Here is a 115,343-nt window from a genome sequence, read left to right as displayed (position 1 = left end):
GGGACGACGAGCGATCAGCTGGAGCGTGGGCCGCATCGCCGGCACCACCGCTCGTCCGGCGATCACCAGGGGTGCGGTGACCGCGGCGGCTCCCAGGACCGCTTTGGAGGCAAGCACCCCGTGCGGGGTCGACTTGCGGGCGAACCTGCGAGCGATCGAAGCGATGTCCGTGGACAGGCTGTCGAGCAGCGGTCGGCGCACCTCGATGTCGATGAATCCGGCAGCTCGCAACGCCTGCTCCGCGCTGGCAGCGGTGAAGAAGCGAACGTGAGTGGGGTCCTCCAGCATCCACCACGCGGATCCGTACACCGTCAGGCCGGCGCTGTCCCCGGCCGGCGTGAAGAACTGCACCTGCCCACCCGGCTTCAGCAGGGCGTGGGCGATGCGCAGCGTCTTCGCCGGGTCGATGACGTGCTCCAGTACGTGGATGCCGAAAACCAGGTCGACCGCCACCGATCCGTGCGGGATCTCCTCGACCGGGCAGGCATACAGGTCGCCGTGCTGCCGCACGACCTCGTCGACCCTCAGACCCAACTGGTCGGGGTCAGCGCCGGCGACCGTGGCACCGACGTCCACGAAACGGCGCAGCATCGACCCGGTGCCGAAGCCGATCTCGAAGACGGAGTCCGGGACGCCGGAGCGCACCATCTCGCGGTAGGTCAGGGCGAGACGTGCCTTGTCGAGCGTGGGCTCACCGCCGTACGCCTGATCGCGGTGAGCGGCCGGTGCTGCCGCCAGGTCACGCGTCAGATGACCACATGCGGTGCACTGCTGGAGCACATCGCCCGCCGAGAGCGTCCGGGGTGAAGTCGTCGCGGAACAGACCTCACACGCTTGAGTCGCGATTATTGCTACCTCCGAGTAACCAATAGGCGCTAGCCTAGCGACGCACATCACATGAGCTGGCGAACACCGCAAGGAGAGTACGTGAGAACGTCCCAAGTCGCCGCGCAGTCCGCGCCGCTTCGGGTCCTCTACCTCTCGTGGCGCGATCGTGACAACCCCGAAGCAGGCGGCGCGGAGGTGTTCACCGAGCGGACCAGCGAGGTCATGTCCGACCTCGGCGCCCAGGTCACCATCTTCGCCAGCAAGTTCCCAGGTGCACGCTCGCACGACCGGCACGGCAATGTGCGTGTCATTCGGCAAGGTGGCCGATTCGGCTGTTACCTCGCCGGATTGGCGCACCTGGTGCGTCGCCGAGACGACTACGACGTGGTCCTCGACGTGCAGAACGGGGTGCCGTTCTGGGCTCCCCTGGTGTCAAAGGTGCCGGTGATCAACGTGACCCACCACGTCCACAAGGACCAGTGGCCGGTGATCTTCGGGCCGAGGATCGCGCGACTCGGCTGGTTCCTGGAATCCAGGATCGCCCCGCGCGTCTATCGCGGAAGCCGGTACATCACGGTCTCCAGAGCGACGCAGGACGATCTGGGGGATCTCGGCATCAACGTCGCCGACATCGACCTCGTCTACTCCGGCAATGATCTGCCGGACGACTACGACTCCTACGAACTCGTGCCGCGCACGCAGCACCCGTCGATGGTGGTGGTCTGCCGACTGGTGCCGCACAAGCAGGTCGAGTTGGCCATCGATGTCCTCGCACATCTGCGCGACCAGATCCCCGACCTGACCTTGGACATCGTCGGTTCCGGCTATTGGCGCGCGGAACTGGAGAGGCACGCGCAGGCACGTGAGGTTGCCGACCGCGTGCTGTTCCACGGCTTCGTCGACGAGAACACCAAGCACACCCTCCTCGCACGTGCCTGGCTTTCCCTCATGCCCTCGCACAAGGAGGGTTGGGGTCTGACGATCGTCGAAGCCGGACTGCACGGCACACCGACGATCGCGTTCGCTCACGCCGGCGGTCCGAGCGAATCGATCGTGCACGGGATCAGCGGACTCCTCGCGCAGGACATCCACGACATGACCGAGCAGGTGCGGGTGCTGCTGACTCATCACGACCTGCGCGAGGAACTCGGACGCGGCGCCCGCAAGCACGCTCGTGGTTTCTCCTGGGAGGCTGCCGGTGAGCAGGTTCACCAGGTGGCTCTCTCGGTTCTGGGTCGTGGCAGCCGCCCGGCGACACCGTCCACCGCCAGGGTGAACCCCAAGCGCATCGATCAGATCGTCCGCGAGTACGAGATCGAGCGCAGCCTCTCCCGAACACACGCCTGAACTTCCTCTCGGCGAACGAGGCCGACCACCCGCTGATGCGGGTGGCCGGCCTCGAAGATTCAGCTACTCAGGTCACTGGTCGTAGTTGATCTGCGCCTTGTAGGTCTGCGGCTGGCTGACGGAGGACTGCTGCTGCACGAGGCCGAAGATCGCGACTGCTGCGAGCAACGCGCCGGCGATCGCACCGACGATGTTCCAGGCAGCCTTCTTGCCGCCGTCGTTGTTGTTGTTCGTAGTGGCGCTCATGCGATTCCACACCCATCTTTCTCGGATCGCCCGTCGGCGATTCGGGACTCTGTCAAGTCGACAGGTTACCAGGGTGCCGGGCGGTTGTCTGCGAAATGTTACCCGCGCGTTCGCGCCCGTGCTCGACGATCTGCGAACCCCGTCACGAGGACCGCTGCGACGCCCACCACCGGGCCGACAATTCCGCTCCAGCGCCACGGCGGACGCTCGGTCGGCGCCGTCGCTACACCTGGCAACTCGTACAGGCGTAGCCCCGGTTCGGACGCGCTCGGCGTTCGTCCAACAGGGTCGAAGCTGCGCACCGCCGGCTGATCGATCTGGACGAGGACGTACCGGACACCGGCGCGGCGCAAGTCCCGCTCGATGCCACCAGGAGCACCGGCCGACACAGCCGCAGTGATCCGGGCGGACTCGGTGGACTCGCCGCGGACCACCCGATCGGACAACGGCAGGTCGTCGTTGACAAGCACCTCGCGGCCGACGAGGCGCTGCCAAGGGTCCAGGGTGACGACGTCGTGATTCCAGCTGTAGCGCCGGTACAGATTCCACGGGAAGACCGCCACCTTCCCTGGGGACAGGCTCTCGATCCGTTGTGCCATCCGTAGATGACCCGCCGGATAGTCCACGGCGTGCCAACGCCCACCCGCACCGAAGGCCAAGCCGGCGAAGGTCGCCACCGGCCACAGCGCCAACGCGGCGGCCAATGCCACCCTGACGGCCCCCGCCGCGCCGGCGGCACGCGCGAGCCCGGTCAGACGTTCGGCGCTGATCCCGGACGCGACGGCGACGGCGACCATCCACGGCGCGATGAATTTCTGCGAGTCGCGCAGCAAGCCACCCCCCGGCACGGACGTGACGATCCAGGTCATCACTGCCTCGCCCCCGGGCAGGGCCGCAGCGCAGGCGATGAACAGGCCTACTCCCCCGGCCAGGCAGGCCGCCGACACAGCTGCGCGTCGCTCGAGCTGCTGCGCCGTCCGATGATCGGGTCGCGTGACTGCCCGCCAGGCAACGACCAGGACGAAGGCGACCGCCAGGGTCGCCGCGACCGCGACGGGGAGCGAGCGTCGGTCGGCGAACCAGACTCCCTCGTTCCAGATCCCGCCCCCGGTGAACACCGACAGCACGACCCCGAGCGGGGTGTCGGACCGAGACATGAACGCCGTCACGCCTGCCGGATCGGCCGCGTCCCGTGGCGCCAGGAACAGGAAGGGGAACCACCAGGCGGAGTTCACGACGACGAAGGCGCCGAGGGGCAGCATCGCCGTGCGCAGTCGTTCACGCGGCGATGCCTCGTCCACCGGGACGAGCAAGGCGGCGACCGTGGTGAGCAGACCGATGACCGCACCGGTGCTGCCGGTGAGCGCGGTCAGGAGTATCCACAGCAGCAGGCGGAAACGAGCCCCGTCCTCCGTCCGGCGGTACGACAACACCGCGCGCACCAGGAACGGCAGACATGCGTACGCGAGCAGGAATCCCCAGTGACCGATGGCGAGTCGCTCCCCCACATACGGATTCCAGGCGGCTGCGACGGCAGCCGCGACGGCTCCTGTGCGGCTGCGGAAGAACGAGGCGGCTCCGGCCGCGACACCCACGAACACGAGCAGGAGCACCACCTTCTGGACGACCCACCCTGGGGCAAGGTGCGACAGGAGCGAGACCACCAGGTCGCCCGGAACCGCGCGCGGGACGGATCCGTCGGTGCCGAGCGTGCGCTCACTGAGGTCGAGACGCGGTACGAACACCATGTCGTAGAACAGCAAGTAGCCGGGTTTGATCGCCGGGCCGAGAGCGAGGACCCCACAGATCAATCCGACGAGAGCGCCGAGCCAAGTCTTTCGGTCCGTGCGGCCGGTCCCCTTGTGGGAGAACATGATTCAGGACCGTTCGACGTCGGCGAACGCGTCACCCATACGCGCGCACTGGGTCGCGAGGTCGTGCTCGGCGAGCATCCGCGCGCGGTTGTGCGCACCGACCGAGGTGCGCAGCGCGGTGTCCTGCAGGAAGCGGAGCAGTCCGTCGGCCAGCGCCTCCGCGTCGTCGTCCACCAGCAGGTTGGGTGCGTGGACGGCTTCGTCGTTGGTGCCGCAGCGGGTGGTGACCACCGGCAGACCGGTCGCCTGCGCTTCGAGATAGGCCAGGCCCAGCTGCTCCGACCACTTCCAGGTCGGGCGGGGGGCGGTGCAGAACACAGCCGAACTCGCCAACAGGTCGGCCACGCCATGAGCGTCCAGTTGTCCGGCGAGGCTCACCCCATTGGAAGGGTCGGCCGCCGCTTTCTCGACCAGCGGACGAAGCGGCCCCTGACCTGCCACCACCAAGGTGGCCTCGGGGACACTGCGTCGGACGATCTGCAAGGCCTCCAGCACCCGGTCGATCCCCTTGTTCTCGGCCAGCGGCGAGGTGAAGACGATCTGCGGACGGTCCGCACCGTCGCGCCGTGGGCGGAAGATCTCGGTGTCGACACCGGGTTTGACGACCCGGATCTGTTCATCGGTAAAACCGTTGAGCAGCAGGTGATCCCGTGCCGCGTCGACCATGCACAACAGCAGGTCGGCGCCCCGTGCGGATTCCAGTGCCTGCTTGTACGGTGGCACCCTGTACAGGGCTGGTAGGGCATGTTCTCCCACGTGATCACCGCCTGCTTCACCCTCCCGGATGCGCGCCGACGGTACTTCGACGCCTGGCCGGTGACCAGCGAACACAGCTCGAGGCTGGTGACCCAGTCGTACTCGGACGCCGGCTGACGTTCCAGCCCGTCGACCCACGCGAACGCGCCGGCCTCGATGAAGCGTTTGATCGGGCGACGATAGGTCGACGGCACCCAGGTGATGTCGCCCACCGGCTCCTGGGCGGCGAGCGCGGTGACCTTCGTGTCGGGCATTCGCGACATCCAGTACAACTCGCGCCGTGCCCGCTGGTCGGGCAGCGAGACCCAGAGCAACCGGCGGGTCATGAGCCGGTTGCTGCCCGGTCACGTGCTCGATCACGGCGTCCGCGCCGTGCGCCGAGGGTGTATCCGACGACCTCCATCGAACGCAGCGCGACCATCCCGGCAGCATGCTGGGGGTCGCGCGTCAGCCGGGCACGATTGTCGACGTACGCCTTGATCAGCGCCTTGCCCTGTGCACCGACGGCTCCTTCGTGCTGCTGGGCGAACGCAGGGATGGAGCGCCCGTAGTAGTAGCGCTTGCTCATCACGTCACGCAGCGTCAGACGTCCCTCGTCGTGGTCGATCACGACCGGCGCGAGTTCGATCCTGGCGCCGGCCGCGAGCATTCGCATCCGCAGGTCGGCGTCCTCGGGGCCGGACATGTCGAGATGGAACCCGCCGTCGCCGAGCAGGAAGTCGCGGCGCAGCAGACGAGGATTGTGCAGCCACGGTTGATCGAGGTAGCACTCACGTTCCAGCGCGCGGCACGCCGTCCAGAAGCCTTCACCGATGGTGCGCTCGGGCAGCGCCACCCCGTCGGCGCCGGTGTCGAGAGCCGTCCGCACGGCGACTGCGATGCTCTGCGGCGGCAGGATCATGTCGCTGTCCAGCCAGAGCACCCACTCCCCGACTGCCTGCTCTATGCCGAGATTGCGCTGGGCGGAGCGCTCCGGGCCACCGGTGAGCACCCGGTCGGCGTACCGTGCCGCGATCTGCGGTGTCGCGTCCGTGCTGTGGTTGTCGACGACGATGAGTTCGAGCGGCCGATAGGTCTGCGCGACAACCGACTTCAGACATTCTTCGATCGTGCGCTCGTTGTTGCGGGTAGGAACGACCACCGTCACCATGGCGTTGCCGACCGAGCGATCATTCATGCCGGTGTTCCTTCCCGTTCGGTTGCCGGTGAAGTACCGGCTGCTGTATCGGACCGGTTGTTCGCGTCCGGTGAGATCGTGCTGCGGCCCGGCCCGCCCCGCTCGGGTTCCGCAGCAGAACCGCGCATCGACAATGCCGCGAGCAACACGACAACGAGACCGAATCCGGCCAGCCGATGCGGCCAGAGACTGAGCGCCACCGCGTCCGCGCTCACGGTGCCTCGCTTGTCCCCGATCACCCACAGGTAGAGCGGGACCGCGGCGAACATCAGCCCGGCACCGACGGACAACAGATGCCTGGGTGGGACCGGACGCAGGCGTTGGAGCGCCACGACCAGCGCAGCCGCGACCAGACCCGGCCACCCGACGGCGAAGCCCGCCACGAGCACAGCACCGGCTTCCTTCGACCAGCGCGGAACCTGCTTCGTCCGAACATCGGTCGGCATGACGTCGTCGGCGAACAGCCGCTTTCTCCGTGCGGCCAGCACCACGGACATCAGCGCGACGATCAGGACGAGACCCGATGCACCGGCCGCAATGTTCGACCACATCTGCGGCCCGAACCGCATCTCGATCTCGTACCGGCCACCGGCCGGAACCCGCCATCCCGTGGAGTATCCGTCGAGCGTGGTCGGAGCCCCGAGGTCGCGACCGTTGGCGGTCGCTTTCCAGCGGGCGTCGTAACTCTGACCGAGAATCACGTTGAAGGGGCCCGACGCGGCGACGGTCATCGCCTTCGAGGACGGCGTGTCCTTCGTGATCTTGACGACCGGATCCGTGGTGCGCACCCGCACGCGATCCTGCCGGTCGGTCAGGGTCATGGAGTCGACGACGAAGCCGGCGGCCTGTTCGATGCGATGCTCACCGGCACCGAGGCTCAGCGGTGCGCATGCCGCCCAGGATGTTGCCTGCTCACTCTCTCCGGCGATCGACTTCGTCGCCGGTCGCATCCGCAGGGGTTGACCGTCGACGGTTCCGACCGTCAGACAACGCCCGCCTGAACTGCCTGCCGAGTCCAGCGGTCCGGGCTGGTCCTGCGCCATCCGGGCGCCGGTGTCGATCGTGGTGAATCTTGGGGGTGGGCCGTCGCGCCGTCCGATGGCGGCCTTGAAGGTGACCCGAACCGTTCGCCCGTCGACCTCGGGGAACTTGATGGTCGTGCGCCCGTCCTGCCGAAGCTTGTACTGGTCGACCACCTTCTTGCCGTCGACGGTCACCGTCGCCCAGCCGGCCCAGTCGGTGTTGTTCTGGGCACCGAACCCTTCCGCCTGGTCGATCGTGACCGACGAGACGGGGCGCCGCGACCCGGTGAGTTGCCACCACGACCCGTCGGTACCTCCTCCGGGCATCCAGGCGGTGGACGACTTGCCGTCGACGGCCATGGACGCGCGGGCGTCCGCGTTGTGGAAGTAGAAGTCGGACGACGTGGCGCGTGTCGATCGGCTGTACCCGGCTACGTCGTCGTATGCGGTCTCTACATCGCCCTTGGTCCGCACCGTCGCCCTCGCAGTGAAGCTGCGCTCGTCGGGCAATGTCACGATCCGCCGGAAGACCTTCTCCGGATCGTCCGCCGTGGACGCGGTGCCCTGCTGGCGAGCGAGGGTGACATCCAGCGGCGTTCGGGCGAACGCCTGTTGCTGCGCCGGAGTCAGGCGTGCATGCAATGACTGGTAGGTCAGCGGTGTGCGGGCGGTGCGGATCGCCAGGGCGCCTGCCATCTTCACGTCGGACAAGCCGACCATGTTGTATCCGTCACCACGTGTGCCGGCGACGGTGAAGCGGACCGTGTCGGTGGTCAGATCGCCGAAGTCGAAGGACGCGTAGCCCTTGTCCGGCAGGCGATGGGTGATCGTGCGTCCCCCGGCCGTGACCGAAAGCCGGTCGATCCGGGCCGAGCCGAGTTGTGCCTGCTGCACCTTCACTGTGCCCAGACGTATTGGGGTCGGCTGGCGCACGGTGGCGTACTGACCGACCGCACGGCCGAAGTCACCGAACAACCACGAGGTGTCGGGATCTGCGTCGAGGAGGTTCTCCGGTGCCGCCGAGGGAACGTCGAAGAAGGTGCCGCCGCGCGCGCTCGCCGTGACGATCGCACCTGAACGGACAGCGACCGTCTGGTCGTCCGGGGTGCCGAGCGCGCGCATGTTCTTCGCCGTCTCGTCGGCGGCCAACAAGGACCCTTCGCCGTTCGTGAGCCGGTTGGGAATCGCCGCGCGACGCGCATTCGTGTCGGTGATGACCAGCGCGTGCCGCTGACCGAGTTGGTGCAACAGGTCACCGACGGTGAGATCGGCGGCATAACGGAAACTGGGCTGGGTCGACAACAATCCGTCGGCGGCCAACCGTCCGATCGACCACGCGTCACCCGCGACGACGATCGACCGGTTGTCGCTCGTCGCCCGCACTGCCGTGACCGGGTCGCGGACGTCGTACAACTGAACCGGATGCATCAACGCCTCTCCGTAGGAATAGGCGTCGGTGCCGCGTCCGAAGACGAACTCACCCGGCTCACCGAAGTTCGCCCGGCCGAACAGGCCTGGGTCGACACTGATGACCCGATCCACCAAGCCGGGCCGAGCTCCGCCGTCCTGCTCCCACACCGTGTCGTGACGCACCAGCACGCGATCCGCACCGAGGTAGCGGGCATAACTCGAGATTGCGTTCGCCGGGGTACCCGCACTCTGCAGAGCATCGTTCACCGCCGCGAGGTAATTTCCGCCCGGAGCCGAAGCGTTGGGACTGGTCTCCGGCAGGACCGCGTCACGCTTCAGCAGCGAGTTCGGCAGATCGTCCGGACGCTGCGCCGTCCACCGGTAGGTGGGCCGCACCTGACCGGGTAGGAACAACACCCGAGAACTCGGATGCCCCTTGTCGGCGGCCCGTGCGGCCTCGTGCCAGTAGCCGGGGATGTTCATCTGTGAGGTGTAGAGGCGCCCGGTCAGGGCAGGCAACGCCCACGCGGTGAGCAGCACGGACACCATCGCGAAAACCAACGGCGCGGCCTAGCCGCGCCGTTGGACGGCTCGTGCCCAGTGTTCTGCGGCGAGGCCGAGCGCGACCGCGAACCCCAGCGCCAACACCGCACCCACCTTGTTGGTGGTGCGGAAGGCGGAGGCCGCCGGATTCTGGAGAACTTCTCCGAGCACTCGACCGAATGGTGACTCCTCGCGTCCGGGACCCGGGAACATCCCGACCATGACCACAGCCGCGAGCGCGATCCACCCCACGACCATCCCGCGTACGTCACCGGGCAGGTATCGCAACGCCAACGCAGAAAGCGTGGGCCACAACATCGTCAGCAGCACCACGAACGTGCCGACGAGGAAGATCGCGTGTTGCGGCACCCACGGACCGCTGGAATCCGTCCCGTACAACGGCCACATGCCCAGGCCGCGCAGCACCTCCGGGAACGAGGACACCTTCGCGATGCCGTCCAGCGTCTCGGACTGCATGACGATCTGGCGTCCGGTGGTGAGCGCAGCTCGCGCGGGGACCAACCAGTACAGCGAGACCCCCACCACGAAGGCCGCACACTTGGCCGTGACCACAGCCAGATCGCTGATCCTCGCGCGCCACGCGAAGCGGGCGACGAGGAGGATCGGGATCAGCGCGGCCAACTGGAGCAGCGGAACGACGGCCACGTTCATTCCACTCATGCCGAAGAAGACGAGACCGAAGGCTGCCGGCCAGGCCCAGCTTCGCGGATGACGGACGGCGTGGACGAAGGTGATCAGCAGCCAGGGCAGAAGAGCCATCGGCAGCAGGATGGCGAGGGTGACGCCGGCCTGGATCTGGTACGGATTGGCCAGGTACACGATGCCGGCGACCAGGCCCGCCCAGCGTGAGGCTCGTGGTGCGAGCAGCCGCACCAGACGGTTGGCGCCCCATGCCGCCGACAGCCACAGCCCGAAGTGGAACACCTTGAAGGCCCACTCGGGATTCATCCCCACGGCGCGCAGCAGTCCGACGACCAGCAGGACGGGGACGAGTCCCACGTTGAAGTTCGCCGAGCCGAGGTAAGGGGACGCCGTCCAGCCACTGAGGTAGCGCGCGAGGGTGTCCCAGGGTGCCAGGTAGACCTCGGGCTTGATGTCGGTGTAGAAGGATCCGAAGCCGTTCAGGGCGACGATCAGCGCCAGACCCACGACCGACGCCACGCACGCACAGGCGTAGCGGCTGATTCTGGGTCGCACTCGGTTTCGCTCCGCACGGTCGGCGTCAACGCCGCGGCGGGCGTCCTCGGACAAATCGGTTCACCAATATAACTGCCCGGTAACCTAGGTCACAGCGCATCGCCACGATGCTTGCCCTGTCATCTCCCATCACTGCCCGATCACGTGCGGATCGGGTCGACCACATGCCTAGGACACGGTGAAGAATCCAGCCACCAAGGGTTACCGCCATCAGGCGTTGGCGGCCGTCCTGGGACTTGCGATGGGGCTGTCGAACCTGCTCGGCTACTTGATGGTGCTGCTGTTGACCCGCTCACTGGGTCCGGCCGACTTCGGCGGCTACACCGCTTTGTCCACCTACGGCGTCCTGTTGGCGATTCCTGCGGGCGCGTTCCAGATCGTGGTCGCCCGACGGCTGTCCAGCGGCTGGGCCGATACCGGGTTGCGAGGGACCTCGGGCATCGGATCGGCTGCCTTGCTGGGAGTCGTGTTCTTCGCAATCACGACAGTGCTCGCCCCGTGGCTGGTCGAGATCTTCCACGTGGGTTCCACCTGGTCCGCGGTCTTCCTCGCAGCGATGTTGCCGCCCATGATGCTCACCGGATGTTTCCAGGGCATCCTGCTGGGTCGCCAACGCCTACGCCAGTTGTCGATTCTCTACCTGGTCACGGCGGTGAGCCGGGTCCTCGCGGCAGCAGTCGCTGCCATGTTCGCGTTCTCGGTACGCGACGTGTTCGCGGCGATGTTCCTGGCCACGCTCGTGTCGGCCGCGACCGGCGCCTGGCTGACACGAACCGATCTGCGGTCGTTGCCGCGATCAGCCCACGGACTCACCGGTGAGATGCTGCGCTCGAACAGCACCCTCGCCGCGTACGTGGCGCTGACCAACATCGACGTCCTGCTCGCGCGGCACTTCCTCGACCCGCACGAAAGCGGTGGTTACGCCCTGGCGTCCACCTTCGGTCGCGCGATGTGTTGGGGCACGCAGTTCGTCGCGCTCATCATCGTGCCCCGGATGCACGGCACCAATCCCACGCGGACACTGCTGAGAGCCAGTCTGTTGGTCCTGACCATCGGGTTGTGCGGCACTGCCCTCATCGCCGTCGACCCCGGGTTGTTCATCACTCTGGCCGGAGGCGCTGAGTTCACCGAGTACGGCTCTCTGGCGCTCATCTGTGTCGTGCTCGGAATCGCGTGGGCTCTGGCGCAGGTGTGGTTGTTCTCGGAGATGAGCACGGACTCCGGTGTCCTCGGTGCACTCACCTGGGTGGTCGTCGGGGTGCAGAGCGCGACGATCTGGCTTTGGGCACACGAGAGCCCCGGTCAGATCGTCGGAGTCTGCCTGGCGGGGGCACTCCTGATCGCAGTTGCGGGTCTGCTGCGCGTGCTACGCGGGCGCCGACCGCCGGACGGTGCCCGTCCGGAGCTACTTGTCCTCGCCGATGGCCCGTGAGCGTGACAGGAAGACCTTCGCCCCGGCACGGAACAACCCGGGAAACTTGTTGACGGCCTTCCAGGCCACCGTGTTGACGCGGTCCTGAATCTTCGTCTGGTAAAGCCGCAGCGCCTCGTCCCTCTTGGACAGCGCTCGTCCGGTACCTGCCGGACGGCGGAACACCAGTGCGTGCAGACCGTTCGACCAACGCAGGTCATCCGCATGTGCCGCGTCCCAGGTGCGTTCGATCGTCCAGCCGGGGTGCTTGGCCAGGAACAGGCGGTGCGCCTTCTGCACGACCGGCCATGAGGCGTCATCGATGAGCACGAGCGCTTCGTCGGCGAGCAAGGGTTCCACCACCGCGAGCGCCAGATAGTGCGAGATGAGGGTGTGTTCCCCGTCGTAGAAGTACACGCCCACCGGCTTGTCGATCAGGGTCCGGTCGGTCATCAGCTTGAAGCAATCGCCTTCGAGCAGAACGACGTTCGCCTGCCCCGCGTACTTCCCGAGGTTCGCCTCCAGCTCGGCTCGTGCTTCGAGTCCCTGCATACCGAACTCGAGGAAGTTCTCCATCGCATAGAAGTCCTTGCCGGCGTTGTCCTGCACGGCAGCACACAACGACCGGCCCTTGAACGTGCCGACCTCGAGATACGCCTCGTCGTCGGGCATCGCTGCGGCGGCCGCCTGAAGGACGGCAAGTTCATTGGGACCGGTATAGCCCGCGACGTCGGTCGCGATCTGCGCCCACCGCGCGTCGAGAGGATCCGTGGTCTGCGGATCGCCGGGGAAGGCGTCAGCCAACTGATCGAAGAACTTCGCGGTGTTCATAGACTCTCTTCCGGATAACGGCCCACGACTGGGACCCACGCGGCATCCTACCGATGGGTAACGTGCGTGTTCGCAGTTCCGTCGCACGTCGTCGCAGGCCTGTCGGGCACCTGCGCTTCCCCGCGGCTCTGCCTGGATCGAGGAGGACCAGCACCACATGGCGCAACGCAGCAGATCGCACTACGGCCACAGCCCGGCGCTGGACGGCCTGCGTGGTGTCTTCATGGCTGCGTTCATGGCCTTTCACTTCGGGGCGACGTTCCTGTCCGGCATGTGGATCGCGATCAACCTGTTCTTCGTGCTGTCCGGCTTCCTGATCACCCGGCTGTTGATCGAGGAACGCGAGACCCGCGCAAGCATCGATGTCTGGGGCTTCTACAAGCGACGCGGACGACGGATCCTGCCTGGGCTGTTCGCCATGTTGACGGTTGTGACCGTCTACGTCTGCGTATGGGCACCGGAAGAGCTACGCGCCCGGTGGGGCGGTGACATTCTGGCCACCCTCGGATTCGTCATGAACTGGCGGCTGATCGCCCAGAGCGACGAATACTTCGGCGACCACCTCGTCGCGCCCCCGCTACGACACGCCTGGACCCTCGGAATCGAGGAGCAGTACTACCTGGTCATCCCGTTCCTGGTGATGGGGCTGGTCCTGTTGGTGCGCAACCGTGCCGCACGCGTCCTGGCGCTCGTGGCCCTCGCCGGTCTGGCGACGATCTGGACGGCGGCGCTGGCCGCTCGGGAGTCGACGGGCTTCGCCCGGCTCTATTACGGCACCGATACGCGCATCGCGTCGCTGCTGATCGGTACCGCACTCGGAATCGCGCTCGGCTGGACCGCCAGGGAGGGTATCCCTCGGTTGCCGCTGCGGTGGGTCACCGTGCTCGGTTGGGTCGGACTGGCGAGCAATGTCGCGCTCTTCCTGATGATCGATCCGTTCACCGACTGGATGTACACCCGCGGCGGGATGTTCTTCGGCGCCATCGGGTCGGCGTTGCTGATCCTGTCGCTCGCCGACCCGCGTCGCAGCGCCATCAAACAGTTGTTCAAACCCCGCATCGCGCGCTGGTTCGGTCGGCTGTCCTACTCGCTCTATCTGTGGCACTGGCCGGTTCACTTGCTGCTGGGTCCCGACGGGCTCGCCGGCAGCGTCGTGCTCACCGGAGTCGTCGGCTTCGCGATCTCCACTCTGCTCGCCTACCTGTCCGACCGATTCCTGGAGCAGCCGGTGCTGCGCGGTGGGATCAAGGCCCTGCTCCCTCGTCTCCGGGTCCCGATGGCGGCCGTTTTCGCGCCCATGGTCGCCTTCGTGGTGGTGTGTGCCACCGTGTTGCTGCCCACCTCGGCGGCGCCGACCGGATCGCAGACGACGGTCATGCCAGCAGCGATCACGCGGACCCAACCTGAGTACTCGGGCACACCTGCTGCCTTCGCGATGCTGGGCGATTCCGTGCCGTGGTACCTCACCGAACGCTTTCCGCGCAAGCTGTTCCCGCAGGCGAAGCCGGTCAACCTCGCCTCCGAGGGGTGCGACCTGCTGGACCGGCCGCTGCTGTCGGTCGACGGCATCAAGGATCAGCACGGAGCCTGCAAGCAGAACATGAACACCTGGGGCGCGCGACTGCGAGAGTCCGGCGCTGCGTCGTTGGTGGTCTGGGGTTCGCCGTTGCTGGCCTCGGCACACCAGATGCCCGACGGTTCGAAGGGGCTGCTGGGTAACCCTGCGTACGAGCAACTGATTCTGCAGACCTACGACCGGATCTGGCAGACCGCACGGGCCAACGGAGCGCGGACCGTCGACGTGGTCAACGTGCCTTGTCGGCGCTTCGGAGCGGCTCCGGACTCCCAGGAGTACCAGCAACTGCAGCGCGAACAACCCGGCTACGTCGAGGAGTTCAACGATCCGGTTCGACTGAACGGCCTCCTGGCCCGCTGGGTGTCCTCCACCCCGGGCGCCCGCCTGATCGACCTGCACAGCGCCATCTGCCCCGAAGGACGCCGGGATTCCATCAACGGGATCACCGTGTTCAACGACGGGCTGCATTTCTCCCCCGAGTTCACCCCGACGCTGTGGCGTTGGCTGCTCGGGCAGCTCAGCGCGCGCGCTTAACCCTCGACCCGCACGACCTGCGGGGCCAGCCAACTCCAAATGAGTTCGGCTCCCGGCTGCGAGAAGTGGATGCTGTCCTTGTAGACGCGGGCACCGTTGATGGTCCGCCGATATTCACCGGCCGGACACAGCTGACCGCTCAGGTCGAGCACCGACACGTCGCCCTGGTGGCGGGCCCTCCACTCACCGATCAACCTGTTCGCCCATGCGGTGTCGATCGGCACGGGCTCACGCCCGACGAGTTCTGAACTACGACCGCGCAATTGGGCCGGTTCGAGCACTCGACACGGGACGTTGACCACGTCGAGACGTCGCGCACCGGTGGTCTTGAACTGGCCGTACAAGGCGTCCAGGCTGCGCAGCAGGAGGCGGCCCGCCTCCGGCGACCCCGGTTGGACGACGCGCCCGTCGATCTGCAGCGGGAACAGGAATGCAAGGCCGGCCGGAGCGAGGATCACGTCCGACCCTGCGGCACGCGCCTGCCCTGGCCACCGTTCGCGCCAGGCTGCGCAACCAGGATCCTCAGGGATCGCCTTGTCCAGGACGGCGAGGGTCACAGGTACCGGGTTGCAGCCGTTGTACGTCGCCAACCTGGTCATCTGCAGACCCGGATAGCTCGATCGGTGGAATCCTTCGACGAGGGACGAGGGTATCGAGTCGCCAACCACGGCCATCCGGACCGGGGTCGTCGGCGCGACATACCGCACGGATGCGTCCAGAGGCTGCCCGTTCCACGGCGGGCTGTCTGTCTGCGGCAACGAGTTCCACAGACCTGCCGCGATCGCGGCCAGCACCGCCACCGTCACGAAGCCGGTGGCCCGAGGTACTCGTCGGCGCAGCATACGCCGGACCGAGCCGCGAAGCCCGTACATCAGGATCGGCAGTTCGACCATCCGGTAGGACGCGACCGCGCAGACCCAGGTGAGCAGAAACTGCAGCAACCCGTTGACCAGCGCCGGCAACGAGTCGAAGCGCAACCACAAGGAGATCGGCCAGTGGTACAGGTACAGCCCGTAGCTGATCTGACCCAAGTGGACCAGGGGCGCAATCCCGATCACCCGGTTGATCGTGAGTCTGCGCGTGTCCAGCGCGGAGATACCCATGAAGGCCGCGAGCACCGCGAAACAGAACAGACCGCCATACCGGAACGCACCCGTGCTGCGGTCGTCGAGCAGGAAGAAGGCACTGAGCGAAACGATGGTGCCGATCCACCCGATCGCGTTGGTGATGCCGCGCGGCAACCGGAACTTCTCGCGCCCGGGGGCTGCGGTGTACATCGCTGCACCGGCCACACCGACGATCAGGGCCTGCATGCGAACGTCGGTGCCGTAGTAGAGCCGGCTTCCGGAGCCGCCCCCCGGGCCGACGAGGTAGGAGGTCCAGGCTGCGCTCGCGGCCGCGAGCGCAACCAACATCCACACGCGCACGGCTTTACGGCGGCTGACCGCGAACAGACCGAGGATGAGCCAGGGAACGAAGACGTAGAACTGCTCCTCGACGGACAATGTCCACACGTGGCGCAGCGGCGAAGGATCGCTGAAGTAGTCGAAGTACTGGTCGTCGCGTTCGATCAGGCGCCAGTTCTGCCAGAACGTCAGTGTCGCGAACGCATCACCCGCGGTCTGCGAGCGGTTCGGGGTGCTGTCGAAGAACGCGACCTTGACCAGTACCGCCAGCACCAGCAGACACATCGCGGGGACGATGCGTCGCGCGCGGCGCAGGTAGAAGCGCACCACGTCCAGATCGCCGTACTTGTACCGCTCCTTGATCAGGATGGTGCCGATCAGGAACCCGGAGAAGACGAAGAAATGGTTGATGCCGATCCAACCGCCCACCAACCAACTGGCGCCGAAGTGATAAGCGATGACCAACAGCACGAACAGACCGCGGTAACCGTCCATCGCGCGGCGGTAGCTCGGTCCGTGCTGCTCAAGGTCGAGCGCGACGCTGCGGCGCAGCACATCGGGCACGTCGAGTCCTGCCATCACATGTCCTCTCGGCCGGACCGCATCCGGCCGGGTATGTCGTGCCGACGGAACAACGAGGCGGGAGCCGTCGATAACGGCTCCCGATCTGCTGTGTCAGACGCCTGTCGAGCGCCCGTCGGGAGCGCGGTCGGCGTCGACGTCTCCACGGTCGAAGTCGTCATCCTCGTAGGAACGGCGGCGTCGGCGGTCAGCACGCTCGTCAAGGTCGTCCTCGAGCACGGGGCGGCGTCCACGACGTCCGGAGTCGCGTGCGGAATTACGTCCGGTCGGACGATCGGCGTCGTCGTCCACGATTGCGGGGCGGCGACCACGGCGCTCGGCGTCGCGTGCGGAACCACGTCCGGTCGGACGATCGTCGTCGTCCTCGTCGTCGTCGAACCGGTCGCCCGCCGAGGTACGGCGGCGGGCAGGACGGTCGTCGTAGCCCTCGTCGTCATCATCGTGGCGAGCGAGTCGACGTTCCTGCCGCTTGTCGAGACCGAAGAGAGCGACTCCGAGTGCCGGAATCAACAGGCCGAGTGCGAGGGCGATGATCGCGCGTAGTTTGGCTGCCTCGTTGACTCCCTGGCAAGCACCTCTGCCCCATCCGTCCGGCGGGGAGGCCGCCGATCCACACCCGAATACCCCGCCTACGTCACCCTTGGGTACCCACAGAGGTGTGAAGTAGAAGTATGCCGCGAGGCCCAGCAATGGAAGCCCGCACAACAACGCGATCTTGCTGCCTGTCCGCAACGCTGTCACAGTGCGGGTCTCGTATCCATCAGCTGACATGGCGGCGATGCTACCGGCAGCAACGACTGCAGATCTACTGCTCGGTAGATATGATCCGACGAGTTTTGCTGCCGATGGAAGGACCCCGTGGCCAAGCACAAGTCGTTGCCGTACCGTCCGGCTCTCGACGGCCTGCGTGGGGTCGCAGTCGCTGCCGTCGTCGTCTTCCATCTGAACAAGTCCGCCCTTCCTGGCGGATGGCTCGGGGTCGACCTCTTCTTCGTCCTGTCCGGATTCCTGATCACGTCACTGCTGCTGACCGAACACAATCGTTGGGGGCGGATCAGTCTCGGCGGTTTCTGGGCATCCCGAGCTCGCCGGCTCCTGCCGAGCCTGGTCCTCATGCTGTTGGCGGTGCTGACTGCATCCGCGTTCCTGGCCGAGCACGGACGGCGTCCGGCCATCGGTGGGGACGTCCTGGCGGCATTCTTCTACGTCGCCAACTGGCGCTTCCTGCTCGGGGACGAGCAGTACTTCGCGACGATCGCGATGCCCTCACCAGTGCGACACACCTGGTCCTTGTCCATCGAGGAGCAGTTCTACTTCGTCTTTCCGCTGCTGTTGGCGGCGCTCCTGGTCGTGGTCCGGCGGCGGGTCCAACTCGCGGTCGTTCTGGGTGTTCTCGCGACCGCTTCGGCCCTGTGGATGTCGGTCAAGTACGTACCGGGCGTCGACCCGTCCCGGGTCTACTACGGCACCGACACCCGCATCTTCGAGTTGCTGATCGGCGCCGCAGCAGGAGCACTTCTGGGTGCTCACGAGTTCGCGGAACGGACCCGCTGGCGCGTCGACGGCATGATCGAGCGCCTGGCCTGGCCGGCCATCGCACTGTTCGTGTCGAGCTTCTTCCTGGTGGACGAGAACAGTCCCTTCGTCTTCCGCGGTGGGTTGGCCCTGCTGTGCCTGATCGCGGTCGTCCCGATCGTCGCCGCATCGGCGCGGACGAGGAACTCCTTCCAGCGAGTCTTGGGATGGGAGCCTTTGCGTGGTCTCGGCCTGATCAGCTACTCGCTGTACCTGTGGCACTGGCCGGTGATCGTCTTCCTGAACGCGGAGATCGTCGCGAACCCCTGGGTGCGGGCGCTCGCCCAGGTCACGCTCTCCCTCGGCCTGGCGTACGCGACCTGGCGGTTCGTGGAGCAGCCGATCCGACGTGGCGGCTTTCGGGCGCTGGTGCCTGGCCGACCGGCGACCAGCCGCGCCGTCACGATCGCCACCGTGCCGCTCCTGCTGGCCGGGCCGTTTCTCGTCCGGCTCACACCCGCACCGGCGGCGACGGTTCGTAATGTGGATCTGGCTGTCGGGACGTATGTGCCTCTGGAAGAGCGCGCGGTCGTGACCTTGATCGGCAACTCGATCCCGGCGAGTCTGAAACCCGGTTTCGATCCTGCTGAGTATCCGGACTTGGATGCCCGGGACATCACCAGCTTCGGTTGCGACCCGTTCGAAGCAAACCGTTGGCAGACGGACGCCCGGGCAGCAGCATCGTCGGAATGTCGCGAGTGGAAAGAAGGCGGCTGGCTCAAGGAGTTGGGCAAGCAGCATCCGGACTTGGCGGTGTTCTTCATCCCTCAGACCGCGACCAGTGACTGGTCCGATGACGGCAGGAAGGTCGAATTCAACGCAGCCGCCTACGAAGCATGGCTGCGGAAAGAGCTTTCGACGATGCATCGGAAGGTCAAGGAGGTCGACGGAGGCACGTTCGTGGTGACAAACCTTGCTTGTCACCGCCAGACCGACTTCGGCTTCGACCCCGCAATCAAGAACGTCAATGACGACCGTCGGGTGCAGCGAGTCAACCGAATTGTTGCCGATTGGGCGAAGAGCGCCCGGGTTCCGGTCATCGACCAGTACAAGGCGCTGTGCACCGGCGGCTATCACGGATCGGTCAACGGCGTCCCGCTGTACAAAGACACGCTCCACTTCACCCCGGAGAGTGCGCGCATCATGTGGAGTTGGCTGGTGCCCCAGCTCCAGACCGCGTTGCGAAGCAGGGGCTGATCGTGCCGGTGGCGGTGATCCTCGCCGGTGGACTCGGTACCCGGATGCGGCCGCTGACCGACCTGCGGGCCAAACCCGCGCTCCTGGTCGCCGGGACGCCCATCGTCGGTCATCAGTTGCGTTGGTTGGCGTCTGCCGGGATCAGGCGGGTCGTGATCGCGACCTCCTACCGCGCGAAAGACCTGCGCACGGTCCTGGACGACGGCTCGGAGTTCGGGGTAGCGGTCAGTTACGTGCACGAAGCCGAACCTCTCGGGACCGGTGGCGCACTGGCGCTGGCCACCCGAGCGATGGATCCGCACCAGGCTGTCGTCGTCCTCAACGGCGACCAACTCACCGGTCACGACCTCCAAGCGCACCTGCTCGCGTTCGCCAAAGGCGGCGTGGCTGTCACCATTCATGCCCGGCGAGTGGACGATGCACGCGCGTTCGGCCTGTTAAACCTCGACGGTGATCAGGTCCGCGGCTTTCGCGAGAAGCCCACCGAGCCGGTTCCCGGCGTCGTGAATGCCGGCACCTACATCCTGCGGGCAGGTGTCCTGCGCGACGTGCCGAGCGACACCGTGGTGAGCCTCGAACGTGAGGTGTTCCCCCGCCTGATCGCCGACGGTTTTGTCGTCACCGCATACCTGGAGGACGCCTACTGCCTGGACGTCGGCTCCCCCCGTGCGCTCCTTCAGGCCAACCGGGACGCGGTCGCCAGAACCGGTGCCACAGCGCGGGTCGACGGCGTCGTGGCGAGCAGCGCGACCGTCGACGGACACAGTTATGTCGGGACCGGCGCGGCGGTCGGCGCCGACGCGGTCGTCCACGGATCGGTCTTGATGCCCGGATGCGTCATCGGTGACGGCACGAAGATCGAACGCTCCATCGTCGCCCAGACCGCCGTCGTGGCCGAGGGAGTTCGGCTGCAAGACAACGTCATCGGCGAAGGAGCACGGGTCAGCAGCTCCCTCGAACCCGGTGCGGTCGTGCCGACCGGTGCTGTGATCGGTTAGTGCGCCGCCTGGTGCCAGGAATTACCCACGCCGATGCTCACGTCGAGCGGAACGTCCATCTCGATCGCCGCGCCCATCTCACGACGGACGAGATCCTCGACCTGGTCGCGCTCGCCCGGCGCGATCTCCAGCACCAGTTCGTCGTGCACCTGCAGCAGCATCCGTGACTTCAGGTCGGTGTCATCGAGCGCGCGTTGCACACCGAGCATCGCCAACTTCACCACATCGGCGGCCGAACCCTGGATCGGTGCATTGAGCGCCATCCGCTCGGCCATCTCGCGGCGCGGACGGTTGTCGGATGTGAGGTCGGGCAGGTACCGGCGCCGGCCGAGCATCGTCTCGGTGTAACCGACCACCCGGGCATCGTCGACGACCGAGCGCAGGTAGTCGCGCACGCCACCGAACCGCTTGAAGTACTCGTCCATGAGTTCCTTCGCCTCACCGGTGCTGATCGTGAGCTGCTTGGACAGACCGAACGCGGACAACCCGTACGCAAGTCCGTAACTCATCGCCTTCACCTTCGACCTCATCTCCAGGGTTACGTCGGCGGGCTCCACTCCGAAGACGCGTGCTCCGACGAATCGGTGCAGGTCCTCGCCGGTGCGGAAGGCTTCGATGAGCCCCTCATCGCCGGACAGATGCGCCATGATCCGCATCTCGATCTGGGAGTAGTCGGCCGACATCAGCGACTCGTAGCCGTCGCCCACCACGAACACCTCGCGCACCCGGCGGCCGGCCTCGGTGCGGATCGGAATGTTCTGCAGGTTCGGGTCGACCGAGGACAGCCGGCCGGTCGCGGCGACGGTCTGCAGGTAGGTGGTGTGGATGCGTCCGTCGTCGGCGGCCGACTTCATCAGACCCTCGACGGTGACCCGCAGGCGTGACCAGTCGCGGTGCCGCAGCAGTGCTTCCAGGAACGGGTGCTCGGTCTTGGTGTACAGGTCGGTGAGTGCGTCGGCGTCGGTGGTGTAGCCGGTCTTGGTCTTCTTGGTCTTCGGCATGCCCAACTGGTCGAACAAAACGACCTGCAACTGCTTGGGTGAGCCGAGATTGATCTGCTCGCCGCCGATCGCGTCGTACGCGTCCTGCTGCGCCTGCCGCACGCCGTCGGCGTACTCCGATTCCAGCGACTGCATCGCGTCGGCGTCGACCGCAATACCGGTGCGCTCCATCGAGGCCAACACACCGGTCAGCGGAAGCTCCACCTCGCGCAGCAACTGCGCTCCACCGGTGTTGTCGAGTTCGGTCGCCAATGCCTGGGCGAGTTCGGCAACGGCGGCGGCCCGCACCATGGCTTCGTGCGCCTCGGTGTCGGTGCCGCCGAAGTCGAGCATCCCCTGCGCGGCGGGTTCGGCGTCGGCCCGCAGTTCGCGCTTGAGGTAGCGCAGGACGAGGTCGGCGAGGTCGTACGAACGCTGGTCAGGACGCACCAGGTAAGCCGACAGCGCCGTATCGTTGACGATGCCCTCGACCGGCAACCCACTGGCCACGAGTGCCTGCGCCTGCGGCTTGGCGTCGTGCATCACCTTCGGTCGAGCAGCGTCCGAAAGCCATTCCCGCACAGCGATCTCGCCTCGCGGTTCAAGCGTCGCGAGCTCGAGGTAGGCCGCCTTGTGGTCGGCGCTGATCGCGATCGCTTCGGCCTCGCCCGCGCCGCGCGCCCAGCGTCCGATGACCTCGACACCGGCGGTCACCCCGCTGCTGAGGTGCTCCCCGATCCATTCGGCCACCTCACCCGGCGGGAGCACCTGGCCCTCGACATCGACTCCGTCCTCGGCCTCCTCCTGCACAGCTTCGAGCGTGGCGAACAGGCGGTCCCGCAGCACTTTGAACTCCAGGCCGTCGAAGACGGTGTGCACCTCCTGGCGGTCCCACACCTGGCGCTCGAGACCGTCCGGATCGGTGGGCAGCACGACATCGCGCAGCAACTGGTTGAGCCGGCGGTTACGCAGCACCCCGTCGAGGTGGGCCCGGAACGACTCGCCGGCCTTGCCCTTGATCTCGCCCGCATTGGCAACGACGCCGGCGAGGTCGCCGTACAGGCCGATCCATTTGGCCGCCGTCTTCGGACCGACACCCGGGACACCGGGCAGGTTGTCGGACGACTCCCCCACCAGCGCGGCGAGGTCGCTGTAGCGCTCGGGCAGAACTCCGTACTTCTCCTGCACCGCGGCCGGTGTCATGCGAGCAAGTTCCGAGACACCGCGCACCGGGTAGAGCAGGGTGACTTTGTCGTTGACCAACTGCAACGCGTCCCGGTCGCCGGAACAGATCAGCACCTCGTCGAAACCGGCGTCGACCGCCTGGGTCGTGAGGGTGGCGATGATGTCGTCGGCCTCGTAGCCCTCGGACTCGATGTAGGTGATCCGCAGTGCGTCGAGCACCTCACGCAGCAGGGAGACCTGACCCTTGAACTCGTCCGGGGTGGCCGAACGTCCGGCCTTGTACTCGGCGTACTCCTCCACCCGGAAGGTCTTGCGCGAGACGTCGAAGGCCACGCCGACGTGGGTCGGTTCCTCGTCACGCAGGACGTTGATGAGCATCGAGGTGAAGCCGTAGACGGCGTTCGTGTGCTGCCCCGTCGTGGTCGAGAAGTTCTCGGCCGGGAGGGCGAAGAAGGCGCGGTACGCCAAGGAATGTCCGTCCAACAACAACAATCTCTTCACGCATGGCAGCCTAAGCCCCATGACCGACAACCACGCCGCCCCCACCACCTCCTCGATGTCCGACCCGGAGATGGTCGAACTGTTCAACACGATGAACGCCGGAACGCTCGTTGAACGGATGGGGATCGAGTTCCTCGAAGCCTCCCCGCAACGGGTCGTGGCCCGGATGCCGGTGGAGGGAAACACCCAGCCCTACGGCCTGCTGCACGGCGGCGCGAGCGTCGTCCTGGCCGAGACGGTCGGATCGGTGGGCTCGGCCCTGCAAGCCGGCGAAGGACGCGCCGCGGTTGGGCTGGACATCAACGCGACCCATCACCGCGGCGTCCGCAGCGGATTCGTCACCGCCACGGCGACGGCGATCTCGCTCGGCCGCACGGTGGCGTCCTACGACGTCGCGATCACAGACGACGAGGGCCGCCGGGTCTGCACCAGCCGCATCACGTGCATGCTGCGTGACGCGCCGACCAAGGCACAGTGACGCCCTAACAGGGCGAAAGTCCGCAGAACTCGCGGGTCAAGGCGCGGGTTCTGCGGACTTTTGCGTTCAGCCTGCGTTGCGGGCGGTCGCGGTCTTGGTGCGGGCGCGGCCACGGATGGAACGGCGCAGCCGGACGACGGACTGTCCGCCCGCCCGCTCGGCCGCGAGTTCGGGCTCGAGATGGCGACGCAGCGCGGCCACCGAGGTCGATCGCAGGGTGGTCGTGCTGGCGAACCCGAGCCGGGCGAAGAATCGGTTGATGTCACGCTGCGCAGCAGGCACCGCAGCGGTGACGACGCCGGCCCCGATGCTCTCGGCGGCGAGCGGGACGACGGCCAGCAGGGAGCGTGCCACGCCGGTGCGCCGGTGCGCGGGAAGCACGTACATCTGATCGATCCAGACGGACGTCTCGTCACTCATCGAGCTCATCGGGTTGCGCAACAGCACCAGGTAGCCGGTGGCCTCGGTCCCGTTGTGCGCCAAGAAGATTCGCACGTCCTTGTGCTCGACGGCGTCCCGCAGCCGGCCGTCGCGAACCATCCGGGCAGCCCATTCACGGGTCTGCCCGGCAGACACCCGGTAGTCGATCCACAACTGCTCGAGGTCCACCAGGTCGGCCGAGCCAGGACGCACCGCACGCACGGACGAACGCGCCACTTCGTGTCTTCTCCGGATCGTTGAGGGTTCACCTTCCGACCGGAACAGTACGCCTGTTCAGTTCGGCGTGGAACAAGAATCCGACAGATTGCTCCCGTCGGACTACCGTTACCGCTCGTGAGCGCAGTCTTTCCTGGCCTCGGCACGGTCATCAACGTCGCGACGGTCGTCATCGGTGCCGTGTTGGGGATGCTTGTGGGGCACCGGCTTTCCGAACACACCCGCTCCGTGGTCACCGACTGTCTCGGCCTGGTCACTCTGCTGACGGCAGGTCTGAACGCGATGATGGTGACGGACATCGGCCTGACCGATGCCGTCGGCAGCGGTGCTCCCCTGATGATCGTGCTCGGGGCGTTGCTCATCGGCGGGATCGCGGGCAGCATCCTGCGGATCGAGGACCGACTGGAATCGGTGGCCGGGCGCATCCAGTCCCGGATCGCCGGCCGGATGCCGAAGGAGCAGATCGACGCCGATGCCGGCTCGGCTCGCGAGCGCTTCATCGAGGGCTGGATGACCGCGTCCCTGTTGTTCTGCGTCGGGCCACTCACCATCCTCGGTTCCCTGAACGACGGACTCGGACGCGGCATCGACCAACTCGTGCTGAAGTCCGTCCTGGACGGTTTCGCGGCGATGGCCTTCGCGTCGACCTTCGGCATCGGCGTCCTGATGTCGGCGGTCTCGGTGGCGATCGTCCAGGGAGGACTCACGCTCGCCGGGTTCCTTCTCGGCTCCGTGCTGCCCGACCCCCATATCGCAGCACTGACAGCCACCGGTGGGGTCATGTTGATCGCGATCGGCTTGCGGCTGTTGAACATCCGTCAGATCGCGGTCGGAGACATGCTGCCGGCGTTGATCGTCGCTCCCCTGTTGACCCAACTCGTCATCGCGCTGCGTTGACGAATGCGAAAGTCCGCGGAACCGGCGACCCGACGTCGTGGTTCCGCGGACTTTCGCATCGAGTGGGTCAGTCGGCGCCCAGGTAGGCAGCCTTCACCGCGGGGTCGGCGGCGAGCTCGGCGCCGGCGCCCTCGCGGGTGATGTAGCCAGTTTCGAGCACGTACGCCCGGTGGGCGATCTTGAGCGCCTGGTTGGCGTTCTGCTCCACGACCAGCACCGTGGTGCCCTGGCTGTTGACTTCCTTGATGATGTTGAAGATCTGCTTGATGTACTGCGGGGCGAGGCCCATCGAGGGTTCGTCGAGCAGCAGCAGCTTCGGACGGGCCATCAGCGCGCGGCCGATGGCGAGCATCTGCTGCTCGCCACCGGACATCGTGCCGCCGGCCTGCTTCTCGCGCTCCTTCAACCGCGGGAACAACGTGAAGACCCGTTCGAGGTCCTGGTCGTACTCCTTCTGGTTCTTCTTGCGCGCGTACGCACCCATGTCGAGGTTGTCCAGCACGGTCATCGCCGGGAACACACCGCGCCCTTCGGGGGTGAGAGACATGCCGAGGCCGACCCGGGAGTGACCGGGGACCTTGGTGATGTCCTTGCCGTCGAAGGTGATCGAGCCGGACGAGGAGTTGAGCAAGCCGGCGATGGCACGCATCGTCGTCGTCTTACCGGCACCGTTGGCGCCGATCAGCGACACGATCTCGCCCTCGTTCACGTCGATCGAGATGCCGTGCAGCGCCTGGATCCTGCCGTAGTGGACCCCGAGGTCCTTGATCTCAAGCAACGCCATCTTCGTCGTCCTCCACTCCCAGGTACGCAGCGATGACGGCCGGGTCGGCCTGGATCGCCTTCGGTACGTCATCGGCGATCTTCTTGCCGAACTCCAGCACCACGATGCGGTCACAGACACCCATGACCAGCTTCATGTCGTGCTCGATGAGCAGCACCGTGTAACCCTCGTCCCGAATGGTGCGGATGAGCTCCATGAGCTCTTCCTTCTCCGCCGGGTTGAAGCCCGCGGCCGGCTCGTCGAGACACAGCAGCTTCGGCTCGGTCGCCAGGGCGCGCGCAATCTCCAGACGGCGTTGGTAGCCGTAGGGAAGGTTGCGCGACAGTTCCTGGGCCTTGTCCGCAATGCCGACGAACTCCAGCAGCGCCATGCCGTGCTCGATCGCCGACTTCTCCTCACGGATGTGCCGTGGCGAACGCACGAGTGCGCCGAAGACGCTGGTCTTGTGCCGGGCGTCCAGACCGACGACGACATTCTCCAGAGCGGTCATCTCACCGAACAGGCGGATGTTCTGGAAAGTGCGGGCGAAGCCGGCGCGGGTGATCGCGTTCTTCTTCAGACCAAGCACCGACTTGCCCTCGAGCAACACACCTCCGCTCGCCGGCTTGTAGACACCCGTCATGGCGTTGAAGCAGGTCGTCTTTCCGGCACCGTTCGGGCCGATCAGACCGAGGATCTCGCCGCGCTTGATGTCGAACGAGACGCTGTCGAGGGCGGTCAGACCACCGAACTTGACCGTCAGGTTGTCGATCTCGACCAGCTTCTCGCCGACCTCGACCGCGATCGTGCGGTCGAGCTCGACGATCTGTGCCGCCTCCGAATCCGGCGGCGGCGGGGGCGCCGGGTGCGCGTCCTCGTCCAGCAGATCGTGCTCGTTCTCCGGTTCGCCCTTGCCCAGACCGAGGTGGCCGGGCGTGTACGTCTGGCGTTCGGGACCGTCGCCGGGCTCGCCGCCGATCACGTTGTGGGTGTTCTCGCTCACGAGGTGGCCTCCTGCTCTGTGCCGTGTCCTGGGTCCCGGCGCAACCGTGCCGCTACGCGCTTGGCCTTCTTGCCGTACGCGAGCAGGTGGTTACGGGCACCGAACAGACCCTGCGGTCGGAAGATCATGATCAGCACCAGCAGGATGCCGAACACGAGGTACTTCTGCTCCGCGATGAAGATGAATCGAATCGGCAAGTAAGACACCAGGATTCCACCCAGGACCGCTCCGAACTTGTTACCGGCACCGCCCATGACGACAGCCGCGATGAACAACATGGAGGTCGCCACATCGAACTTCTGGTTGTTCACGAAGCCGACCTGACCGGCGAAGATCGCACCGGACAGACCACCGAGCGCCGCGCCGAGACAGAACGCCCACATCTTGAACTTGAAGGTCGGCACGCCCATCACCTCGGCGGCGTCCTCGTCCTCACGGATGGCGATCCAGGCACGACCCACGCGCGAGCGCTCGAGGTTGCCCAGCAGCAGCATCACGATGATGATCACCGTCAGGATCAGCCAGTACCAAGCGGTTCCGTTGCTCTGGACGAAGATCGGCACGCCTTTGTCATCGGTGCCCGGGGGGCGACCGATGCTCTGGAAGCCGGTATTGCCCTTCAGCGCCGGGATGATCGTCGCCAGCAGGCGGATGATCTCTCCGAAGCCGAGGGTCACGATCGCCAGGTAGTCACCGCGCAGGCGCAGCGTCGGGATGCCGATCAACATGCCGACGATGCCGGTCACGATCATCGCCAGCGGCAAAGTGGCCAGGTAAGGGATCTTCACCATGGTGGAGTCCGGGCTGGTCCACAGCGCCGCGACGTACGACCCGACCGCGAAGAAGCCGATGTACCCCAGGTCGAGCAGACCGGCCTGACCGACCACGACGTTGAGGCCGAGCGCGACGAGCGCGAACCGGGCCGCGTCGAAGCAGGCCAGCGGGAAGTTGTAACCGGCGCTCTCGGTGGACAGCAGCGGCGGATTGAGGATCGGTAGCAGGTAGAGCAGCGCTACTGCGACCGCGAGGACGCACCACTGCTGCCAGCGCTCCAGACCGTTCCACCAGCGGGACAGCCCCTCGAAGCGAGTCGGTTTGCGGGTCTCTTCCGATTGCTCGTCGGCCTTGGCCTGGGACGCGGCTGCGTCCGGGATCGGGGTGCTCATCGGGGTCCTCGCAACGTATCGGAGCGACGCAGAAGCGTAGAACTTCGTGGAGTGATTCTCATGCGCGTACCTTCCCCAGGTTGGATCCGAGGATGCCGTCGGGGCGAACCATCAGCACCATGATCAGGATGACGAACGAGACGACGTCGATCCACTGAGCACTACCCAGGAGCCACGCGCCGTAGTTGCCGATGACGCCGAGCAGCAGACCACCGAGCAGCGCTCCACGGATGTTGCCGATACCACCGAGCACGGCGGCGGTGAAGGCCTTGATGCCGAGGATGAATCCGCCGTTGTACTGGACGCCGGCGGGCACCTTCATCACGTAGAACAGTGCGGCTGCGCCGGCGAGGGCACCACCGATGACGAACGTGATCATGATGATGCGCTCGCGGTTGACGCCCATGAGGGTTGCGGTGTCGGGATCCTGCGCAACGGCACGCACGCCACGTCCGACGCGCGTGTGCCGGATCAGCTGGTCGACCGCAACCATCATCAGCACCGCTGCGCCGACGATGATCAGCGACGACAGCGGGATGGTGGAGCCGAAGACTTCGAAGATCGCCTCGTCCTTGAACATCGTCACCGAGGGCTCCGCGACGGCGCCGCGCCACCAGAAGAACGCGTATTGGATGACGAAGGACATGCCGATCGCGGTGATCAGGAAGACCAGGCGGGGGGCGTTGCGGGCCCGCAACGGTTTGTAAGCGATGCGTTCGACCGCGAGCGCGACCAGCGCGGAGACCACCATCGCGATGACCAACGCAAGCAGCAGGTTGCCGATGATGGCCGGCCATCCCAGATTGGGGACGGACGCTCCGAAGCCGAGCGCGGTGAGGGTAAACACCACCGCGTAGGCGCCGGCGATGAAGACCTCGGAGTGGGCGAAGTTGATCAGGTTCAGCACGCCGTACACCAGGGTGTAGCCCAGGGCGACCAGCGCGTAGATGGCGCCGAAGGTGAGGCCGTCGAAGGTGGCGTTCCAGAAGTTGTCGGCCAGTTCCTGCCAGTGGAAGCTGATCCAGGTGTTCTCGTCGGCGGACGCGAGCGCGGACAGCGCGGGCACCACCGAATGGAGGGCTGTCATGCAAGCCTCATTTCATGAAACCGGGCGAGGGCCCGTCCGCGGTTGCAGACAAGCCCTCGCTCGTTGGTGGATTCGGACCGATCTCGAAATCAGTCCAGCTTGCCGACAGAAACGATCTTGCCGCCGTCGACCTTGTAGCCGTAGACGGCCAGGTCGGACAGCTCACCCTTGTCGTCCCACTTGATCTTCTTGCTCAGGCCCTGACCGTCGTAGGTCTTGACGAAGTTGAGCAGCTTGGGACGGTCGGTGTTGCCCTTCTGCAGACCGGCCAGCAGGATCGCCGCCGCGTCGTAGGACTCGACCGAGTACGTACCGGGGGCCGCGTTGGCGACACCCTTGTACGCCGAGGCGAACTCGGGGATCAGTTCACCGGGGATGCAGGGGCAGGTGAAGTAGGCGTTCTTGCTCGAGTCACCGGACAACTTGATGAACTGGTCGTCCTTGACGCCATCGGGTCCGATGAAGGCACCCTTGAAGCCCTTGGCGACGAGCTGCTGGTTCAGCGGCGCACCCTCGGCGTAGTAGCCGGCGTAGAAGATCGCGTCAGCCTTGGAGTTGACGATCTTCTGGACGGTGGAGCTGAAGTCCTTCTGCTTGGTGGTGACCTTGTCCTCACCGGCGAGCAGCTTCTTCTCGGTGAGCGCCTTCTTGGCGGTGCCACCCAGGCCGATGCCGTAGTCGGAGTCGTCCATGACCAGGTAGACCTTCTTGGCGCCGAGCTTCTCGGCCAGGATGGCCGCAGCCGGACCCTGGACGTTGTCGTTGCCCAGGCCACGGAAGAAGGTCTTCCAGCCGTTGCCCGTCAGTCCCGGGTTGGTCGCCGACGGGGTGATGTGGACGAGGCCCGCCTGCTCGAAGATCGCGCCGGTGGCCTTGCTCTCACCCGAGAAGGGCAGACCGATGACACCGACGATGTTCTTGTCGCCGACGGCCTGGGTGACCGGGCCGGTGGCCTTGGTGGGGTCGCCCTCGGTGTCGTACTTCTTGAACTGCACCTGGCAGTCCTTGTTCGACTTGTTGTGCTCGTTGATCGCGAGCTGGACGCCGTTGTACTCGTTGATGCCGAGCTGGGCGTTGTCGCCGGTCATCGCACCGATGAAGGCGATCGTGGTGCCGGCGGCGCACTTGGCCTTGCCGTCACCGGCAGCCTTCAGCGCGTCCTTCGGAACGTCGATGCTGGTCTGGGCCTGAAGGGTCTTCAGACCCTCGGCGCCACCGCCACCGCCGCCCTCGTTGCCGCCTTCCTCGTTGGCGCAACCGGCGATGGTCAGGGACAAAGCGGCGAGAGCCGCCGCAGTCTTCAGAGTCCGGGACACAGTGAAGTCCTCCATAGGTCATGCGAGTGCCACCGCGGCACGTGCGCTGATCGCCCGCCGTCCGCACGGGAATCGCGCGCCTGTCGGGCGTTCGGAACACTAATGCGGTGCGACACGGGCCGCACCGGGATCAGCGGAATGAAGCCTGTTCGTTACCAAGCGTCCGGAGCGAAGCCGCAGTGGGACGGATGCCCGGAACGGCTTCGTCAGCGCTTGGGCTGCGCGGCGCCGGCGACGACGGCGTCCGCCACCTCACGCATGCCGAGACGACGGTCCATGGCGGCCTTCTGGATCCACCGGAAGGCCTCGGCCTCGTCGAGATCGAGCGACTTCATCAGCACGCCCTTGGCCTTGTCCACAGCCTTGCGGGTCTCCAACCGCTCGAACAGGTCGGCGACCTCGGACTCCAGCGCCTTGCGCTCGGCCCAACGGCCGGCCGCGACGGTGATCGCCGGGCGCAGGTCGTCCGCGGTGAACGGTTTGAGCACGTAGGCCATGACGCCGGCTTCCGAGGCCCGCTCGACGAGCTCCTTGTCGCTGAACGCGGTCAGCATCACGACCGGCGCCAGTCCTGCGCCGCCGATCTCCTGTGCAGCGCTGATGCCGTCCAGGCGTGGCATCTTCACGTCCATCACGACGAGGTCCGGGCGCAGTTCGCCGACCAACTCCACGGCCTTGCGACCGTCGCCGGCCTCGCCGATGACGTCGTGTCCGGCCTCCCGCAACATCTCCACCAGATCCAGCCGGATGATCGCTTCGTCCTCGGCGACCACGATGCGCAGCGGGGCGGACACGCCGGCAGGAACGGCGGCAGTTTCAGGCATGGGGCCAGGGTATCGAGGCCGAGCCCCCGGCTCGACCCGGAAGGGATCGGGGCAGCTGTGAGATCCGTCGCGGATCGGCGTGAACTCAGCCCCGCAGGTGGGCCACGTTGGCCCAGCCCGGGTCGTCCTCGATGTGGGTCTCCACCCGACCCGGACGGCCGGACGCCGCAGCCTCCAGTTGCGCTGCACCGGTCCGGGTCGAGTCGACGTAGAAGTGGTACTGGCACCGGGATCCGGCCATGACGATCGCGACCAGCTCACCTTGGCCCTCGAGCCGCTCCGACAGGTGATCACGGAACGCCATCAGGTCACGCTGCACCGTTTCGTCGGGCAGACCTTCGGCGTCGCCGGTGTAGGTCACGCTGATCGTCACGCTCTGGTCGAGCGTGGGTGCGGACGCGGCCGCGAGCGGCACGCGGGCGAGCACCCGCACCGGTCCGATCTGGCTGACGCCTTCCAGCGCCACCCAGGAGTTGGCGCCCTCGAACTCCTGCGCCATGTCCCGCACGACAGCGCGCAGACCGGAGAGGCCGAAACCGTCCATCGGTGGAACGAGGCTCGGGTGAAGTTCGCCGATCCAGGTCTCGGTCATCGTCTCCCCCACGGCGGCGTCGACCGCCAGGAAGCAGAACGTGGTTCGCCCTTGCTCCCCCAGTTCCTCAAGACGAGGGTGGTGTACCTGGACGTCGACACGAGTACCCGAACGTCGCACGCCGACCCGGGTCTCGTTCAATGCGAGCTCGATCGAGTCCAGTTTCAGGACGGCGTCGGACAGATCGAGCATGGGCGGACGCGCGTCGGCGTACGACCAGAACACGTCCGACTCCGGTGCGCCTTCCAGCCATCGTCGTGCCGTCGAACGCAACGCGGGGTCGCCGTCGGCGGTCACGACGAGCTTGTGCACGGACTCGTCGCCCTTCGCGAACTCCCAGGACAGTTCGCCGGCGACGGCTTCGACCTGGCCGGTCATGTCGGCGACGATGCGCCCGGGGTCGCCCTCGGCGAGGGCGCTGCTGCTGCGCGCCATTCCTTCGTCGGTCCACCATGCCCAGAAGCGAGCGATCGCCTCAGCCTGTCGCGCGGTCTGGCGTGCCGCCTGGTTGTCGCGACCCTTGCCGCGTCCGCCGAAGAGTCCCACGAGCGTCCTTCCGTTCGGTCGACTCAACGCTAGCCGAGCGCGGCGGCGGACTGTCGGCGGACACAGGAAGGCCCGCGAACGCCCAGGGGGGTCGACGTTCGCGGGCCGGTCTGTGGGGCTGCCGGATCAGGCAGCCGGCTGCTGCTGGCTCTGCTTCTGGGCCATCGCGGAGAGCGCCAGACGAAGTCGGTCGGCATTGTCCTCACCGACGGTGAGTTCGCCCTCGGGCGTGAGGTCGGCGTTGAAGACCAGGTTGATCTGGTCCACGACGTCGGCCTTGACATGCGTGAGCACCTCGGCCAATGCCTGGGTCGCCTGCGCGGCGCCGCTCCAGCCGTAGCCCACCAGGGCGATCGGCTTGGCGTGCCACTCGGCGTACAGGAAGTCGATCGCGTTCTTGATCGACGCCGGGAAGCTCTTGTTGTACTGCGGGGTGACGACGACGAGCGCGTCGAGGCCGGAAACCTGCTCGGCCCATTCCTTGGTGTGCGGCAGCGCGTAGTTGCCGTTCGCCGGCATGTCGACCTCGTCCAGGAAGGGCAGCGCGATCTGCGACAGGTCGAGCAGCTCGACCTCCCACTCCCCTGCCGGGACGACCGAATCCACCCAGGCAGCAACCTTCGGACCGATGCGGGCCGGACGGGTGCTGGAGACGACGATGCCGAGCTTCTTCATGGACGTGTCAACGACTTCGTCGGCCGGCATCTTCCGTGAGGCGTCGGTGGTTTACATCACGTCGAGGTGATCATCTCAGGCGGTTCCGTGTCGCCTTCCGGCGGCGGGGTTTTCGTTTGCCTCGGTCATCAAACGGGCTTTGGACCGGGGTGGACACGAATCGGGGCGAACCCCCATGGGATTCGCCCCGATTCGAGAAGTGCCGGGAGCGGGACTTGAACCCGCACGCCCTTTCGAGCAACGCATTTTGAGTGCGCCGTGTCTGCCATTCCACCACCCCGGCAGTGGACCGCCGCGCCACTATACGTCAGTGGCGCGACCGCTCACGAATCGGTTTCGCCCTCCTGGTGGAAGCCGTACGCCGGAGCCACGCCGTTCTTGGCGTCGCCGATCTTGTGCACGCGAATCGCGTTGGTGGAGCCGGGGATTCCGGGCGGAGAACCGGCGACGATGATCACCAGGTCGCCTTCCTCGCAGTACCCGTCGGCGATCAGGGTCTCGTCGACCTGCATCGCCATCTGGTCGGTGTGCACGACGGCCGGCACCAGGAAGGTCTCGACGCCCCAGACGAGCGCGAGTTCCGAGCGGGTCAGCTGCACCGGGGTGAACGCCAGGATCGGGATCTCGTTGCGCAGCCGGGCCAGTCGCTTGGTGGACCCGCCGGTGGTGGTGAAGGTGACCAGATACTTCACGTCCAGTTGGTTGCCGATATCGGAAGCCGCCTTGCAGACCGCGCCACCCATCGTCTGGACGATGCCGTCCGGCAGCGTCGGGATGCGGTCGAAACCGTTCGTCTCGGTGCTCTCGATGATGCGAGCCATCGTCTTGACCGCCTCGACCGGCCACGCTCCCATCGAGGTCTCCCCCGAGAGCATGATCGCGTCGGCGCCGTCGAGCACAGCATTGGCACAGTCGCTGGCCTCGGCGCGGGTCGGGCGGTGATTCTCGATCATCGACTCCAGCACCTGGGTCGCGACGATGACCGGCTTGGACGCCATCCGGGACAACTCGACCGCGCGCTTCTGCACGATCGGCACGTCCTCCAGCGGCAACTCGACACCGAGGTCACCACGCGCCACCATCACACCGTCGAAGGCGTCGATGATGGCCTCGAGGTTCTCGACCGCCTGCGGCTTCTCGATCTTCGCGACGACCGGGCGGGTCTCACCCTCCTCGTCCATGATCTCGTGCACGCGGTCGATGTCGCAGGCGTCCCGCACGAACGACAGCGCGATGATGTCGCAGCCCTGGCGCAACGCCCAGCGCAGGTCGTCCTCGTCCTTCTCCGACAGCGCGGGCACACTCACCGCTACGCCGGGAAGGTTGATGCCCTTGTTGTTGGAGATCCTTCCGCCCTCGACGACGGTGGTCACCACGTCGGTGTCGGTCACCTCGATCGCGCGCAGCTCGATCTTGCCGTCGTCGATCAGGATGCGGTCGCCGGCTTCGACATCGCCGGGCAGGCCCTTGTAGGTCGTGGACACCCGTTCCTGATCACCGTCGACGTCGTCCACGGTGATCGTGAAGGTGTCGCCCTTCTCGACCGTGATCGGGCCGCCGGAGAAGCGTGCGGTGCGGATCTTCGGGCCTTGCAGGTCGGCGAGGATCGCGACCGCGTGACCTTCGGCGTCACTCGCCTCGCGCACCCAGGTGTACATCTGGGCGTGGTCCTCGTGGCTGCCGTGCGACAGGTTCAATCGCGCGACGTCGAGGCCGGCGTGGACGAGTTCGGTGAGCTTCTCGGGAGTGGCGACTGCAGGACCCATGGTGGCGACGATCTTCGCTCTGCGCATGACGCAAACCTAGCGATTGTTCGAACAAACCACGATTTACGCTCAGTGACCGGAAAGTAGCTTTTCCGGTTTGACAACGGACCAGGGGATGCCCGGCGGATCGTGTCCACCGGGCATCCCCGTCTCGCTGCTGGGTGACCGGGATCAGACGGTCAACGGCCGGTCCATGGGACCGATCGGCGCGGGCAGTTCCGATGTGCCGGAGAGGAATTCGTCGACCCCTCGCGCTGCCGACCGGCCTTCCGCGATCGCCCACACGATGAGCGACTGCCCGCGTCCGGCGTCACCGCAGACGAACACGCCGGGTGTGGTGGTCTCGAAGCGCTTGTCCCGCAAGACATTCGAGCGCTCGTCCTTCTCCACGCCCAACTGTTCGAGCAGACCTTCGCCCTCGGGTCCGAGGAAGCCCATCGCAAGGAGCACCAGATCGGCGGGCAGTTCCTTCTCCGAACCGGGCACCTCCTCGAAGCCGTTGTCGCCCTGGCGGACCTCGGCCAGACGCAACGCCTTCACATTGCCGTTGCCGTCGTCCACGAGTTCCTTGGTGGAGACCGCGTAGACGCGCTCGCCGCCCTCCTCGTGCGCGCTCGCCACGCGGTAGAGCATCGGGTAGGTCGGCCACGGGTGGTTCTGCGCGCGGTCCTCCCCCGGCTTCGGCATGATCTCCAGCGAGGTGACCGACTTCGCACCGTGGCGGTGCGAGGTGCCGATGCAGTCGGCACCGGTGTCACCGCCACCGATCACGATGACGTGCTTGTCGGTCGCGGTGATCTGGCCCTCGACATCCTCGCCGAGCGCCTGACGGTTGGCCTGGGGCAGGAAGTCCATCGCCTGGTGGATGCCGTTCAGTTCACGTCCGGTGACCGGCAGGTCACGCGGAACGGTCGCACCCACGGCGAGGACGACGGCGTCGTAGCGCTGGCGCAGTTGTTCACCGGTGATGTCCTTACCGACCTCCACGCCGCAGCGGAAGCGGGTGCCCTCGGCCTCCATCTGCGCGATGCGGCGGTCGAGCACCGACTTCTCCATCTTGAACTCGGGGATGCCGTACCGCAGCAGTCCACCCGGCTTGTCCGCACGCTCGTAGACCGCGACGGTGTGGCCGGCCCGGGTGAGTTGCTGGGCGGCGGCCAGACCGGCCGGACCCGACCCGACGACAGCGACCGTCTTGCCGGTCAGCCGGTTCGGGATCTGCGGCTCCACGACGCCGTCCTCGAACGCCTTCTCGATCGTGGTGACCTCGATCTGCTTGATCGTCACCGCGGGCTGGCTGATACCGAGCACACAGGCGGTCTCGCACGGCGCCGGGCACAACCGTCCGGTGAACTCCGGGAAGTTGTTGGTGGCGTGCAGCCGCTCGATGCCGTCCTTCCAGTCGCCGCGGTAGGCCAGGTCGTTCCACTCCGGGATGAGGTTGCCGAGCGGACAACCGCTGTGGCAGAACGGGATTCCGCAGTCCATGCAGCGGCTGGCCTGCCGCTGCACCTGGGCGAGTTCCTGTTCCTCGTAGACCTCTTTCCAGTCCTTGATGCGCACCGGCACCGGACGGCGAGCGGGCAGTTCGCGCTCGCGGTGCTTCAGAAATCCGCGCGGGTCAGCCACCGGACACCTCCATGATTCGTCCCCAGACCTCGGTTCCGTCGAGGTCGAGGCCCTCGGTCTGAGCCTTCTCTCGCACGTCGATGACGCGCTGGTAGTCGCGCGGCAGCACCAGCGAGAACCGCTGGTAAGCCGCGTCCAGGTCGTTCAGCAACTTCACGGCCACCGTCGATTCGGTCCATTCGGCGTGGTCGCGCAGCAACTTCTCCACGAGCGGCTTGTCGCGCTCGCGCACCTCGACGACGTCGACCAGTTCGGGATTCACCTGCGATGCGTCCAAGTCGAGCACGAACGCCAGGCCACCGGACATGCCGGCGCCGAAGTTGCGTCCGGTCGGTCCGAGCACCATCACCGTGCCACCGGTCATGTACTCACACCCGTGGTCACCGACGCCCTCGACCACTGCCGTGGCGCCGGAGTTACGGACGCAGAAGCGTTCGCCGACGACGCCGCGCAGGAAGATCTCACCGGACGTCGCGCCGTACCCGATCACGTTGCCGGCGATCGCGTTCGCCTCGGCGACCAGCGAGGCCTCGGGCAGGGGGCGGACGACGACGCGTCCACCCGAGATGCCCTTGCCGACGTAGTCGTTGGCTTCGCCGAACATCCGCAACGTGACACCCACCGGCAGGAAGGCGCCGAGAGACTGGCCGGCCGATCCACGCAGCGACACGTCGATCGTGCCGTCGGGCAGTCCCTGCGGGTAACGCTTGGTGACCTCGTGACCGAGCATCGTGCCGACCGTACGGTTCACGTTCGTGATCGGCAGATCGATCCGCACCGGCTCCTTGCGCTCCAGCGCGTCCGCGCTCATCTCGATGAGCTTCTGGTCGAGCGCCTTGTCCAGACCGTGGTCCTGCACCGTGACGCAGCGGCGTGGGGCGTCGGCGGGTACGTCCACCTGGGCGAGGATCGGTGACAGGTCGAGACCGGCCGCCTTCCAGTGGTTGATCGCCTTGACCGTGTCGAGCATCTCGGAGTGCCCGATCGCTTCGTCGAGGGTCCGGAAGCCCAACTGCGCGAGCAGTTCTCGCACTTCTTCGGCGATGTACTCGAAGAAGGTCTCGACGAACTCCGGCTTGCCACTGAACCGCGCGCGCAATTCGGGGTTCTGGGTGGCTACACCCACGGGGCAGGTGTCGAGGTGGCAGACGCGCATCATGATGCAGCCGCTGACCACGAGCGGAGCGGTGGCGAAACCGTACTCCTCGGCGCCGAGCAGTGCCGCGATGACGACGTCCCGCCCGGTCTTGAGCTGGCCATCGGCCTGCACCACGATCCGGTCGCGCAGGTTGTTCAGCAACAGCGTCTGCTGCGTCTCGGCCAGGCCGAGTTCCCACGGCCCACCCGCGTGCTTCAGCGAGGTCAACGGCGCAGCACCCGTTCCACCGTCATGGCCCGAGACCAGGACGACGTCCGCGTGCGCCTTGCTGACACCGGCCGCGACCGTACCGACGCCGGTCTCGGCGACGAGCTTGACGTGCACCCGTGCCGAGGGGTTGGCGTTCTTCAGGTCGTGGATCAGCTGGGCCAGATCCTCGATCGAGTAGATGTCGTGGTGCGGCGGCGGCGAGATCAGGCCGACACCGGGCGTGGAGTGACGGGTCTTGGCCACCCACGGGTACACCTTGTTGCCGGGCAGCTGCCCGCCCTCACCGGGCTTGGCGCCCTGCGCCATCTTGATCTGGATGTCGTCGGACTCGGTCAGGTACAACGAGGTGACGCCGAACCGGCCGGACGCGACCTGCTTGATCGACGAACGCCGCTTGGGGTCCATCAACCGCTCGGGGTCCTCGCCGCCTTCACCGGTGTTGGAGCGGGCGCCGATGTTGTTCATCGCGATCGCGAGCGTCTCGTGCGCCTCGCGGCTGATCGAGCCGTAGCTCATCGCACCGGTGGAGAACCGCTTCACGATCTCGCTGACCGGCTCGACCTCCTCGATCGGGATCGAGGGACGGTCGGTCCTGAACTTGAACAACCCGCGCAGCGTCATCAGGCGCTCGGCCTGGTCGTCGACGCGCTGCGTGTACTGCTTGAAGATGTCGTACCGGCGTTGCCGTGTGGAGTGCTGCAGTCGGAAGACGGTCTCGGGGTCGAACAGGTGCGGCGGTCCTTCGCGGCGCCACTGGTACTCACCGCCCACCTCGAGGCTGCGGTGCGCCTGGTGCTGGCCGCTGGCCGGGTATGCCGTGGCGTGACGTGCGACGACCTCCTTCGCGATCGCGTCCAGGCCGATGCCACCGAGGCGTGAGGTGGTGCCGGTGAAGTGGTCGTCGATGAGTTCCTTCGACAGACCGATCGCTTCGAACACCTGCGCGCCGCGGTAGGAGGCGACGGTGGAGATACCCATCTTCGACATCACCTTCAGCAGGCCCTTGCCGAGTGCCTTGATGAGGTTGCGGACGGCCTCCTCGGGGGTGACGCCCTCGATCTCGCCGCTGCGGACGAGGTCCTCGACGGTCTCCATCGCCAGGTAGGGGTTGACGGCGGCTGCGCCGTAGCCGACCAGCAGTGCGACGTGGTGCACCTCGCGGACGTCACCGGCCTCGACGACGAGGCCGACCTTCGTGCGGGTGTGTTCGCGGATCAGGTGGTGGTGCACGGTCGAGGTGAGCAGCAGCGACGGGATCGGCGCGAAGTCGGCGTTGCTGTCGCGGTCGGACAAGACGATGAACCGGTACCCGTCGGCGATCGCTTCGCTGACCTCGGTGCAGATGCCGCGCAGACGAGCGCGCAGTGCCGTGACGCCCCCTGGGCGTCGAACGTGCCGCGGACGACGTAGGTCGCGAAACCCGGGAAGTTGCCGTCCGCATTGATGTGCCGGATCTTGGCCAGTTCGTCGTTGTCGATCACCGGGAACGGCAGTTCCACCTGACGGGCGTGCTGCGGCACGGCCTCGAGCAGATTGCCCTCGGGCCCCATGAAGCCGCCGAGCGAGGTGACCAGTTCTTCACGGATGGAGTCCAGCGGCGGGTTGGTGACCTGCGCGAACAGCTGGGTGAAGTAGTCGAAGATCATCCGCGGACGGTCCGACAGCACAGCGATCGGGGTGTCGGTGCCCATCGAGCCGAGCGCCTCGCCCTTGCCGGCCGCCATCGGGCGCAGCAGGATGCGGATCTCCTCGTGCGTGTAACCGAAGGTCTGCTGCCGACGGAGCACGGATTTCGGTGAGTGCCAGACGTGTTCGCGCTCCGGCAGGTCCTTGAAGTGGATCAGACCGCCGTGCAGCCACTCCTGGTACGGATGCTCCTGGGCCAGTTGCTGCTTGACCTCCTCGTCGCCGATGAGGCGACCGGCCGCGGTGTCGACCAGGAACATTTTGCCCGGCTGCAGGCGTCCCTTGCGGACGACCTTGGCCGGATCGAGGTCGAGCACACCGGCTTCGGACGCGAGCACGACCAGGCCGTCGTCGGTCACCGAGTAGCGGCCCGGACGCAGACCGTTCCGGTCCAGGACCGCGCCCACCAGGGTGCCGTCGGTGAATGCGACGCAGGCCGGGCCGTCCCACGGCTCCATCAGGGCCGAGTGGTACTCGTAGAACGCGCGGCGCTCGGGGTCCATCGTGGCGTGGTTCTCCCAGGCCTCCGGGATCATCATCAGCACGGCGTGGGGCAGGCTGCGCCCGCCGAGGTGCAGCAGTTCCAGCACCTCGTCGAAGGACGCGGAGTCGGAAACCTCGCCCGCACAGATCGGGAACAGCCGCTCCATGTCGCCGCCGAACAGCTCACTGCGCAAAGTGGATTCGCGCGAGTGCATCCAGTTGCGGTTACCACGGACGGTGTTGATCTCGCCGTTGTGGGCAATCAATCGGTACGGGTGGGCGAGCGGCCAGGCCGGGAAGGTGTTGGTCGAGAATCGCGAGTGGACGAGCGCGAGTTCGGAGCTGAACCGCTCGTCGGACAGGTCCGGGTAGAAACGACCGAGCTGCTCGGTGGTGAGCATGCCCTTGTAGGTGATCGTCCGGCTGGACAGCGACGGGAAGTAGACCTCGGTCTCACGCTCGATCCGCTTGCGCAGCGCGAAGGCGCGACGCTCCAGGTCGAGTCCGCCCACTCCGTCCTCGGTGCCGGCGACCGCGACCTGGCGGAACACCGGCATCACGTCACGCGCGGCCTGACCGATCATCGAATCGTCGGTCGGCACGTCACGCCACCCGAGCACCCGCAGGTTCTCCTCGGCAGCGATCTGGTCGATGCGCTCACCGATGTGCCACTGCGCGTCGGCGTCCTGCGGCAGGAAGGCAATACCGATCGCGTACTCACCCTTGGTGGGGAGCTCGAACTCGCAGACGCCGCGGAAGAAGTCGTCGGGGATCTGGGTCAGGATGCCCGCGCCGTCACCGACGGTCGGGTCGGCGCCGGTGGCTCCACGGTGCTCGAGGTTCATCAGCGCGGTGAGGCCGAGCTGCACGATGTCGTGCCCCGCCCAACCGCGCATCGTGGCCACCATCGCGACGCCGCAGGCGTCCTTCTCGGTGGCTGGGTTGTACAGGCCCTGCGCCGCAGGAACTGCTGAGAACGAGCTCTGACCCATGGGTCCGATCACCATCCTGTCGTCCGGACATCCCGCCGGAGCGGAGTGTCGCCGTGTGAAACACGCATGGCAGGACGACGTTGGCCGGACATGCGTGCGACACACTACCGGCGGCCGGTGGCGTTCCGAACAATGGGACGGAAATGTCCCACAATGCGAAACTCAACGAGCGGAGGGCTCGGGATCCTCGTCGGTGCGCTCGGTGTACGGGGCGGCTTCGTCGACGGGCTCGTCGTCGGCGGCGATGACCGGGTTGTTCCGGAACTTCCACCACAGGAACGCGCCGAGAGCGAAGACGAACATGCTGGTCCACACGTTGACCCGCAGGCCGAGGATGTGGTTGGCCTTGTCGGTGCGCATGAGTTCGAAGACGATGCGACCGACCGGGTAGAGCATCACGTACAGCGCGAAGCTGCGACCGCGGGCCAATCCGCGCTTCCGGTCGACGAAGACGATGATCGCCGCGACAACCAAGCACCACAGCGACTCGTACAGGAACGTCGGGTGGAAGTAGCCGAGCACGACGGGATCGCCCGCGGCGTCCTTCACCGCGTGCCCCGCCGACTCGTCCCACTGGTAGATCTTCAACGCCCACGGGACGTCGGTCTTCTCTCCGTACAACTCGTTGTTGAACCAGTTGCCCCAGCGGCCCATCGCCTGAGCGAGGATCACGCCCGGAGCAGCGGCGTCGGCGTAGTCCCAGAAATTCACGTTGTACTTGCGGCAGCCGATCCACGCACCGAGGGCACCGAGGGCGATCGCGCCCCAGATGCCGAGGCCGCCCTGCCAGATCTTGAACGCATCGAGCGGTTTGCCGCCCTCCCCGAAGTAGGCCTGCGGTGAGGTGATGACGTGGTAGATGCGCCCGCCGACGATGCCGAACGGGACGGCCCACCAGGCGACGTTGAGTGCGTGATCGGACTCGTAACCGCGGTCACGCAGTCGCCGGCCGCAGATCCAGATCGCGGCGACGATGCCGGCCAAAATGCACAGCGCGTACCCACGCAGCGGGATGGGGCCGAGCCACAGCACTCCCGTGGTCGGGCTCGGCAGGTAGGTATGCACTCAGCGTCCCCGTCGGACGCCGTCGGCGAGCTCGCCGGCGAGGGTTCGGATCGCGTCCAGACGCGAGTCGCGGGTGTCGTTGTCCAGCAGCGTGCGCACCAGAGCGGTGCCGACGATCACCCCGTCGGCGAACCTGGCCACCTGTTCGGCCTGCTTCGGGGTGCTGACGCCGATGCCGACGCAGACCGGCAGGTCGGTGTGCTCGCGGGTGCGTTCGACGACGGCGGCGGCCTCGGAACCGAGGCTCTCGCGAGCTCCGGTGACGCCCATGACGGACGTCGCATAGACGAAGCCGCTGCAGTAGGAGGTGGTGTAGGCGAGGCGGTCCGGGGTGGAACTCGGAGCGACGAGGAAGACCCGGTTCAGGTCGTGTTTCGCGCTCGCATCCAGCCACTCCTGTGCCTCGTCAGGCACGAGGTCGGGGGTGATGAGGCCGGATCCGCCGGCGGCCTTCAGGTCGCGTGCGAACTCCTCCACGCCGTAACGCAACACGAGGTTCCAATAGATCATCACGACGCAGGCGGCGCCGGCAGCGCTGACCGCTTCGACTGCGCTGAAGACGTCCTTGACCTGCACACCGTTCTCCAGCGCCCGATTCGCGGCGTCCTGGATCACCGGACCGTCCATCAACGGGTCGGTGTACGGCATGCCGATCTCGACGACGTCGACGCCCGCTTCGACCATGGCGACCATCGCCTCGATCGACTCCTGCACCGACGGGCAGCCGACCGGCAGGTAGCCGACCAGCACGGCACGGTCGTCGGCGCGGGCCTTGCCGAGCACCTCGTCCAGACGGGTCACAGCTGCTCGCCCTCCTCGATCGTGTGGCCGTCGGAGTCCAACAATCCGAACCACTGGCCCGCAGTGTGGACGTCCTTGTCGCCGCGTCCGGACAGACTGACCAGCAGCAGCGCGTCCGGCCCGAGTTCCTTGCCGATGCGGATCGCGCCGGCGAGGGCATGGGCCGACTCGATCGCCGGCAGGATGCCCTCGGTCCGGGCGAGCAGTTTGAAGGCGTCCATCGCCTCGACATCGGTCACCGGGTAGTAATCGGCGCGGCCCGAGTCGCGCAAATACGCGTGCTCCGGGCCCACACTGGGGTAGTCCAATCCTGCTGATACGGAATTGGATTCGAGCGTCTGACCCTGGTCGTCCTGCAGCAGGTAGGTATACGCACCGTGCAGGACGCCGGGGGTGGCCTGACCGGTGAAGCGGGCCGCGTGCCGTCCTGATTCGACGCCCTCTCCCCCAGCTTCGAAGCCGATCAGCCGAACCCCCTCGTCCGGCACGAACCGGTGGAAGATACCCATCGCGTTCGAACCGCCGCCGACACACGCCAGGACGGCGTCCGGCAGTCGGCCGTACTCCTGCAGGACCTGCTCGCGGGCTTCCTCGCCGATGATCTTGTGGAAGTCGCGCACCATCTCCGGGAACGGGTACGGCCCGGTGACGGTGCCCAGGACGTAGTGGGTGTGGTCGACGGTGGCGACCCAGTCGCGGAAGGCCTCGTTGACGGCGTCCTTGAGCGTGCGTGACCCGTGCTTGACGGCGACAACCCTCGCGCCGAGCAGGCGCATCCGCGCAACGTTGAGCGCTTGGCGCTCGGTGTCGACCTCGCCCATGTAGACGACGCATTCGAGTCCGAGAAGCGCAGCCGCCGTGGCCGTCGCGACGCCGTGCTGACCGGCGCCGGTCTCGGCGATGACCCGGCGCTTGCCCATCCGCTTGGCGAGCAGCGCTTGTCCGAGGACGTTGTTGATCTTGTGCGATCCGGTGTGGTTGAGATCCTCGCGCTTGAGCACGACACGGGCGCCGCCGCAATGGTCGGCGAACCGTGGCACCTCGGTGATGATGCTCGGCCGGCCGGTGTATGTCTTGTGCAACCTGGCGAGTTCGGCGGTGAACTCAGGGTCGTGGGCCGCCTTGTGACGGTGCTCGTCGAGTTCCTCGAGCGCCGCGATGAGAGCCTCGGGCACATATCGACCGCCGTAGTCGCCGAAGCGTCCGATGCCGGGCCGGCCGGAGTTCTGCTCGACCGGAGTGGTCAACGGATCGTCGGTCTTGTTGCTGTTCACAGCTCAGGCAACTCCCTGCCGGGCGCGCGCGCCCGCTTCGATCATGGTGCGTACGGCCTGGCTGGGCTCGCCGCCGGTCACGAGCGCCTCGCCGACCAGTGCCGCGTCGGCGCCCTGCGACACGTAGTAGGCGATGTCCTCGGGGCCGCGGATGCCGGACTCGGCTACCTTCACGCGGTCGTCCGGGATGAGATGTGCGAGCTTGCCGAACATCTCGCGGTGCACCTCGAGGGTCTTGAGGTTGCGGGCGTTGACGCCGATGACGCGGGCACCGAGTTCGACGGCGCGTTCGGTCTCGGGTTCGTCGTGCACCTCGACCAGAGCAGTCATGCCGAGGTCGGCGGACTGCTGGAACAGGTCATGCAGTTGGCGGTCGTCGAGGGCGGCGACGATCAGCAGGATGATGTCGGCGCCGTGCGCGCGTGCCTCGAACATCTGGTACTCGCTGACCATGAAGTCCTTGCGCAACACCGGGATTCGCACGCGCTTCCGGACCGCGTCGAGGTCGTCGAGCGAGCCGCCGAAGCGCCGTTGTTCGGTGAGCACCGAGATCGCGGTAGCACCACCGGCCTCGTAGGAACCGGCCAGTTCGGCAGGATCGGGAATCGTCGCGAGTTCACCCTTGCTGGGGCTCTTGCGCTTGACCTCGCTGATGATCTTGACCGGCCCGGGCGCCGCGAGCATCGCGGCCGCGTCGAGCGCGGCCGGTGCGGCTGCCGCCTGCTCGATGATCTGGACGGGGCCGATGGCTCGCATCCGGGTCTTCAGATCCTCACGGACCCCGGAAATGATGTCGTCGAGAACAGTTGCCACGCTGAGCGACTACTTGCGCGGATCAGTGTGCCGACTGGGCGTCACGGGCGCCGCGCGACTCGTGGTTCGGCGTCACGGACTGCAGCTTCGGGGCTTCGTGCGGCTTGGAACCGAAGCCGGCAGCGGTGAGGCCCGCACCGGCGATGACACCGACGACGACCAGGGCAGCGCCGACCCATGCGATGAGCGACTGGTTGATCATGATGCCGACACCGATCAACACGGCGGCCAGCAGCAAGATGCCGACCGCGGTCCAGGACGCCACGCTCTTGCCGTGGTTGTCGAGGTGCTTCTCAGCCATGGGTACAACTCCTTGATTCGGGCGCTTGGGCACGTTCCGTGGTTCGCCGGTTCTGAGCTTGGATCATTCTGTCAGTCATCGTCGGCCGTTGCTGCAGTCGGGTCTTTGCCCGCCGACAACTGGTCCCAGTCGGACTCCTTGGGCGCGGTGGGGGCGTCGTACTTCTCCCCCAGGCCGCTCCAGCGGCGACCGCCGGCCAGCGCCAACACGCCGAGTACGGCCAGCAGTACGCCGGCCGCGAGCGCCGGCCATGACCACGCCGTCGCTGCGGCGTCGGTGACCCGTGCGTCGGCGTGACCTCCGGAGGTGCTCACCCAGGTGCGCACGACGCCGCTCGGATCGAGCAGGGAGCTCAGCGCTCCGTACGCCGCCATGACGCCGGCCAGCATCAAGGCGACAGAAGCGATGATGCGGCCGACCCGCTTCGAACTCAGCAGTGCGATGACCGCGGCCAGTGCGACCAGCGCGCCTGCGAACGCCGGTGGCGAGGCCTTGTTGCCCTTGACCGATGCCTGGGTCGTGCCGGTGATGGTGTCGATGACCGTGCCCGTGACCCACGCCCTGGACGTCAGTGCGAGCAGGACAACGGCGACGACGAACGCCGTGGTCAACACCTGGCGTTTGCTCACGATGCGCCGCCGGCCGGAGGCTTCATGCTGGACGCGGTCGCGACGGCGCGCAGCGCGGCGGCCGCCTTGTTGACGGTCTCCTGATACTCGGTCTCGGCGACGGAGTCGGCAACGATCCCGGCCCCCGCCTGCACGTGGGCGCGTCCTTGGTGCAGCACCGCGGTACGGATCGCGATCGCCATGTCGAGGTCTCCGGCGAAGTCGAGATAGCCCACGACCCCCCGTAGACGCCGCGCCGCAGCCCCTCGAGTTCGTCGATGATCGCCATGGCACGCGGCTTGGGTGCACCGGACAGGGTGCCCGCAGGGAAGGTCGCCACCAGCGCGTCGTACGCGGTGAGGCCGTCCTTCAACCGACCGACGACGGTCGACTCGAGATGCATGATGTGGGAGTACCGGCGCACGTTCATGAACTCCACCGTGTCGACGGTGCCGGCCCGACAGACGCGTTGCAGGTCGTTGCGGGACAGGTCGACCAGCATCAGGTGCTCGGCGCGCTCCTTGGGGTCGGTGAGCAGTTCCTCGCGCAGCAGACCGTCGTGCTCCGGCGTCTTGCCGCGCGGCCGGGAACCGGCGATCGGGTGGGTGATGACCTCACCGTCGGTCACCTTCACCAGCGCCTCCGGACTGGACCCGACGATGTCGTACGCGCCGCCGTCCGGCAGCGGGATACGCAGCAGATACATGTACGGGCTGGGATTGCTGGCCCGCAGGGCCCGGTAGACGTCCAACGCGTCTGCTTCGCACGGCACCGAGAACCGTTGGGAGACAACGATTTGGAAGGCCTCGCCGGCTCGGATCGCCTCCTTGCAGGCGTCCACCATGTCGTGGAACTCCTGCTGACTGTGACTGCTGTCCGGACGCAGTTCGGCGGGTTCGGGCACCGAGACGGTGCTGGGCGCGGGTGCCATCAACGCGTCGGTCATGACGTCCAGGCGGCGGACGGCATCGGTGTACGCCTGCTCCACCCGATCCGGCGTGTTGTCGTGATTGATCGCGTTTGCAACGAGCAGCAGAGAGTTGTCTGCGTGGTCGAAGACGGCGAGATCAGTGGTGAGCATCATCGAGATCTCGGGCAACCCCAGCTTGTCGATGCCGTTGTCGGGCAACCGTTCCCAGCGGCGGACCGCGTCATAGGTGATCGCACCGACCATGCCTCCGGTCAACGGCGGCAGTCCCGGGATGACCGGAGTGCTCAGCGCCTGCATCGTCTCGCGCAGCGCCTTCGCCGGGTCGCCACCGGTGGGCAGACCGACCGGCGGCTCACCGATCCAGACCGCCTCACCGTCCTGTTCGGTGAGGGTGGCGTGACTGGCAGCCCCGATGATGGAGTAGCGCGACCACACCCCGCCGTGCTCGGCGGACTCCAGCAGGAACGTGCCGGGTCGGTCGCTCGCCAGCTTGCGGTAGACGCCCAGCGGGGTTTCTGCGTCGGCGAGCAGTCGACGGACGACGGGAATGACCCGGCGGTCCTGCGCAAGGTGCTCGAACAGGTTCGCCGAGGGCCAGGTGAGACCGAACGTGAGATCGGCGCAGATGTCCATCCTGGTCACGCGGTCACCTCCAACGGCGTGAAGAAGCAGGTGCGCTCACCGGTGTGACAGGCCGCGCCGACCTGGTCCACGCGCACCAGGACCGCATCGCCGTCGCAGTCGAGCGACACGGACCTCACATGTTGCACGTGCCCGCTGGTGTCGCCCTTGCGCCAGTACTCGCCACGACTGCGCGACCAGAACGTCACGCGCCCTTCACTGAGCGTCCGGCGGAGGGCTTCATCGTCCATCCATCCGAGCATCAGCACCTCTCTGGTGTCGTGCTGCTGAATTACCGCTGCGACCAGCCCGTGCTCGTCCCGCTTGAGTCCGGCGGCGAGTTCGGTTGGTAGCGGACTGGTGGATTCGGGCATGTCTGCCATTGTCACGCACCCGCTGCACGAGCGCGAACCGGTCTCGGGAGCCCCCGGCACGACCGACCACCCCGAAGTTGCTTCCCTCACCAGCGACACCGTCGCCTCGTCCTGATCTCGGCGGAGGGTCAGTGGCCGGACTGCTGAGCCGCCCAACTGGCGTGCAGGCGTCCGTAGACGGAGTCCGGGTCACGCACCAGGTCACGGTGCGGCCCGACGGCCACGATGTGCCCGGCGTCCACGACGACCACCATGTCGGCCGACTCCGCCGTCGACAACCGGTGCGCGATCGCGATCGAGGTTCGTCCGGCCGTGACCTGGTCGAGTGCCCGCTGGATCCGCACCTCGGTGCCGGGGTCGACGGCCGAGGTGGCCTCGTCCAGCAACAGCAGGTCGGGGTCGACGAGGTAGGCCCGCGCTAGGGCGACGAGTTGCCTTTCACCGGCCGACAGTGACTCGCCGCGTTGCCCGACCCGGGTGTCCAGGCCGCGTGGGAGACCGGCGATCCAGTCGGTGAGATTCATGTTGGTGAACGCCTGCTCGACGTCGGCACGGGTGGCCGTCTGCAGCCCGAAGCGCACATTGTCGAGCAGGGTGGCGTCGAACAGGAAGCCCTCCTGCGGCACCAGCACGACGTGTTCGCGCAGCGAGCGGAAACTGATGTCGCGCAAGTCGATTCCGTCGAGTTTGACGCTGCCGCCCGTCGGATCCATCAGTCGGGTGACGAGCTTGGCGATCGTGGTCTTGCCCGACCCCGTCTCCCCCACGACCGCGACGCGGGCTCCCGCCGGGATGTGCAGGTCGACGTCGTGCAGGACGGGCGCTCCACCGGGGTAGGCGAACTTCACCTTCTCGAAGTCGACGGTTACCGAACCGGACGGCATCTCCCGGCCTTCCGGCGGGTCGACGACTGCGACCGGGGTGTCGATCAGGCCGATGACGCGGCGCCAGCCGGCCACGGCGTTCTGCAGTTCGTTGAGGTTCTCCGTGGCCATCTGCACCGGCTGGGTGAACAAGTTGACGATGAACAGGAACGCGACGAGTTCACCGAGCGTGATGTTGCCGGCTGCTGCCTGTTGTGCGCCGATCACGAGCACGACGACGGTCGTGACACCCGCGACGAACTGGCCGGTCGAGAAGGCACCGACGGCCTTGATCTGGGCCAGGATGCTCGCCTTGCGATGCTTCTCGACGGTGACGTCGATGCGCTCGGCGGTGCGGTCCTGGACGCCGTACGCGCGGATCGTCGCGGCACCGACCACGGACTCGGAGATCGCGGCCAGCATGTCGGCGACGCGTTCGCGGACGACCGTGTAGGCGCGTCCGACGACACCCTGGAAGTAGCGCAACACGATGAACATCGGGATGAAGCAGATCCACACGACGGCGGCGAGCAACGGGCTGTAGACGAGCATCAGGACGCTGGCGATGAGCAACTGGCCGACGGCCATCAGCAGCATGAGGCCACTGAACTGGACGAACTGGCTGATCTGGTCGACATCGCTGGTCACGCGGGAGACCAGCGCGCCCCGGCGCTCGGCGTTCTGGGTGAGCATGGACAGGTCGTGGATGTGCCGAAAACCCTTGACCCTCAAGGTTGCCAAGCCACTCTCGCTACTACGGAACAGCCGCAGGTTGACTGCGTACGAGGCAAGGCCGGTGACGGCCACACCCAGCACGGTGAGCACCATGAGGGTCGTGACCGTGCCGGTCTGCGGACCACCGGGGGCCAGGATTCCGCGGTCCAAGGTCTGCTGGACGGCGATCGGGACGAGGACGCGTCCGGTGGTGGAGAAAATGGCGAGCGCGATCGTGACCAGCAGACCGCGCCGCAGTTCGGGCGAGAGTTCGAAGCCGCGCTTGAGGGTCTGCCAGGTGGTGAGTTCACCGGCGGTGCCCACCCGCTCCCCCGCAGCCGTGGATCCTGGGGTGCCGACCGCGGTGCTCATGCGTCCTCATCCTGCTTGTTCATCTGCTGGTCGATCGTTTCGTCGTTCTGCGCGTCATCCTGCGCGTCATCCTGCTCGGCGATCTCGGCGGCGTGTTCGGCGTAGGCCGTGACCAGCGTGCGATATCCCTCGCTGCGCTCCATGAGTTGGGCGTGGGTGCCGCGGTCGGTGATGCGGCCACCGTCGACGAACACGACCTCGTCCGCGAGCGCGATGCTGGACATCCGGTAGGCGACCATCACCACCGTCGTGCCGTCACGGTTCTCACGCAGCGCCTGCAGGATCGACTGCTCGACAGCGGGGTCGACCGCGCTGGTCGCATCGTCGAGCAGGAGTGCGCGTGGACGACGGATCACCGCGCGGGCCAGTGCAATTCGCTGCCTCTGCCCGCCTGACAGCGACGCTCCGCGCTCACCGACCCGGGTGGCGGCACCGTCCGGGAGCTCGTCGACGAACCCGGTGGCTTGCGCGATCTGCAGCGCGCGACGCACCTCGTCGTCGGTGAAGTCGTGACCGAGGGTGACGTTGCCGGCGATGGTGTCGTCGAAGACGAACGTCTGCTGGGTCACCAGGGACGCGGCCTTGCTGGTCTCCCCTGCCGCGAGGTCGCGTTCGGGCACGTTGTCGATCAGCACACGTCCGTCGGTCGGGTCCATCAGTCGCACGAGCAGACTCATCAGCGTCGACTTGCCCGATCCGGTCGGTCCGACGATCGCGGTCAACGATCCCGGTGCCAGGTCGAGGTCGACGTCGTCCAGGGCGCGCCAGCGTTCGGCACCGCCGCCCTGGTACTTCTCGCTGAGGTCGACCGAACCGGACAGGTCGTACTCGTAGCCGACCTGATCGGCGCCGAGCGCGGCGGCGTGGTCGGAAATGAGCGTCCGGGTGCCGTAGTCGGTGTGCCCGGTGGCGGACAGCACGCTGTTGAGGCGTACCCAGCCGGCGACCGAGCGCGGCATCTCGGCCAGCACCCAGCCGAAGGACCGCACCGGGAAGGCGAGAACGGAGAACAGGTAAGCGATCTGGACGACTTCTGCCGCCGTCGTTGCGCCGGCGCTCACCTGGGCGGTGCCGACCGTCAGGACCGCCAGCGTCCCGATCGTCGGAATCGCTTCGACCAGCGGGTCGAAGATGCCCCGGACGCGGCCGACCTCGACGGCGGCATCGCGCAGGCGCTGGGTCTCGACGGAGAACCGGTCGGCTTCCTGTTGCTCGCGTCCCATCACCTTGACCAGCAGGGCGGCCTCGATCGATTCGTGGGCCACCTCGCTGACGTGCGAGCGCATCCGCTGGGCGCGGGTCACCCGCGGCGACATGTAGCGCTGGAAGACCAGGTTGGTGGCGAACAACAACGGGAAGACGATCAGACCGACGAGCGCAAGCCAGACGTCGACCCGGAACATCTCGGCCAGACCGACACCCAGCATGACGAGCACCCCGATAGCCATCGGGAGCGGCTGGAAGATGTTCCAGGTCGCCTCCACGTCGGCGTTCGCGTTCGAGAGCAACTGTCCGGACGGGTGGCGGTGATGCCATGACAGTGGCAGACGCAGGTACTGACGGGTGACCCGTCGGCGGTAGATCGCGTTGAGGTTGAAGTAGGCCATGCCGGCCGCGACACGGCGCAGAATCACACCGATCACGTTGAGCAACACCACTGCTCCGAGTTGCCAGATGATCGTCCAGACCTGTTCACCCGTGAGGCGACCGGCTGCAACCGCAGGCTCGACGACCGTCGCGATGAGGTGACCGATCACGCGAGCGGTGAAGACCGTCATCACGCCGTAGATCGCTGAGCCGATCACCGCGACGAGCAGTGTCTTCGGCTGGTCGCGGAAGCCACGCCCGAGGACGCGGAACCCTTCACCGAGGGTTGATGCGCCGAAGTCGACCTCGGTCGTTCCCTTCTTTCGATCGTTCTTCTTGCCATCCGCCACCTGATCGTTGTCGGGCGTGACGGTCACGGAGGAGGGCATGTAGGACATGATTCACTGCATGACCTCATTTGCCCAAAGCGAGCGTTCAGCGTTGTGCGACACCTTCCTGGAGGTCGGTCCCGACGCGCCGACGCTCAGCGGCTCGTGGCGTACACGTGACCTGGCCGCACACCTGATCCTTCGCGAACGCCGTCCGGACGCTGCCATCGGCATGTTTCTCGCGCCGCTTGCCGGACGCACGGACAAGATCCAGGCGTCGCTGGCGCAGCGGCCGTTCGAGGAGTTGGTCGACACCATCCGCAGCGGCCCGCCGAAGTGGAACCCGATGGCACTGGGCAGCATCGACGAGGCCGCGAACCTGGGCGAGTTCTTCGTGCACCACGAGGACGTGCTGCGTGGGGTCGACCCCGCCGCTCGCCGCCAGCTCGACCCGGCCGAGCAGAAGGCGCTGTTCGGGGTGCTCTCCCGCATGGGCATGCTGACCCTGCGGTCGTGCCGCGTCGGTGTGGTGGCCGATTCACCGGGGTACGGACGTCGGTCGCTGCGCAGTCCGAAGGACGAGCACGGCAACGTCGTGATGACCGGTGAACCCAGCGAGATCGTGTTGTACCTCTTCGGACGTGGTGAGGTCGCCGACGTCGAACTCGACGGTGCCGATCACGATGTCGCGGCCTTCCGCGAGACGAACCTCGGCGTCTGATCACGCGTTTCGCCGTTGGCTCAGAGGACGAGCTTGAAGCCCTCATGACTGCCTTCGTAACCGAGCCGCTCATAGAAGCGGTGGGCATCCAAGCGCGACTTGTCGGTCGTGAGTTGAGCGAGCACCGCCCCACGGCTGCGTCCGTACTCGTGCGCCCAGCCGAACATCGCTGCACCCAGGCCGGTTCCGCGGACTGAGGCCGATACACGGACGGCCTCGATGAGCAATCGTGTGGCGCCTGCCCTGGCCAGTCCCGGGATCAGCGTGAGTTGGAACGTTCCGACGACTGCAGCTTCGTCGTCCGCGACGACCGCGAGGAACTGGTTGGGGTCGGCGTCGATCGCGGCGAAGGCCCTTTCGTAGACCGACTCGTCGCTGCGCTCCCTGGTGGCGCCGAGAGGATCGTCCGCCAGCAACTGCACGATGGGCCGGACGTCATGTGCGGTTGCCCTGCGCACCGAGTACCGATTGCCGTCGACGCTGAGTTCGTTCACTTGTTCATCGTGACAGGCGTTCCACGGACCGGCGCAGCGACGCAGGCCATGAACCGGGGGGCGCCGACCACCGCCGCTGGTTGAGCCTGGACGCTGCGACGAAGGACTGAGTCCAGTGCCGAAACCCTGGTGAGATCCGGTCCTTGGTGACCGACCCACCCGCGAGATCAGTGCCACGGAGGTTGTCGGTGGTCCCGCCTAGAGTCTTCTCATGGGCATCAGCTACGAGTTCTACGAACCGGAGTCTCCGGTGGAATTCGTTCTGTTGGAATCGATCTCGGATCACAAGCAGCGTTTGTTGAAACAACTGGTCGATGCATTGGGGTCGCCGTCGGAGGTCCTGGAGTTCGCGGTTCAGATGTCGCAGGACGCGTTCCACGGACTGCACGCAGACGCCCTGCAGCACCCGGGGGACATCGCCTCTGCCCGACCCGTCGATGCCGATGACCACCGCATGCTCGAGAAAGCAGTGACCGGTTCCACCCAGTTGGCATCGATCTCCCAAGCCGTGCAAGCCATGGCAATGGCGCGGTACGCCGCGATCGATGAAGAACTCGTCGATTCCGACACCGGTGTCACCGCGAAGGTCGAACACGCCCTCGGGCACCAAGCGTCGTTCGCCGACACCGACCTGGCGGCCGCGTGCCAGATGGCACCCCGCACCGCGTCGAGCAAGATGAGCAACTCCATCGACGTCTGCACCAAAACACCCGGGTTGCTCGCAGCGGCGGTCGAGGGGTCAATCCCGTACTGGAAGGTGTCCCTCGTCGCGTCCGAGCTGGTGAACGCTTCACCCGAGACGTCCCACCGGGTCGAGCAGCACCTACTCGACACCAAAGGCTTCGACACCTGGGGCTACCTGAAGGTGAAGACCGCCGCGCGGGCGCTGGTGACCCAGTGGGAAGAGGAAGCCGCGAAGAAGACCCGCCAGAAGGAAGCCAAAGAAGCCACCGGTGTCTGGGTGCGTCCCTCCGACATCCCGGGCATGGCCGAACTGCGCGCCATCGGGCCGGCCGACCAGATCGCTCGCATCTACGGAGCCGTCGACCAATTGGCTGATCAACGCTCGAAGAACCCGCCCGCAAGCGAGGGCAGCGAGACCGGTGAGTCGAAGCCGACGCTCGGACAACTGCGCCTCGGCGCGTTGCACGACCTCGTCACCCGAGGCGCCGACATCTCCTACCAGGTCGTGATCCAGGTCCCTGTGGTTCGTGAGGAACAGGCCGCCACGGCTGCAACGAAACGTGCCACCGACGATGCGGAACACGAGCCCGAGGCGTCCCCGGACGACGGGTCACCACCACCCGGACAGTCCACCTCATCCCCGCGAGGCCCTGACCATTCCGGAGCGCCGGCCGACACTGATGGCCCCGAATCCGGCTCAACAGCACGCGAATCGGACCACTGCTACACAACGGGGTGGGCACGGATCGCAGGGATCGGGTTCATCCGGCCCGATGTGCTCGACGCGTTGATCGAGCAGTTCGGTTGCCGCCTGACCCGAGCACTGGTCGACGCCGACACCGGAGTCACGTGTGAAACCTCGACGACCGCGTACGAGCCCACGCCGCGGATGAGGGAGTTCGTGCAGCAACGCGACCAAACCTGCCGGTTCCCCATGTGCACCAGGGCCGCCATCAGGTGCGACATCGATCATGTCGTCGAATGGCCGCAGGGACCCACTGACGGGCACAACCTCGCCGCACTCTGCCGACACCACCATGACGCGAAGACCAAGAAGCACTGGGACTACCACATGAGCGACGACGGAGTCTGTACCTGGACCTCCCGCACCGGCCGCACATATGTCACCTACCCCGACTCCGTGCACGACGCTTCATGAATCAGCCCCGTAGGGTCGGGTAGCCGTTCACGGTCACCAGGTTTCGGCACATGCGCCCTCCTCCGTCGAGCGCATGGCTCAACCAGCCGTGAGGCAACGGCTCAGCACAAACCTCGGTAGGGCGCATGGCTCAACCAGCGATTCAAGGACGGTTCAGCCCGGGTAGCTCGTGCCCCGCTCAACGGACGGGGTGACCCGCGGTTCGCAGCGCGGCCTTGACCTGGTCGATCCTCAGCTGACCGAAGTGGAAGACCGAGGCGGCGAGCACGGCGTCCGCGCCGGCCTCCACCGCTTGGACGAAGTGCTCGATCGTTCCGGCGCCGCCACTCGCGATGAGCGGCACGTCCACCTCGCGTCGAACAGCGCGGATCAGCTCGAGATCGAAGCCGTCCTTGGTGCCGTCGGCGTCCATCGAATTCAACAAGATCTCGCCGGCACCGAGTTCGCACGCCTGCACGCACCACTCGATGGCTTCGAGACCGGCGGATTCGCGTCCACCGTGGGTGGTCACCTCGAACGAGCCGTCCGCCGCCCGCCGCACATCGGCCGAAAGCACCAGCACCTGCGAACCGAACCGATCGGCGATCTCCCGAATCACCTGCGGTCGGGCGATGGCGCCGGTGTTGATCCCGACCTTGTCGGCCCCGGCCCGCAGCAGGCGATCGACGTCCCCGGCCTCCCGCACGCCCCCGCCGACGGTCAACGGAATGAACACCTCTTCGGCGGTCCGACGGACCACGTCGTACGTGGTTTCCCGGCCGGCCGAGCTGGCGGTGACGTCGAGGAAGGTCAGTTCGTCGGCACCCTGGTCGTCGTATCGGTGGGCCAGTTCGACCGGGTCGCCCGCGTCGCGCAATCCGGTGAAGTTCACTCCCTTGACCACCCGACCGGCGTCGACGTCGAGACACGGGATCACACGCACTGCAACCGACATGCGGCACAGCGTAATCTTCGGCACGTGACCGAGACCCCGACAGCTCAGCAGGCGGACGCCGCCGACCATCTGAGCCGCCCACAGGCGAAGAACCCCATGGTCGAGAAGATCGCCCGCGCAGCTCTTCAGCGTGCCGGCGAGATCACCGACCGCCCCGTGATGATCACGATCGACGGACGCTCCTCGACCGGCAAGACCACCCTCGCCGGCGAGTTGTCGACGGTGCTGGACAACGCGCCCGTCGTCCACATGGACGACCTCTACCCCGGCTGGAACGGCCTGGCAGCTGCCCTGCCGGCACTCACGGACGACATCCTGATCCCGTTGCGGGGCAACGAGGTTTCCACCTATGAGCAGTACGACTGGGTCGAGGGCGACTTCACTGCAGAGTTGTTCGTGGAGCCCGCGCCGTACGTGATCGTCGAAGGATGCGGCTGCAGTGTCGGCCCGGCGGGTCAGCTGAGCGACGTCCGGGTGTGGCTGGAAGCAGACGATGAGCTACGCCGCGCCCGTGGACTCGTCCGCGATGCAGGCGCGTTCGACGAGCACTGGGACACGTGGGCCGAGCAGGAAGAATCCTTGTTCACCGGTGACGAGACCCGCGAACACGCCGACCTGGTCTTCGACACCAGCCACTTGCTCCGCGAATCCGCCTGAACAAGGAAAACTTCGGTCAGCCCACGGATTCGTCCGGGTAGGCGTTGGCCTCCACCAATGCTGCCATTCGTTGCGCCTCGGCCTGGGCGAACTCGCCGTCGGCGCGCTGTACCGCCATCACGGCGAGCTGTTCGGTGTCCGCGAGATCGAGGATCAGCCACGGTGACCCACCGCCGAACTGGACGCCGAGGATCTCCTCCCAGGCGACCTCCCGGGTGAGGAAGAGGTTGCGCACGATCAAGCCCTTGTCGGTGGGCACGGCCTTGATCGCGGTGTAGCGCCAAAGGAACGCAGCCATGCCGACGCCGAGCAGGAACATCATGAGCGCGTCCAGGACGGTCCACCCGGTGACGCCGCCGCGGGGCAGGTTGATGGCCACGAAACCGAAGACCGCGATCGAGGCAAGCCCCGCCACCAGCGGCACCCACCGTCCGCTGCGGGGCCGGAACGGCGTGTACGGGTCGTGGTCGCCCGAATGGTGTGGGTCGGAACCGCTCGGGGTGTTCATCGAGAACTCACAATCGGCAGGCAGCGATCTCTGTCACCAGGATGGCACGAGCACCCAGGTCGTAGAGCTCGTCCATGAGGGCGTTCGTGCGCTTGCGCGGCACCATCGCACGCACCGCGACGTAGTCCGGGTCGTGCAACGGGGAGATCGTCGGTGACTCCAGGCCGGGCGTGATCGCGGACGCCTTCTCGACGAGGTCCTTGCGGATGTCGTAGTCGAGCATCACGTAGTCGCGGGCCGTGAGCACACCCTGCAAGCGGCGGACCAGGACGTCGACCGCGGGGTTCGCGCCGGCCTCCGCCGGGCGGATCAGAACGGCTTCGCTCTTCAGGATCGGCTCGCCGAACACCTCGAGCCCGGCGTTGCGCAGGGTGGTACCGGTCTCCACGACATCCGCGATGACGTCGGCGACGCCGAGGGTGACCGCGGTCTCGACGGCACCGTCCAGTCGGACGACGGACGCCTCGACACCGGCGTTCCTCAGATCGGATTCGACGAGACCTTCGAAGCTCGTGGCGACGCGCTTGCCCGCGAGGTCGCCCACCGAGGAAGCGACGCCCGGGCGCGCGGCGTACCGGAAGGTGGAGGCACCGAAGCCGAGCTGCATGGCCTCGATCGCCGGCGCTCCGGAATCGAGCAGCAGATCGCGGCCGGTGATGCCGACATCGAGCGTGCCGCGTCCGACGTATACGGCGATGTCCCGTGGTCGCAGGAAGAACAATTCGACGTCGTTGTCGGCGTCGACGACGACCAATTCCTTCGACTCACGACGACCGCGGTAACCCGCCTCGCGCATGATCTCGGCGGCGGACTCGGCGAGGCTGCCCTTGTTCGGCATGGCGACTCGCAACATGGTGAAACTCCTTGTGCAGATTGAAGATCGGCTCGAACCACTCGCGGCTCAGAGATGTCGGTAGACGTCCTCCAACGCGATGCCGCGCTCCAGCATCAGCACCTGCAGGTGGTACAGCAGCTGGCTGATCTCCTCGGCGGCCTTGTCGTTGCCCTCGTGCTCGGCGGCCATCCACACCTCGGCAGCCTCCTCGACGATCTTCTTGCCGATGAAGTGGACGCCGGCCTCGATCTCTGCGACCGTGCCGGATCCTTCGGGACGCTCGGCTGCCTTGTCCTGCAGCTCGGCCCACAACTGCTCGAAGCTCTTCACGGGGCACAAGGGTACGCAGCGGGGCGGAGCCCGCGGACGAGCGGCCGGGACGTGGACGCGCCCACGTGACCCCGGCCACTCGGCGGGTGGGGGTCAGGCCGTGACCGGTTGGCTCCCGCGCTCTCGCCGGGTCACCTTCACCCACTGGGTGAACCCGTAGATCACGAACAGCCCGTAGAAGATGTACATGACCGCTGTGGGCACATAGTCGGTGGCGAACCCGAACGGCACTCCCACCAGGTCGACCACGATCCACGCCAGCCAGAACTCGTTCCAGGCGCGGGCCATCGCGTACGTCGCGACGATCGACCCGACGAACACCCATGCGTCGCACCAGGCGAACCACCATTCCGGCGTCCAGTGCGGGTTGGCATTCGCGTCCAGGATCGCCTGGAAGACGGCGTGGGCAATCACCGTTCCCACGATCCAGAAAGCCGCCATCAGCAGGCGTTCCTTGTTCGTCGCCCATCGCGGGGTGACGGCCGCCTCGGACGCCTCCGCGCGCTTGTTCTTGCGGTGCTGGTTCCACCGCCACCAGCCGTAGATGCTGGTGGTGATGAAGAAGATCTGTCGCCCGGCCTGCCCGAACAGCGGGATGCGGGTGTCAGTGCCGAACGCGGCTCCGATGTAAACGAAGAACAGCATGACGTTGGCGACGATGCCGACCGGCCACGCCCACACCCAGCGCTTCATACCGAGGTAGGCGGACGCGACACCGATCAGCACACCGATCAACTCGAGCCAGTGCAGTTGGTACTTGCCGATGTCGAGGTGCCATTCCAACAGCTGCTGGAAGAAGTTCTGCTCGCCGCCCGCGGCAGCGGCCAGCACGGTCGTTCTCATGCGTGTTCTCCTGATGTGTGTCGTGGCGCGTCGCGAAGCGTACGCGCGGTCGCCAAGGCCGCAGTCGCGGCCTCGTATCCCTTGTCCTCACTCGAACCGGGCAAGCCCGCCCGATCCAGAGCCTGCTGATCGTCGTCGCACGTCAACACCCCGAATCCGACCGGGACGCCGGTGCGCACCGAGACCTCGGTGAGGCCGATGGTGGCTGCCTGGCAGACGTAGTCAAAGTGCGGTGTCCCGCCCCGCACCACCACGCCCAGTGCGACGACCGCGTCATGGTCGGCGGCCAGACGTGCCGCTGCGACCGGAAGTTCGAAGGATCCCGGGACGCGGACGACGGTGGCGTCCGCGACGCCGGCATCGTCCAGGGACCGCTGTGCTCCGGCGAGTAGGCCGTCCATCACCTGTTCGTGCCAACTCGCGGCGACGACAGCGACCCTCAGACCGCGCCCGTCGACCTGGACGGTCGGTGCTCCGTGTCCGCTCATACGGTTGCTCCTTCGTGGAGGTCGGGAAGGTCGTGACCCATCCGGTCACGTTTGGTCTGTAGGTAGCGCAGGTTGTGGTCGCTGACGCGCACCGGTGACAGCTCCATCGAACGAACCTCGATTCCGTTGTTCTGCAACCCGAGTCGCTTTGCGGGGTTGTTGCTGATCAGCCGAACATCGCAGATCTCGAGGCTGTGCAGGATCGCTGCTGCCGCCGCGTACTCCCGGGCGTCGACCGGCAGGCCGAGCTGCTCCTGGGCCTCGACCGTGTCGGCACCGGCGTCCTGCTGCGCGTAGGCCCGAAGCTTCTCCAACAGGCCGACGCCGCGACCCTCGTGACCACGCAGGTAGACGATCACACCGCCGTCGATCGCGATCCGCGCCATCGCGTCCGCGAGCTGCGGTCCGCAGTCGCACCGCAGCGAACCGAACACGTCGCCCGTCAGGCACTCGCTGTGCACCCGGACAAGTGATCCCGCCCCTGCTCCGCGGGGAGAGGTCAGCGCGAGGTGCTCCGTACCGGTGAGCAGGTCACGGAACCCGCGAGCCTCGAACATGCCGTGTTCGGTGGGAAGCAGCGTCCGGGCGACTTCCTCGACCCGGTCGTGTCGCTGCCTGTGGCATACGAGTTGCTGGATGGTGATCACCGGCAGGTCGTGTTCGGCACCGAAGCAGAGCACTGCCGGGCGACGCATCATCGAACCGTCGTCGTGGACGAGCTCGCCGATGACGCCCACCGGGGAGAGACCGGCGAGACGGCAGAGGTCGACGGCGGCCTCGGTGTGACCTCGCCGTTCCAGCACTCCCCCGTCCCGCGCCCGCAGCGGCAACACGTGCCCGGGCCGCACCAGATCGCCGGCGGTGGTCCGCGGGTCGCTGAGCACCTGCACGGTGCGCAATCGGTCGGCGGCGCTGATGCCGGTCGTCACACCGTTCTTCGCGTCGACGGAGACGGCGTATGCGGTGCGCAGTGGATCGGTGTTGTCGCGGACCATGGGCGGAAGGTCGAGCCGGTCGGCCAGCGCCGCCGGCATCGGCGCACACAGGTAGCCCGAACTGTGCCGGACGGTCCAGACCATCCACTCCTGGGTCGCGGTCTGCGCGGCGAGCACGACGTCGCCCTCGTTCTCCCTGGACTCATCGTCGGTGACGAGCACCGGACGTCCGTCTCGTAGCGCCTGGAGTGCGTCCTCGATGGAGTTCATGCCCTGACCCCCTCGACGACCAGGAGCCGCTCGGTGTACTTGGCGAGCACGTCGACCTCGATGTTGAGCCGGTCGCCGACCTGCTTCGTGGACAGGTTGGTGAGGGTGAGCGTGGTCGGAATGAGACTCACCGTCGCGCGGTCACCGACGAGTTCCGCGACGGTCAGCGAGACCCCGTCGAGGGTGATCGACCCCTTGGACACGACATACCGGGTCAGCCCGGCGGGCAGTTGGGCGGCGATCTTGGTCCAGTGTGCGTCGGCCCGGACGTCGACGATCTCTCCCACACCGTCGACGTGCCCTTGGACGACGTGTCCGTCGAAACGACCGTCCGCTCGCATGGCCCGCTCGAGGTTCACCGGCCTGCCCATGGCCAGCGAGGAGAGGCTGGTGACGTCGAGGGTCTGCGCCATCACGTCGACTGCGAACGAGGCGTCGTCGAACTCGGTGACGGTGAGGCAGACCCCGTTGACCGCGATCGAGGCACCTTGAGCGATGTCACGGACGACGTCCCTCGCCTCCACCACGATCCGGGCTGAATCTCCTTGCGGTTCAATGCTTTCGACGCGTCCGATTTCCTGGATGATTCCGGTGAACATCAGATTTCTCCTTCGGGTTCGAGCACGAGGCGGACGTCGGAACCGAAACGATCGACCTGCCGCAGGTTGAAGCGGCGGATCTGCGACATGGACTGCACTCCAAGGTCGGCGAGGGCCGCCGGGCCGGCGCCGAGCAGGGCAGGTGCGACGTAGGCGACGATGCGGTCGACGAGCCCGGCACGGACGAATGCGGCGGCCAGCGTCGGTCCGCCCTCGATGAGGACCGACCGGATCTCGCATTCGTGCAGGCGCGCGAGAACGTCGAGCGGGTCGTGCGTACGTAGGTGGACGGTCTCGGCCGACCCGTCAAGCAGCCGGCTGTCCGCCGGAAGGTCACGGTGCCCGACGACGACCCGTAGCGGGTCGGGTCCGGTGTACGCCGAGCAGCGAGCGGTGAGGGCCGGGTCGTCCGTCAGCGCGGTGCCGGTTCCCACGACGACCGCGCCGGAGCGCGCGCGCAGCGCGTGGACGTCCGCCCGGGACGCGTCCCCGGTGATCCACCTGCTGCTGCCGTCGGCCGCGGCGATACGGCCGTCGAGGGTGGTCGCGTACTTCCACGTCACGTGGGGCCGGCCGTGCTCGGCCGCGAAGAACCAAGCTTCGTTCAGCGCTCTGGAGGACTGTTCGAAGCGCGGGGACGCCTTTTCGACGGCGATTCCGGCCTCACGCAGCAGCGCTGCTCCGCCGCCTGCTCGCTCCGATGGATCCGCCGCTACGAAAACCACACGCTCGACCCCGGCGTCGATGAGCGCCTGTGCACACGGCGGCGTTCGTCCGACATGCGTGCAGGGTTCGAGCGTGATGAAAGCTGTTGCGCCCCGGGTCGATTCGCCGGACTGTGCGAGTGCGGCGGCTTCGGCGTGGGCCGTGCCCGCGCCTGCGTGGAAGCCCTCCCCGACGACCACTTCACCTCGCACGAGAACGCACCCGACGCGTGGATTGGGGTCGACGAGAGAGCCGAGCGCGGCGAGTGCCAGCGCACGGTCGAGCATCTGCTCGTCCAGGGGGCTGAGCGCCATCGGTTCCTCCGGTCGTCCGTCGTGGACGTGAACCGGGGGATGGCGAACGCCAGGAAACCCGCACGGGCCGACATCGAATGATGCACACCCGCAGGGCAACCTGCGTGCTCAGAGAATGCCGAAGCAGACCCTGAACGTGCGCCTCCCATCCGGACTTTCACCGTCGGTCCCGGAATTCCACCAGGTCAACCGCTCACCTCCGAAGAGGATCACGGGTCGCGGACTGTCACCGCCGGCTCAGAGTTTCGCTGACCCCGGAGCACGTTTCGCCGATCAGTATGACACTTCCCGTCCAGGTACTCGACCGGCTGGGTGATCTCGGTGATCACGTCATCCTCGTGCGCAGCAATGCCGACCGCGAAGGCTGAGGTTCAGGACGCCTTGACCAGCACCCGCCCGTCGGCGATCTTCACGTCCCAGCTGGGCTGCTCGACCGACGCCGGACCACGCATCGGCTTGCCGTCCCTCAGTCTGAATTCGCTTCCGTGCCAAGGGCATCGGATGCATCCGTCCTGGACCGTTCCTTCGTCGAGCGGGCCACCGGCGTGCGTGCACACGGACGACAGCGCGTACACCCGGTCGTTCTGTTCGATGAGCACCACCGAGACACCGTCCGCCGTCACCCGCATCGGCGTGCCAGGGGTGAGATCGACGCGGGCAGCGACGTCGGTCCAGTCGTCCGTGCGGTGCTCGAACGCGGTGTGGTTGACACCGACACCCTTGACGAACGACAGGTGTCCACCGAGGTAACCGGCCCCCGCGGTGAGACCGACCCCTGCCAGGCTGAGCAGCCGCCCGGTGGAATGCCGACCTTTCCCACGCGCCACCCAGGACGCGACCTGCAGGACGGTGGCGGCCGAGTTGGCAGCGGCGTGCACCAACCCGACCCGCTGTTCGGCTCCGTAGCTGTCCGACCAGTCGGACGCCCCGGTGGCCGCAGTGGGAACGGAGGCGAGGATCCCCACCCCCACCAACCGGCGCGCCGCCGCGGCGTCTGCTCCGGTGAGGTCGAGCACGGTCGCCATGGCGTACGCGCCGATCGGCACGTCGGACAGAACCGGATGGATCGGGTGGCCGAGGAAGGTGCCGGAAAGGATGTTCTTGACCGCCTTGTTGCCGGTCAATCTGCCGACGAAGCCGGCGTACGGCTCACTGACCTTGTCGAGGCCGCCCATCTCCTCGATCGTGCTGACCACAGTGCTCATCGGGTTGCTCATCGGGTTGCTCATCGGGTTGCTCATCGGGTTGCTCATCGGGTTGCTGGTCGGGTTGCTCGTCGGGTTGCTCATGACAGATTCTCCGTTTCGCAGGGGTCGCCGAGTCGGCGGCGCATACTCCTGCGTACCACTCGAGCACAGTCGGCGGTCGTCGTTCGGCCTGTGGATCGTCGTCAGTGGACGCAGGATGCGGCCAGCTCGCGCAGTTCGTCGACTGCGGCCGCCGCATCATCGGTGCCGTAGACCGCCGACCCGGCGACGAAGACATCGGCCCCCGCCTCGGCGCATTGCTCGATGGTCTTGGCGGACACTCCCCCGTCGACCTGCACCCAGATGTCGCCGCCGTGTTTGCGGGCGGCCTCGCGCACCTGACGCACCTTCGGCATCTGGTCCGCCATGAACGACTGGCCTCCGAACCCGGGTTCGACGGTCATCACCAGCACCATGTCGAGTTCGGGCAGGAGTTCCTCGTACGGAGCGAAGTCGGTGCCCGGCTTGATCGCCATCGACGCACGGGCTCCCGCCGACCGAAGCGCTCGGGCCAGCTTCACCGGGTCCTTCGCGGCCTCGATGTGGAAGGTGACACTCTGCGCCCCTGCCTCGGCGTACATCGGTGCCCAGTGGTCGGGGTCGTCGATCATCAGGTGGCAGTCCAGCGGCATCGGCGCCACCTTCAGCAGCGACTCCACGACCGGCAGGCCGAGCGTGAGATTCGGCACGAAGTGCGCGTCCATGACGTCGACGTGTGCCCACTCGGCATTGCCGATCCGCTTCAGCTCGGTCTCGAGGTTGGCGAAGTCAGCGGACAGGATGCTCGGTGCGATCTGCATGTGGGACATACCTTTTTTCGGGAGTCAGACGGACGTGGACTGCTTGCGCAGCAGGGCGAAGAACATCGCGTCGGTGTCGTGCAGATGCGGCCACAACTGAACGCCGGGGCCGTCGCCGAGGTCGGGAATCTGCTTGCCCGTCGCGTCCTTGAAGTACGGCCGAGCGTCCTCCTGGATCACCTCCGGGTGTCGCTTCAACGCGTCAGCGACAACCGCGGTGGTCTCGGCGGTGTGCGGGCTGCAGGTCGCGTAGCCGATGACTCCGCCGGGCCGGGTCGTCGCGATCGCCGAGTCGAGCAGTTCACCCTGCAGCGTGGTCAGACCGGCGACGTCGGACGCCGACTTGCGCCACCTCGCTTCCGGTCGACGACGCAATGCGCCCAGGCCCGTGCAGGGCGCGTCGACCAGCACCTTGTCGTAGGTGTCGGGTTCTTCGGCTCCGAGATCCCGGCCGTCACCGGTACCGATCATCACCTCGATACCCGACTGCAACGCCGCGGCCATCGTCCGCCGCACCAGGTCGGTGCGATGTTCGCTCACCTCGTTGACGAACAACACCGAATCCTGTTCTGCCGCAAGGCAAGCCAACAAAGCCGCCTTGCCGCCGGGCCCGGCGCACAGGTCGAGCCATTCCTGCTGATCACCCTCGACGGGCACCGATGCCAAAGCGAGGGCGAGCAGTTGTGAGCCCTCGTCCTGCACAGCAGCACGCGTGTCGCGCACAGCGCGGATGGCGCCGGGGTCTCCCCCGGACATCCGGGCACCGAACGGCGACAGGCGCGACGGCGTCGCACCCTCATCGAGCAGTTCCTCGACCGTTGCCAGGTGCGGACGGGCGACGAGCATGACGTCGGCCGGGTCGTTGTCCGCCTCGAGCAACCGCCGCAGTTCGGCATCGACATTCTCCGCAGCCGCGGCACCCGAGCCGATCAGCGCACCGCGCAGGGCCCGGACGATCCACTCGGGGTGGGAGTGCTCGACCGCCAACGCGGCGAGCGGCTCACGTCCGGCGGTCACCTCGGCGACCCATTCCTCGCGGGTGCGTTCGCTGACCCGACGCAGCACGGCGTTGACGAACCCGGCCGCGCCCGCACCGTTGACCTCGCGGGCCAGGGCCACGGTCTCGGACGCGGCGGCATGTGACGGCACTCGCATGCCGAGCAACTGGTGTGCGCCGAGGCGAATGGTGTCGAGCACGGCCGGGTCGATCTGCGACGCACCGCGTCCGGCGGCATGCTCGATGATCCGGTCGTAGAGGCCATGCATCCGCAACGTGCCGTAAGCGAGCTCACTCGCGAACGCGGCGTCGCGTCCGCTGATCCTGTTGTCGCGCAACGCTTTCGGCATAGCGATGTTGGCGTATGCGTCGTTGTCGTGCACCTGTCGCAGGACGTCCCACGCCACCCGTCGTGCCGGGTCCCCACTGCGGCGGCGCTCGGCGGGCCGCTGCTCGGACCTGGCTCGGTCGGACGTGCGACGCGCCTGCGGACGCTGCCGGCCTTTGGCGTTGCGGTACTCGTCGTGGTTCCTGCCGGACTGCTCGGAGTCGCTCATGCCAGTGACTCCCCTTCCTCGATACGTGCGCCGCGCGCCCAGTCGGGCGCCGGTACTGCCTTCTTGCCGTGCGGCTGCACGATGCCGAGTTCGACAGCGCCCGATCCCGTGCCCACGAACACCGCCTTCTTGGTCACCCGAAGCTCGCCTGGCGCAAGGCCTGGCTCGTCGACCGGACGAGCCGACCCGATCTTCAGCCGGGCGTCCCGGAACATCGTCCATGCGCCCGGGGCCGGTGAACAGGCGCGCACCCGGCGATCGATCGCGAATGCCGGCTCGTGCCAACGGATCCGAGCGTCGTCAACGGTTATCTTCGGCGCCGTCGAGACGCCTTCGGCGGGCTGCGGAACAGGGTGATCGTGCCCTCCTCCATCGCGTCGAGGGTGGCGACCAACAGGCCGGCGCCTGCGCCGGCGAGCCGCTGCAGCAGGTCGCCCGAGGTGTCGGTCGGTTTGATCGTCTCGGTCATCGTGCCCAGCACCGGTCCGGTGTCCATACCCTGTTCGAGCAGGAAGGTCGTAGCACCGGTGACGTCGTCGCCGTGCAGCAAGGCGTGCTGGACGGGGGCCGCACCGCGCCAGGCAGGCAGCAGCGAGAAGTGCAGATTCACCCAGCCGTGTCGCGGGATGTCGAGCACCGCACGCGGCACAAGGGCGCCGTACGCGACCACGGGGCACACGTCGGGCTGCAGCGCGCGCAGCCACTCCTGGAAATCCGGTTCCTTGGGATGCCCCGGGGTGGAGACCGGCAGGCCTTCCCGGACCGCGAGCTCCTTCACCGGTGACGGTCGTAGCGAGCGTCCGCGCCCGGCAGGAGCGTCCGGCCGGGACACGACGCCGACCACCTCGTGCCGGGACTCGAGCAGGGCCTGCAGGGAAGGAACGGCGGGTTCAGGAGTGCCCGCGAAGACGATGCGCACGCTCAGGCCACCGGACGCACGTCATACCCGCGGGCGACGAGGTCCTGGCGAAGATCCTCGGGCCCGGTGAACTGGACGGCGTCGATGCCGGCTTCGACGGCCGACTGCACGTTGACGATGGAGTCGTCGATGAACAGGAAGTCGTCGATGCCGCCGATGTGGTCGGTGCGCTCGGCAAGCACCTCCCAGATCTCCGGGTCGGGCTTGACCACGCCCTCCTCGCCGGACACGACGATGTCCTCGAAGATCTCCAGGAAGTCGTACTGCTGTTCCGCGAGCGCGAAGAGGTCGGCATTCCAGTTGGTGAGCGCCACCAGGGGTACACCGGCCCGGTCGAGTTCACGCAGCACCTCGATCGAACCCTCGATCGGGCTGAGTGAGGCGGTGAAGTTGTCGATGTAGGCCTGCGCGGCGGGCTCCAGTTCCGGAAACCGGGCGCGGACGTCGGCCACGGCCTGCGCGGGTGTACGTCCGGCGTCGTTGGCGAGATTCCAGGCGAAGAAATCGAACTCGGGATGGTGCACGAATTCTCGCGCCTTGTCCGGCCCGAGTGCGACCGCCACCGCGTCCTGCGGGATCCACCGGATCAGGACATTGCCGAGGTCGAAGATCACGGCTTCGGCCGGGGCGGGTGCGAAGCGTTCGTCATCGAGGTCGATGTCGAGATCCATGCCGGAAACCGTATCGCCCGGATCAGAGGGTCGATCCGTCCGGGTCGACCCGTACGGACAGGTGGTCCTTGGCCCTCGCGAGGCTGCGCGAAGTACGCAACGCGGTGATGGCGCCCGAGGCCTGCCCGGCGCGGTCCGCCGGGGCTCGCAGCAGCAATCGCACCTGGGGTTCCGGGCCCGGGAGCGGTGCCGGACCGAAGCGCTCGAGCCAGCCGGGGACGGTGGACGCCGCCGCCGTCACTGCGTCCGGCGTACCGGTGAGCGTGGCCGTCCAGCGGGTGGGTGGCAGGTCGAGCGCGGTGCGCTCGGCGAGTTCGCTCTCGGCCAGGGCCGCTGGAGCCCATCGCACCAGATGCCGCACGACCGGCGACGTCGCCTCCGCGCCGGCGAGCACGACCACTCCGCCGTCGTCCGCCGGACGGCACAGTGCCGCGGCTGCCAACCACTGGCGCATCGCTTGTTCGTTGCTCTGCAGGGACGGCCGGTCGAGCATCGCCCACGCGTCGAGCAGGAGGACAGCTGAATACCCTTGCTCGGCAACGGGTTCCGCACCCGGTGTGGAGATCACAAGGGCCGGTGCTGCGGGCACGCGGGCAACGATCTGGCCCGCTCCGGATCGCACGACCGGCACACCCGGGAACGCGCGTCCCAGTTCCTCGGCGGTGCGCCGAGCACCGATGACGGATGCTCGCAGGCGGGTGTCATCGCACTCGGGACACCGGAACCCGTCCACTCGCGTGTCGCACCACGCGCAGTGCGGAGCTTGGTCGGAGCCGGCGAGTTGCAGCGGGCCGTGGCAGGTCGGGCACTGCGCCGCGTGACCACAGGTGACACAGCGCAACCGGGGAACGTATCCGCGGCGAGGCACCTGCACCAGCACCGGTCCGGTCTGCAGTCCGTCGTGCAATGCCTTCCAGGCGCTGGCCGGCAGGCGAGCATGCGCCGCCGGGCCGTGCCGCTCCACCTCGCGGTCGTCGCCGGCGACGTTGACCCGGGGCAACTGCGCCCGGACGGGCCGGGCCTCCACAGAGACGACCCGTCCTTCGTCCATCCATTGCGCGACGGCGACGGAGCGCGCAAACCCACCGAGCACGAGGGCGGCCGCGGAGTCGAGATGTCGGCGCCACAGGATGTCGCGGGTGGTGGGGTACGGAGCCCGCGGTTCGGTGAGCAGGTTGTCGCCGTCGTCCCAGCACAGCATCAGGCCGAGGTCGTGCACCGGCGCGAATGCCGCGGCTCGGTTGCCGACCACGCATTGCACATGACCCCGCAGCACCTTGAGCCAGGCGGTGTAACGCGCCTGTGGCCCCTGGTCAGCGGTGAGTCGGACATAGGAGTCCTTGCCGATCTGGTCATCCAGTTCGCGCGCGACGCGTTCGACGTCGCGGTGATCGGGGACGGTGATGATGACCCCCCGTTTGGCGGACAGGGCCGCTCGGGCGGCGTCGGCGAGCGCCCGCGGCCAATCGAGTGCCGGATCCGTGCTCGGCAGAGCGAGCCAGGACGCTGCGGGCGCCTGCCCTGCTCCGATCCGGCGCAGTAATGCCGGTCCCGCCGGGTAACGCGCCCAGGCCGCGCTCGTCTCCAGCAGCGGCGTCCACGGCGCACTGCCTTCGGTCGCGAGCGCGCCCTCGGCCCGAGCATGACGGGGTGGAACAGCGAGCCGGACGACGTCGGACACCGACCCGGCCTGGTCGGCGGCGATCTGTCGGCACAGACGCAGAATCTCGGGAGTGAGCACCGGTTCGTCGGAGACGACGGTGCGCAGCGGGACGAGTTTGCCGACGTGCTCGGCCGTCGCCGTGCGCTGGAGGAGGTAACCGGTGACGTCCTGTGCGCCGAAGCGCACCTTGACCCGCACGCCGGGCCGTGCGGCCTCGTCCAGGTCGGCCGGGACGGCGTACTCGAAGGTGCGATCGAGGTGGGCGACGCCGAGGTCGAGCATTACCACCGCCACCGGATCGAACTGCGCGAGCGTCGGCTCTGGCCGCTGCTTCTTCGCGCGCGCGGCGGTCCGCAGCAGTTCCAACTGCTGCGGTGTCGCCGGGTGCTCGTCTGTCACCGGATCGTTCTATCAGCCGTCGACGACACGCCGGTCGATCAGTCCACCGGAGCACGAAATCCGCGTGAGTTTGCGCCCTTCGCCGGGCGCGGCGAAGGGCACGAACTCACGCGGATTCAGGAAGGTCGAGCGACTATCGGGCTGCGGCCTGGAGCTGCTCGACGCGGTTGGTCTGCTCCCAGGTGAACGGGTTGTCGACACCGTCTGCGGTGGTGCGGCCGAAGTGGCCGTACGCAGCGGTCGGCTTGTAGATCGGACGCAGCAGGTCGAGCTGCTCCACGATCGCAGCCGGACGCAGGTCGAAGACCGAGGTGATCGCAGCCTGGATCTTGTCGGCCGGGACGGTCTCGGTGCCGAAGGTCTCGATGTACAGACCGACCGGCTGCGCCTTGCCGATGGCGTAGGCGACCTGCACCTCGCAGCGCGTGGCCAGGCCCGCGGCAACGACGTTCTTGGCGACCCAACGCATCGCGTACGCGGCCGAGCGGTCCACCTTCGAGGGGTCCTTGCCGGAGAACGCGCCGCCACCGTGGCGTGCCATGCCGCCGTAGGTGTCGACGATGATCTTGCGGCCGGTGAGGCCGGCGTCGCCCATCGGGCCACCGATGACGAACTTGCCGGTCGGGTTGATCAGCTTGCGGTAGCTGCTGACGTCGAGGCTGTTGCCACTCGCGGCGAGTTCCTCCAGCACCGGCTTGATGACGTGCTGGTCGATGTCGGGCTCGAGCATCCCGGTGAGCGAGATGTCCTCCGAGTGCTGGGTCGACAGCACGACCGTGTCGAGTTTGACGGCCTTGTCACCCTCGTAGGAGATGGTGACCTGGGTCTTACCGTCGGGGCGCAGGTAGGCCAGCTCGCCACTCTTGCGGACAGCGGTGAGGCGCTCGGACAGGCGGTGCGCGAGGAAGATCGGCAGCGGCATCAGCTCGGCGGTGTCGTCGCACGCGTACCCGAACATCAGCCCCTGGTCGCCGGCGCCCTGCGCGTCCAGGGCCTCGGTGCCGCCCTCGGCACGGTGCTCGTGGGCCTGGTCGACGCCCTGGGCGATGTCGACCGACTGCTCACCGATGGAGATGGACACGCCACAGGAGTTGCCGTCGAAGCCCTTGAGCGAGCTGTCGTAGCCGACCTCCATGATGGTCTCGCGCACGAGCTTGGCGATCGGCACGTAGCTCTCGGTACGCACCTCACCGGCGACGTGCACCAGGCCGGTGGTCACCATCGTCTCGACGGCGACACGGGAGTTCGGGTCCTGCGCGAGCATCGCGTCCAGGATCGAGTCGCTGATCTGGTCACAGATCTTGTCCGGGTGTCCCTCGGTCACCGACTCGGACGTGAAAAGGCGTGCCACCTGTTATCTCCTTCGTTGCAGCGGCTGCTGGCTTGTGTCGACCCGTCGCCGGGCCGACCTGAGTGTAAAGGTCAGGAGAGGTCCTGACCCACCGCGTCCCACACCGTGTCGGCGATCAGATTCTTGTCCGCCGGACCCACCGTGACGGGCTCCTGCCCCGGACGCATCAGGTGGACGGTGCTGGTGTCCTGCCCGAAGGTGACTCCGTCCCCCACCTCATTGGCGACGAGCAGGTCGCACTTCTTGCGTTCCAACTTGGCTCGGGCATGAGTGAGGACGTCACCGTGCTCGTCACCGGTCTCGGCGGCGAACCCGACGATGTACGGCGTGCGCGAGTCGCCGCGTGCTTCGACCAGGCCGGCCAGGATGTCGGGGTTGCGCACCAACTCGACGGTGGGTGCATCCGGGTCACCGGCAGCGAAACCCTTCTTGATCTTGGCGGCGGAAACCTGCGCCGGACGGAAGTCGGCGACGGCTGCGGCCATCACGATGACGTCGGCCCCGCCGGCGAGTGCCTTCATCTCACGTTCGAGCTCGAGTGCGGTCTCGACCTTCACCAGGTCGACGCCGCCGGGCACCGGCAAGGAGGCCGTCGACACGAGCGTCACCCGGGCGCCCCGGCGCGCGGCCGAAGCGGCGAGCGCGTACCCCTGCTTGCCGGAGGAACGATTGCCCAGATAGCGCACCGGATCGAGCGGTTCACGGGTGCCGCCCGCGCTGATCACGACGTGTTTGCCGTTGAGTTCGTCATCGGGGCCGCCGCTCACGCCCTCGAGGTAGGAGCGGCAGTGCTCGAAGATGTCCTCGGGCTCCGGCAGGCGTCCCGGGCCGGTGTCCGCGCCGGTGAGGCGACCGGACGCCGGCTCGACGACATCGATGCCTCGCTCGCGCAGCGTGCTGACGTTGGCAACCGTCGCCGGGTGCGTCCACATCTCCGTGTGCATCGCCGGCGCGAGCACGACCGGGCAGCGTGCGGTGAGCAGGGTGTTGGTCAGCAGATCGTCGGCCAGCCCGTGCGCCGCCTTCGCGAGCAGGTCGGCAGTGGCCGGCGCGACGACCACCAGGTCGGCCTCCTGGCCGATCCGGACGTGCGGTACGCGATGCACGTCGTCCCAGACCTGGTCGCTGACCGGTTTACCGGACAGCGCCGCCCAGGTGGGAGCGCCGACGAACTTCAGCGCGGACGCCGTGGGCACGACGGTGACGTCGTGCCCGGACTCGGTGAATCGGCGAAGGAGGGTGCATGCCTTGTACGCGGCGATACCTCCGCCGACACCGAGAACGATGCGCATGCCGGTGGTGACTAGGCCTCGACCTTGTCGACGTTCAGCAGTCCGTCGTTGATCTCGCGCAGCGCGATCGACAGGGCCTTGTCGTTGATCTGGCTGTCGACCAACGGGCCGACGTACTCCAGCAGACCTTCGGACAGCTGCGAGTAGTAGGCGTTGATCTGCCGTGCGCGCTTGGCGCCCAGGATGACCAGCGCGTACTTTGAGTCGGCCACCTGCAGCAGGTCGTCGATCGGCGGGTTGGTGATGCCCTCGGGGGCAGCCTTGGTGCCAGACACGAAGAAGCTCTCGTTTCGTTCGGGGTGTTTTCAGTGCGTTGCGCGGGCCGCCGAAGCGTGCCGCTCCATCAAGTCTACGAGTTCTGCGGCGGCAACCCCAACATCCTCGTTGACGATGGTGGCGTCGAACTCCTTCTGGGCAGCCAGTTCGGCGCGCGCGGTCTCCAGCCGGACGGCCTGTTCCTGCGCGGATTCGGTGCCGCGGCCGATGAGTCGGTGCACGAGTTCGTCCCAGCTGGGCGGCGTCAGGAACACGAAGAAGGCGTCCGGCATCCGTTCGCGCACCTGGCGTGCGCCCTGCAGGTCGATCTCGAGCAACGGCAGGCGGCCGGCTTCGATCGCGTCCTGCACCGGACGGCGCGGGGTGCCGTAACTGGCCCGGCCGTGCACGATCGCGTACTCCAGCAGTTCGTCCTGTTCGGCCATCCGGTCGAACTCGGCCTGGTCGACGAAGTGGTAGTGGACGCCGTCGACCTCACCGGGACGCGGGGCCCGTGTGGTGACCGAGACCGACAGCCACACCTTCGGGTAGTTCTGCCTGATGTAGGCCGCGACCGTGCCCTTCCCGACGGCGGTCGGGCCGGCCAGCACGAACAGGGGCGCCGCGCCGGACGGGGATGAGGTGGAGGCGGTGGTCGACATCAGCGCTTCTCGAAACGCTCCAACAGAGCGGCGATCTGGTGGTTGCCCAGACCGCGCACCCGACGGGTCGAGGCGATCCCGATCTCGTCCATGATCTGCGCTGCGCGGACCTTGCCGACGCCGGGCATGGACTCCAGCAAGGCGGACACCTTCATCTTGCCGATGATCTCGTCGTTGCGACCGCTGTCGATGACCTCTTGCAGCGATCCCTGCGAGTTCTTCAGCCGGTTCTTCACGGCGGCGCGTCTGCGCCTGGCCTCCGCCGCCTTCGCCAGAGCCTCGGCGCGCTGCTCAGGCGTCAACTGGGGAAGTGCCACGCGAAATCTCCTTGGGCCACAGAGGTGTTCAGGTCTATCGATCGCCGCTCGATCCTGACCGACGCTCGCTCGACGCCCGAAGGCGTCCGGTCAGACCCTAGCCCAGGGCCGCGGCGGCGTGGGCCGCGGTCGCACGCAACGCCTCCCGCAGACAAGCAGCGTCCGGACCGGCCGCGAGCACCGACCGGGACGCCGACGGCAGCACCTGTGCGGACGCCGCACCGAAGGCGCGAGCGATGTCCTCGACGGTCGCGCCCTGCGCCCCGAGGCCCGGCGCCAGCAGCGGCCCGCGACAGTGTTCGAGGGCGTCGCCCAGACTCAGATCGGCGATGTCCTTGCCGGTCGTCGCGCCGACCACCAGCCCGATGTCGGCGACCCGCCGGTCGGCCGGGGTCGCGTCGTTGAGGTCGGCGACCGCGTCGATCACCGTCTGCGCGACCGTGCGCCCGTCGCGCTGCCGTGCGTGTTGCACCTGCGCGCCCTCTGCATTGCTGGTGAGCGCGAGCACGAAGATGCCGGAGCCGGTCGCACGCGCGAGTTCGAACGCGGGCTCGAGACTGCCGACGCCGAGGAACGGGCTCACCGTGATGGCGTCCGCCCGCGTCGGCGCCGCCGGCCCCAGGTGCGCCGCGGCGTACGCGTCCATCGTGCTGCCGATGTCGCCCCGCTTGACGTCGAGCAGGCTCAACGTCCCGGCCGCACGCAGCCCGGCCAACGTCTCTTCCAGGACGGCGACGCCGGCCGATCCGAATCGTTCGAAGAAGGCCGCCTGCGGTTTGACGATCGCTGCGTGCCCACCGAACGCCTCGACACATCGCAGCGCGAACTCACGCAGACCGTCGACATCGTCGGTCAAACCCCAGTCCCGTAGCAGAGCCGCGTGCGGGTCGATGCCGACACACAACGGACCGTGCTGGTTCATGGCGGCGCTGAGGCGTGAGCCGAAGGTCTGCATCGAGGTCTGGGTCGAGGTCTGCATCGTTCACCCTTCGTGAGCGAGCCCGACGAGGTCGAGCACGCTGTCGATTCCGTTGTGACTCAAGTGTTCTGACAGACCATCGACGACGGAGCGCGCGCTGGACGGATCGTGCAGCAGAGCCGTGCCCAACTGCACGGCGGTGGCTCCGACGGCGAGCGCCGCGAGTGCATCCGCCGCGCTGCTCACTCCCCCGACGGCAACCAGATGCACGGGAGCCAGACGTCCCGAACGGACGGCGGCACGCAGGTCCCAGATCGCGCGCAACGTGACCGGCAGGATCGCCGGGCCGGACAGGCCACCGCTGGGGGCAGCGACGTCGATGTGCTGGTGCGGACCGGAGGGACGACCGATCGCACGCAACGGGCTGCCGACCACGATCGCCGTCGCGCCGGCCTTCACGCACCCACGGGCGATGTCGGCGACGTCCGTGACGTCGGCGCTGAGCTTCGCCAGCAGCGGCACCGAGCGCGGGAGTTCCTCGCGCACCCGGGCCACCGCTTTGGTCGCCTGGAACTCGTCGTGCGAGAACGGCCGTCCGGAGTTCTTCGCGTCGGGGCAGGCCAGGTTCATCTCGACAGCTGCGACCCTGCGCATCAGCGAGTTGCGCCGCAATCCCTGTGCTACTTCGGCGTATTCGCCGATCGTCGTACCCGCGATCGACACCACGACCTGCCCGATCGCATCGTCGTCCCATGGCAACGCGGTCGGTCGCAATCGGTCGACGCCCAACGAGGGACGCTCGGTGGGTGCGAGCAGACCGCTCGCCGACTCCCGCAGCACCCCGCGTCGTGAGGCCGGTCGGGTGCTGGCGGTCATCGACGGAGTGACGATGGCCGCGAGATCGTCGGCGATGCCCAGGCGTTTGAGTTCGCGCCCGAAGGCCACGCAACCGGAGGCACCCATCACCGGGTGTTTCAGACGCAGCCCGCCGACGTCCACCGCGAGCACGTCGAGTGCGGCGCTCATGACGTGACCACGGTCGAGGTGCCGGACAGGTCCTGCAGGTACAGCGGCCAACGCACCCGGTCGGCACGAAGGACAGCGCCCTCGGTACAGCAACGGATCGAATGCCGGTCGCCCGATTTCGACTGCACCGGCACCTCGCAGCTACCGCACAGTCCTGTGCCACAGGGCATTTCCTCGTCGATGCAGCACTGGACGACGACACCGAACGGCTGCGCCACCGCGGCCACTGCGGCCAGGTGCGGCGCTCTGCCGGCCGCGTAGACCACAGACGCGTCACCGGTGCGCAGCAACTGACGCACGGCCGCGGCCACCTGCTGCGCCAGGCTGGTGTCAGCTGACGGCAGCACGACGGACACGTTGCCGACGATGCGGCGTACCTCGACGACTCCCACCAGGTGCCGGTCATCGGTGCCGCCCAGCACCAGGTCGATCCGGCAGCCTCGATCACGCAACTGGCCGGCGAGCCAGCTCAGCGAAGCAGCACTCGCACCCACCCCGACGACGACCGCATCGACCGCGCTCGACGGCAACGGGAACGGCCGACCGATCGGCCCGATGAGGTCGACCTCGTCGTGGGCTCGGCGTTCGGCAAGCCACCGGACGCCGGCGTCACCGTCGGAGTCGACGATGATCTCGACCGTGCCGCCGTACGTGCCACTGGGTGACGCGTTGCTGATCGGGACGGTGCGTCGCCCGACCAGCGCCGAGGCGTGACCACCGACCGCGGCGGACACGAACTGACCCGGCTTGGCGATGTCGGCGATCTGCGGCGCGACCAGTGTCAGGTGCCGGAACGCGCCCATCCGCCGGGTCGCGATGACCTCAGCTTTGCTGGTGACCAGCACCCGCTGCGCCCGTCCGGCCGTACAGGTCGAGATCCGCGGCGTGAGCCTGCAGCGGCTTCACCCGGATCTCCCCCGTCTGCAACGACTCGATGCCCTGCACCGCGGCACCGAGTTCCTGCACGGTGGTGATGATCGGCCGGTCCATGCTGGTCGTGGCCGCACGAATCGCGTAGCCGTCCGCCCGTGCTCCACCGCCCGAGGGCGAGTTGAACACCATGTCGACCTCGCCGGCGAGGATGCGGTCGACGATCGTCGGTTCACCGTCCGCGCCGCGTCCGAGACTGTGCTTGCGCACTACCTGTGCCGGAATTCCGTTGCGGCGCAGCACTTCTGCCGTACCGCTGGTCGCCATGACGGTGAACCCGAGGTCGGTCAGCCGCTTCACCGGGAAGATCATCGCGCGCTTGTCACGGTTCGCGGCGGAGACGAAGACCACGCCGGACGTCGGCAATCCGCTGATCGCGCCGAGTTGGGCCTTGGCGAACGCCGAGCCGAAGTCGCGGTCGATACCCATGACCTCACCGGTCGAACGCATCTCCGGGCCGAGCAGGCTGTCGACGACGTCGCCCTCCCGGGTGCGGAAGCGCTTGAACGGCAGCACCGCCTCCTTGACGGAGATCGGCGCGTGGCTCGGCAGTTCCGAGCCGTCGCCGGTCTGTGGGAGCAGCCCTTCGTCGCGCAGTTGCTTGATGCTCGCGCCCAGCATCACGCGTGCGGCCGCCTTCGCCAGCGGCACTCCGGTCGCCTTGGCGACGAACGGCACGGTGCGGCTGGCCCGGGGGTTGGCCTCCAGCACGTAGAGGATGTCCTGCGCGAGGGCGAACTGGACGTTCATCAGCCCACGGACGCCGATGCCTTCGGCGAGGCGACGGGTGGACTCGCGCACCCGTTCGATCTCCTGCGCGCCGAGCGTGACCGGCGGCAGGGTGCACGCGGAGTCACCGGAGTGGATACCGGCCTCCTCGATGTGCTCCATGATGCCGCCGAGGTACATCTCGTTGCCGTCGAAGAGCGCGTCGACGTCGATCTCGATGGCGTCGTCCAGGAAGCGGTCGACCAGCACCGGGTGTTCCGGCGAAGCGGTCGTCGCCCGGGTGACGTACTCGCGCAACGTGTCGTCGTCGTAGACGATCTCCATGCCGCGTCCACCGAGCACGTACGAGGGCCGCACCAGCACCGGGTAGCCGATGTCGCTCGCGACCCCGACCGCCTCGGCGGCGCTGTAGGCGATGCCGTGCTTGGGCGCCGGGAGGTTGGCCTCGGCGAGCACGCGTCCGAAGGCTCCGCGGTCCTCGGCGAGATCGATCGCCTCGGGCGAGGTGCCGACGATCGGCACACCTTCGTCCTTGAGTGCCTTCGCCAGCCCGAGCGGCGTCTGCCCGCCGAGTTGCACGATCACACCGGCGATCGGGCCGGCCTGCTTCTCGGCGTGGAAGACCTCGAGGACGTCCTCCAGCGTCAGCGGCTCGAAGTAGAGCCGGCTGGAGGTGTCGTAGTCGGTTGAGACGGTCTCGGGGTTGCAGTTGACCATGACCGTGTCGAAACCCGCTTCGCGCAGAGCGAACGACGCGTGCACGCAGGAGTAGTCGAACTCGACTCCCTGACCGATGCGGTTGGGCCCGGACCCGAGGATGAGGACGGCCGGCTTCTCGCGCGGCGCGACCTCGTTCTCCTGGTCGTAGGTGGAGTAGTGGTAGGGGGTGGACGCCTGGAACTCCGCCGCGCACGTGTCGACCGTCTTGAACACCGGACGCACACCGAGCGCGTGACGGACGCCGCGGACGACCGCCTCCGGGGTGCCGGTGAGCTGCGCCAACTGGCTGTCGGAGAAGCCGTGCCGCTTCGCCAGGCGCAGCAGCTGCGGGGTGAGCCGATCGGCCTGTTCCACCTTCGTGGCGATTTGGTTGATCAGCTCGATCTGGTCCAGGAACCACGGGTCTATACCGGTCGCGTCGTGCACTTCCTGCACAGACAACCCGGAACGCAACGCCTGCTGCACCAGGACGATTCGCCCGTCGGTCGGTGTCTTCGCCTGCTCCAGCAGTTCGCGACCGGCCTCGATGGTCGGCGCGATGTCCTTGCGCCAGTGGAAGGTCGCGTCCTTGCGCTCCATCGAACGCAGCGCCTTCTGCAGGGCCTCGGTGAAGTTGCGGCCGATCGACATCGCCTCGCCCACCGACTTCATCGTGGTGGTCAGCGTCGGGTCGGCCGCAGGGAACTTCTCGAACGCGAACCGCGGCACCTTGACCACCACATAGTCGAGCGTCGGCTCGAAACTGGCCGGGGTCTGCTCGGTGATGTCGTTCGGCACTTCGTCGAGCGTGTAGCCGATCGCCATCTTGGCCGCGATCTTGGCGATCGGGAATCCCGTTGCCTTGGAAGCCAATGCGGACGATCGCGAGACTCGCGGGTTCATCTCGATGACGATGATGCGTCCGTCGGCGGGGTTGACCGCGAACTGGATGTTGCACCCGCCGGTGTCGACACCGACCTCGCGGATCACGGCGATGCCGATGTCGCGCAGCTTCTGGTACTCGCGGTCGGTGAGCGTCAGCGCCGGGGCGACGGTGATCGAGTCGCCGGTGTGCACGCCCATCGGGTCGAGGTTCTCGATCGAACACACCACAACGACGTTGTCGGCGTGGTCACGCATCACCTCGAGTTCGTACTCCTTCCAGCCGAGGATCGACTCCTCCAGGAGCACCTCGGTGGTCGGGCTGTACTGCAGACCGGCGCCGGCGATGCGACGCAGGTCATCCTCGTCGTAGGCGAAACCAGAGCCGAGACCGCCCATCGTGAACGACGGACGGACGACGACCGGGTAGCCGAGTTCCTTTGCGGCGTCGAGGCATTCGTCCATGGAGTGACAGATCTTCGACTTCGCCGACTCGGCGCCGCAGCGCTCGACGACACCTTTGAACCGTTCCCGGTCCTCACCGAGTTCGATCGCCTCGACGTTCGCACCGATCAGCGGACAGTTGTACTTCTCCAACGTCCCGCGCTCGTGCAGGGCGATCGCCGTGTTGAGGGCGGTCTGGCCCCCGAGGGTGGCCAGCACCGCGTCCGGGCGTTCCTTGGCGATGATCGCCTCGACGACGTCCGGGGTGATCGGCTCGACATAAGTGGCGTCGGCGAACTCCGGGTCGGTCATGATCGTCGCCGGGTTGGAGTTGACCAGGACGACCCGGATCCCCTCCTCGCGCAGCACCCGGCAGGCCTGGGTGCCGGAGTAGTCGAACTCGCAGGCCTGACCGATGACGATCGGGCCGGAGCCGATCACCAGGACCGACTTGATGTCCTCGCGCTTGGGCATCAGTGCTTGCCTCCTGCAGTGGTTTCGAGCAGTTCGACGAAGCGGTCGAACAGGTATGCGGCGTCGTGCGGACCGGCGGCAGCTTCCGGGTGGTACTGCACCGAGAACGCTGGGATGTCCAGGCACTCCAGGCCCTCCACCACGTCGTCGTTGAGACACACGTGGGAGACGCGGACGCGTCCGAACTCGGCGCCGGCCGGGGCCTCGACGTCCCCGTCGAGGGGCGCATCGACCGCGAAGCCGTGGTTGTGCGCGGTGATCTCGACCTTGCCGGTGCGACGGTCCATCACCGGTTGGTTGATGCCGCGGTGGCCGTACTTCAGCTTGTACGTGCCGAACCCGAGCGCTCGCCCGAGCAACTGGTTGCCGAAGCAGATGCCGAAGAACGGAATCCCGGCGCGCAGCACCTCGCGCAGCACCTCCACCTGCGGGGCCGTCGCCGGGTCACCCGGGCCGTTGGAGAAGAAGACGCCGTCGGGGTTCACGGCCCGGATCTCCTCGATGGTCGAGGTCGCCGGAAACACGTGGACCTCGATGCCTCGCTCGGCCATCCTCTGCGGAGTCATCGCCTTGATGCCCAGGTCGAGCGCGGCCACGGTGAACCGCTTGTCCCCCACTGCCGGCACCACGTAGGCCCGCTCGGTGGAGACCTCGGACGCCAGCTCGGCCCCGGCCATCAACGGCTGCTCGGCAACCTTCTCGACGAGGTCGCCCTCGATGTCGTCGGGTCCGGAGAAGATCCCGACCCGCATGGCCCCCGCTCGCGCAGGTGACGGGTGAGCGCCCGGGTATCGACGCCGCAGATGCCGACCACACCCTGCTCGCGCAGGTCGTCCTCGAGCGTGCGCTGCGAGCGCCAGTTCGACGGGCGCAGGGCGGGGTCACGCACCACGTAGCCGCTCACCCAGATGCGCTTGCTCTCGGCGTCGTCGTCGTTGACGCCGGTATTGCCGACGTGCGGCGCGGTCATGACCACGACCTGCTTGTGGTAGCTGGGGTCGGTGAGTGTCTCCTGGTAGCCGGTCATGCCGGTCGAGAAAACGGCCTCTCCGAACGTGCTGCCCACGGCACCGTAGGCCTCACCCTCGAACCTCGTGCCGTCCTCCAGCACGAGCACCGCCCGCTCCCTCTCGTCGAGCGAGCGGGTTTGGTTCACAACGGAATTCACGAGTTGACCTCTCCATCGAGCACAGTGGCGCGACCGCGCAGGAAGGTGGCGACCACCTGTCCGTGCAGGGTGCGTCCGTGCCACGGGTTGTTGCGGGACAGCGACTGCGAGGCAGCGCCGTCGATGACGACCTGACCTTCCGGATCGAAGAGCACCAGGTTGGCCGGCTCCCCTTCGGCGAGCGGGCGCCCTTGACCGGCGAGCCCGGCGATCCGTGCGGGTGCACCGGACATTCGGTCGGCGACCCCCGCCCAGTCCAACGTGCCGTCCCGGTGCATCACCGTGTTGACCACCTGCAGCGCCTGCTCCAGACCCAACATGCCGAAGGCTGCCTCGCCGAACGCGTGCTCCTTGTCGTGGCGCGCGTGCGGGGCGTGATCGGTTGCGACGGCATCGATCGTGCCGTCGGCGAGCGCCTCGCGCAGCGCCTGCACGTGCTCGTTCGGGCGCAGCGGCGGGTTCACCTTGAACGTCGGGTCGTAGGTAGCCAGCAGGTCCGTGGTCAGCATCAGGTGGTGCGGTGTGACCTCGGCGGTCACCTTGATGCCCTGAGCCTTCGCCCAACGGATCACCTCGACCGAACCGGCCGTCGACACATGCGCCACGTGCACCCGAGAGTTCGTGTGCCGGGCGAGCATCACATCGCGTGCCACGATGACTTCTTCGGCGACGACCGGCCAGCCGGGCAGTCCCAGGCGTCCGGACAGTTCGCCCTCGTGACAGCAAGCCTGTCCGTCGGCCAGGCGCGGGTCCTGACTGTGCTGGGAGATGACTGCGTCGAAGGCCCGGACGTACTCCAACGCGCGGCGCATCAGCCGGGCGTCGTGTACGCACTTGCCGTCGTCGGAGAAGACGTTGACCGCGGCGCTGCTGCGGTGCATGAGGCCGAGTTCGGCGAGTTCCTCGCCGGCCAGGCCCTTGGTCACGGCGCCGACGGGATGAACGTCGACCAGACCGCAGCGGCGGCCCAGGTCGTGGATGTGCTCCGCGGCCTCGGCGGTATCGGTCACCGGGTTGGTGTTCGCCATCGCCAGGACGGCGGTGAACCCACCGGCCGCCGCGGCGGCGGATCCGGTGGCGACCGTCTCGGCGTCCTCCCGGCCGGGCTCGCGCAGGTGGGTGTGCAGATCGACCAGTCCGGGCAATGCGACCAGGCCGTCCGCGTCGAGCACGATCGCGTCGGCAGGTGCGTCGATCGAGCCGAGCCCACGGATCACACCGTCGGCCAGCAGCAGGTCGCCGGCTCCGCGGCCGAGGATGTCAGCACCCTTGATCAGGTAGGCGCTGCTTTCGGTGGTGTCTTCGGTGCTCACGCGTTTCCTCCGAGCAGGTGGTACAGAACGCTCATCCGGACGGCGACACCGGCGGACACTTGGTCCAGGATCGCCGAACGGGCTTCGTCGGCGGCGTCGGCCGCGATCTCCAGGCCCCGGTTCATCGGGCCGGGGTGGCAGATCACCGCATGCTCCGGCAGCTTGCGCAATCGGTCGCGGGTCAGGCCGTAGCCGATGGTGTACTCACGGGGCGTCGGGAAGTAGCCGCCGCTCATCCGTTCCTTCTGCACCCGCAACATCATCGCGACGTCGATCGTCGGCAGCACGGGGTCGAGCTCGCCGGTGATCGAGAATCCCTCCGCCGCGGCCCAATCGGAGATACCACTCGGCATCAACGTCGGCGGCGCGACCAGCGTGATCTGCGCTCCGAGCGTGCGCAGCAGCAGCAGATTGCTGCGCACGACGCGCGAGTGGGTGAGGTCGCCCACGATCGCGACGTGTTTGCCTTCGAGGTCGCCCAGCCGGCGACGCATCGTGTACGCGTCCAGCAGGGCCTGGGTGGGGTGTTCGTGCGTACCGTCGCCCGCATTGACAATGGCGGCATTGACCCACCGGGCCACCTGTGCGGGGGCACCACTGGCGTGGTGGCGGATGATCAGCCCGTCGACCCCCATCGAGGCGACGGTCATGACGGTGTCGCGCAGCGACTCGCCCTTGCTGACGGAGGAGCCCTTCGCCGAGACGTTGATGACGTCGGCGGACAACCACTTGCCGGCGATCTCGAAGGAAGATCGGGTGCGGGTGGAGTCCTCGAAGAAGAGGTTCACGACCGTCCGTCCGCGCAACGCGGGCAGCTTCTTGACATCGCGGTGCTGCACGTCGTGCATCTGCTCGGCGGTGTCGAGCAGCTCGAGCACCTGGTCCTTGGACAGATCGGCGGCCGAGAGTAGGTGCTTCATCGCTGGTCCCCCTCGCTCATGTCGGCCTTTCCGGCGTCGATGCGCACTTCGTCCTCGACATCGTCGAACTCGGTCAGTCGCACGTACACCCGCTCCTGGCTGGACGTGGGCAGGTTCTTCCCGACGTGGTCGGCGCGGATCGGGAGTTCACGGTGACCACGGTCGACCAGCACGGCGAGCCGGACGGCGCGCGGCCGGCCGAGGTCACCGAGTGCGTCCAGTGCCGCTCGAACGGTACGGCCGGAGTACAGCACATCGTCGACCAGCACCACGACCCTGTCATCGACCCCGCAGTCCGGAATGGTCGTCGGCAACGCGGTGCGCACCGGGTTGCGGCGCAGATCGTCGCGGTACATCGTCACGTCGAGCGTGCCGACGGGCACCTCGGTGCCTTCGACCTCGCGCAGGGAGTCGGCCAGGCGTGTGGCGAGTACCGCTCCGCGGGCCGGGATACCGAGCACGACGAGGTCATCGGCTCCCTTGTTGTGCTCGACCACTTCGTGGGCGATCCGGCGCAGCGCGCGCTGAATGTCGCTGGAGTTGAGGACTACTCGACCCGTGGAAGAGGTGCCTTCGGACGGGGAGTCTGTTGAGTCAGGACGCATGGCGTCAGGACCTCCTTCGCCGCCTCACAGGACGGAATCGTTAAAGGATGTCGAGCGCGTGCGAGCCTAGCCGAGATCCGACTGCCGGTCGCACCCGGTACCGACAGGCGGGCGGTCCCGACCAAGCATCACGACCTGCTTAAACGATTCGGTCGGCCTTCGCGGGCGCGAGGATCAGCAACGGCTCCTTCGGGACCGAGTTGACATAGTCGGCGACCTCGCCGTCGAACTTCACGGCAGTGCTCGCGATCTGAGCCAGGCGCCCGCGTGGCACATCACCCACGACGACGAAGCGACCCTGCCGCACGCTGGACATGCCGTGCGCACTCACATCGACCTGGTCGCTCAGGCCCCGACGAAACAGCGCCTCGCCCACCGGGTCGCGTGTCATGGATGTCGATGTCGTCGTCGGCCTGGTCGACGTGCTGGCGGACGCCGTCCTCAGCGCCGTCGAGCTCGGGGACGATCCGCTGCTCGATGTGCCGGCCGAGGTGGTCACCGGGGACGTCGAGGCGGCCGTGCCTGCTGAACGAGCACCACTGCAGCCGGTGGCGAGCACACCCGCCAGCAGCGCTGCCACCACGCCGGCCCGGCGGGTTCGACGGTGAGGGTCCATGCGGTGCGATTCCCCCCGGGGATTGAGACAGATCGGCAAACCTTATCGTGCAGATGCTCTCGGCGACCGGGACTTGGGCACGTTGAAGGCTCTTAGATGAGTTCGAGCAACACAAGCAGGGACAGAGCGCCGAACAGCACAGGCTGGTGGGCAAGGTAGATGGCGAGTGTGTGCCGCCCGAGTGTCTGCGATGCGGTCGAGACCGGGCCGGTGGGCTGCCAGGACGCCACCCGGTCCCGCAATACTTCATTGCCGAGCAACGTGCGGGTGAGGACGAGGCCGAGCAGCGACAGCGCGAACATAGGCAGCAGTGGTTGGACGTCGAGACTCGGCGAGAGCGTCGGCGTCAGACCAGTCCAGGTGACCCAGCGCGATGTCGAGTCGATGGAGACGATCGCCGGAAGCGCCGCGCTGATCAGAGCCGCGCCGATGGCCACCAACCGCGAGGCCCGAAGGAAAGGCAGGAGCAGCACGCTGGTGAGCGCGATGTTCTGCAGGATCCCGAAGGTCACCATGAACTGGGGCGCCAGGACGAGGCTCACCGCGGTGATGGCGTACGCGGCGGCGAGCAGCTTGAGCAACCGTCGTCCGAACGTCCGGAGGTCGACCGAATGCCGGTGTGCCAGAGCGAGACTCACCCCGGTGAGCAACAAGAAGGTGCCGGCGATGACGTGTCCTGTCATGCGCCCCGACGGCGTTCGGGCCCAGTGCTCGGTGACGCCGAAATGGCCGAGGTCCCACACCAGGTGGTAGAGCACCACCGCCACGATCGCGACACCACGAACGACGTCGACGAGCGCCCAACGCGCCGAGCGGGCAGCCCTGCAGGCAACTGCTGTCGATCGTTCGGGGGCGAGCGCGGTCACGTCAGCTGCGACGGCGCTGCTGCGCGCGCGGTTCCGCACTCGTCCTCCCCCGAACCTCCGGTCGTTTCTAGACCAGTGTGTCCTTGACCTCGGCCAGCCGGTTGAGCAAGCCGTTGACGAACTTCGGCGACTCGTCGGTCGACAGCTCGGTGGCGAGGCCGACGGCCTCGGCGATCGCCACGCGGTCGGGCACCTCGTCGTTGTAGAGCAACTCGAACGCGCCGATGCGCAACAGGTTGCGGTCGACGGCGGGCATCCGGTCCAGCGGCCAGTCCTTGGCGTACGTGGTCAGTGCGTCGTTGATCGCCGCCCAGTTGCGCACGACTCCACGCACGAGGTCGCCGGTGTATTCCGGCAGCGGCGCCGGGGTCACCGGCGCCTCGACCCGCTCGTCGAGCAGGGTCACCGCGTTCACGCCACGCTGCTCGGCCTCGAAGAGCAGGTCGAGTGCGCGCTTACGCGCCTTGGTGCGAGCACCCATACGTCAGTTCACGCGGCCGAGGTACGAACCGTCGCGGGTGTCGACCTTGACCTTCGTGCCCGTCTCCAGGAACAAGGGCACCGAGATCTCGGCGCCGGTCTCCAACGTCGCGGGCTTCGTGCCGCCGGTGGAGCGGTCACCCTGCAGGCCCGGTTCGGTGTGGGTGATCTCCAGGACGACGGCGGCCGGGAGCTCGACGTACAGCACCGTGCCCTCGTTCTGGGCGACGATGGCTTCCTGGTTCTCCAGCAGGAAGTTCGCTGCATCGCCGACGGTCTCGGCGGGGATGTTGATCTGGTCGTAGGACTTCACGTCCATGAAGACGTAGTCGTTGCCGTCCTTGTACAGGTACTGCATGTCGGAGCGGTCGACATTCGCGGTCTCGACCTTGACGCCGGCGTTGAAGGTCTTGTCGACGGTCTTGCCGGACAGGACGTTCTTGAGCTTGGTGCGCACGAAGGCCGGGCCCTTACCGGGCTTGACGTGCTGGAACTCGACGACCGACCACAGCCCGTTGTCGATCTTGAGGACCATTCCGTTTTTCAGGTCGTTCGTGGATGCCACGCGCGGTTCACTTTCATCGTCGAGGTCTGGGCAGCGACCAGCAACGGTCGACCGGCCCGGGAACTGGACCATGGTACCGGCGGCACACCGGTGCTCCGGTCACGCGTCCGATCGGGCGCCGGTCATACCTGTCGGGGCCGGCCGGCTCGGACGAGGCGCGCAGACGGCAGACTTCCCTCATGAACCGTTCGCTGATCGCCGCCGTGCCGTTGATGGCAGCCGCCGGAGTTGCCGCCCGCGACGTGCTGCAGCGCAAGCACTCCCTGCTTCGCAACTTCCCGCTGATCGGTCATGCCCGCTACGCGATCGAGACGATCGGTCCGGAGATGAGGCAGTACGTCGTGGCGTCGAACGACGAGGAACGGCCGTTCAGCCGCGACCAGCGCGCCTGGATCTACGCCTCCGCGAAGGGCGAGAACAACTACGTCGCGTTCGGCACCGACAACAACGTCGAGACCGACGAGGGCTACTCGATCATCAAGCACCGCACATTCAGTCCGACTCCCCCTCCGACCGGCGCCCACGTCGGGAACGACGTCGTCCTGCCCAGCGCGAAGATCCTCGGCGCGCCCCGCGGACGCGCGAAGGCGTTCCGGCCGGGCAGCGTCGTGAACGTGTCGGCGATGAGCTTCGGATCGTTGTCCGGCAACGCGATTCACGCCCTCAACGCCGGCGTGAAGCAAGCCGGCGCCCTGCACAACACCGGCGAGGGCGGGCTGTCCAAGCACCACCGTCAGGGCGGCGACCTGATCTTCCAGATCGGCACCGGTTACTTCGGCTGTCGGGACGAGCACGGCCGGTTCGACATCGATCGGCTCGCAGCTCTGGTGGAGTCGGCACCCGTCCGCGCCGTCGAGATCAAACTGTCGCAGGGCGCCAAACCCGGCCTGGGCGGCGTGCTGCCGGCCGCCAAGGTCAGCCAGGAGATCGCCGAGATCCGGGGCGTCCCGGCCGGTCAGGACGTCATCAGCCCGTCCCGGCACGCGGAGTTCGGCGACGTCGATTCGATGCTCGACTTCGTCGAACTCATCGCGCAACGCACGGGTCTGCCGGTGGGCATCAAGTCGGCCGTCGGCGACCTCGCCTTCTGGGACGAACTGGCGGCGACCATGGCCGACGGTCAGCGCGGTGTCGACTTCGTCACCATCGACGGCGGCGAAGGCGGCACCGGTGCGGCACCGCTGGTCTTCAGCGACGCGGTGGCGCTGCCGTTCCTGATCGGGTTCACCCGGGTGTACGCCCGGTTCGCGAGGACCGGCATCACCGATCAGCTCACATTCATCGGCTCCGGGAAGCTGGGTCTGCCGCGCAATGCGGCCGTCGGTTACGCGCTCGGCATCGACATGGTCAACGTCGCGCGCGAAGCGATGCTCGCGATCGGCTGTTTGCAGACCCAGAAGTGCCACAAGGACACCTGCCCCACCGGTGTCGCGACTCAGAACAAGTGGCTGGAGCGTGGCCTCGAACCGGAGCTGAAGGCGGTCCGCGTCGCCAATTACCTGCGCACGATGCGCCGTGACCTGCTCAAGGTGAGCGAGGCCGTCGGCGTCATGCACCCGAGCCTGCTCGATCAGGACGACGTCGAGCTCATGCTCGGCAACCGGAAGGGCACGCCGGTCGGCGAGATCTACGAGTACGAGCCGGGCTGGGGACGCCTGGGCGAACCGTGGCGATCCCAGATCAACGAACTCATGGTCGGCGAACCCACCGGTGGCTCCGCTCCCCCGTCGGCCACCGCGCAATGATGCGCCGAACGGTGGGACTCAGCTGACCGCGTCGTACGCCTCGCGCAGCCACTGCGGGTCGGGGCCCTCCAGGCGCGCCGGCTCGGCGATGTCGGTGAGCACCACGAAACGCAAGGTGGCTCCGCGCGTCTTCTTGTCCCGCGACATGGCGGTCACCAGTTCGTCCCACCGGCCGGGTTCGTAGCGGGTCGGCAGCCCGACAAGGTCGAGAATGCGGCGGTGCTCGGCGACGATCGTCTCGTCCAACATGCCTGCGCGACAGGCCAGTTCGGCGACGTACACCATGCCGACCGCAACGGCGTCGCCGTGCCGCCACCGGTAGTTCTCCACCTGCTCGATGGCGTGGGCGAACGTGTGGCCGTAGTTGAGAATCTCCCGCAGCGAGGATTCGCGCGGGTCGGCGGCCACCACACGCGCCTTGACGGCGACAGCTCGCGAGACGAGTTCGGGCAACACCTCGCCGTCGACGTCCAAGGCCGCCTCGGGGTCGCTTTCGATCAGACGAAGGATCTGCGGGTCGGCGATGAAACCGCACTTGATCACTTCGGCGAACCCGGCAACCAGGTCGGCCAACGGCAAGGTGTGCAGCAGATCCAGATCGCACACCACAGCGGACGGGGAATGGAACGCACCGACGAGGTTCTTGCCCTCGGCCGTGTTGACCCCGGTCTTGCCACCGACCGCGGCATCGACCATGCCGAGCAGGGTGGTGGGCACCTGCACCACGGGAACTCCCCGCAACCAACCGGCCGCGACGAATCCGCCGAGATCGGTGGTGGCACCGCCGCCGAGGGCGACGACGACATCGGTACGGGTGAATCCTGCTTGTCCGAGGGTCGCCCACAGGTCGGCGGCGACGCTGATCTGTTTGGCCGACTCGGCGTCGGGCAGGACGCGAACCACCACCTGGCGGTCGCCGGTTCGCAACGAGGCTGCGACTTGTTCGGCTTTGTCGGCCACGGCGGGGGCGTGCACGAGCAGGACCCGCATCGCGTCCCCGACGTGGTCGGCGACCTGGTCGGCGACTCCACGTCCGATAAATACTTCGTAATCGTCACCAACCCGTATCACCTTGGTGGCACTCATGATTTGCGCGCCAACCAGGCGTTCACCTGCTCGACGACCTGCTCGGGCGTGCACCCTGCGGTGTCGATGCGGACGCTCGCGAGCGCCTCATAGGTAGGACGGCGCTCGTTCATCAACCGGGTCCAGGTGGCGCGCGGGTTGACGGCGAGCAACGGTCGGGAGGCATCGAAACCAATGCGTCCCGATGCGTCCGAGATCGAGACGTCGAGAAAGACGACATGGTGACCACTCAGGAGTTCGGCGACGCTCGGCTGCATCGGCGCTCCCCCGCCGAGCGCGACGACGCCCACACCGTCGAGGGCTCGGGCGACCGCGTCGGCCTCCATGCGGCGGAACGCAGGCTCGCCGTCCTCGACGAAGATGTCGCTGATCGTGCGACCGTCGGTCTGCTCGACGAGCGCGTCGGTATCGACGAACTCCGTGCCGAGCTTCTGCGCCAGGCGCGCCCCGACCGTCGACTTGCCCGCCCCCGGCGGGCCGATCAGCACAACCGTCGGACGAACAGTCACGATCCCTCCTGCGACTCGAAGGACTTCATCAGCTCGGGAATCGCGTCGAGATAGGCGCGGTGGTTGCGGGCCGTCTCGGCGACGCTGTCGCCGCCGAACTTCTCCACGCATGCCTCGGCGAGCACAAGAGCCACCATGGCTTGCGCCACGACCCCCGCCGCCGGCACCGCGCACACGTCAGAGCGCTGGTGGATCGCCGTCGACGCCTCCCCCGTACTCACGTCGACCGTGCGCAGGGCACGCGGGACGGTGGAGATCGGCTTCATCGCGGCACGCACCCGCAGCGGCTCGCCCGTCGACATGCCACCTTCGGTACCTCCTGCGCGGTTGGAGGCCCGCCGGATCACTGCGTCGGTGCGGTCGATCTCGTCGTGGGCCGCGGATCCGCGACGAGCCGCGGTGAGGAAGCCGTCGCCCACCTCCACACCCTTGATCGCTTGGATCCCCATCAAGGCACCGGCCAGCCGCGCGTCGAGGCGGCGGTCCCAGTGCACGTGTGAACCGAGGCCCGGGGGTAACCCGTACGCCAGCACCTCGACCACCCCACCGAGCGTGTCGCCGTCCTTCTTCGCCGCGTCGACCTCGGCCACCATCGCAGCGGATCCGTGCGGATCCAGCGAGCGAACCGGGTCGGCATCGAGCGCCTCGACATCGGCCGGGACCGGCAGCGAAGCGTCGGGCGCCGAACCGGCGGTACCGATCGACACGGTGTGCGAGACCAGTTCGATGCCGTATGCCTGCTCCAGGAACGCTTCGGCCACCGCTCCCAGGGCCACGCGTGCCGCGGTCTCGCGTGCGGAGGCACGTTCGAGAATGGGGCGCGCCTCGTCGAACCCGTACTTCTGCATACCGACGAGGTCGGCATGGCCCGGACGCGGACGGGTCAGCGGACGGTTACGGGCGAGCTCCTGCGGCGCACCGATGTCGTCTGCGGCAGCGATCGCGCCCTCGTCGACCGGGTCGGTACCCATGACGGCCTGCCATTTGGGCCATTCGGTGTTGGCGATCGTGATCGCGATCGGCGACCCGAGGGTGCGACCGTGGCGCACACCGCCACCGAAGGACACCTCGTCCTGCTCGAACTTCATCCGCGCCCCCCGACCATGGCCGAGACGGCGGCGGGCCAGAGCAGCCTGCAGATCGGACGAGGACACCTCGACCCCTGCGGGCAATCCTTCGAGAACGGCGGTCAGGCACGGCCCGTGGGACTCACCTGCGGTCAACCAGCGCAACATGTGCGCGATCTTTTCACGCCTCGCGGGCCGCGAGTGCAGCGTGTCCAGCCTGCTGGACGGCATTGAGCGGCGGAACCCGGCCGGTCATCAACTCGACCTGTCGCACAGCCTGGTGGATCAGCATCTCCAGACCGGAGACGACACGAGCGCCGGTGTGCTCACCCGAATCGGCGAAGGCGGTCGGCCAGCCGGCGTAGACGGCGTCCATCCACACCGTTCCGGTCCGGGCACGCACCGGACTCGCGCTTGCCACCCCCGCGAAGCCGTCCGCGCCGCCGGGCGGGAGGGTACTGATGACCAGGTCGTATCCGTGTGCGTGCACGCCGGCGTCGGTCAGTGAGACGACGTCGGTGGTCATTGCGTGATCATTTGCCTGGGCGAGTGTCGAGGCGCGCGCGTCCTTGCGGACGGCGAGGGTCACGTCCAGCACGCCGAGTTCGGCCAGTGCGGCCAACACCGACCGGGCAGTCGCGCCCGAACCAAGCACGAGTGCCCGGCCAGTCGCGGCCGTTCCCACCCCGGCGTCCTGCAGAGCGGCGACCACCCCGTGGACGTCGGTGTTGTAGCCGTGCCAACCCGACTCGGTGGGGACAAGCGTGTTGACCGCACCGGTCTGGAGCGCGATCGGATCACAGTGCGCAGCGAGGACGAGCGCCTCCTCCTTCAACGGCATCGTGAGGGAGAGACCCGCCCACTCCGTACCGAGGGATCCGACGAACTCCGCCAGGGCGGACTCGTCGACCTCGAACCGCTCGTAGCGCCAGTCGTCCAACCCCAACGCCTCGTACGCCGCCCGGTGGAGCACCGGCGACAGCGAGTGCTCGATCGGCGAACCGAGCACCGCCGCCCGACGGATCAGCACTTGCCCGGATTGTTGCGGCACCAGGCCTGGAACTCACGAACATTCTTCAGGTGGGCGCCGTAGTCGGTCTCGAACTTCGTCTCGCCGGTCTCCTGGTTCACCGTCACGAAGTAGAGCCACGGTCCGGTGGCGGGCTTGGCCGCTGCCTTGAGCGCTTCCAGACCCGGGTTGTTGATCGGGCCAGGGGGCAGACCCGGATGCTTGTAGGTGTTGTACGGGCTGTTGTCGTTACGTTCCTTGTCGGTGGTGGTGACGGTGCCGCGCTTCTGGGTGATGTAGTGGATCGAGGAGTCCATCTGCAGCGGCATCCCCTTCTCCTCGCGGTTGTCGATCACGCGCGCCACCTTCGCGCCGTCGGCACCCAGCCGCGACTCACCTTGGACGAACGACGCCACGATCACGGTCTTGCGCAACTGGTCCGCCGGAACACCCAGCTGGTTCAGCTGCTTCTTACCCAGTGCGACCATCGCCTTGAGCTGCTCGGACGCGGTCGCGCTCGGCTCGAACTCGTAGGTGGAGGGGAACAGGAAGCCTTCGAGCTGGCCATCAGCGGCCGGCGGGAGGCCGAGCGCCTTCGGATCGACCTTCTTGTACTCGGCCACCGGAACACCGGTCTGCTTGGAAAGGGTCGCGAAGATCTCGCTCACCCACATGCCCTCACGCACTGTCACGCCCTTGGACATGCGGGTTGCGGGGTCGAGCAGCAGGTTGAGCGCCGACTGCGAACTCATCTGCTTCTTCATCTTGTACGTGCCGGGCTGCACCTTGGAGAACTCCGGGTTCGCCCCGGCGACGGAGGCGAAGGTTCCGGCGGACTTCACGACGCCGGCCTCCTTCAGAGCGACCCCGATGGCATGGCCGGAGTCACCCGGCTTGACCTTGACCTCGACCGTACCGGTGCCCTCACCTGCGTAATCACCACCGCCGGATCTGCCTGCGCCGATGCTGGGAATGAGGTCGGTGCCCACGGTCTTGAGAGCCAGCCCGAAACCACCGAGAACCAGCACGCTCGCGAGAGCCATCACCAGGCAGGAGCGGTTGCGACGGTTCGGACCCTCTGGGTTGTCAGCCTGCGCGAACGGACGCATGTCACGCGCCTGCGCACGCGATTGCGCGGCCGGCTCCCGCCGGTCGGGAAGTTTCCCGGCCGGCTGCCCGCGGTCTTCTCCCTCTCCGAAGATCGAATCGGAGAGACGGGAGTCGTTCATCAAGTGCCCTTCTTCTTCACGTCGACCGCCGGTGGCGGGTTTGCGCCCGCCCACGGCGATGCCTGGGGGCGCACCGGTCGTACGTTCTGTGTCCAACGCGACTTGCAAGATCATCGCAGCCGCCTGGCTGTCGATCACGCTTTTGCTGCGCCGTGTCGAAACTCCGGCGTCGCGCATCGCCCGGTGAGCGTCCACCGTGGTGAGCCGTTCGTCGACCAGCCTCACCCCGATGGATGGTCTGGCTCGGTGCAGAGCGGTCGCCCAGGCGCGCGCTGCCTCGGCGGCCGCCCCTTCGTCGCCGGACAACGACCTCGGCAGCCCCACGATCACCTCGACGGCGGAACGCACGTCGACCAGTTCCAGCGTCTGCTGGATGTCGCGGTTCGTGGCGGCGTCCCGCGCGAGGGTCGTCTCCGGGGTCGCGATGAGGCCGTCCGGGTCGCAGATCGCGATCCCGACCCGGACGGAGCCCACGTCGACGCCGACGCGTACGCCACGGCGCATGATCAGTCGAGTGTCTGTCGAATCGCGCAGGCCACGGCCGACAGCGCCTCGTCCACCTTGGACGGGTCCTGGCCGCCGCCCTGGGCGACGTCCGGCTTGCCACCGCCACCGCCACCGAGCACGGACGCGGCCTGCTTGACCAGCGCACCCGCCTGGATGCCGCGGTCACGGGCCGACTGGTTGGTAGCGATCACGACCACCGGCCGCCCGGCATTGACACCGGTGACCGCCACGACGGAGCCGGACGCGTCACCGAGGCGGGCGCGCAACGAGAGCACCAGCGAGCGCACCTGGTCCGCCGGTAGGTCACCCGCGTGGTGGGTCAGCACCTTCACCGCGGAAATGTCCTGTGCCTGCTCCACGAGGGAGGCAGCCTCGGCCTGCACCTGTTCCTGCTTCAGCCTGGCGATCTCGCGCTCGGCGTCCTTGACCCGGCCGAGCAGGGCGTCGACCTTGTCGCGCAGTTCGCCCGGTTGCGCGCCGACCATTCCGCTGAGTTCGGCGACCAGCATTCGTTCCTTGGCGAGGTAACGCAGCGCTTCCATCCCGACGAGCGCCTCGACACGACGTACGCCCGAGCCGACACTCCCCTCACCGGTGAGCGTCAGGGCACCGATCTGCGAGGAGTGCGCGACGTGCGTGCCACCGCACAGTTCGCGCGACCACGGGCCACCGATCTCGACGACGCGTACCTGCTCGTCATAGGTCTCCCCGAAGAGAGCGAGCGCCCCCCATTCGCGCGCTTCCGGCAGCGTCATGAACTGTGCCGACACCGGAAGGTCCTGTCGCACAGCGAGATTCGACACTTCCTCGATCTCGCTGCGGGTCGCGGCCGAGAGGCCGGAGTTCCACGCGAAGTCGAGACGCAGGTAACCGGGCTTGTTGTACGAACCCGACTGCAGCGCGGACGGGCCGAGGACCTGCCGCAGCGCCGCGTGCACGACGTGGGTGCCGGAGTGTGCCTGACAGGCCGACACACGCCACTCGGGGTCGACCTTCGCCTCCACTGCGTCGCCGACGGTGAGCCCGTGCTCGCCGGCTTCGACGGTGTGGACGACCAGGCCCTTGACCGGACGCTGAACGTCGCGCACCGGCAACTCGCCGTACGGACCGGCGATGACTCCTGAGTCTGCGATCTGACCGCCGGACTCTGCATAGAACGTGGTGCGGTCGAGTACGACCTGACCGGTCTGACCCGGACGAAGCTCGGGCACCTGCACGCCGTCCACGACGATGCCGGTGATCTTCGCGTCCGCCGAAAGTCCTTGGTAGGCAAACCAATCGGTTGCACCGAGGGCTCGCAGTTCACGCCACACCTCGGTGTGCGCGTGGCCGGCCTTCTTCGACTTCGCGTCGGCCTTCGCGCGATCGCGCTGCTCCTGCATCAGGCGGCGGAACCCCGGCTCGTCGACCTGGACACCCTGCTCGGCGGCCATCTCGAGGGTCAGATCGATCGGGAAGCCGTAGGTGTCGTGCAACTGGAAGGCCTGCTCGCCCGCGAGCGTCGCCTGGCCACCGCCCGTCGACGCAGCACTCTGCTTAGCCTTCGTCACGGCGGTGTCGAGGATGACCGTGCCGGCGCCCAACGTGCGGCGGAACGCGTCCTCCTCGCCGTAGGCGATCTGGCTGATGCGGGGAAAATCGATCTCGAGTTCGGGGTAACTGGCCTTCATGCGGTCCATGGAGACCGGCAGCAGTTCGGGCAGGGCCTTGTCCTCGTAACCGAGCAACCGCATCGCGCGCACCGCGCGGCGCAGCATGCGACGCAGCACGTAGCCGCGACCCTCGTTCCCCGGGGTCACTCCGTCGCCGATGAGCATCAGGCTGGAGCGGACGTGGTCGGCGACCACACGCAAGTGCACGTCGTCCGGGTGCGATTGCCCTGCCGCCTGCCCGGACTTCTCGCCGTACTTCCTGCCGGTCATCTCGGCGGCCTTGGCGAGCACTGGGAAGACCTCGTCGATCTCGTACAGGTTGTCCTTGCCCTGCAGGAGCGTCGCCATGCGCTCGAGGCCCATACCGGTGTCGATGTTCTTGGCGGGCAGCGGACCGGCGATGTCGAAGTCGGCCTTGCTGCGCACCTGTGACAGGTCGTCCTGCATGAACACGAGGTTCCAGAACTCCATGTAACGGTCCTCGTCGACCGCCGGTCCGCCCTCGGCGCCGTACTGCGCGCCACGGTCGTAGAACAACTCCGAACAGGGACCACCCGGACCGGGCACACCCATGTTCCAGTAGTTGTCCTCCTTGCCGCGGCGGGTCATCCTCTCGACGGGGATGCCGATCTTCTCGTGCCAGATCGCGTACGCCTCGTCGTCGTCCTCGTAGACGGTCGGCCAGACACGTTCGGGGTCGAGGCCGTACCCGCCGTCGGCGATCGGGGTGGTGACCAGGCCCCACGCCAGTTCGATGGCGCGCTCCTTGAAGTAGTCACCGAAGCTGAAGTTGCCGTTCATCTGGAAGAACGTGCCGTGACGTGAGGTCTTGCCGACCTCTTCGATGTCACCGGTGCGCACGCACTTCTGGACGCTGGTGGCGCGCGGCCACGGCGGCGTCTGCTGGCCGAGCATGTACGGCTTCATCGGCACCATGCCGGCGTTGACGAACAGCAGGTTGGGGTCGTCGTAGATGAGCGGTGCGCTGGGCACGACCACGTGGTCGTTGTCCTCGAAGAACTTCAGCCAACGGCGCCGGATCTCGGCGGTTTCCATGAGAATCCTTAGGTTTCGATCAAGAAAATGGGCAGGACGAGGGGCGGGGCCGACAGGGCCCTACGCGGCTCGTGCTCCCAGGTGCCGACACGACCCGACTGTCCCGGCGACGTCGCGTCGTCGGGCTGCTCGGGAGAAGGTGTCGGTATGCATCCCTCGAAGCTTATCGCCCGTCGGTGAGGGTCGTCGCGACAGATACGAACGGCGGCCGCGCCACGGTGTGTGGTGCGGCCGCCGTTCGAATGCGTCCTGCGTGGATCAGGCGTCCGCCTCGACGACCTCTGCGGTGAGGTGGGTCTTCTTCTCCGGGAAGTGACAGGCGATGCCGTGACCGAAACGCTCCCCGTGCCCCTTGATCTGCGGTTCCTCGCTGGCACAGATCTCCTGTGCCTTCCAGCACCGGGTGCGGAAGCGGCAACCGCTCGGCGGATCGATCGGGCTCGGGACGTCACCGACCAGTCGGATCCGCTCCTCGGGCACGTGGCCACGAACGACATTCAGGTCGGGCGCCGCCGAGAGCAGCGCCTGCGTGTACGGGTGCTCGGGTGCGCCGTAGATCTCCTCGCGGTCGCCGAGTTCCATGACCTTGCCCAGATACATGACCGCGACGCGGTCGCAGAAGTGCCGCACGACGCCGAGGTCGTGAGCGATGAACACGAACGCGATGTCGAGTTCCTTGCGCAACTTGCTCATCAGGTTCATGACCTGTGCCTGGATCGACACGTCGAGCGCCGACACCGGTTCGTCGGCCACGATGACCTTCGGCTCCACGGCCAGCGCTCGGGCGATACCGATGCGCTGACGCTGACCGCCGGAGAACTCGTTCGGATACCGGTTGATGTGCTCGGGATTCAGACCGACGAGTTCCAGCAACTCCTGAACGCGTGCCTTGACCTGCTTCTTGGGCACGATGCCGTGCAGTTCCAGTGCGGTACCGACGATCGACTGAACCGTGAAGCGGGGGTTCAGCGAACCGTAGGGGTCCTGGAAGATCAGCTGGATGTCACGACGGAGCGGACGCAGGTCCTTCTCCTTCATGTGGGTGATGTCGTTGCCGCCGAAGGTGATCTTGCCGTCGGTCGGCTCCAGCAGTCGGGTGATGAGACGACCCGTCGTGGTCTTGCCACAGCCGGACTCACCGACCAGGCCCAGGGTCTCCCCCGCGGCGAGGTCGAAACTCACTCCGTCGACGGCCCGTGTCTGCAGGGTGGTCGGGAACAGCCCCGAGTACTCCTTCACCGGGAAGTGCTTGGCGAGGTTCTCCACCACCAGCAGCGGCTCACGGCCGGCGGTGGCCTTGCGCTCGTGCACCACCGGGGCAGCGTCGTACTCCGGCCGATGCGTGGCACCGGCGCCTGCGGCGTTCTCTTCGGCGCCGGCTGCGTGGGAGCCGGTGCCCGATTCCTTGTTCAGATCTGCCATCTCGTACTACTTCCCCAGTCGCGGCGCGACCTCGGCCGCGAAGATCTCGGCGGGCTCGGCCAGGTGGCACCGGGTCAGACGTCCGGGTTCGCCCGGCACCTCGGTGAACGCCGGCAGTTCGGTGAAGCACCGGTCTCCCGGAACACGGTCGGCGTAGTCGCACCGCGGGTTGAACGAGCAGCCCTTGGGCAAGTTCAACAGGCTCGGCGGGTTGCCGCGGACCGGGTTCAACGGCACGTCGAGTGCTGCCGAGAGTGACGGCACCGACGACAACAAGCCCCAGGTGTACGGGTGACGCGGATCGGCCAGCACCTCACGCGTGGTGCCGTACTCGACACCGCGGCCGGCGTACATCACCAGCACCTTGTCGGAGACCTCCGCGACGACAGCGAGGTCGTGCGTGATCATGATGATCGCCGAACCGAACTCGCGCTGCAGGTCGTTGAGCAGGTCGAGAATCTGTGCCTGCACTGTCACATCGAGCGCGGTGGTCGGCTCGTCCGCGATCAGCAGACGCGGGTCGTTCACCAGACCGAGTGCGATCATCGCTCGCTGACGCATACCACCGGAGAACTCGTGCGGGTACTGCTTCGCACGACGCGCCGGGTTCGGGATACCGACACGGTCCAACATCTCGACCGCACGCTTGTGGGCGACACTCTTGGACACCTTGTGGTGCACCAGGTACGCCTCGGCGATCTGGCTTCCGATCTTCTTGAACGGGTGCAGTGAAGACTGCGGATCCTGGAAGATCATCGCCACGGTGTTGCTGCGCACCTTCTGGAAGGTCTGCGGGCTCGCGCCCACCAGTTCCTGTCCGTCGAGCAGGATCGACCCGCTCATCCGGGTGCGCTTCGGGTCGTGCAGGCCCATGACGGCCATCGACGACACGGACTTGCCCGAACCGGACTCCCCCACGATCGCCAGGGTTTCACCGAGCTTGAGCTCGTAGCTCACGCCGTTGACGGCACTGACCACACCATCGGCCGTCGGGAACTGCACCTGCAGATCCTTGACCTCCAGGATGGTCTCGGCGTTGGGGTCGAGCCGCGGACGGCGGGAGGACTGTTCGCTGATTGCTGCTGTGGACATCGCTCTTCTCTCCTCAGGACAGCTTCACGCGTGGGTCGACGACGCCGTACAGCAGGTCGACGATGAGGTTGCCGACGCTGACGACCAGGGCTCCGACCAGGACGACGCCACTGATGACCTGCAGGTCCTGCTGATCGAACGAACGAATCGCCAAGGTGCCCATGCCGGGCAGACCGAAGATGCGCTCGGTGAAGACCGCCCCGGACAGGTCCGCGGCGATGTTCAGGCCGACGAGGGTCAGGAACGGTGCCATCGCAGCGCGCAACGCGTGGCTGACGACGACCTTCCGCTCCGACAGGCCCTTCGATCGGGCGGTGCGGACGAAGTCACCGGAGAGCGTGTCGATCATCGCGGCGCGCACGTAGCGCACGTATGCCGTCGCCTGGATCAGGCCGTAGATCAGCCAGACACCGATCAGGCCGACGAACCACTTTGCAGGATCTTCGGTGAATGGCACCCACTGACTGCGCGGGAGAATGGGATGCAGCACCATCAGGTACAGGAAGAACAGCAGCGCGAGGATGTAGTAGGGCACCGACGGGACGAACTGGGTGATACCGACGATCATCCGATCGACCCAGTTACCTCTGTTGCGCGCTGCCACCACCCCGAACATCAAGCCGAAGAGCGTGTAGACCACGGTGCCGCCGACCACCACCGACAGCGTGACCGGAGCTGCTTGGAAGACCATGTCCTTGACCGGACGGTCCTGAACCCAGGACCAGCCCAGGCAGGGGGCGGCGCATTCCTTCTGGAAACCGCCGGAGGTGATCGTGCGCCCGACGGCGATCCCCTTCACGTACTCGGTGTACTGCTGAACCTTGGGCTTGTCGAGGCCCATGCTCTTTTCGATCTCCGCGATCCGCTCCTCGGTGCAGTTACGGGTGCACGAAATTCCGGCGGGATCGTTCGGGCCGAGATAGAAGATGACGAAGGTGAAGGTCACCGCGGCAAGCATGACGCTGAGCGTCATGAGCAGCCGTCGGAGGACGTAGACGAGCACGAGTACTCCTGGTCGGAATGGGGTGCGTTGGGGGCTCGCGAGAAGGGCCGCCCGGGATCACCGGGCGGCCCCGCTCGTGAACTTACTTCAAGGTGTTGCTACTGACGTAGGTCAGCCGACCCAGACCTGGGCCAGGTCCGGCATACCGCGGTTCGGGTCGTTGACCACGTTGTGGACCTGCTTGCCGAAGATGAAGTTGGCCTTACCGTAACCCAGCGGGATCGCCGGGATGTAGTCCTTGGCCAGCTTCTCGTCGAGCTTGTTCCACTCCGGTCCCTGCTTGTCGGCGTCGAGACCGATGATGCGGTTGATCTCGGCGTCGAGCGTCTTGTCAGCCAGGAAGCCCACGCTGTGGCCACCCTTCTGCACGGCGCTGGTGAACAGAGCCGGGTAGACGGAGTCGCCGGCCGGCCAGTCGTAGCACCATCCGGCGGGACCAGTGAGGGTGTTGACCTTGCCGTCGGTCTCGGCGCGACGCTTACGAGCGTCAGCCTTCGGCACACCGACGTCCTTGACCTTGAAGCCGGCCTTCTCGAACGCCGTCTTGCGGGCGATGTTCGCCTTGACTGCGTCCGGGTTGTCCTGGGTGTAGTACCAGGAGATCTCGAAGTTCTCCTTGCCGGCGTCCTTCAGCATCTTCTTGGCCTTCTCCGGGTCACCCGTACCCTGGCCGGTCATGCCGTTCTGCGGGGCGTAGGCCTTGAAGCCCGGCACCTGCGGCGCCATGTACGACGTCGCCGGGGTGAAGCTCAGGCTGGTCGCGCCCGACGCCTTGCGCACCTGGTCGTACGGGTACGCAGCGGCGATCGCCTTGCGGACCTCGAGCGGCACGGAGCGGGTGTCGATGTTGAAGTAGGTGACACACGGGTCCGGACCGGTGACCAGCTGGTCCTTCTGCTGGTTGACCTTCTGCAGCAGCGTCGAGTCGACGCCGTCCCAGTTCAGGGTGGTGGCGTCCGGACCGTTGCTGGCGAGGATCGCGGTCTGGGTCGGCTTGGTGTCCGTACCCCACTGGAAGTTGTACGCGTCGACGTACTGGCGGCGGGCCGGGTCCGAGGCAGCATCCCAGTTCGGGTTCTTCTTCAGCGTCAGGCTCTGGCCCTTGACGTACTTGTCGAACATGTAGGGACCGGTGGCGATGGGGTTGTCGCCGTACTTGTCCTTGGTGTCCTTGGCCTGCGGAATCGGCGAGACCTGGGTGAACGCCGCGTAGTACGGGAAGGTCGGCCACTTCTTCTTGAGCTTGAACTCGATGGTCTTGTCGTCCTTGGCGACGACACCCTTGTACTCGCCCTTGTCCTTGAACGGACCCTTGTACTTGTCACCGTCGAGCAAGTAGTCCATGACGTACGGCGGGCCGTCCGGCAGTTCCTCGGTGGCGAACGACCGCTTCACCGCGTAGGCGATGTCGGCAGCCTTGATCGGGGTTCCGTCGGCGTACTTCAGGCCGTCCTTCAGAGTGAAGGTCCAGGTCAGGCCGTCTTCCGAAGCCTTGCCCAGGTCGGTCGCGAGGTCCGGCACGAGGACGGACTTGCCGTTCTCGACCTTGTAGGTGGTGAGCGTACGGGTCACCAGCTGGCTCAGGATGGCCATGGTGTCCTGGTAGTAAGCACGGGTCGGGTCGAAGGTCTCCGGCACCGACGCGTACTTGATGGTCAGCGTGCCGCCCTTCTTCGCACCCTGGATCTCCGGAGCGGGGCCCTTGGCGTCGGCCTGCAGGTCGGCCGCGGCCGTGCCCTGCGAGGTCGACGAGTTCGAACCCTTGCCCGCGTCGGTCTTCTTGTCGGAGGGGCTTCCTCCACCGCAGGCTGCGAGCGACACAGTGCCCGCTGCAGCCAGCGCCACGACCTTGGTCCAGCGCATGTTGTTTCTCCTTTGTGTACTTCCCGGCCAGCACCAGGAAGGTTCTGCACGATCCGTCGGCGACGGATCGAAGTCTTTATCGGCGGGTGTTCGGGTTGAACGCGTCCGCGATCGCGTCGCCCAGCAGCGACAGCGCGAGCACCAGCAGGGAGACCGCGATCACGGGGACCCACAGGTACAGGGGCTGCAATTCGTAGTAGCCCTGTGCCGCGGCGATCGTCAGACCCCACGAAGCCGTCGGCTCCTTGAGCCCGACACCGAGGAAGGACAGACCGGCTTCGGCGGAGATGAACGCCGGGATGGCCAACGTCAGCGACACGATGATCAGGCCGACCAGGTTCGGAAGCATCTCCTTGAACAGGATCCGGCGCGTGGGCACGCCCAGCGCCCGAGCGGCCTGCACGAATTCTTTCTCGCGCATCGAGATCACTTCGCCTCGTACCAGGCGAGCAAGGCCGGCCCAGAAGAAGAAGGTGAGCACGAACACCAGCGAGCCGAAGCGAACCTTGGTGACCGTGTCGTCGGAGATCTCCAGCGGAGAGCCGAACCATGAGGTGATGATCGGCACCAGCGCGATGGCGAAGAGCAGGAACGGCAGCGACAGGATGAAGTCGATGACCCACGAGACGATGTTGTCGATCCAGCCACCGAAGTAGCCGGCCAGCAGACCGACCGTCACGCCGATGACCGTTGTTGCGATCGCGGCGAATGTGCCGATGACGATGGAGGGACGTGCTCCGTACACGAAGCGAGCGAACAGGTCACGGCCGAGCGAAGGTTCGATGCCCAGCCAGTGGTCGGCGGTCTGCCCGATGGTGGGAAGTCCGTCGACGTCCAGCAGGTCGGAGTGCGTGGTCGCGGGGTCCTGCCCTTCGAGCGCGGCCAACGCCGGAGCGAAGATGGCCACCAGCACGTACACGACGATGATGCCGAAGCAGATCATCGCGACCTTGTCCTTGCGCAGGCGCGCCATGGCGATCTGAACCGGCGACTTACCGGCGGTGCTCAGACCCTTGTCCTTCTTCCCACGACGACCGGTGTCTACCGGTTCGACGGTGGCCTCCGAGACAGACTCGGCCACCTGCTGCGGGTTGAAGCTCATCGATCCTCCGTTGGGACAGACGCGGGTTCGGGCTCGTCGGTTGACTGACCTTCGGTTGCGACGTGTACCAGGCCCCCACCCGGCGGCTCGTGGTTCACACGTGCCTCACGCCGTGGAAAAACATGCCACACGGTTTGCCAGGTTCAACCCTTCGGTGCCGTACGGTCACCCAATCGTTACCAAGTGTCCGAGATCACAATGTGTGGTTCCGGATGGTGCTGCGAAGGGTCGCCCAACGCTGTCCCAGGGTCGCTTCCCAGCCCCTGTCGGACGGGTGGTAATAGTCCGCTTCTGAGATCAGATCGTCGGGCAGGAACTGTTGCGGCCCAACGCCATTGGGTTCGTCGTGCGTGTAGCGGTAGCCCTCGCCACTGCCGTACTCGGCGGCGCGCGCATAGCCGGTGCCGCGCAGGTGGGCCGGAACCTGCCCGATCCGGCCGGCCCGGACGTCGGAGATGGCCGCGTTGATCGCCGCATAGGTCGCGTTCGACTTCGGAGCCAGACAATTGTGTACCACTGCCTGGGCGAGCACCAGACGCGCTTCGGGCATGCCGATCTGGGCGACAGCGTGCAGGGCCGCGACGGCCGTCTGCAGTGCCGTCGGATCGGCCATCCCGATCTCCTCCGAGGCGGAGATGACCACCCGCCTGGCGATGAAGCGCGGGTCCTCACCCGCCTCCAACATACGGGCGAGGTAGTGCAGCGCGGCGTCGACATCGCTTCCCCGCATCGACTTGATGAAGGCCGAGGCGACGTCGTAGTGCTGGTCGCCGGTCTTGTCGTAGCGCACCGCCGCCGTCGCTACTGCCTGCTCCACGTCGGCAAGCGTGATGTGGGTCGGCGTCGCGGTGTCGTCACGGTCGAGCGCGACACCTGCGGCCGCCTCGAGCGAGGTGAGCGAACGCCGTCCGTCACCGCCGGCCATCCGGACGAGGTGGTCGAGAGCTTCGTCGTCCAGCACGAACTCGGCAGCAAGGCCGCGCTCGTCGGCCACCGAGTCGGTGATCAGTTGACGAATATCGCTGTCGTCCAACGACTTCAGTGTGACTGTGACCGACCGGGACAGCAGTGGGGCGATGATCGAGAAGGACGGATTCTCGGTCGTGGCCGCGACCAGGATGATCGTCCGGTTCTCCACACCGGGCAGCAATGCGTCCTGCTGCGCCTTGCTGAACCGATGGATCTCGTCGAGGAACAGGACTGTGTCGCGCCCGTAGAGGGACTTGTCGCGCACCGCCTGGTCCAGCACCGCCCGGACGTCCTTGACTCCCGCATTGATCGCCGAGAGCTCGACGAACCTGCGGTCGGTGGCGCCGGCCACCAGGTGCGCGAGTGTCGTCTTGCCGGTGCCGGGCGGCCCCCACAGGATCGCCGAAACCGGACCGGCCGCTCCCCCGGCGCCCTCGATCAACCGGCGAAGCGGGCTGCCGACACGGAGTACGGCCTGCTGCCCTCGTACCTCGTCCAGGTTGCGCGGCCGCATCCGCACGGCGAGCGGTGGTAGTAGGCCGCCCTGACCCCTGGGGTCGGCGTCGGCGGAGGCGGCGAAGAGGTCGTCGGACACGACTGCAACGCTAACCCTCGTGAACCTGCAGCTACGAACCCTGAGCGGACGTGACGAACTCCTTGCCGCGAGCGGCGACGACCCCTATGTGCGTTGGGAATGCGATGCCGCCCTGGTCGATCAGGCGTGGGCGCTCGGATCGGCCGTGGCGTTCCTGCGCCGCGGCCACCATCGTCGCAACGTTCACCTGAACGTCTGCGGCCCGGAGCACGATGCCGCTCCCCTGCTGGACGCGATCGTCGCGGCAGGCTTGCCGCCGAAGGCAGACGGCATCTCGATCGACCAGCATCTCTTCCCGCTCGCGCAGCGCCATTTCACCTTCGGCCGAGGTGGCGACTGGGACTGGATGTGGACGGTGGACACGCCACCTGTCGTGCCTCACCTCGATCACTTGGACGAACTGGACGATACGTTGGACGCCGCAGAACTGTTGGCGCTGAACGAGATCGGTAACCCGACTGCTGAATCTCGTCCGGGCGAGGGCGCAACCGAACTGTGGCTCGGCATCCGCGAGGAGGGTCGCATCGTTGCTGCCGGAGCAATGCACCGCACGGGTGCAGGTGCGCCACACCTCGCCGGCATCGTCACCCACCCAGACGCCCGTGGACGTGGCTTCGGCGCAGCCGTGACTGCCGGACTGACGACCGCGGCACTCGACCGCTCGGGCGTCAGCACGCTCGGGATGTACTCCGACAACGACACGGGTCGTCGGCTCTACCACCGTCTCGGCTACCGCACCGCTCACGCCTGGGCGTCCCGCGGGTTCGCCGAGACACCCATCGGCTCGCAGTGAGTGATGGGATGTGCACATGACCGACTTCGATGACGCGATCGCGCTGACCTCCGCTGCCGACGGCACCTACCGCGGATCGCTTTCGGACGAGTGGAGCATCGGCGAGGCGGTGAACGGCGGGCTGCTGATGGCCCTCTCCACCGTCGCTGTGGTCGACGCTGTTCCGGAGCACCACGCGCACCCCCTCACCTGGAGTGGGGTCTTCCTCTCCCCCGCGGTACCCGGCGAGGTGACGGTCGCACCGACCGTCCTGCGTACCGGTCGGACCATGTCGACCGCCGAAGTGATTGTGCGACAGGGAGATTCAGAACGCTTCCGGGCGCTGGTGACGATGGGCGACGTATCGTCGCACGCCTCACCGGTGCGCAAGCACAGCCCGATGCCGACCTTCCCGGACGTCGAGCGCTGTGTGTCGGCCTCCGAGGCGCCGCCGTCCGCGCTGACGAACTCGGGGCTGCTCCAGCGCTTCGACATGCGACTGGATCCCGCGACCGTCGGCTGGGCGCTCGGCGACCCCAGTGGGATGGGCGAGATCCGCGGTTGGATCAGGTTCGCCGACGGGCGCGAACCGGATCCGTTGTCGCTGTTGACTTTCCTGGACGCGTTCCCGCCGGTTGCGTTCGACCTGGGCTCGGTGGGTTGGGTGCCGACGATCGAGTTCACCGGCTACGTTCGCGCCGTCCCGGCGGCGGGTTGGCTCGCGATCCGGCTGCGTACTTCGACGGTCACCGGCAACCTGCTGGAGGAGGACGCCGAGGTCTGGGACTCCACCGGCCGACTGGTGGCGCAGTCGCGCCAACTGGCCTCTGCTCGCTTCGCCGCCTGAGAGTCGGCGACCCGATTCGCTACTGCCGCAGGTCGGGGACGTGCTCCGCTACCTCGCGCCGCAACTCAGCGGCGCCGGACGCCGGATCATGATGCACCGCAACGATGCCCAGCGACCGAGCGCTCTCGATGTTGCTCAGGAGATCGTCGACGAAGAGCGCCTCCTGCGCCTCGATGCCCAAGTCGGCGAGTATCGCCTCGAAGAACTCGCGGGACGGCTTCATGTGGCCGATCTCGGATGAGTAGTAGGCACCGTCGACCCGGTCGTCGTACTTGCGCTCGTGGCGCATCAACTCGACCCGGATGTCCTGCTGATTGGTCGCAAGCACGCACCGAACACCGGCCGCCCGTGCGTCGTCGACCACCTGCCAGGCCGGTTCGTCCGCTTCGAAGAGCGACCAGAGAGCCAGCACGTCCTCGACCGACACGGCCACAGGGTGCAGATCGACCAGATCGGCGACGACATCCCGCAGGGAGCGCTCACCGCGCAGCGCCGCGTGCTCGGCCTCGAAGAGAGCGGCGGTGAACTCGGCACCGCCCAGCCGCGACAGCGCGTCGTCCCAGTCGTGGGCAGGGTGCTGGAGCACGCCGTCGCAGTCCCAGAGGATCGCCTTGATCGCCACGTGCTGTCTCCGTTCGTTCGCTGAGCCAGATCTCCGAGGGGCGAACCAGGTTTCGGCGCGCGCGTCCTGCTCGTCGGACGCGTGGCTCAACCAGCGCCGGCGGTGGGAGCGCGGCGAGCCGCGCTCCCACGCCTTCAACTCTGGTTCGGGTTGACCTCGTCGGCACCTTGCGCCGCAGCCTTCGGCTGCTGCGGCTTGGCGTCGACGCCGGCCTCCTTGCGCTGCGCCGACGTGATCGGTGCCGGTGCCGCGGTCAGCGGGTCGTAACCGCCACCCGACTTCGGGAACGCAATGACCTCGCGGATCGAGTCGGTGCCGGCGAGCAGGGCGCAGATGCGGTCCCAGCCGAAGGCGATTCCACCGTGCGGGGGTGCGCCGAAGGAGAACGCGTCCAGGAGGAAGCCGAACTTCTCCTGCGCGTCTTCCTTGGACAGACCCATCACCTCGAACACCCGCTCCTGAATGTCCTTGCGGTGGATACGGATTGAGCCTCCGCCGATCTCGTTGCCGTTGCAGACCATGTCGTAGGCGTACGCGAGCGCCTCGCCCGGGTCGGTGTCGAAGCTGTCGAGGTACTCCTTCTTCGGCATGGTGAACGCGTGGTGCACGGCGGTCCACTTGCCGGAGCCGACGGCGACGTCACCGGAGGCGACGGCGTCCGCGGCCGGTTCGAACAGCGGGGCGTCGAGCACCCACAGGAACGACCAGGCTGATTCGTCGATGAGGCCGCAGCGCTTGCCGATCTCCAGACGAGCCGCGCCGAGCAGGGCGCGCGAACTCTTGACGTCGCCGGCGGCGAAGAAGATGCAGTCGCCCGGCTTGGCTCCCACATGCGCCGGCAACGCTGCCTTCTCGGCGTCCGAGAGGTTCTTGGCGACCGGTCCGGTGAGCTCGCCGTCCTGCTGCAGCAGCACGTAGGCAAGGCCCTTGGCGCCGCGCTGCTTGGCCCAGTCCTGCCATGCGTCCAACTGACGGCGGGGCTGCGAGGCTCCGCCGGGCATGACAACCGCACCGACGTACGGTGCCTGGAACACGCGGAAGGTGGTGTCCTTGAACAGGTCGGTGCACTCGACGAGTTCGTTGCCGAAGCGCAGGTCGGGCTTGTCCGAGCCGTACTTGGCCATCGCGTCGGCGTAGGTCATGCGCGGGAACGGCGTCGGCAGTTCGACGCCGATGACCTTCCACAACGCCTTGGCGATCGCCTCGCCGAGTTCGATGATGTCGTCCTGTTCGACGAAGCTCATCTCGATGTCGAGCTGGGTGAACTCCGGCTGACGGTCGGCGCGGAAGTCCTCGTCGCGGTAGCAACGTGCGATCTGGTAGTAGCGCTCCATGCCGGCGACCATGAGCAGCTGTTTGAACAACTGCGGGCTCTGCGGCAGCGCGTACCAGCTTCCCGGCGCCAGGCGTGCGGGCACCAGGAAGTCGCGAGCGCCCTCAGGGGTGGACCGAGTCAGGGTCGGCGTCTCGATCTCGACGAAGTCGCGCTCGGCAAGCACGGCGCGGGCGGCGGCGTTCACCTTGGAACGCATGCGGATGGCGTTGCCCTGTGCCGGACGACGCAGGTCGAGGTAGCGGTGCTTGAGGCGAGCCTCCTCACCGACGGTGACTCGTTCGTCGATCTGGAACGGCAGCGCGGCGGACTCGCTGAGCACCTCGATCTCCTCGGCGACGACGTCGATCTCGCCGGTCGGCAGCTCGGGGTTGACGTCCTTCGCGTCGCGCGGCTGCACGGTGCCGACGACCTTGATGCAGTACTCGTTGCGCAGGTCGTGCGCGCTGCCGGTGAGCACCTCGTCGCGGGCGACGACCTGGACGACACCGCTGGCGTCGCGCAGGTCGATGAAGGCCACACCACCGTGGTCGCGGCGACGCCCGACCCATCCGGTGAGGGTGACGGTCTGTCCGGTCTCCGCCGCGCGCAGCGTGCCGGCCTGATGAGTACGAAGCATGTTCGTTCCTTTCGGTCGGGTCCTCACCGAAGGAACTGCGGGGATCCGCGGTTCCTGGCGAGGAACGGCGGCCCGGGAGGTGTGGGCGGGGGCCAGATCGCGGTGCCACCACACCTTCGCCGGGCAGATCGCCCGGCCTCTCGTCGGTACGCCGGACGCGCGGTTCGAGGCTGACCTTGCGGCCCGGCGGATCGTCACTCCGTCACCTCGAACGCTCTCAATGCTAGGGCAGCACGCGAATGGACGCGAACCGGTTCCTGCCCATCCGGCCGGTACAAGCTTTACCTGCCGCTCACCCCACTGCCGGTCCGTCGCGCGCAGAAATTTCTACGACCAGAGCCAGTGCCTCTGGTTGACCGACTCCGCGCGTCTGAGCGTCCTTCAGTGCGGTGACATCTGGCGCCAGGAGTCCTGTGGACGGACGCCGTCAGCCTTCGTCGGAGAGGTAGAACCAGCGTCCGGCGCGGCGTGCGAAGGTGCTGCGTTCGTGCACCAGACCGCCCTTGTGGGTGGCGGTGAACTCGACGACGCCGGTTTCGTCGTCCGGGCCACCGTCGACCGTTTCGTGAACCGTGAGGCCTGTCCATTCGGTCTCCGGGTCGACCGTCACCGGGTTCGGTCGCGTCTTGGGATGCCATGTGCGCCAAAGGTGTTCGCGGTTGCCGTAGAAGTAGGCGGTGTACCGCGAGCGCATCAGCTCCTGCGCGGTCGTCGCGAGCCGGTCGGTGGACAGCAACGGGCCGCAGCACGCGTCGTAGGGCAGCAGCGAGTCACACGGACACATCGGGCAGTGCAGATCGGTCATCTGCCCAGTGTGGACCCCGCGCCCTCCACGAATCGGACGTGGCACCGCCCACATCGGGCGACCTCCTACGATGACGACCGTGTCGAAAGTCTTGAACTCCTTCCTGTCGGTGAACGTGTCGGCATCGCCTTCTCGGGCGGTCTGGACACGTCGTGTGCTGTTGCCTGGATGCGTGCCGGAGGCGCCGTTCCGTGCACCTACACGGCCGATCTCGGCCAGTACGACGAGACGGACATCGAGTCCGTGCCCGGGCGTGCGACGCAGTACGGCGCCGAGGTGGCTCGTCTGGTCGACTGCAAGCGCCTGCTCGTCGAAGAGGGCCTCGCGGCCATCGCGACCGGTGCATTCCACATCCGCTCTGCGGGCCGTACGTACTTCAACACCACTCCCCTGGGCCGCGCGGTCACCGGCACCTTGCTGGTACGTGCGATGCAGGAGGACGGCGTGTCGATCTGGGGTGACGGATCGACGTACAAGGGCAACGACATCGAGCGGTTCTACCGCTACGGGCTGCTCGCCAACCCGGCCTTGCGCATCTACAAGCCGTGGCTCGACCACGACTTCGTGACCGAGCTCGGCGGACGTCACGAGATGTCGGAATGGCTTGTCGCACACAACTTCCCGTACCGCGACAGTGCCGAGAAGGCGTACTCCACCGATGCGAACATCCTGGGCGCCACGCACGAGGCGAAGAAGCTCGAGCACCTCGACACCTCGATGGAGATCGTCGAGCCGATCATGGGCGTCGCGTTCTGGGACGAGTCGGTGAAGATCGACACCGAGGACGTCACGATTCGTTTCGAGCAGGGCCGGCCGGTGTCGATCAACGGCACCGAATTCGGTGACGACGTCGTCGCGCTCATGCACGAGGCCAACACCATCGGTGGCCGACACGGTCTGGGCATGAGCGACCAGATCGAGAACCGCGTGATCGAGGCCAAGTCACGAGGCATCTACGAGGCGCCGGGTATGGCGCTGTTGTGGATCGCCTACGAGCGTCTGGTCAACGCCATCCACAATGAGGACACCGTCGCCGCGTTCCACAACGACGGACGCCGCCTGGGCCGTCTGCTGTACGAAGGCCGCTGGTTCGATCCGCAGTCGTTGATGCTGCGCGAGGGTCTGCTGCGTTGGGTCGCCTCCGCCGTCACCGGCGAGGTCGCGCTGCGCCTGCGCCGCGGTGAGGACTACTCGATCGTCGACACCAAGGGTGAGAACTTCAGCTACCACCCGGACAAGCTGTCGATGGAGCGCACCGAGAACGCCGCGTTCGGTCCGGTCGACCGCATCGGCCAGCTCACGATGCGCAACCTGGACATCGCCGACACCCGCGCGAAGCTGGAGTTGTACGCCTCGCAGGGCGCACTCCCGCAGCGCGAGAAAGATCTGGTCGGCGAGTTGAAGCCCGGTGGCGCAAAACAGATCTCGTCGAACCCGTTCGCGGGCAGCGACGATGACGAAGCGCTCGACCGCGCGGCGTTCGACCTCGGAACCGACTGAGCGCCCCGACGCACTACCGTCGAACGGCCCCGCCACGCACCAACGGCGGGGCCGTTCGCTGTTCTCGACGGAGAGACGAATCATGAACACGCCCTCCGACATCGTGCTGGTTGTGAACCGAGCACTTTGCGATGCTGAGGGGTCCGATACATCACCTGTGAGGAGTCCTCATGTCCCAGGCGGCATCAGCGCCGGACAGCCCTGAGCGCACTTTCCTCGGTCACCCCCGAGGGCTTGGGACAATTTTCAATGTCGAACTGTGGGAACGCTTTTCGTACTACGGGATGCGCGCCATCCTGCTGTACTACCTGGTCGACACGGTCGCCGACGGCGGTCTCGCGGTCGATGAGACGCTCGCCGCAGCAGTCGTCACGATCTACGGTGCTGCGGTCTACCTGTTGTCGATCATCGGTGGGTGGGCGGCCGACCGAGTCATCGGCGCACGCCGGGCGGTCCTGTTCGGCGGGCTCATCATCATGGCCGGGCACCTCTGTCTCGCGATGCCGGCAGCAGCCTTCTCCTGGCTGGGAATCGCGCTGGTCGCACTCGGCACCGGCCTATTGAAACCGAACACGGCGTTGATGGTCGGCCAACTGTACGGCGACCGTGACCCCCGTCGGGATGCCGGCTTCTCGATCTTCTACATGTCGATCAACATCGGCGCGTTCTTCTCCCCTTTCGTGGTGTCGTTCCTGAAAGACCGCTGGGGCTACCACGCCGGCTTCGCCGCTGCGGCTGCCGGCATGGCGATCGCCCTGGTGCTGTTCGTCCTCGGACGCCGATCGGTCGCCGGCGAGAGCGACGTCGTCCCAAACCCGTTGCAGCCACATGAGCGCAAGCGGGTGCCACTGATGCTGATCGGCGCGGTTGCCCTTGTCGCTCTTCTCGTCGTTGTCGCTCGGTTGTGGCGCGACGACACCCTCGAGGCCGTCATCGATGCCATCTCGATCCTGTCGATCAGTGCGTCCATCGCGTACTTCACGGTGATGTTCCGCAGCCCGAAGGTCAGCGAACGGGAGCGCACCCACCTGTGGGCATACCTGCCGATGTGGCTGGCCGCGGTGTTCTTCTGGATGATCTTCGAGCAGGCCGCCGGCAAGCTCGCCGCGTTCGCGGACACGCGTACCGACCTCGACTCGCTCGGCTTCACGTTCAAGGCCGAGTGGTTCCAGTCGGTCAACCCGGTGACGATCATGATTCTGTCCGCGCCGATCGGAATGCTGTGGGCCCGCCGGGCCGGACGCTTCCCGTCGACGCCGACGAAATTCGCGATGGGCGTCGTTCTCGCTGGTCTGTCGTTCATCGTGATGGCTTGGGGCAGCGCGCAGTACGAAGGTCCCACCGCTCCGGTATTCCTGCTGATGAGCGTGTTCGTCGTCCAGACGATCGGTGAACTGTGCCTGTCCCCCGTCGGACTGTCGGCGACCACGACGCTGGCTCCCGCTGCGTTCGCCGGTCAGGCGATGGCCTTGTGGTACCTGTCGTCCGCCACGGGTCAGTCGTTGGCCGCGCAGTTGATCCAGGCGATGGGCGGACTGTCCGACACGACGTTCTACCTCGTGCTCGGTGCCATGGCGATCGCCGTCGGTGCGCTGTTGGCGCTCATTTCCCCGATGGTGCACCGCAAGATGAGGGACGCCGAACCGGACGCGCAGCACAAGGCGGCGGCTCACGCCTGAGACCCCGCGTGGTTCGCCTCGGAGCACCGGCCCGTCCGCAGGTGCTCCGAGGCGGCGTCAACTGACCAGTTCGTCTTCGAAGACGCACTCGTCATATCGGGTGACCTCGTCGTCGGTGGCCAGGTAGCAGCCGATCAGGCGGTCGCCGAAGGTCTGCGCAATCCACTGTTGCCATCGCAGATCCGCAGGTCCGAGATGCGGCGAACCGAGCCGCCCGCGTGCGAACAACAGACATCCACCGATCTCGTCCAGGAAGTCCCGCAGGAAATCCATCAACACCCAGGGCGGTTCGTCCGCGTCGGCGGGCACGTCGTTGATCGCGACCGGCTGCAGCAGCCGTTCGTTCTCGTCGAGCACGAGGAAGGTGATCGAACCGCGGTCCCGGTCCTCGAAGCTGACGAGCAGATCGATCACGTCGGCGACGTCGGAATCGGTGACCGGTGCATCGCTCCAGTCGTCTTCAAGGTCATGGAAACTCATGCCGAGCACAGTGGACCCGTTCTGTCGTCGGTGCCGGTTTCCACAGACAGTTCTCGTTGGTCCACAACGACCGATCAGAGTGCCGCGCTTGTGGTATCACGGCGTGCAGGTGCCGGCGACGGATCAGAGGCCTTCGGTGGTAGCCCGCTCGAGTCCGCCGGAAGATGGCCTGCCAATCGTCCGGAGTGAGCGGGCAACCCTGTGGACGCAGGTCGGGCCGCGAGCGGATCGAGTGCAGCAGGTCGACGGGGAACACCCTGCACGGGGTCGGCTGCCTTCGGGCGAAGGCCGCTGCAAGAGTGCTCTTTCCCGCGCTCGACCGACCGTTGAGCAGCACCTCGCCCGGCCATGGTTTCAGACCACCGCGGCCAGTCGGTCGAATGCCTGGTCGAGTTGCTCGGTCGACCCGCAGAACGACAGACGCATGAAGCGGTGACCGTCGACCGGATCGAAGTCGATGCCCGGTGCCAGCGCGACGCCGGTGCGGTCGAGCACGTCCAGGCACCACTGCTGGGAATCGTCGGTCAGGTGGCTGATGTCGCAGTACGCGTAGAAGGCGCCGTCCGGCGGGGCGAACGAGGTCACACCCAATTCGGGAAGTCGCCGTAACACCAGGTCCCGGTTGCGTGCATAGCGCTCGACGTGGCCGACGAGTTCGGTCTCCGACTCCTGCGCGAACGCAGCCACAGCGCCCGCCTGTGAGATCGCCGGCGCACAGATCGACAGGTTGCCCTGCAACAGTTCGACCGGGCGAACCAGACTGTGCGGCAACAGATTCCAACCCAGACGCCAGCCGGTCATCGAATGGAACTTGCTCACCGATCCCATCACGACGGCGTTTCGCGACGTCTGCCAAGCGGTCGATGTCGGTCGCCCGAAGCTGATGCCGTGATAGATCTCGTCCGACAGCACCAGCACGTCGTTCGCCTCGCACCACAGCGCGATCGTGGCCAACTCGGCAGCGTCGATGATCGTGCCGGTCGGGTTGGCCGGACTCGCGATGATCAGCCCGTCGATCGGTTGCTCCAGCGATTCGAGCTGTGCCACCGAAGGCTGGAAGCGCGTCTCGGGTCCGCACACCAATTCGACCGGCTCGCAGCCCAGTGCGCGGACGGTGTTGCGATAGGCCGGGTAGCCCGGACGAGTCATCGCGATCCGATCCCCCGCCTCGAACGCTGCCAGCAGCACCGTACTGAAGCCGCCCGAGCTGCCGTTGCTGACCACGACCTCGTCCGGATCGACCTCGACTGCGTAGTGCCGTAGGTAGTGCCCACTGATGGCCGTGCGCAGTTCGAGCGTGCCCTTCGCCTCGGTGTAGCCGAGCGTGTGCGTGTCGAGCACCCGTTCCACCTCCCGCCGCACCGGATCGGGTGCGGACGTGGAGGGCTGACCGACGCAGAGCATGATCGCGTCGCCGTGAGTCTGCTGGCGACGGGTGGCGGCGGCGACCAGCTCCATCACATGGAACGGCGGGACCTGACCTCGACTCGAAACCCTTTGCACGGCAAGCTCTTTCAGCGGTACACCGGATGAGCCGGCCAAGGAGCGTCCGCCGGACGCAGACCCGAGTAGTCTCCCGCCAAGCGTGCAGCGGCAAGCACACCCGCGATCGCGACCGCGTTGTGCACCCGTCCTTCGAGGGCGGCGTCGGCAACCTCGCTCAACGGCGCCCAGCCCGTCGGCATCTCGTGCTCCTCGCCCTCACGGACGAAGTCGTCCAGCACCGATGGGAAGACGTCCCGTGCGAGAAAGATGCGGATGTTCTCGGAGTTGCCGCCCGGCGAGGTGAACAGGTCGAGCAGCACCGACCAGTGTTCGGCACCGAGCTCGGCTTCTTCCGCGAGCTCCCGGACGGCGGCAGCGTGCGGGTCCTCCCCCGCGACGTCGAGCAGACCCGCGGGGATCTCCCAGTCGTAGGTGCCGACGGGGTGCCGGTACTGCTGAATGAGCAGCACCTCTTCGGCTCCGGGTTCACCGCGTAACGCCACGACCGCCACCGCGCCGGTGTGTTGCACGTAGTCGCGGCTGACCTCTCCGGCATCACCGAGATCGACCCGGTCGGTGACGACGTTCCAGACATGGCCGTGGAACGCTTCGCGCCGAGAGACCACCGGCGCGGGTTCGATACGGTCGGCGATTCCCGAGGGCAGGAGCTCGTGCGTCATCAGGTCAGTTCGACTGTGCCGCAGCGTCTTCGGGCGTGCGCGGCCGCTCGACCTCGACCAGCCGTGAGGCCCGCTGCTGATCGATCGCCGCACCGATGAGACCGGCGAACAGCGGGTGCGCTCGGTTCGGACGCGACTTGAACTCCGGGTGCGCCTGCGTCGAGACGTAGTACGGGTGCACGTCCTTCGCCAGTTCGACGAATTCGACCAGCCCCCACTCGGGGTGGGTTCCGCTGATCACGAGTCCGGCGTCCTTCAACTGCTGGACGTACTCGGTGTTGACCTCGTAACGGTGCCGGTGCCGCTCGGTCGCCGTGGTGGAGCCGTAGGCATCGGCCACGACCGAACCCTCCAGCAGTGCAGCCTCCTGTGCGCCCAGGCGCATGGTGCCGCCAAGGTCTCCTGCACCCTCGACGAAGTTCTTCTGCTCCTCCATCGTCGCGATGATCGGGGTCTTGGTGTCGGGGTCGAACTCGCTCGACGACGCGTCGGCGATGCCGGCGACGTTGCGCGCGTACTCGATGACCATGCACTGCAGGCCCAGGCAGATACCGAGAGTCGGCACACCCTTCTCACGGGCCCACTTCAGCGCGC

General features: G+C 67.1%; 95 protein-coding genes, 1 tRNA gene, 6 pseudogenes and 1 riboswitch (2 of these 103 cut by a window edge). Of the genes and pseudogenes, 17 read left to right on the top strand and 85 right to left on the bottom strand.

Going from position 1 to position 115,343, the window contains the following annotated elements; genetic code table 11:
- Positions 1 to 780: the 5' portion of a class I SAM-dependent methyltransferase gene (locus MF407_RS06370; RefSeq protein WP_239701790.1), read on the bottom strand. The gene continues 6 nt to the left of window position 1, outside the view; the window shows 780 of its 786 coding nt (coding positions 1-780); its start codon is at positions 778 to 780; the stop codon falls past the left edge of the window.
- A 147-nt stretch (positions 781 to 927) separates the two neighbouring features.
- On the opposite strand from MF407_RS06370, the gene MF407_RS06365 reads away from it, so the two are divergent.
- Positions 928 to 2,175: a glycosyltransferase family 4 protein gene (locus tag MF407_RS06365; protein ID WP_239701789.1), complete on the top strand. Its 1,248-nt coding sequence runs from the start codon at positions 928 to 930 to the stop codon at positions 2,173 to 2,175.
- Positions 2,176 to 2,247: 72 nt separating this feature from the next.
- Here MF407_RS06365 and MF407_RS06360 read toward each other — a convergent pair whose 3' ends face one another.
- The 3 genes from MF407_RS06360 to MF407_RS06350 all read right to left on the bottom strand — a co-directional run bounded on the left by MF407_RS06360 (position 2,248) and on the right by MF407_RS06350 (position 5,018).
- Positions 2,248 to 2,421, bottom strand: coding sequence for a DUF2613 family protein (locus MF407_RS06360; RefSeq protein ID WP_129625074.1), 174 nt, complete (start codon positions 2,419 to 2,421; stop codon positions 2,248 to 2,250).
- A gap of 98 nt (positions 2,422 to 2,519) precedes the next feature.
- The gene (locus MF407_RS06355) at positions 2,520 to 4,295 is read right to left on the bottom strand and encodes a hypothetical protein (protein WP_129625073.1); all 1,776 of its coding nucleotides are present in this window, start codon (positions 4,293 to 4,295) and stop codon (positions 2,520 to 2,522) included.
- 3 nt (positions 4,296 to 4,298) lie between these two features.
- On the bottom strand, positions 4,299 to 5,018 hold the full coding sequence (locus tag MF407_RS06350) for a glycosyltransferase family 4 protein (RefSeq protein ID WP_239701788.1): 720 nt from the start codon (positions 5,016 to 5,018) through the stop codon (positions 4,299 to 4,301).
- 21 nt (positions 5,019 to 5,039) lie between these two features.
- On the opposite strand from MF407_RS06350, the gene MF407_RS15570 reads away from it, so the two are divergent.
- Positions 5,040 to 5,168 (top strand): hypothetical protein, encoded by a 129-nt coding sequence (locus MF407_RS15570; RefSeq protein ID WP_275578201.1) that lies wholly within the window; start codon positions 5,040 to 5,042, stop codon positions 5,166 to 5,168.
- 205 nt (positions 5,169 to 5,373) lie between these two features.
- On the opposite strand, the gene MF407_RS06345 is transcribed toward MF407_RS15570, so the two are convergent.
- On the bottom strand, positions 5,374 to 6,228 hold the full coding sequence (locus MF407_RS06345) for a glycosyltransferase family A protein (RefSeq protein ID WP_129625071.1): 855 nt from the start codon (positions 6,226 to 6,228) through the stop codon (positions 5,374 to 5,376).
- Positions 6,225 to 10,373 (bottom strand): annotated as a pseudogene (locus tag MF407_RS06340) (alpha-(1->3)-arabinofuranosyltransferase family protein). Before MF407_RS06340 ends, MF407_RS06345 begins: the two are co-directional and overlap by 4 nt.
- 226 nt (positions 10,374 to 10,599) lie before the next feature.
- Between MF407_RS06340 and MF407_RS06335 the strand changes: the two are divergent.
- Positions 10,600 to 11,853 (top strand): oligosaccharide flippase family protein, encoded by a 1,254-nt coding sequence (locus MF407_RS06335; protein ID WP_129625069.1) that lies wholly within the window; start codon positions 10,600 to 10,602, stop codon positions 11,851 to 11,853.
- On the opposite strand, the gene MF407_RS06330 is transcribed toward MF407_RS06335, so the two are convergent.
- Positions 11,827 to 12,663, bottom strand: coding sequence for a class I SAM-dependent methyltransferase (locus tag MF407_RS06330; protein ID WP_129625068.1), 837 nt, complete (start codon positions 12,661 to 12,663; stop codon positions 11,827 to 11,829). The two genes, MF407_RS06335 and MF407_RS06330, sit on opposite strands and share 27 nt — an antisense overlap.
- Positions 12,664 to 12,820: 157 nt before the next feature.
- Between MF407_RS06330 and MF407_RS06325 the strand changes: the two genes are divergently transcribed.
- Positions 12,821 to 14,773, top strand: coding sequence for an acyltransferase (locus MF407_RS06325; RefSeq protein ID WP_129625067.1), 1,953 nt, complete (start codon positions 12,821 to 12,823; stop codon positions 14,771 to 14,773).
- Here the strand turns inward: MF407_RS06325 and MF407_RS06320 are convergent.
- The gene (locus tag MF407_RS06320) at positions 14,770 to 16,758 is read right to left on the bottom strand and encodes an acyltransferase family protein (protein WP_239701787.1); all 1,989 of its coding nucleotides are present in this window, start codon (positions 16,756 to 16,758) and stop codon (positions 14,770 to 14,772) included. The two genes, MF407_RS06325 and MF407_RS06320, sit on opposite strands and share 4 nt — an antisense overlap.
- 96 nt (positions 16,759 to 16,854) lie before the next feature.
- A complete protein-coding gene (locus MF407_RS06315; protein ID WP_239701786.1) occupies positions 16,855 to 17,532 on the bottom strand; it encodes a hypothetical protein in 678 nt (225 codons plus the stop codon).
- Between the two features lie 87 nt (positions 17,533 to 17,619).
- Between MF407_RS06315 and MF407_RS06310 the strand changes: the two genes are divergently transcribed.
- Positions 17,620 to 19,533 (top strand): acyltransferase family protein, encoded by a 1,914-nt coding sequence (locus MF407_RS06310; protein WP_239701785.1) that lies wholly within the window; start codon positions 17,620 to 17,622, stop codon positions 19,531 to 19,533.
- Between the two features lie 2 nt (positions 19,534 to 19,535).
- Positions 19,536 to 20,531 (top strand): NDP-sugar synthase, encoded by a 996-nt coding sequence (locus MF407_RS06305; protein ID WP_239701784.1) that lies wholly within the window; start codon positions 19,536 to 19,538, stop codon positions 20,529 to 20,531.
- Here MF407_RS06305 and polA read toward each other — a convergent pair.
- On the bottom strand, positions 20,528 to 23,197 hold the full coding sequence (polA, locus tag MF407_RS06300) for a DNA polymerase I (RefSeq protein ID WP_239701783.1): 2,670 nt from the start codon (positions 23,195 to 23,197) through the stop codon (positions 20,528 to 20,530). The two genes, MF407_RS06305 and polA, sit on opposite strands and share 4 nt — an antisense overlap.
- 55 nt (positions 23,198 to 23,252) lie before the next feature.
- Here polA and MF407_RS06295 point away from each other — a divergent pair, with 55 nt between their 5' ends.
- Positions 23,253 to 23,675 carry a hotdog fold thioesterase gene (locus MF407_RS06295; RefSeq protein WP_129625158.1) on the top strand — a complete coding sequence of 141 codons (423 nt, stop codon included), beginning with the start codon at positions 23,253 to 23,255 and terminating at the stop codon, positions 23,673 to 23,675.
- Positions 23,676 to 23,741: 66 nt separating this feature from the next.
- On the opposite strand, the gene MF407_RS06290 is transcribed toward MF407_RS06295, so the two are convergent.
- The gene (locus tag MF407_RS06290; protein ID WP_129625061.1) at positions 23,742 to 24,332 is read right to left on the bottom strand and encodes a GNAT family N-acetyltransferase; all 591 of its coding nucleotides are present in this window, start codon (positions 24,330 to 24,332) and stop codon (positions 23,742 to 23,744) included.
- 117 nt (positions 24,333 to 24,449) lie between these two features.
- Between MF407_RS06290 and MF407_RS06285 the strand changes: the two genes are divergently transcribed.
- Positions 24,450 to 25,229 carry a DUF554 domain-containing protein gene (locus MF407_RS06285; protein WP_129625060.1) on the top strand — a complete coding sequence of 260 codons (780 nt, stop codon included), beginning with the start codon at positions 24,450 to 24,452 and terminating at the stop codon, positions 25,227 to 25,229.
- A 67-nt stretch (positions 25,230 to 25,296) separates the two neighbouring features.
- Here the strand turns inward: MF407_RS06285 and MF407_RS06280 are convergent, their stop codons facing one another.
- From MF407_RS06280 to MF407_RS06175, 22 genes and pseudogenes are all read right to left on the bottom strand, one after another.
- Positions 25,297 to 26,013 carry an ABC transporter ATP-binding protein gene (locus MF407_RS06280; RefSeq protein WP_129625059.1) on the bottom strand — a complete coding sequence of 239 codons (717 nt, stop codon included), beginning with the start codon at positions 26,011 to 26,013 and terminating at the stop codon, positions 25,297 to 25,299.
- On the bottom strand, positions 26,000 to 26,818 hold the full coding sequence (locus MF407_RS06275) for an ABC transporter ATP-binding protein (RefSeq protein ID WP_239702859.1): 819 nt from the start codon (positions 26,816 to 26,818) through the stop codon (positions 26,000 to 26,002). The genes MF407_RS06280 and MF407_RS06275 overlap by 14 nt, the downstream gene beginning before the upstream one ends.
- A gap of 173 nt (positions 26,819 to 26,991) precedes the next feature.
- Positions 26,992 to 28,161 (bottom strand): branched-chain amino acid ABC transporter permease, encoded by a 1,170-nt coding sequence (locus MF407_RS06270; protein WP_129625058.1) that lies wholly within the window; start codon positions 28,159 to 28,161, stop codon positions 26,992 to 26,994.
- A gap of 58 nt (positions 28,162 to 28,219) precedes the next feature.
- Positions 28,220 to 29,248 carry a branched-chain amino acid ABC transporter permease gene (locus MF407_RS06265; RefSeq protein ID WP_129625057.1) on the bottom strand — a complete coding sequence of 343 codons (1,029 nt, stop codon included), beginning with the start codon at positions 29,246 to 29,248 and terminating at the stop codon, positions 28,220 to 28,222.
- A gap of 89 nt (positions 29,249 to 29,337) precedes the next feature.
- Positions 29,338 to 30,564: a branched-chain amino acid ABC transporter substrate-binding protein gene (locus MF407_RS06260; protein WP_239701782.1), complete on the bottom strand. Its 1,227-nt coding sequence runs from the start codon at positions 30,562 to 30,564 to the stop codon at positions 29,338 to 29,340.
- A gap of 206 nt (positions 30,565 to 30,770) precedes the next feature.
- Entirely contained in the window at positions 30,771 to 31,388 is a 618-nt protein-coding gene (locus tag MF407_RS06255) for a response regulator (protein WP_129625055.1), read from the bottom strand.
- Positions 31,389 to 31,473: 85 nt separating this feature from the next.
- Positions 31,474 to 32,526, bottom strand: coding sequence for a DUF695 domain-containing protein (locus tag MF407_RS15820; protein WP_239701781.1), 1,053 nt, complete (start codon positions 32,524 to 32,526; stop codon positions 31,474 to 31,476).
- A 126-nt stretch (positions 32,527 to 32,652) separates the two neighbouring features.
- Positions 32,653 to 33,201, bottom strand: coding sequence for an NAD(P)H-dependent oxidoreductase (locus MF407_RS06245; RefSeq protein WP_239701780.1), 549 nt, complete (start codon positions 33,199 to 33,201; stop codon positions 32,653 to 32,655).
- A 200-nt stretch (positions 33,202 to 33,401) separates the two neighbouring features.
- Positions 33,402 to 33,484: transfer RNA gene (locus tag MF407_RS06240), tRNA-Leu, on the bottom strand.
- Positions 33,485 to 33,524: 40 nt separating this feature from the next.
- A complete protein-coding gene (gene pyk / locus MF407_RS06235; RefSeq protein ID WP_239701779.1) occupies positions 33,525 to 34,994 on the bottom strand; it encodes a pyruvate kinase in 1,470 nt (489 codons plus the stop codon).
- Positions 34,995 to 35,138: 144 nt separating this feature from the next.
- Positions 35,139 to 36,596: a glutamate synthase subunit beta gene (locus tag MF407_RS06230; protein WP_239701778.1), complete on the bottom strand. Its 1,458-nt coding sequence runs from the start codon at positions 36,594 to 36,596 to the stop codon at positions 35,139 to 35,141.
- Positions 36,589 to 41,126 (bottom strand): annotated as a pseudogene (gene gltB / locus MF407_RS06225) (glutamate synthase large subunit). Before gltB ends, MF407_RS06230 begins: the two are co-directional and overlap by 8 nt.
- A 162-nt stretch (positions 41,127 to 41,288) precedes the next feature.
- The gene (lgt, locus tag MF407_RS06220) at positions 41,289 to 42,191 is read right to left on the bottom strand and encodes a prolipoprotein diacylglyceryl transferase (RefSeq protein WP_129625050.1); all 903 of its coding nucleotides are present in this window, start codon (positions 42,189 to 42,191) and stop codon (positions 41,289 to 41,291) included.
- Positions 42,192 to 42,992, bottom strand: a complete 801-nt coding sequence (trpA, locus tag MF407_RS06215; protein WP_239701777.1) for a tryptophan synthase subunit alpha — start codon at positions 42,990 to 42,992, stop codon at positions 42,192 to 42,194. It lies immediately after the preceding gene.
- On the bottom strand, positions 42,989 to 44,239 hold the full coding sequence (trpB, locus tag MF407_RS06210; RefSeq protein WP_239702858.1) for a tryptophan synthase subunit beta: 1,251 nt from the start codon (positions 44,237 to 44,239) through the stop codon (positions 42,989 to 42,991). Before trpB ends, trpA begins: the two co-directional genes overlap by 4 nt.
- A 30-nt stretch (positions 44,240 to 44,269) precedes the next feature.
- Positions 44,270 to 45,079, bottom strand: coding sequence for an indole-3-glycerol phosphate synthase TrpC (trpC, locus tag MF407_RS06205; protein ID WP_239701776.1), 810 nt, complete (start codon positions 45,077 to 45,079; stop codon positions 44,270 to 44,272).
- Positions 45,080 to 45,101: 22 nt separating this feature from the next.
- Entirely contained in the window at positions 45,102 to 45,380 is a 279-nt protein-coding gene (locus MF407_RS06200) for an HGxxPAAW family protein (protein ID WP_239701775.1), read from the bottom strand.
- A 71-nt stretch (positions 45,381 to 45,451) separates the two neighbouring features.
- Positions 45,452 to 46,009, bottom strand: a complete 558-nt coding sequence (locus MF407_RS06195; protein ID WP_239701774.1) for a Trp biosynthesis-associated membrane protein — start codon at positions 46,007 to 46,009, stop codon at positions 45,452 to 45,454.
- A pseudogene (locus tag MF407_RS06190) lies at positions 46,006 to 47,552 on the bottom strand (anthranilate synthase component I). The gene MF407_RS06195 and the pseudogene MF407_RS06190 overlap by 4 nt, the downstream one beginning before the upstream one ends.
- Positions 47,553 to 47,557: 5 nt before the next feature.
- Positions 47,558 to 47,914, bottom strand: coding sequence for a phosphoribosyl-AMP cyclohydrolase (gene hisI, locus MF407_RS06185; RefSeq protein ID WP_129625045.1), 357 nt, complete (start codon positions 47,912 to 47,914; stop codon positions 47,558 to 47,560).
- Positions 47,915 to 48,042: 128 nt separating this feature from the next.
- Complete coding sequence (locus MF407_RS06180) at positions 48,043 to 49,863, bottom strand: ABC transporter ATP-binding protein (RefSeq protein WP_239701773.1); 1,821 nt, start codon at positions 49,861 to 49,863, stop codon at positions 48,043 to 48,045.
- On the bottom strand, positions 49,860 to 51,839 hold the full coding sequence (locus MF407_RS06175) for an ABC transporter ATP-binding protein (RefSeq protein ID WP_239701772.1): 1,980 nt from the start codon (positions 51,837 to 51,839) through the stop codon (positions 49,860 to 49,862). The genes MF407_RS06180 and MF407_RS06175 overlap by 4 nt, the downstream gene beginning before the upstream one ends.
- A gap of 19 nt (positions 51,840 to 51,858) precedes the next feature.
- Here MF407_RS06175 and MF407_RS06170 point away from each other — a divergent pair, with 19 nt between their 5' ends.
- Positions 51,859 to 52,500: a TIGR03085 family metal-binding protein gene (locus tag MF407_RS06170; protein WP_141928700.1), complete on the top strand. Its 642-nt coding sequence runs from the start codon at positions 51,859 to 51,861 to the stop codon at positions 52,498 to 52,500.
- A gap of 20 nt (positions 52,501 to 52,520) precedes the next feature.
- On the opposite strand, the gene MF407_RS06165 is transcribed toward MF407_RS06170, so the two are convergent.
- Positions 52,521 to 52,994 carry a GNAT family N-acetyltransferase gene (locus MF407_RS06165; protein ID WP_141928701.1) on the bottom strand — a complete coding sequence of 158 codons (474 nt, stop codon included), beginning with the start codon at positions 52,992 to 52,994 and terminating at the stop codon, positions 52,521 to 52,523.
- A gap of 211 nt (positions 52,995 to 53,205) precedes the next feature.
- On the opposite strand from MF407_RS06165, the gene MF407_RS06160 reads away from it, so the two are divergent.
- Positions 53,206 to 54,837, top strand: coding sequence for an HNH endonuclease signature motif containing protein (locus MF407_RS06160; protein WP_239701771.1), 1,632 nt, complete (start codon positions 53,206 to 53,208; stop codon positions 54,835 to 54,837).
- 178 nt (positions 54,838 to 55,015) lie between these two features.
- Here the strand turns inward: MF407_RS06160 and hisF are convergent, their stop codons facing one another.
- Positions 55,016 to 55,771, bottom strand: coding sequence for an imidazole glycerol phosphate synthase subunit HisF (gene hisF, locus MF407_RS06155; protein WP_239701770.1), 756 nt, complete (start codon positions 55,769 to 55,771; stop codon positions 55,016 to 55,018).
- Between the two features lie 24 nt (positions 55,772 to 55,795).
- Between hisF and MF407_RS06150 the strand changes: the two genes are divergently transcribed.
- Entirely contained in the window at positions 55,796 to 56,428 is a 633-nt protein-coding gene (locus MF407_RS06150) for a hypothetical protein (RefSeq protein WP_239701769.1), read from the top strand.
- A gap of 16 nt (positions 56,429 to 56,444) precedes the next feature.
- Here the strand turns inward: MF407_RS06150 and MF407_RS06145 are convergent, their stop codons facing one another.
- From MF407_RS06145 to MF407_RS06010, 28 genes and pseudogenes are all read right to left on the bottom strand, one after another.
- Complete coding sequence (locus MF407_RS06145; protein WP_141928706.1) at positions 56,445 to 56,936, bottom strand: PH domain-containing protein; 492 nt, start codon at positions 56,934 to 56,936, stop codon at positions 56,445 to 56,447.
- 7 nt (positions 56,937 to 56,943) lie between these two features.
- Positions 56,944 to 57,789: an ATP phosphoribosyltransferase gene (gene hisG, locus MF407_RS06140; RefSeq protein ID WP_239701768.1), complete on the bottom strand. Its 846-nt coding sequence runs from the start codon at positions 57,787 to 57,789 to the stop codon at positions 56,944 to 56,946.
- A gap of 48 nt (positions 57,790 to 57,837) precedes the next feature.
- Positions 57,838 to 58,101, bottom strand: coding sequence for a phosphoribosyl-ATP diphosphatase (locus tag MF407_RS06135; protein ID WP_239701767.1), 264 nt, complete (start codon positions 58,099 to 58,101; stop codon positions 57,838 to 57,840).
- A gap of 93 nt (positions 58,102 to 58,194) precedes the next feature.
- The gene (gene pnuC, locus MF407_RS06130) at positions 58,195 to 58,944 is read right to left on the bottom strand and encodes a nicotinamide riboside transporter PnuC (protein ID WP_239701766.1); all 750 of its coding nucleotides are present in this window, start codon (positions 58,942 to 58,944) and stop codon (positions 58,195 to 58,197) included.
- A complete protein-coding gene (gene ribH, locus MF407_RS06125; RefSeq protein ID WP_141928710.1) occupies positions 58,941 to 59,432 on the bottom strand; it encodes a 6,7-dimethyl-8-ribityllumazine synthase in 492 nt (163 codons plus the stop codon). The genes pnuC and ribH overlap by 4 nt, the downstream gene beginning before the upstream one ends.
- Positions 59,429 to 60,637 (bottom strand): 3,4-dihydroxy-2-butanone-4-phosphate synthase, encoded by a 1,209-nt coding sequence (gene ribB, locus MF407_RS06120; protein ID WP_239701765.1) that lies wholly within the window; start codon positions 60,635 to 60,637, stop codon positions 59,429 to 59,431. Before ribB ends, ribH begins: the two co-directional genes overlap by 4 nt.
- The gene (locus MF407_RS06115) at positions 60,634 to 61,236 is read right to left on the bottom strand and encodes a riboflavin synthase (protein WP_239701764.1); all 603 of its coding nucleotides are present in this window, start codon (positions 61,234 to 61,236) and stop codon (positions 60,634 to 60,636) included. The genes ribB and MF407_RS06115 overlap by 4 nt, the downstream gene beginning before the upstream one ends.
- Positions 61,236 to 62,255 carry a bifunctional diaminohydroxyphosphoribosylaminopyrimidine deaminase/5-amino-6-(5-phosphoribosylamino)uracil reductase RibD gene (gene ribD / locus MF407_RS06110; RefSeq protein WP_239701763.1) on the bottom strand — a complete coding sequence of 340 codons (1,020 nt, stop codon included), beginning with the start codon at positions 62,253 to 62,255 and terminating at the stop codon, positions 61,236 to 61,238. The genes MF407_RS06115 and ribD overlap by 1 nt, the downstream gene beginning before the upstream one ends.
- 133 nt (positions 62,256 to 62,388) lie before the next feature.
- A riboswitch (FMN riboswitch) is annotated at positions 62,389 to 62,521 on the bottom strand.
- A 105-nt stretch (positions 62,522 to 62,626) separates the two neighbouring features.
- Positions 62,627 to 63,544 (bottom strand): Rieske 2Fe-2S domain-containing protein, encoded by a 918-nt coding sequence (locus MF407_RS06105; protein ID WP_239701762.1) that lies wholly within the window; start codon positions 63,542 to 63,544, stop codon positions 62,627 to 62,629.
- 101 nt (positions 63,545 to 63,645) lie between these two features.
- The gene (rpe, locus tag MF407_RS06100) at positions 63,646 to 64,302 is read right to left on the bottom strand and encodes a ribulose-phosphate 3-epimerase (protein ID WP_239701761.1); all 657 of its coding nucleotides are present in this window, start codon (positions 64,300 to 64,302) and stop codon (positions 63,646 to 63,648) included.
- Between the two features lie 24 nt (positions 64,303 to 64,326).
- Complete coding sequence (locus MF407_RS06095; RefSeq protein WP_239701760.1) at positions 64,327 to 65,856, bottom strand: transcription antitermination factor NusB; 1,530 nt, start codon at positions 65,854 to 65,856, stop codon at positions 64,327 to 64,329.
- Positions 65,853 to 66,775, bottom strand: a pseudogene (gene fmt / locus MF407_RS06090) (methionyl-tRNA formyltransferase). The gene MF407_RS06095 and the pseudogene fmt overlap by 4 nt, the downstream one beginning before the upstream one ends.
- A gap of 2 nt (positions 66,776 to 66,777) precedes the next feature.
- On the bottom strand, positions 66,778 to 67,446 hold the full coding sequence (locus MF407_RS06085; protein WP_239701759.1) for an HAD-IA family hydrolase: 669 nt from the start codon (positions 67,444 to 67,446) through the stop codon (positions 66,778 to 66,780).
- Positions 67,447 to 67,468: 22 nt separating this feature from the next.
- Entirely contained in the window at positions 67,469 to 69,508 is a 2,040-nt protein-coding gene (locus MF407_RS06080) for a primosome assembly protein PriA (protein ID WP_239701758.1), read from the bottom strand.
- Positions 69,509 to 69,641: 133 nt separating this feature from the next.
- The gene (gene metK / locus MF407_RS06075; protein WP_141928712.1) at positions 69,642 to 70,859 is read right to left on the bottom strand and encodes a methionine adenosyltransferase; all 1,218 of its coding nucleotides are present in this window, start codon (positions 70,857 to 70,859) and stop codon (positions 69,642 to 69,644) included.
- A 71-nt stretch (positions 70,860 to 70,930) separates the two neighbouring features.
- The gene (gene coaBC, locus MF407_RS06070; RefSeq protein ID WP_239701757.1) at positions 70,931 to 72,151 is read right to left on the bottom strand and encodes a bifunctional phosphopantothenoylcysteine decarboxylase/phosphopantothenate--cysteine ligase CoaBC; all 1,221 of its coding nucleotides are present in this window, start codon (positions 72,149 to 72,151) and stop codon (positions 70,931 to 70,933) included.
- Positions 72,152 to 72,162: 11 nt separating this feature from the next.
- Positions 72,163 to 72,426, bottom strand: a complete 264-nt coding sequence (gene rpoZ / locus MF407_RS06065; protein ID WP_129625025.1) for a DNA-directed RNA polymerase subunit omega — start codon at positions 72,424 to 72,426, stop codon at positions 72,163 to 72,165.
- Between the two features lie 30 nt (positions 72,427 to 72,456).
- Positions 72,457 to 73,068, bottom strand: coding sequence for a guanylate kinase (gene gmk / locus MF407_RS06060; protein ID WP_239701756.1), 612 nt, complete (start codon positions 73,066 to 73,068; stop codon positions 72,457 to 72,459).
- Positions 73,068 to 73,385 carry an integration host factor, actinobacterial type gene (gene mihF, locus MF407_RS06055; protein ID WP_239701755.1) on the bottom strand — a complete coding sequence of 106 codons (318 nt, stop codon included), beginning with the start codon at positions 73,383 to 73,385 and terminating at the stop codon, positions 73,068 to 73,070. The genes gmk and mihF overlap by 1 nt, the downstream gene beginning before the upstream one ends.
- 97 nt (positions 73,386 to 73,482) lie before the next feature.
- Positions 73,483 to 74,364, bottom strand: a complete 882-nt coding sequence (gene pyrF, locus MF407_RS06050; RefSeq protein WP_239701754.1) for an orotidine-5'-phosphate decarboxylase — start codon at positions 74,362 to 74,364, stop codon at positions 73,483 to 73,485.
- Positions 74,365 to 74,367: 3 nt separating this feature from the next.
- Positions 74,368 to 75,330, bottom strand: coding sequence for a dihydroorotate dehydrogenase (locus MF407_RS06045; protein WP_239701753.1), 963 nt, complete (start codon positions 75,328 to 75,330; stop codon positions 74,368 to 74,370).
- Positions 75,327 to 76,175 (bottom strand): hypothetical protein, encoded by an 849-nt coding sequence (locus MF407_RS06040; protein ID WP_239701752.1) that lies wholly within the window; start codon positions 76,173 to 76,175, stop codon positions 75,327 to 75,329. The genes MF407_RS06045 and MF407_RS06040 overlap by 4 nt, the downstream gene beginning before the upstream one ends.
- Positions 76,153 to 79,488, bottom strand: coding sequence for a carbamoyl-phosphate synthase large subunit (gene carB / locus MF407_RS06035; protein WP_239701751.1), 3,336 nt, complete (start codon positions 79,486 to 79,488; stop codon positions 76,153 to 76,155). Before carB ends, MF407_RS06040 begins: the two co-directional genes overlap by 23 nt.
- A pseudogene (gene carA / locus MF407_RS06030) lies at positions 79,488 to 80,644 on the bottom strand (glutamine-hydrolyzing carbamoyl-phosphate synthase small subunit). The gene carB and the pseudogene carA overlap by 1 nt, the downstream one beginning before the upstream one ends.
- A gap of 8 nt (positions 80,645 to 80,652) precedes the next feature.
- Entirely contained in the window at positions 80,653 to 81,969 is a 1,317-nt protein-coding gene (locus MF407_RS06025) for a dihydroorotase (RefSeq protein ID WP_239701750.1), read from the bottom strand.
- Positions 81,966 to 82,889, bottom strand: a complete 924-nt coding sequence (locus tag MF407_RS06020) for an aspartate carbamoyltransferase catalytic subunit (protein WP_129625019.1) — start codon at positions 82,887 to 82,889, stop codon at positions 81,966 to 81,968. Before MF407_RS06020 ends, MF407_RS06025 begins: the two co-directional genes overlap by 4 nt.
- A complete protein-coding gene (pyrR, locus tag MF407_RS06015) occupies positions 82,886 to 83,494 on the bottom strand; it encodes a bifunctional pyr operon transcriptional regulator/uracil phosphoribosyltransferase PyrR (protein WP_129625018.1) in 609 nt (202 codons plus the stop codon). The genes MF407_RS06020 and pyrR overlap by 4 nt, the downstream gene beginning before the upstream one ends.
- A 139-nt stretch (positions 83,495 to 83,633) precedes the next feature.
- Entirely contained in the window at positions 83,634 to 83,885 is a 252-nt protein-coding gene (locus MF407_RS06010; RefSeq protein WP_239701749.1) for a hypothetical protein, read from the bottom strand.
- On the opposite strand from MF407_RS06010, the gene MF407_RS06005 reads away from it, so the two are divergent.
- Positions 83,884 to 84,102: a hypothetical protein gene (locus tag MF407_RS06005; RefSeq protein WP_239701748.1), complete on the top strand. Its 219-nt coding sequence runs from the start codon at positions 83,884 to 83,886 to the stop codon at positions 84,100 to 84,102. The two genes, MF407_RS06010 and MF407_RS06005, sit on opposite strands and share 2 nt — an antisense overlap.
- 100 nt (positions 84,103 to 84,202) lie before the next feature.
- On the opposite strand, the gene MF407_RS06000 is transcribed toward MF407_RS06005, so the two are convergent.
- The 3 genes from MF407_RS06000 to efp are packed head-to-tail and all read right to left on the bottom strand — an operon-like array spanning position 84,203 to position 86,021.
- Complete coding sequence (locus MF407_RS06000; protein WP_239701747.1) at positions 84,203 to 85,015, bottom strand: heparan-alpha-glucosaminide N-acetyltransferase; 813 nt, start codon at positions 85,013 to 85,015, stop codon at positions 84,203 to 84,205.
- Positions 85,016 to 85,043: 28 nt separating this feature from the next.
- Complete coding sequence (nusB, locus tag MF407_RS05995; protein WP_129625014.1) at positions 85,044 to 85,457, bottom strand: transcription antitermination factor NusB; 414 nt, start codon at positions 85,455 to 85,457, stop codon at positions 85,044 to 85,046.
- 3 nt (positions 85,458 to 85,460) lie between these two features.
- Complete coding sequence (efp, locus tag MF407_RS05990; RefSeq protein WP_129625013.1) at positions 85,461 to 86,021, bottom strand: elongation factor P; 561 nt, start codon at positions 86,019 to 86,021, stop codon at positions 85,461 to 85,463.
- Positions 86,022 to 86,200: 179 nt separating this feature from the next.
- Between efp and MF407_RS05985 the strand changes: the two genes are divergently transcribed.
- On the top strand, positions 86,201 to 87,766 hold the full coding sequence (locus tag MF407_RS05985; RefSeq protein WP_239701746.1) for an FMN-binding glutamate synthase family protein: 1,566 nt from the start codon (positions 86,201 to 86,203) through the stop codon (positions 87,764 to 87,766).
- An 18-nt stretch (positions 87,767 to 87,784) separates the two neighbouring features.
- Here the strand turns inward: MF407_RS05985 and aroB are convergent, their stop codons facing one another.
- From aroB to MF407_RS05925, 12 genes are all read right to left on the bottom strand, one after another.
- Positions 87,785 to 88,852, bottom strand: coding sequence for a 3-dehydroquinate synthase (gene aroB / locus MF407_RS05980; protein WP_239701745.1), 1,068 nt, complete (start codon positions 88,850 to 88,852; stop codon positions 87,785 to 87,787).
- The gene (locus tag MF407_RS05975) at positions 88,849 to 89,361 is read right to left on the bottom strand and encodes a shikimate kinase (protein WP_239701744.1); all 513 of its coding nucleotides are present in this window, start codon (positions 89,359 to 89,361) and stop codon (positions 88,849 to 88,851) included. The genes aroB and MF407_RS05975 overlap by 4 nt, the downstream gene beginning before the upstream one ends.
- The gene (aroC, locus tag MF407_RS05970; protein ID WP_239701743.1) at positions 89,358 to 90,596 is read right to left on the bottom strand and encodes a chorismate synthase; all 1,239 of its coding nucleotides are present in this window, start codon (positions 90,594 to 90,596) and stop codon (positions 89,358 to 89,360) included. The genes MF407_RS05975 and aroC overlap by 4 nt, the downstream gene beginning before the upstream one ends.
- Positions 90,597 to 90,609: 13 nt before the next feature.
- Complete coding sequence (locus MF407_RS05965) at positions 90,610 to 91,458, bottom strand: shikimate dehydrogenase (protein WP_211345186.1); 849 nt, start codon at positions 91,456 to 91,458, stop codon at positions 90,610 to 90,612.
- Positions 91,452 to 93,170 (bottom strand): endolytic transglycosylase MltG, encoded by a 1,719-nt coding sequence (gene mltG / locus MF407_RS05960; protein WP_239701742.1) that lies wholly within the window; start codon positions 93,168 to 93,170, stop codon positions 91,452 to 91,454. The genes MF407_RS05965 and mltG overlap by 7 nt, the downstream gene beginning before the upstream one ends.
- Before the next feature lie 2 nt (positions 93,171 to 93,172).
- On the bottom strand, positions 93,173 to 95,881 hold the full coding sequence (gene alaS, locus MF407_RS05955; RefSeq protein WP_239701741.1) for an alanine--tRNA ligase: 2,709 nt from the start codon (positions 95,879 to 95,881) through the stop codon (positions 93,173 to 93,175).
- Between the two features lie 258 nt (positions 95,882 to 96,139).
- Positions 96,140 to 97,303 (bottom strand): dipeptide ABC transporter ATP-binding protein, encoded by a 1,164-nt coding sequence (locus tag MF407_RS05950; protein ID WP_129625005.1) that lies wholly within the window; start codon positions 97,301 to 97,303, stop codon positions 96,140 to 96,142.
- Between the two features lie 6 nt (positions 97,304 to 97,309).
- Positions 97,310 to 98,395 (bottom strand): ABC transporter ATP-binding protein, encoded by a 1,086-nt coding sequence (locus tag MF407_RS05945; protein WP_141928733.1) that lies wholly within the window; start codon positions 98,393 to 98,395, stop codon positions 97,310 to 97,312.
- A 13-nt stretch (positions 98,396 to 98,408) separates the two neighbouring features.
- On the bottom strand, positions 98,409 to 99,398 hold the full coding sequence (locus MF407_RS15815; RefSeq protein ID WP_141928734.1) for an ABC transporter permease: 990 nt from the start codon (positions 99,396 to 99,398) through the stop codon (positions 98,409 to 98,411).
- 111 nt (positions 99,399 to 99,509) lie between these two features.
- On the bottom strand, positions 99,510 to 101,261 hold the full coding sequence (locus MF407_RS05935) for an ABC transporter substrate-binding protein (protein ID WP_239701740.1): 1,752 nt from the start codon (positions 101,259 to 101,261) through the stop codon (positions 99,510 to 99,512).
- Between the two features lie 76 nt (positions 101,262 to 101,337).
- Positions 101,338 to 102,363 carry an ABC transporter permease gene (locus MF407_RS05930; protein ID WP_129625001.1) on the bottom strand — a complete coding sequence of 342 codons (1,026 nt, stop codon included), beginning with the start codon at positions 102,361 to 102,363 and terminating at the stop codon, positions 101,338 to 101,340.
- A gap of 193 nt (positions 102,364 to 102,556) precedes the next feature.
- Complete coding sequence (locus MF407_RS05925; protein ID WP_239701739.1) at positions 102,557 to 103,927, bottom strand: replication-associated recombination protein A; 1,371 nt, start codon at positions 103,925 to 103,927, stop codon at positions 102,557 to 102,559.
- A gap of 19 nt (positions 103,928 to 103,946) precedes the next feature.
- On the opposite strand from MF407_RS05925, the gene MF407_RS05920 reads away from it, so the two are divergent.
- On the top strand, positions 103,947 to 104,720 hold the full coding sequence (locus MF407_RS05920) for a GNAT family N-acetyltransferase (RefSeq protein WP_239701738.1): 774 nt from the start codon (positions 103,947 to 103,949) through the stop codon (positions 104,718 to 104,720).
- 16 nt (positions 104,721 to 104,736) lie between these two features.
- Positions 104,737 to 105,546 carry a thioesterase family protein gene (locus tag MF407_RS05915; protein ID WP_239701737.1) on the top strand — a complete coding sequence of 270 codons (810 nt, stop codon included), beginning with the start codon at positions 104,737 to 104,739 and terminating at the stop codon, positions 105,544 to 105,546.
- Between the two features lie 19 nt (positions 105,547 to 105,565).
- Here MF407_RS05915 and MF407_RS05910 read toward each other — a convergent pair whose 3' ends face one another.
- The 3 genes from MF407_RS05910 to MF407_RS05900 all read right to left on the bottom strand — a co-directional run bounded on the left by MF407_RS05910 (position 105,566) and on the right by MF407_RS05900 (position 108,925).
- Positions 105,566 to 106,168 carry an HAD-IA family hydrolase gene (locus tag MF407_RS05910; RefSeq protein WP_239701736.1) on the bottom strand — a complete coding sequence of 201 codons (603 nt, stop codon included), beginning with the start codon at positions 106,166 to 106,168 and terminating at the stop codon, positions 105,566 to 105,568.
- A gap of 134 nt (positions 106,169 to 106,302) precedes the next feature.
- Positions 106,303 to 108,120, bottom strand: coding sequence for an aspartate--tRNA ligase (gene aspS, locus MF407_RS05905; RefSeq protein WP_239701735.1), 1,818 nt, complete (start codon positions 108,118 to 108,120; stop codon positions 106,303 to 106,305).
- 427 nt (positions 108,121 to 108,547) lie between these two features.
- The gene (locus MF407_RS05900; protein WP_239701734.1) at positions 108,548 to 108,925 is read right to left on the bottom strand and encodes a YchJ family metal-binding protein; all 378 of its coding nucleotides are present in this window, start codon (positions 108,923 to 108,925) and stop codon (positions 108,548 to 108,550) included.
- Between the two features lie 99 nt (positions 108,926 to 109,024).
- On the opposite strand from MF407_RS05900, the pseudogene argG reads away from it, so the two are divergent.
- Positions 109,025 to 110,425, top strand: a pseudogene (argG, locus tag MF407_RS05895) (argininosuccinate synthase); the annotation flags it as partial.
- Between the two features lie 170 nt (positions 110,426 to 110,595).
- Positions 110,596 to 112,104 (top strand): oligopeptide:H+ symporter, encoded by a 1,509-nt coding sequence (locus MF407_RS05890; RefSeq protein WP_239701733.1) that lies wholly within the window; start codon positions 110,596 to 110,598, stop codon positions 112,102 to 112,104.
- A gap of 57 nt (positions 112,105 to 112,161) precedes the next feature.
- On the opposite strand, the gene MF407_RS05885 is transcribed toward MF407_RS05890, so the two are convergent.
- From MF407_RS05885 to MF407_RS05870, 4 genes are all read right to left on the bottom strand, one after another.
- Entirely contained in the window at positions 112,162 to 112,584 is a 423-nt protein-coding gene (locus MF407_RS05885) for a hypothetical protein (protein WP_239701732.1), read from the bottom strand.
- Between the two features lie 354 nt (positions 112,585 to 112,938).
- The gene (locus MF407_RS05880) at positions 112,939 to 114,042 is read right to left on the bottom strand and encodes an aminotransferase class I/II-fold pyridoxal phosphate-dependent enzyme (protein WP_239701731.1); all 1,104 of its coding nucleotides are present in this window, start codon (positions 114,040 to 114,042) and stop codon (positions 112,939 to 112,941) included.
- 56 nt (positions 114,043 to 114,098) lie between these two features.
- A complete protein-coding gene (locus MF407_RS05875; RefSeq protein ID WP_129624992.1) occupies positions 114,099 to 114,749 on the bottom strand; it encodes an NUDIX hydrolase in 651 nt (216 codons plus the stop codon).
- Between the two features lie 4 nt (positions 114,750 to 114,753).
- On the bottom strand, positions 114,754 to 115,343 hold the 3' portion of the coding sequence (locus MF407_RS05870) for a CTP synthase (RefSeq protein ID WP_239701730.1). The gene runs 1,102 nt beyond the window's last position; the window shows 590 of its 1,692 coding nt (coding positions 1,103-1,692); its start codon lies off the right edge, out of view — the gene reads right to left on this strand; its stop codon occupies positions 114,754 to 114,756.

The sequence above is a fragment of the Yimella sp. NH-Cas1 genome (assembly GCF_022359705.1).
GTDB lineage: Bacteria > Actinomycetota > Actinomycetes > Actinomycetales > Dermatophilaceae > Yimella > Yimella lutea.
This window is presented reverse-complemented; position numbering and strand designations above follow the sequence as displayed.

What these genes read in the sequence shown, in the direction of transcription:
- pyrF (WP_239701754.1), bottom strand. Translation starts at nt 74,364, where the DNA reads ATGCAGACCTCGACCCAGACCTCGATGCAGACCTTCGGCTCACGCCTC.
- MF407_RS06325 (WP_129625067.1), top strand. Translation starts at nt 12,821, where the DNA reads ATGGCGCAACGCAGCAGATCGCACTACGGCCACAGCCCGGCGCTGGAC.
- MF407_RS06270 (WP_129625058.1), bottom strand. Translation starts at nt 28,161, where the DNA reads ATGAGCACCCCGATCCCGGACGCAGCCGCGTCCCAGGCCAAGGCCGAC.
- hisG (WP_239701768.1), bottom strand. Translation starts at nt 57,789, where the DNA reads ATGTTGCGAGTCGCCATGCCGAACAAGGGCAGCCTCGCCGAGTCCGCC.
- MF407_RS05885 (WP_239701732.1), bottom strand. Translation starts at nt 112,584, where the DNA reads ATGAGTTTCCATGACCTTGAAGACGACTGGAGCGATGCACCGGTCACC.
- aroC (WP_239701743.1), bottom strand. Translation starts at nt 90,596, where the DNA reads ATGTTGCGCTGGTTGACCGCAGGTGAGTCCCACGGGCCGTGCCTGACC.
- ribD (WP_239701763.1), bottom strand. Translation starts at nt 62,255, where the DNA reads ATGGCGCTCAGCCCCCTGGACGAGCAGATGCTCGACCGTGCGCTGGCA.
- pnuC (WP_239701766.1), bottom strand. Translation starts at nt 58,944, where the DNA reads ATGAGAACGACCGTGCTGGCCGCTGCCGCGGGCGGCGAGCAGAACTTC.
- MF407_RS05900 (WP_239701734.1), bottom strand. Translation starts at nt 108,925, where the DNA reads ATGACCGATCTGCACTGCCCGATGTGTCCGTGTGACTCGCTGCTGCCC.
- carB (WP_239701751.1), bottom strand. Translation starts at nt 79,488, where the DNA reads ATGCCCAAGCGCGAGGACATCAAGTCGGTCCTGGTGATCGGCTCCGGC.
- mltG (WP_239701742.1), bottom strand. Translation starts at nt 93,170, where the DNA reads ATGCGCCGTGGCGTACGCGTCGGCGTCGACGTGGGCTCCGTCCGGGTC.
- MF407_RS05945 (WP_141928733.1), bottom strand. Translation starts at nt 98,395, where the DNA reads ATGTCCACAGCAGCAATCAGCGAACAGTCCTCCCGCCGTCCGCGGCTC.
- hisF (WP_239701770.1), bottom strand. Translation starts at nt 55,771, where the DNA reads ATGTCGGTTGCAGTGCGTGTGATCCCGTGTCTCGACGTCGACGCCGGT.
- MF407_RS06160 (WP_239701771.1), top strand. Translation starts at nt 53,206, where the DNA reads ATGGGCATCAGCTACGAGTTCTACGAACCGGAGTCTCCGGTGGAATTC.
- MF407_RS05950 (WP_129625005.1), bottom strand. Translation starts at nt 97,303, where the DNA reads ATGGCAGATCTGAACAAGGAATCGGGCACCGGCTCCCACGCAGCCGGC.
- MF407_RS06085 (WP_239701759.1), bottom strand. Translation starts at nt 67,446, where the DNA reads ATGGATCTCGACATCGACCTCGATGACGAACGCTTCGCACCCGCCCCG.
- MF407_RS06330 (WP_129625068.1), bottom strand. Translation starts at nt 12,663, where the DNA reads ATGAACACCGCGAAGTTCTTCGATCAGTTGGCTGACGCCTTCCCCGGC.
- MF407_RS05875 (WP_129624992.1), bottom strand. Translation starts at nt 114,749, where the DNA reads ATGACGCACGAGCTCCTGCCCTCGGGAATCGCCGACCGTATCGAACCC.
- MF407_RS05935 (WP_239701740.1), bottom strand. Translation starts at nt 101,261, where the DNA reads ATGCGCTGGACCAAGGTCGTGGCGCTGGCTGCAGCGGGCACTGTGTCG.
- rpe (WP_239701761.1), bottom strand. Translation starts at nt 64,302, where the DNA reads ATGCAGATCGCACCGAGCATCCTGTCCGCTGACTTCGCCAACCTCGAG.
- aroB (WP_239701745.1), bottom strand. Translation starts at nt 88,852, where the DNA reads ATGAGTGCCACCAAGGTGATACGGGTTGGTGACGATTACGAAGTATTT.
- pyk (WP_239701779.1), bottom strand. Translation starts at nt 34,994, where the DNA reads ATGCGCAGAGCGAAGATCGTCGCCACCATGGGTCCTGCAGTCGCCACT.
- MF407_RS06265 (WP_129625057.1), bottom strand. Translation starts at nt 29,248, where the DNA reads ATGACAGCCCTCCATTCGGTGGTGCCCGCGCTGTCCGCGCTCGCGTCC.
- MF407_RS05915 (WP_239701737.1), top strand. Translation starts at nt 104,737, where the DNA reads ATGACCGACTTCGATGACGCGATCGCGCTGACCTCCGCTGCCGACGGC.
- coaBC (WP_239701757.1), bottom strand. Translation starts at nt 72,151, where the DNA reads ATGCGCATCGTTCTCGGTGTCGGCGGAGGTATCGCCGCGTACAAGGCA.
- MF407_RS06020 (WP_129625019.1), bottom strand. Translation starts at nt 82,889, where the DNA reads ATGAAGCACCTACTCTCGGCCGCCGATCTGTCCAAGGACCAGGTGCTC.
- MF407_RS06045 (WP_239701753.1), bottom strand. Translation starts at nt 75,330, where the DNA reads ATGAGCGCCGCACTCGACGTGCTCGCGGTGGACGTCGGCGGGCTGCGT.
- MF407_RS06345 (WP_129625071.1), bottom strand. Translation starts at nt 6,228, where the DNA reads ATGAATGATCGCTCGGTCGGCAACGCCATGGTGACGGTGGTCGTTCCT.
- MF407_RS05890 (WP_239701733.1), top strand. Translation starts at nt 110,596, where the DNA reads ATGTCCCAGGCGGCATCAGCGCCGGACAGCCCTGAGCGCACTTTCCTC.
- MF407_RS06295 (WP_129625158.1), top strand. Translation starts at nt 23,253, where the DNA reads ATGTCCGACCCGGAGATGGTCGAACTGTTCAACACGATGAACGCCGGA.
- MF407_RS06315 (WP_239701786.1), bottom strand. Translation starts at nt 17,532, where the DNA reads ATGTCAGCTGATGGATACGAGACCCGCACTGTGACAGCGTTGCGGACA.
- MF407_RS15570 (WP_275578201.1), top strand. Translation starts at nt 5,040, where the DNA reads ATGTTCTCCCACGTGATCACCGCCTGCTTCACCCTCCCGGATGCGCGC.
- nusB (WP_129625014.1), bottom strand. Translation starts at nt 85,457, where the DNA reads ATGGGTGCTCGCACCAAGGCGCGTAAGCGCGCACTCGACCTGCTCTTC.
- MF407_RS06355 (WP_129625073.1), bottom strand. Translation starts at nt 4,295, where the DNA reads ATGTTCTCCCACAAGGGGACCGGCCGCACGGACCGAAAGACTTGGCTC.
- MF407_RS06180 (WP_239701773.1), bottom strand. Translation starts at nt 49,863, where the DNA reads ATGAGCACCGCGGTCGGCACCCCAGGATCCACGGCTGCGGGGGAGCGG.
- aspS (WP_239701735.1), bottom strand. Translation starts at nt 108,120, where the DNA reads ATGCTTCGTACTCATCAGGCCGGCACGCTGCGCGCGGCGGAGACCGGA.
- MF407_RS06010 (WP_239701749.1), bottom strand. Translation starts at nt 83,885, where the DNA reads ATGACACGCGACCCGGTGGGCGAGGCGCTGTTTCGTCGGGGCCTGAGC.
- MF407_RS06115 (WP_239701764.1), bottom strand. Translation starts at nt 61,236, where the DNA reads ATGTTCACCGGAATCATCCAGGAAATCGGACGCGTCGAAAGCATTGAA.
- MF407_RS06320 (WP_239701787.1), bottom strand. Translation starts at nt 16,758, where the DNA reads ATGGCAGGACTCGACGTGCCCGATGTGCTGCGCCGCAGCGTCGCGCTC.
- MF407_RS06255 (WP_129625055.1), bottom strand. Translation starts at nt 31,388, where the DNA reads ATGCCTGAAACTGCCGCCGTTCCTGCCGGCGTGTCCGCCCCGCTGCGC.
- pyrR (WP_129625018.1), bottom strand. Translation starts at nt 83,494, where the DNA reads ATGCGTCCTGACTCAACAGACTCCCCGTCCGAAGGCACCTCTTCCACG.
- MF407_RS06005 (WP_239701748.1), top strand. Translation starts at nt 83,884, where the DNA reads ATGGATGTCGATGTCGTCGTCGGCCTGGTCGACGTGCTGGCGGACGCC.
- MF407_RS06170 (WP_141928700.1), top strand. Translation starts at nt 51,859, where the DNA reads ATGACCTCATTTGCCCAAAGCGAGCGTTCAGCGTTGTGCGACACCTTC.
- MF407_RS06105 (WP_239701762.1), bottom strand. Translation starts at nt 63,544, where the DNA reads ATGAGCAACCCGACGAGCAACCCGACCAGCAACCCGATGAGCAACCCG.
- alaS (WP_239701741.1), bottom strand. Translation starts at nt 95,881, where the DNA reads ATGGAAACCGCCGAGATCCGGCGCCGTTGGCTGAAGTTCTTCGAGGAC.
- MF407_RS06175 (WP_239701772.1), bottom strand. Translation starts at nt 51,839, where the DNA reads ATGCCCTCCTCCGTGACCGTCACGCCCGACAACGATCAGGTGGCGGAT.
- ribB (WP_239701765.1), bottom strand. Translation starts at nt 60,637, where the DNA reads ATGAACTCCATCGAGGACGCACTCCAGGCGCTACGAGACGGACGTCCG.
- MF407_RS06200 (WP_239701775.1), bottom strand. Translation starts at nt 45,380, where the DNA reads ATGGCTGAGAAGCACCTCGACAACCACGGCAAGAGCGTGGCGTCCTGG.
- MF407_RS05930 (WP_129625001.1), bottom strand. Translation starts at nt 102,363, where the DNA reads ATGAGCTTCAACCCGCAGCAGGTGGCCGAGTCTGTCTCGGAGGCCACC.
- MF407_RS06245 (WP_239701780.1), bottom strand. Translation starts at nt 33,201, where the DNA reads ATGAAGAAGCTCGGCATCGTCGTCTCCAGCACCCGTCCGGCCCGCATC.
- hisI (WP_129625045.1), bottom strand. Translation starts at nt 47,914, where the DNA reads ATGCCCGAATCCACCAGTCCGCTACCAACCGAACTCGCCGCCGGACTC.
- gmk (WP_239701756.1), bottom strand. Translation starts at nt 73,068, where the DNA reads ATGTCGACCACCGCCTCCACCTCATCCCCGTCCGGCGCGGCGCCCCTG.
- MF407_RS06360 (WP_129625074.1), bottom strand. Translation starts at nt 2,421, where the DNA reads ATGAGCGCCACTACGAACAACAACAACGACGGCGGCAAGAAGGCTGCC.
- MF407_RS05985 (WP_239701746.1), top strand. Translation starts at nt 86,201, where the DNA reads ATGAACCGTTCGCTGATCGCCGCCGTGCCGTTGATGGCAGCCGCCGGA.
- MF407_RS06095 (WP_239701760.1), bottom strand. Translation starts at nt 65,856, where the DNA reads ATGAGCGACTCCGAGCAGTCCGGCAGGAACCACGACGAGTACCGCAAC.
- MF407_RS06145 (WP_141928706.1), bottom strand. Translation starts at nt 56,936, where the DNA reads ATGAACACCCCGAGCGGTTCCGACCCACACCATTCGGGCGACCACGAC.
- MF407_RS05880 (WP_239701731.1), bottom strand. Translation starts at nt 114,042, where the DNA reads ATGGAGCTGGTCGCCGCCGCCACCCGTCGCCAGCAGACTCACGGCGAC.
- MF407_RS06280 (WP_129625059.1), bottom strand. Translation starts at nt 26,013, where the DNA reads ATGGCGTTGCTTGAGATCAAGGACCTCGGGGTCCACTACGGCAGGATC.
- ribH (WP_141928710.1), bottom strand. Translation starts at nt 59,432, where the DNA reads ATGAGCGGACACGGAGCACCGACCGTCCAGGTCGACGGGCGCGGTCTG.